Origin of the sequence: Paenibacillus silviterrae (assembly GCF_030167925.1) — a bacterium.
Classification (GTDB): Bacteria; Bacillota; Bacilli; order Paenibacillales; family NBRC-103111; genus Paenibacillus_G; species Paenibacillus_G silviterrae.
Genome location: NZ_JASKUT010000001.1, coordinates 3,914,553 through 4,029,895, shown reverse-complemented (window position 1 = coordinate 4,029,895; position 115,343 = coordinate 3,914,553). Strand labels below are relative to the sequence as shown.

116 protein-coding genes, 6 tRNA genes, 4 rRNA genes and 1 riboswitch (2 of these 127 cut by a window edge) are annotated in these 115,343 nt (G+C 50.8%); of the genes, 52 read left to right on the top strand and 74 right to left on the bottom strand.

Annotation, left to right across the window (positions count from 1 at the left end; all coding sequences use genetic code 11):
• The 37 genes from QMO62_RS18610 to QMO62_RS18430 all read right to left on the bottom strand — a co-directional run.
• Positions 1–58: the 5' portion of a DUF1146 family protein gene (locus QMO62_RS18610; RefSeq protein WP_284643159.1), read on the bottom strand. The gene continues 194 nt to the left of window position 1, outside the view; the window shows 58 of its 252 coding nt (coding positions 1–58); it begins with the start codon at positions 56–58; its stop codon lies beyond the left edge, outside the window.
• Positions 59–203: 145 nt separating this feature from the next.
• Positions 204–2,720, bottom strand: coding sequence for a S8 family serine peptidase (locus tag QMO62_RS18605; protein WP_284643157.1), 2,517 nt, complete (start codon positions 2,718–2,720; stop codon positions 204–206).
• Between the two features lie 183 nt (positions 2,721–2,903).
• A complete protein-coding gene (locus tag QMO62_RS18600; RefSeq protein WP_284643155.1) occupies positions 2,904–4,418 on the bottom strand; it encodes an NADH-quinone oxidoreductase subunit N in 1,515 nt (504 codons plus the stop codon).
• Positions 4,419–4,422: 4 nt separating this feature from the next.
• Entirely contained in the window at positions 4,423–6,045 is a 1,623-nt protein-coding gene (locus QMO62_RS18595; RefSeq protein ID WP_284643153.1) for a complex I subunit 4 family protein, read from the bottom strand.
• Positions 6,035–7,918, bottom strand: coding sequence for an NADH-quinone oxidoreductase subunit L (gene nuoL, locus QMO62_RS18590; protein ID WP_284643151.1), 1,884 nt, complete (start codon positions 7,916–7,918; stop codon positions 6,035–6,037). Before nuoL ends, QMO62_RS18595 begins: the two co-directional genes overlap by 11 nt.
• Before the next feature lie 55 nt (positions 7,919–7,973).
• Entirely contained in the window at positions 7,974–8,294 is a 321-nt protein-coding gene (gene nuoK, locus QMO62_RS18585; protein WP_284643150.1) for an NADH-quinone oxidoreductase subunit NuoK, read from the bottom strand.
• A 3-nt stretch (positions 8,295–8,297) separates the two neighbouring features.
• Complete coding sequence (locus tag QMO62_RS18580; RefSeq protein WP_284643148.1) at positions 8,298–8,828, bottom strand: NADH-quinone oxidoreductase subunit J; 531 nt, start codon at positions 8,826–8,828, stop codon at positions 8,298–8,300.
• Positions 8,829–9,272: an NADH-quinone oxidoreductase subunit NuoI gene (gene nuoI, locus QMO62_RS18575; RefSeq protein ID WP_284643146.1), complete on the bottom strand. Its 444-nt coding sequence runs from the start codon at positions 9,270–9,272 to the stop codon at positions 8,829–8,831. It abuts the gene before it with no gap.
• A gap of 33 nt (positions 9,273–9,305) precedes the next feature.
• Positions 9,306–10,313 carry an NADH-quinone oxidoreductase subunit NuoH gene (gene nuoH / locus QMO62_RS18570; protein ID WP_284643144.1) on the bottom strand — a complete coding sequence of 336 codons (1,008 nt, stop codon included), beginning with the start codon at positions 10,311–10,313 and terminating at the stop codon, positions 9,306–9,308.
• On the bottom strand, positions 10,313–11,413 hold the full coding sequence (locus QMO62_RS18565; protein WP_284643142.1) for an NADH-quinone oxidoreductase subunit D: 1,101 nt from the start codon (positions 11,411–11,413) through the stop codon (positions 10,313–10,315). The genes nuoH and QMO62_RS18565 overlap by 1 nt, the downstream gene beginning before the upstream one ends.
• A gap of 6 nt (positions 11,414–11,419) precedes the next feature.
• Positions 11,420–12,361, bottom strand: coding sequence for an NADH-quinone oxidoreductase subunit C (locus QMO62_RS18560; RefSeq protein ID WP_284643140.1), 942 nt, complete (start codon positions 12,359–12,361; stop codon positions 11,420–11,422).
• Positions 12,358–12,876: a NuoB/complex I 20 kDa subunit family protein gene (locus tag QMO62_RS18555; protein WP_284643138.1), complete on the bottom strand. Its 519-nt coding sequence runs from the start codon at positions 12,874–12,876 to the stop codon at positions 12,358–12,360. Before QMO62_RS18555 ends, QMO62_RS18560 begins: the two co-directional genes overlap by 4 nt.
• The gene (locus QMO62_RS18550) at positions 12,861–13,226 is read right to left on the bottom strand and encodes an NADH-quinone oxidoreductase subunit A (RefSeq protein ID WP_284644979.1); all 366 of its coding nucleotides are present in this window, start codon (positions 13,224–13,226) and stop codon (positions 12,861–12,863) included. Before QMO62_RS18550 ends, QMO62_RS18555 begins: the two co-directional genes overlap by 16 nt.
• 203 nt (positions 13,227–13,429) lie before the next feature.
• The gene (locus QMO62_RS18545; protein ID WP_284643136.1) at positions 13,430–13,834 is read right to left on the bottom strand and encodes a F0F1 ATP synthase subunit epsilon; all 405 of its coding nucleotides are present in this window, start codon (positions 13,832–13,834) and stop codon (positions 13,430–13,432) included.
• Between the two features lie 242 nt (positions 13,835–14,076).
• Entirely contained in the window at positions 14,077–15,483 is a 1,407-nt protein-coding gene (gene atpD, locus QMO62_RS18540) for a F0F1 ATP synthase subunit beta (protein WP_284643135.1), read from the bottom strand.
• Positions 15,484–15,616: 133 nt separating this feature from the next.
• Positions 15,617–16,474, bottom strand: coding sequence for an ATP synthase F1 subunit gamma (gene atpG / locus QMO62_RS18535; protein WP_284643132.1), 858 nt, complete (start codon positions 16,472–16,474; stop codon positions 15,617–15,619).
• Positions 16,475–16,596: 122 nt separating this feature from the next.
• Positions 16,597–18,111, bottom strand: a complete 1,515-nt coding sequence (gene atpA, locus QMO62_RS18530) for a F0F1 ATP synthase subunit alpha (protein ID WP_284643129.1) — start codon at positions 18,109–18,111, stop codon at positions 16,597–16,599.
• 15 nt (positions 18,112–18,126) lie between these two features.
• Positions 18,127–18,678, bottom strand: a complete 552-nt coding sequence (locus tag QMO62_RS18525) for a F0F1 ATP synthase subunit delta (protein WP_284643127.1) — start codon at positions 18,676–18,678, stop codon at positions 18,127–18,129.
• Positions 18,675–19,160: a F0F1 ATP synthase subunit B gene (gene atpF, locus QMO62_RS18520; protein ID WP_284643125.1), complete on the bottom strand. Its 486-nt coding sequence runs from the start codon at positions 19,158–19,160 to the stop codon at positions 18,675–18,677. Before atpF ends, QMO62_RS18525 begins: the two co-directional genes overlap by 4 nt.
• A 109-nt stretch (positions 19,161–19,269) precedes the next feature.
• Positions 19,270–19,497, bottom strand: a complete 228-nt coding sequence (gene atpE, locus QMO62_RS18515; RefSeq protein WP_284643123.1) for a F0F1 ATP synthase subunit C — start codon at positions 19,495–19,497, stop codon at positions 19,270–19,272.
• A gap of 93 nt (positions 19,498–19,590) precedes the next feature.
• Positions 19,591–20,358: a F0F1 ATP synthase subunit A gene (gene atpB / locus QMO62_RS18510; protein ID WP_284643121.1), complete on the bottom strand. Its 768-nt coding sequence runs from the start codon at positions 20,356–20,358 to the stop codon at positions 19,591–19,593.
• Positions 20,359–20,395: 37 nt separating this feature from the next.
• Positions 20,396–20,764 carry an ATP synthase subunit I gene (locus tag QMO62_RS18505; protein WP_284643119.1) on the bottom strand — a complete coding sequence of 123 codons (369 nt, stop codon included), beginning with the start codon at positions 20,762–20,764 and terminating at the stop codon, positions 20,396–20,398.
• On the bottom strand, positions 20,757–20,993 hold the full coding sequence (locus QMO62_RS18500; RefSeq protein ID WP_284643117.1) for an AtpZ/AtpI family protein: 237 nt from the start codon (positions 20,991–20,993) through the stop codon (positions 20,757–20,759). The genes QMO62_RS18505 and QMO62_RS18500 overlap by 8 nt, the downstream gene beginning before the upstream one ends.
• A gap of 220 nt (positions 20,994–21,213) precedes the next feature.
• Complete coding sequence (wecB, locus tag QMO62_RS18495) at positions 21,214–22,356, bottom strand: non-hydrolyzing UDP-N-acetylglucosamine 2-epimerase (RefSeq protein ID WP_284643115.1); 1,143 nt, start codon at positions 22,354–22,356, stop codon at positions 21,214–21,216.
• A 37-nt stretch (positions 22,357–22,393) separates the two neighbouring features.
• Positions 22,394–23,023: a uracil phosphoribosyltransferase gene (upp, locus tag QMO62_RS18490; RefSeq protein ID WP_284643113.1), complete on the bottom strand. Its 630-nt coding sequence runs from the start codon at positions 23,021–23,023 to the stop codon at positions 22,394–22,396.
• A 175-nt stretch (positions 23,024–23,198) separates the two neighbouring features.
• A complete protein-coding gene (glyA, locus tag QMO62_RS18485; protein WP_284643110.1) occupies positions 23,199–24,446 on the bottom strand; it encodes a serine hydroxymethyltransferase in 1,248 nt (415 codons plus the stop codon).
• A 33-nt stretch (positions 24,447–24,479) separates the two neighbouring features.
• Positions 24,480–25,061 (bottom strand): TIGR01440 family protein, encoded by a 582-nt coding sequence (locus tag QMO62_RS18480; RefSeq protein WP_284643108.1) that lies wholly within the window; start codon positions 25,059–25,061, stop codon positions 24,480–24,482.
• 23 nt (positions 25,062–25,084) lie between these two features.
• The gene (rpiB, locus tag QMO62_RS18475; protein ID WP_284643106.1) at positions 25,085–25,543 is read right to left on the bottom strand and encodes a ribose 5-phosphate isomerase B; all 459 of its coding nucleotides are present in this window, start codon (positions 25,541–25,543) and stop codon (positions 25,085–25,087) included.
• A 107-nt stretch (positions 25,544–25,650) separates the two neighbouring features.
• A riboswitch (ZMP/ZTP riboswitch) is annotated at positions 25,651–25,731 on the bottom strand.
• A gap of 45 nt (positions 25,732–25,776) precedes the next feature.
• Positions 25,777–26,376, bottom strand: coding sequence for a low molecular weight protein arginine phosphatase (locus QMO62_RS18470; RefSeq protein ID WP_284643104.1), 600 nt, complete (start codon positions 26,374–26,376; stop codon positions 25,777–25,779).
• Between the two features lie 147 nt (positions 26,377–26,523).
• Positions 26,524–27,090 carry a manganese efflux pump MntP gene (locus QMO62_RS18465; protein ID WP_284643102.1) on the bottom strand — a complete coding sequence of 189 codons (567 nt, stop codon included), beginning with the start codon at positions 27,088–27,090 and terminating at the stop codon, positions 26,524–26,526.
• Positions 27,091–27,187: 97 nt separating this feature from the next.
• Positions 27,188–28,249: an L-threonylcarbamoyladenylate synthase gene (locus QMO62_RS18460; RefSeq protein ID WP_284643100.1), complete on the bottom strand. Its 1,062-nt coding sequence runs from the start codon at positions 28,247–28,249 to the stop codon at positions 27,188–27,190.
• A 23-nt stretch (positions 28,250–28,272) separates the two neighbouring features.
• Positions 28,273–29,010, bottom strand: coding sequence for a stage II sporulation protein R (gene spoIIR, locus QMO62_RS18455; RefSeq protein WP_284643098.1), 738 nt, complete (start codon positions 29,008–29,010; stop codon positions 28,273–28,275).
• Between the two features lie 285 nt (positions 29,011–29,295).
• Positions 29,296–30,267, bottom strand: a complete 972-nt coding sequence (prmC, locus tag QMO62_RS18450; protein WP_284643096.1) for a peptide chain release factor N(5)-glutamine methyltransferase — start codon at positions 30,265–30,267, stop codon at positions 29,296–29,298.
• Positions 30,260–31,342 (bottom strand): peptide chain release factor 1, encoded by a 1,083-nt coding sequence (gene prfA, locus QMO62_RS18445; protein ID WP_284643094.1) that lies wholly within the window; start codon positions 31,340–31,342, stop codon positions 30,260–30,262. The genes prmC and prfA overlap by 8 nt, the downstream gene beginning before the upstream one ends.
• Before the next feature lie 82 nt (positions 31,343–31,424).
• Positions 31,425–32,525, bottom strand: a complete 1,101-nt coding sequence (ychF, locus tag QMO62_RS18440; protein WP_284643092.1) for a redox-regulated ATPase YchF — start codon at positions 32,523–32,525, stop codon at positions 31,425–31,427.
• A 175-nt stretch (positions 32,526–32,700) separates the two neighbouring features.
• On the bottom strand, positions 32,701–33,423 hold the full coding sequence (locus QMO62_RS18435; protein WP_284643090.1) for a peptidoglycan recognition protein family protein: 723 nt from the start codon (positions 33,421–33,423) through the stop codon (positions 32,701–32,703).
• Between the two features lie 122 nt (positions 33,424–33,545).
• Positions 33,546–34,253, bottom strand: a complete 708-nt coding sequence (locus QMO62_RS18430) for a PilZ domain-containing protein (RefSeq protein ID WP_284643088.1) — start codon at positions 34,251–34,253, stop codon at positions 33,546–33,548.
• Between the two features lie 326 nt (positions 34,254–34,579).
• Here QMO62_RS18430 and tadA point away from each other — a divergent pair, with 326 nt between their 5' ends.
• The 3 genes from tadA to QMO62_RS18415 all read left to right on the top strand — a co-directional run bounded on the left by tadA (position 34,580) and on the right by QMO62_RS18415 (position 35,308).
• Complete coding sequence (tadA, locus tag QMO62_RS18425; protein ID WP_284643086.1) at positions 34,580–35,044, top strand: tRNA adenosine(34) deaminase TadA; 465 nt, start codon at positions 34,580–34,582, stop codon at positions 35,042–35,044.
• 59 nt (positions 35,045–35,103) lie between these two features.
• Positions 35,104–35,178 (top strand) — tRNA-Pro (locus QMO62_RS18420).
• Positions 35,179–35,235: 57 nt separating this feature from the next.
• Positions 35,236–35,308: transfer RNA gene (locus QMO62_RS18415), tRNA-Arg, on the top strand.
• Positions 35,309–35,379: 71 nt separating this feature from the next.
• Here the strand turns inward: QMO62_RS18415 and map are convergent.
• The gene (gene map, locus QMO62_RS18410) at positions 35,380–36,135 is read right to left on the bottom strand and encodes a type I methionyl aminopeptidase (protein ID WP_284643084.1); all 756 of its coding nucleotides are present in this window, start codon (positions 36,133–36,135) and stop codon (positions 35,380–35,382) included.
• Positions 36,136–36,251: 116 nt separating this feature from the next.
• Here map and helD point away from each other — a divergent pair, with 116 nt between their 5' ends.
• Together helD and QMO62_RS18400 are read left to right on the top strand one after the other, a co-directional pair.
• Positions 36,252–38,588: an RNA polymerase recycling motor HelD gene (helD, locus tag QMO62_RS18405; protein ID WP_284643082.1), complete on the top strand. Its 2,337-nt coding sequence runs from the start codon at positions 36,252–36,254 to the stop codon at positions 38,586–38,588.
• A 99-nt stretch (positions 38,589–38,687) separates the two neighbouring features.
• A complete protein-coding gene (locus QMO62_RS18400) occupies positions 38,688–38,867 on the top strand; it encodes a hypothetical protein (RefSeq protein WP_284643080.1) in 180 nt (59 codons plus the stop codon).
• A gap of 118 nt (positions 38,868–38,985) precedes the next feature.
• Here QMO62_RS18400 and QMO62_RS18395 read toward each other — a convergent pair whose 3' ends face one another.
• From QMO62_RS18395 to dnaA, 24 genes are all read right to left on the bottom strand, one after another.
• On the bottom strand, positions 38,986–39,129 hold the full coding sequence (locus QMO62_RS18395; protein ID WP_284643078.1) for a small acid-soluble spore protein P: 144 nt from the start codon (positions 39,127–39,129) through the stop codon (positions 38,986–38,988).
• Positions 39,130–39,143: 14 nt separating this feature from the next.
• Positions 39,144–39,326 (bottom strand): hypothetical protein, encoded by a 183-nt coding sequence (locus QMO62_RS18390; protein WP_284643076.1) that lies wholly within the window; start codon positions 39,324–39,326, stop codon positions 39,144–39,146.
• Positions 39,327–39,344: 18 nt separating this feature from the next.
• Positions 39,345–39,689: a hypothetical protein gene (locus QMO62_RS18385; RefSeq protein WP_284643074.1), complete on the bottom strand. Its 345-nt coding sequence runs from the start codon at positions 39,687–39,689 to the stop codon at positions 39,345–39,347.
• 363 nt (positions 39,690–40,052) lie between these two features.
• Positions 40,053–40,301 carry a hypothetical protein gene (locus QMO62_RS18380; RefSeq protein WP_284643072.1) on the bottom strand — a complete coding sequence of 83 codons (249 nt, stop codon included), beginning with the start codon at positions 40,299–40,301 and terminating at the stop codon, positions 40,053–40,055.
• A gap of 60 nt (positions 40,302–40,361) precedes the next feature.
• Positions 40,362–40,449: transfer RNA gene (locus QMO62_RS18375), tRNA-Ser, on the bottom strand.
• A 50-nt stretch (positions 40,450–40,499) separates the two neighbouring features.
• Positions 40,500–41,780, bottom strand: coding sequence for a serine--tRNA ligase (serS, locus tag QMO62_RS18370; RefSeq protein ID WP_284643070.1), 1,281 nt, complete (start codon positions 41,778–41,780; stop codon positions 40,500–40,502).
• A gap of 12 nt (positions 41,781–41,792) precedes the next feature.
• Positions 41,793–42,365: a pyridoxal 5'-phosphate synthase glutaminase subunit PdxT gene (gene pdxT / locus QMO62_RS18365; RefSeq protein WP_284643068.1), complete on the bottom strand. Its 573-nt coding sequence runs from the start codon at positions 42,363–42,365 to the stop codon at positions 41,793–41,795.
• Between the two features lie 42 nt (positions 42,366–42,407).
• Entirely contained in the window at positions 42,408–43,289 is an 882-nt protein-coding gene (pdxS, locus tag QMO62_RS18360; protein WP_284643066.1) for a pyridoxal 5'-phosphate synthase lyase subunit PdxS, read from the bottom strand.
• A 122-nt stretch (positions 43,290–43,411) separates the two neighbouring features.
• Positions 43,412–44,701: a D-alanyl-D-alanine carboxypeptidase family protein gene (locus QMO62_RS18355; protein ID WP_284643065.1), complete on the bottom strand. Its 1,290-nt coding sequence runs from the start codon at positions 44,699–44,701 to the stop codon at positions 43,412–43,414.
• Positions 44,702–44,826: 125 nt separating this feature from the next.
• The gene (guaB, locus tag QMO62_RS18350) at positions 44,827–46,284 is read right to left on the bottom strand and encodes an IMP dehydrogenase (RefSeq protein WP_284643063.1); all 1,458 of its coding nucleotides are present in this window, start codon (positions 46,282–46,284) and stop codon (positions 44,827–44,829) included.
• Between the two features lie 161 nt (positions 46,285–46,445).
• A 5S ribosomal RNA gene (gene rrf, locus QMO62_RS18345) occupies positions 46,446–46,562 on the bottom strand.
• A gap of 83 nt (positions 46,563–46,645) precedes the next feature.
• Positions 46,646–49,575, bottom strand: a 23S ribosomal RNA gene (locus QMO62_RS18340).
• Positions 49,576–49,820: 245 nt separating this feature from the next.
• Positions 49,821–49,896, bottom strand: a tRNA-Ala gene (locus QMO62_RS18335).
• A 19-nt stretch (positions 49,897–49,915) separates the two neighbouring features.
• Positions 49,916–49,992 (bottom strand) — tRNA-Ile (locus QMO62_RS18330).
• A gap of 54 nt (positions 49,993–50,046) precedes the next feature.
• Positions 50,047–50,163: ribosomal RNA gene (gene rrf, locus QMO62_RS18325) — 5S ribosomal RNA — on the bottom strand.
• A 137-nt stretch (positions 50,164–50,300) separates the two neighbouring features.
• Positions 50,301–51,833, bottom strand: a 16S ribosomal RNA gene (locus tag QMO62_RS18320).
• Together the 16S, 23S and 5S rRNA genes with 2 tRNA genes alongside form the textbook arrangement of a ribosomal RNA operon.
• A gap of 287 nt (positions 51,834–52,120) precedes the next feature.
• Positions 52,121–53,179, bottom strand: a complete 1,059-nt coding sequence (locus QMO62_RS18315; protein WP_284643061.1) for an HD-GYP domain-containing protein — start codon at positions 53,177–53,179, stop codon at positions 52,121–52,123.
• 148 nt (positions 53,180–53,327) lie between these two features.
• Entirely contained in the window at positions 53,328–55,823 is a 2,496-nt protein-coding gene (gene gyrA / locus QMO62_RS18310) for a DNA gyrase subunit A (RefSeq protein ID WP_284643059.1), read from the bottom strand.
• Positions 55,824–55,970: 147 nt separating this feature from the next.
• Positions 55,971–57,887, bottom strand: a complete 1,917-nt coding sequence (gene gyrB, locus QMO62_RS18305; protein ID WP_284643057.1) for a DNA topoisomerase (ATP-hydrolyzing) subunit B — start codon at positions 57,885–57,887, stop codon at positions 55,971–55,973.
• 26 nt (positions 57,888–57,913) lie between these two features.
• Positions 57,914–58,162, bottom strand: coding sequence for an extracellular matrix regulator RemB (gene remB, locus QMO62_RS18300; RefSeq protein WP_284643055.1), 249 nt, complete (start codon positions 58,160–58,162; stop codon positions 57,914–57,916).
• Between the two features lie 81 nt (positions 58,163–58,243).
• Entirely contained in the window at positions 58,244–59,353 is a 1,110-nt protein-coding gene (recF, locus tag QMO62_RS18295; protein WP_284643053.1) for a DNA replication/repair protein RecF, read from the bottom strand.
• Positions 59,353–59,568: a S4 domain-containing protein YaaA gene (yaaA, locus tag QMO62_RS18290; protein WP_284643051.1), complete on the bottom strand. Its 216-nt coding sequence runs from the start codon at positions 59,566–59,568 to the stop codon at positions 59,353–59,355. Before yaaA ends, recF begins: the two co-directional genes overlap by 1 nt.
• Positions 59,569–59,587: 19 nt before the next feature.
• Positions 59,588–60,730, bottom strand: a complete 1,143-nt coding sequence (gene dnaN, locus QMO62_RS18285; protein WP_284643049.1) for a DNA polymerase III subunit beta — start codon at positions 60,728–60,730, stop codon at positions 59,588–59,590.
• Between the two features lie 202 nt (positions 60,731–60,932).
• Positions 60,933–62,309 carry a chromosomal replication initiator protein DnaA gene (gene dnaA / locus QMO62_RS18280; RefSeq protein WP_284643047.1) on the bottom strand — a complete coding sequence of 459 codons (1,377 nt, stop codon included), beginning with the start codon at positions 62,307–62,309 and terminating at the stop codon, positions 60,933–60,935.
• A gap of 529 nt (positions 62,310–62,838) precedes the next feature.
• Between dnaA and rpmH the strand changes: the two genes are divergently transcribed.
• The 12 genes from rpmH to QMO62_RS18220 all read left to right on the top strand — a co-directional run bounded on the left by rpmH (position 62,839) and on the right by QMO62_RS18220 (position 73,666).
• Entirely contained in the window at positions 62,839–62,973 is a 135-nt protein-coding gene (gene rpmH, locus QMO62_RS18275; RefSeq protein ID WP_284643045.1) for a 50S ribosomal protein L34, read from the top strand.
• Between the two features lie 125 nt (positions 62,974–63,098).
• Entirely contained in the window at positions 63,099–63,464 is a 366-nt protein-coding gene (gene rnpA / locus QMO62_RS18270; RefSeq protein WP_284643044.1) for a ribonuclease P protein component, read from the top strand.
• A 99-nt stretch (positions 63,465–63,563) separates the two neighbouring features.
• Positions 63,564–64,295: a membrane protein insertase YidC gene (gene yidC, locus QMO62_RS18265; protein ID WP_284643043.1), complete on the top strand. Its 732-nt coding sequence runs from the start codon at positions 63,564–63,566 to the stop codon at positions 64,293–64,295.
• Complete coding sequence (gene jag / locus QMO62_RS18260) at positions 64,292–64,909, top strand: RNA-binding cell elongation regulator Jag/EloR (RefSeq protein ID WP_284643041.1); 618 nt, start codon at positions 64,292–64,294, stop codon at positions 64,907–64,909. Before yidC ends, jag begins: the two co-directional genes overlap by 4 nt.
• 90 nt (positions 64,910–64,999) lie before the next feature.
• Positions 65,000–66,376: a tRNA uridine-5-carboxymethylaminomethyl(34) synthesis GTPase MnmE gene (gene mnmE / locus QMO62_RS18255; protein WP_284644978.1), complete on the top strand. Its 1,377-nt coding sequence runs from the start codon at positions 65,000–65,002 to the stop codon at positions 66,374–66,376.
• 34 nt (positions 66,377–66,410) lie between these two features.
• On the top strand, positions 66,411–68,303 hold the full coding sequence (gene mnmG / locus QMO62_RS18250; protein ID WP_284643039.1) for a tRNA uridine-5-carboxymethylaminomethyl(34) synthesis enzyme MnmG: 1,893 nt from the start codon (positions 66,411–66,413) through the stop codon (positions 68,301–68,303).
• A gap of 6 nt (positions 68,304–68,309) precedes the next feature.
• Complete coding sequence (gene rsmG / locus QMO62_RS18245; RefSeq protein ID WP_284644977.1) at positions 68,310–69,035, top strand: 16S rRNA (guanine(527)-N(7))-methyltransferase RsmG; 726 nt, start codon at positions 68,310–68,312, stop codon at positions 69,033–69,035.
• 225 nt (positions 69,036–69,260) lie between these two features.
• Positions 69,261–70,088, top strand: coding sequence for a nucleoid occlusion protein (gene noc, locus QMO62_RS18240; protein WP_284643037.1), 828 nt, complete (start codon positions 69,261–69,263; stop codon positions 70,086–70,088).
• Positions 70,089–70,208: 120 nt separating this feature from the next.
• Entirely contained in the window at positions 70,209–70,967 is a 759-nt protein-coding gene (locus QMO62_RS18235; protein ID WP_284643035.1) for a ParA family protein, read from the top strand.
• On the top strand, positions 70,964–71,830 hold the full coding sequence (locus tag QMO62_RS18230; RefSeq protein ID WP_284643033.1) for a ParB/RepB/Spo0J family partition protein: 867 nt from the start codon (positions 70,964–70,966) through the stop codon (positions 71,828–71,830). Before QMO62_RS18235 ends, QMO62_RS18230 begins: the two co-directional genes overlap by 4 nt.
• 151 nt (positions 71,831–71,981) lie before the next feature.
• Positions 71,982–73,136 carry an aminotransferase class V-fold PLP-dependent enzyme gene (locus tag QMO62_RS18225; RefSeq protein WP_284643031.1) on the top strand — a complete coding sequence of 385 codons (1,155 nt, stop codon included), beginning with the start codon at positions 71,982–71,984 and terminating at the stop codon, positions 73,134–73,136.
• 32 nt (positions 73,137–73,168) lie between these two features.
• Positions 73,169–73,666, top strand: coding sequence for a DUF4446 family protein (locus QMO62_RS18220; protein ID WP_284643029.1), 498 nt, complete (start codon positions 73,169–73,171; stop codon positions 73,664–73,666).
• Here the strand turns inward: QMO62_RS18220 and yyaC are convergent.
• Positions 73,638–74,252: a spore protease YyaC gene (gene yyaC / locus QMO62_RS18215; RefSeq protein ID WP_284643028.1), complete on the bottom strand. Its 615-nt coding sequence runs from the start codon at positions 74,250–74,252 to the stop codon at positions 73,638–73,640. The two genes, QMO62_RS18220 and yyaC, sit on opposite strands and share 29 nt — an antisense overlap.
• A 143-nt stretch (positions 74,253–74,395) precedes the next feature.
• Here yyaC and QMO62_RS18210 point away from each other — a divergent pair, with 143 nt between their 5' ends.
• From QMO62_RS18210 to QMO62_RS18195, 4 genes are all read left to right on the top strand, one after another.
• Positions 74,396–74,635: a putative Se/S carrier protein gene (locus QMO62_RS18210; protein WP_284643026.1), complete on the top strand. Its 240-nt coding sequence runs from the start codon at positions 74,396–74,398 to the stop codon at positions 74,633–74,635.
• Between the two features lie 24 nt (positions 74,636–74,659).
• The gene (locus QMO62_RS18205) at positions 74,660–75,583 is read left to right on the top strand and encodes a mechanosensitive ion channel family protein (RefSeq protein ID WP_284644976.1); all 924 of its coding nucleotides are present in this window, start codon (positions 74,660–74,662) and stop codon (positions 75,581–75,583) included.
• Positions 75,583–75,813: a DUF951 domain-containing protein gene (locus QMO62_RS18200; RefSeq protein WP_284643024.1), complete on the top strand. Its 231-nt coding sequence runs from the start codon at positions 75,583–75,585 to the stop codon at positions 75,811–75,813. The genes QMO62_RS18205 and QMO62_RS18200 overlap by 1 nt, the downstream gene beginning before the upstream one ends.
• Before the next feature lie 89 nt (positions 75,814–75,902).
• Positions 75,903–75,993, top strand: a tRNA-Ser gene (locus QMO62_RS18195).
• 353 nt (positions 75,994–76,346) lie between these two features.
• Here QMO62_RS18195 and QMO62_RS18190 read toward each other — a convergent pair.
• The 5 genes from QMO62_RS18190 to QMO62_RS18170 all read right to left on the bottom strand — a co-directional run bounded on the left by QMO62_RS18190 (position 76,347) and on the right by QMO62_RS18170 (position 79,565).
• Positions 76,347–77,351 (bottom strand): stalk domain-containing protein, encoded by a 1,005-nt coding sequence (locus tag QMO62_RS18190; protein ID WP_284643022.1) that lies wholly within the window; start codon positions 77,349–77,351, stop codon positions 76,347–76,349.
• 465 nt (positions 77,352–77,816) lie between these two features.
• On the bottom strand, positions 77,817–78,302 hold the full coding sequence (locus QMO62_RS18185; RefSeq protein ID WP_284643020.1) for a hypothetical protein: 486 nt from the start codon (positions 78,300–78,302) through the stop codon (positions 77,817–77,819).
• Positions 78,303–78,480: 178 nt separating this feature from the next.
• Positions 78,481–78,909, bottom strand: a complete 429-nt coding sequence (locus tag QMO62_RS18180) for a YhjD family protein (protein WP_504928722.1) — start codon at positions 78,907–78,909, stop codon at positions 78,481–78,483.
• Positions 78,910–79,042: 133 nt separating this feature from the next.
• Positions 79,043–79,300 carry a hypothetical protein gene (locus QMO62_RS18175; RefSeq protein WP_284643017.1) on the bottom strand — a complete coding sequence of 86 codons (258 nt, stop codon included), beginning with the start codon at positions 79,298–79,300 and terminating at the stop codon, positions 79,043–79,045.
• Between the two features lie 79 nt (positions 79,301–79,379).
• Complete coding sequence (locus QMO62_RS18170; protein ID WP_284643016.1) at positions 79,380–79,565, bottom strand: YjzC family protein; 186 nt, start codon at positions 79,563–79,565, stop codon at positions 79,380–79,382.
• Between the two features lie 229 nt (positions 79,566–79,794).
• On the opposite strand from QMO62_RS18170, the gene rpsF reads away from it, so the two are divergent.
• From rpsF to QMO62_RS18110, 12 genes are all read left to right on the top strand, one after another.
• Complete coding sequence (gene rpsF / locus QMO62_RS18165) at positions 79,795–80,079, top strand: 30S ribosomal protein S6 (RefSeq protein WP_284643015.1); 285 nt, start codon at positions 79,795–79,797, stop codon at positions 80,077–80,079.
• Positions 80,080–80,122: 43 nt separating this feature from the next.
• Positions 80,123–80,611: a single-stranded DNA-binding protein gene (gene ssb, locus QMO62_RS18160; RefSeq protein ID WP_284643014.1), complete on the top strand. Its 489-nt coding sequence runs from the start codon at positions 80,123–80,125 to the stop codon at positions 80,609–80,611.
• Positions 80,612–80,660: 49 nt separating this feature from the next.
• The gene (rpsR, locus tag QMO62_RS18155; RefSeq protein ID WP_284643013.1) at positions 80,661–80,945 is read left to right on the top strand and encodes a 30S ribosomal protein S18; all 285 of its coding nucleotides are present in this window, start codon (positions 80,661–80,663) and stop codon (positions 80,943–80,945) included.
• 143 nt (positions 80,946–81,088) lie between these two features.
• Positions 81,089–81,868, top strand: coding sequence for a stalk domain-containing protein (locus tag QMO62_RS18150; RefSeq protein ID WP_284643012.1), 780 nt, complete (start codon positions 81,089–81,091; stop codon positions 81,866–81,868).
• A gap of 228 nt (positions 81,869–82,096) precedes the next feature.
• A complete protein-coding gene (locus tag QMO62_RS18145; RefSeq protein WP_284643011.1) occupies positions 82,097–82,513 on the top strand; it encodes a CBS domain-containing protein in 417 nt (138 codons plus the stop codon).
• 108 nt (positions 82,514–82,621) lie between these two features.
• Positions 82,622–82,924, top strand: coding sequence for a MazG-like family protein (locus tag QMO62_RS18140; protein WP_284643010.1), 303 nt, complete (start codon positions 82,622–82,624; stop codon positions 82,922–82,924).
• Positions 82,925–82,950: 26 nt separating this feature from the next.
• On the top strand, positions 82,951–83,862 hold the full coding sequence (locus QMO62_RS18135) for a DUF2232 domain-containing protein (protein ID WP_284643009.1): 912 nt from the start codon (positions 82,951–82,953) through the stop codon (positions 83,860–83,862).
• 36 nt (positions 83,863–83,898) lie between these two features.
• Positions 83,899–85,860: a DHH family phosphoesterase gene (locus QMO62_RS18130; RefSeq protein WP_284643008.1), complete on the top strand. Its 1,962-nt coding sequence runs from the start codon at positions 83,899–83,901 to the stop codon at positions 85,858–85,860.
• A complete protein-coding gene (rplI, locus tag QMO62_RS18125; RefSeq protein ID WP_284643007.1) occupies positions 85,857–86,303 on the top strand; it encodes a 50S ribosomal protein L9 in 447 nt (148 codons plus the stop codon). The genes QMO62_RS18130 and rplI overlap by 4 nt, the downstream gene beginning before the upstream one ends.
• A gap of 30 nt (positions 86,304–86,333) precedes the next feature.
• Entirely contained in the window at positions 86,334–87,692 is a 1,359-nt protein-coding gene (gene dnaB / locus QMO62_RS18120) for a replicative DNA helicase (protein ID WP_372516686.1), read from the top strand.
• Between the two features lie 212 nt (positions 87,693–87,904).
• Positions 87,905–89,188, top strand: a complete 1,284-nt coding sequence (locus tag QMO62_RS18115) for an adenylosuccinate synthase (protein ID WP_284643006.1) — start codon at positions 87,905–87,907, stop codon at positions 89,186–89,188.
• Between the two features lie 144 nt (positions 89,189–89,332).
• Positions 89,333–89,980 carry a hypothetical protein gene (locus QMO62_RS18110; RefSeq protein WP_284643005.1) on the top strand — a complete coding sequence of 216 codons (648 nt, stop codon included), beginning with the start codon at positions 89,333–89,335 and terminating at the stop codon, positions 89,978–89,980.
• Positions 89,981–90,069: 89 nt separating this feature from the next.
• On the opposite strand, the gene QMO62_RS18105 is transcribed toward QMO62_RS18110, so the two are convergent.
• Positions 90,070–90,297, bottom strand: coding sequence for a hypothetical protein (locus tag QMO62_RS18105; protein ID WP_284643004.1), 228 nt, complete (start codon positions 90,295–90,297; stop codon positions 90,070–90,072).
• A 198-nt stretch (positions 90,298–90,495) separates the two neighbouring features.
• On the opposite strand from QMO62_RS18105, the gene QMO62_RS18100 reads away from it, so the two are divergent.
• From QMO62_RS18100 to QMO62_RS18075, 6 genes are all read left to right on the top strand, one after another.
• Positions 90,496–92,049, top strand: coding sequence for a M23 family metallopeptidase (locus QMO62_RS18100; RefSeq protein ID WP_284643003.1), 1,554 nt, complete (start codon positions 90,496–90,498; stop codon positions 92,047–92,049).
• A gap of 137 nt (positions 92,050–92,186) precedes the next feature.
• The gene (yycF, locus tag QMO62_RS18095; protein ID WP_284643002.1) at positions 92,187–92,933 is read left to right on the top strand and encodes a response regulator YycF; all 747 of its coding nucleotides are present in this window, start codon (positions 92,187–92,189) and stop codon (positions 92,931–92,933) included.
• A gap of 10 nt (positions 92,934–92,943) precedes the next feature.
• The gene (walK, locus tag QMO62_RS18090) at positions 92,944–94,782 is read left to right on the top strand and encodes a cell wall metabolism sensor histidine kinase WalK (protein ID WP_284644974.1); all 1,839 of its coding nucleotides are present in this window, start codon (positions 92,944–92,946) and stop codon (positions 94,780–94,782) included.
• Positions 94,779–96,062, top strand: coding sequence for a YycH family regulatory protein (locus QMO62_RS18085; RefSeq protein ID WP_284643001.1), 1,284 nt, complete (start codon positions 94,779–94,781; stop codon positions 96,060–96,062). Before walK ends, QMO62_RS18085 begins: the two co-directional genes overlap by 4 nt.
• A gap of 24 nt (positions 96,063–96,086) precedes the next feature.
• On the top strand, positions 96,087–96,815 hold the full coding sequence (gene yycI, locus QMO62_RS18080) for a two-component system regulatory protein YycI (protein WP_284643000.1): 729 nt from the start codon (positions 96,087–96,089) through the stop codon (positions 96,813–96,815).
• Positions 96,816–96,898: 83 nt separating this feature from the next.
• Complete coding sequence (locus QMO62_RS18075) at positions 96,899–97,702, top strand: MBL fold metallo-hydrolase (RefSeq protein WP_284642999.1); 804 nt, start codon at positions 96,899–96,901, stop codon at positions 97,700–97,702.
• On the opposite strand, the gene QMO62_RS18070 is transcribed toward QMO62_RS18075, so the two are convergent.
• Complete coding sequence (locus QMO62_RS18070) at positions 97,671–97,934, bottom strand: hypothetical protein (protein ID WP_348651709.1); 264 nt, start codon at positions 97,932–97,934, stop codon at positions 97,671–97,673. The genes QMO62_RS18075 and QMO62_RS18070 overlap by 32 nt on opposite strands.
• 266 nt (positions 97,935–98,200) lie before the next feature.
• Between QMO62_RS18070 and QMO62_RS18065 the strand changes: the two genes are divergently transcribed.
• The 8 genes from QMO62_RS18065 to QMO62_RS18030 all read left to right on the top strand — a co-directional run bounded on the left by QMO62_RS18065 (position 98,201) and on the right by QMO62_RS18030 (position 105,530).
• Positions 98,201–99,454 carry a S1C family serine protease gene (locus tag QMO62_RS18065; protein ID WP_284642998.1) on the top strand — a complete coding sequence of 418 codons (1,254 nt, stop codon included), beginning with the start codon at positions 98,201–98,203 and terminating at the stop codon, positions 99,452–99,454.
• Between the two features lie 161 nt (positions 99,455–99,615).
• On the top strand, positions 99,616–99,783 hold the full coding sequence (locus tag QMO62_RS18060; protein WP_284642997.1) for a CxxH/CxxC protein: 168 nt from the start codon (positions 99,616–99,618) through the stop codon (positions 99,781–99,783).
• A 110-nt stretch (positions 99,784–99,893) separates the two neighbouring features.
• Entirely contained in the window at positions 99,894–100,373 is a 480-nt protein-coding gene (gene rlmH / locus QMO62_RS18055; RefSeq protein WP_284642996.1) for a 23S rRNA (pseudouridine(1915)-N(3))-methyltransferase RlmH, read from the top strand.
• Between the two features lie 18 nt (positions 100,374–100,391).
• On the top strand, positions 100,392–101,780 hold the full coding sequence (locus tag QMO62_RS18050) for a class I SAM-dependent methyltransferase (RefSeq protein WP_284642995.1): 1,389 nt from the start codon (positions 100,392–100,394) through the stop codon (positions 101,778–101,780).
• Between the two features lies 1 nt (position 101,781).
• A complete protein-coding gene (locus QMO62_RS18045; protein ID WP_284642994.1) occupies positions 101,782–102,867 on the top strand; it encodes a DUF262 domain-containing protein in 1,086 nt (361 codons plus the stop codon).
• Positions 102,864–103,505 carry an MAE_28990/MAE_18760 family HEPN-like nuclease gene (locus QMO62_RS18040; RefSeq protein ID WP_284642993.1) on the top strand — a complete coding sequence of 214 codons (642 nt, stop codon included), beginning with the start codon at positions 102,864–102,866 and terminating at the stop codon, positions 103,503–103,505. Before QMO62_RS18045 ends, QMO62_RS18040 begins: the two co-directional genes overlap by 4 nt.
• Before the next feature lie 280 nt (positions 103,506–103,785).
• A complete protein-coding gene (locus QMO62_RS18035) occupies positions 103,786–104,412 on the top strand; it encodes a type 1 glutamine amidotransferase family protein (protein WP_284642992.1) in 627 nt (208 codons plus the stop codon).
• A 164-nt stretch (positions 104,413–104,576) separates the two neighbouring features.
• Positions 104,577–105,530 carry a helix-turn-helix transcriptional regulator gene (locus QMO62_RS18030; protein ID WP_284642991.1) on the top strand — a complete coding sequence of 318 codons (954 nt, stop codon included), beginning with the start codon at positions 104,577–104,579 and terminating at the stop codon, positions 105,528–105,530.
• A 76-nt stretch (positions 105,531–105,606) separates the two neighbouring features.
• Here QMO62_RS18030 and QMO62_RS18025 read toward each other — a convergent pair whose 3' ends face one another.
• A complete protein-coding gene (locus QMO62_RS18025) occupies positions 105,607–106,518 on the bottom strand; it encodes a helix-turn-helix transcriptional regulator (RefSeq protein ID WP_284642990.1) in 912 nt (303 codons plus the stop codon).
• Between the two features lie 98 nt (positions 106,519–106,616).
• On the opposite strand from QMO62_RS18025, the gene QMO62_RS18020 reads away from it, so the two are divergent.
• Positions 106,617–107,081 carry a VOC family protein gene (locus tag QMO62_RS18020; RefSeq protein ID WP_284642989.1) on the top strand — a complete coding sequence of 155 codons (465 nt, stop codon included), beginning with the start codon at positions 106,617–106,619 and terminating at the stop codon, positions 107,079–107,081.
• Positions 107,082–107,252: 171 nt separating this feature from the next.
• On the opposite strand, the gene QMO62_RS18015 is transcribed toward QMO62_RS18020, so the two are convergent.
• Both QMO62_RS18015 and QMO62_RS18010 read right to left on the bottom strand, forming a co-directional pair.
• Complete coding sequence (locus QMO62_RS18015; RefSeq protein WP_284642988.1) at positions 107,253–111,074, bottom strand: cadherin-like beta sandwich domain-containing protein; 3,822 nt, start codon at positions 111,072–111,074, stop codon at positions 107,253–107,255.
• A gap of 323 nt (positions 111,075–111,397) precedes the next feature.
• Positions 111,398–111,994 (bottom strand): TetR/AcrR family transcriptional regulator, encoded by a 597-nt coding sequence (locus tag QMO62_RS18010; RefSeq protein WP_284642987.1) that lies wholly within the window; start codon positions 111,992–111,994, stop codon positions 111,398–111,400.
• A gap of 89 nt (positions 111,995–112,083) precedes the next feature.
• Here QMO62_RS18010 and QMO62_RS18005 point away from each other — a divergent pair, with 89 nt between their 5' ends.
• The 4 genes from QMO62_RS18005 (at position 112,084) to QMO62_RS17990 (ending at position 115,136) form a co-directional block, all read left to right on the top strand.
• Complete coding sequence (locus QMO62_RS18005; RefSeq protein ID WP_284642986.1) at positions 112,084–112,686, top strand: class I SAM-dependent methyltransferase; 603 nt, start codon at positions 112,084–112,086, stop codon at positions 112,684–112,686.
• A gap of 113 nt (positions 112,687–112,799) precedes the next feature.
• Positions 112,800–113,225 carry a VOC family protein gene (locus tag QMO62_RS18000; protein ID WP_284642985.1) on the top strand — a complete coding sequence of 142 codons (426 nt, stop codon included), beginning with the start codon at positions 112,800–112,802 and terminating at the stop codon, positions 113,223–113,225.
• 230 nt (positions 113,226–113,455) lie between these two features.
• Positions 113,456–114,652 (top strand): ParM/StbA family protein, encoded by a 1,197-nt coding sequence (locus QMO62_RS17995; RefSeq protein ID WP_284642984.1) that lies wholly within the window; start codon positions 113,456–113,458, stop codon positions 114,650–114,652.
• A gap of 49 nt (positions 114,653–114,701) precedes the next feature.
• Positions 114,702–115,136: a hypothetical protein gene (locus QMO62_RS17990; protein ID WP_284642983.1), complete on the top strand. Its 435-nt coding sequence runs from the start codon at positions 114,702–114,704 to the stop codon at positions 115,134–115,136.
• 176 nt (positions 115,137–115,312) lie between these two features.
• Here QMO62_RS17990 and QMO62_RS17985 read toward each other — a convergent pair whose 3' ends face one another.
• Positions 115,313–115,343 carry the end of a helix-turn-helix domain-containing protein gene (locus QMO62_RS17985; RefSeq protein WP_284642982.1) on the bottom strand. 521 nt of this gene lie beyond the right edge of the window, so the window shows 31 of its 552 coding nt (coding positions 522–552); the start codon falls outside the window, past its right edge; the stop codon is at positions 115,313–115,315.

The following is a 115,343-nucleotide window of genomic DNA, read 5'->3' as shown; positions in this document are numbered from 1 at the left end:
ATATGTTAAGCACGCCGCTGATTCCAAGGGAATTGTTCATTTGATCGACGTATTCCATGACCGTAACGGTCCTCCTTGCCGTGCAAATCAAGCCTGATTCAGGCAGGCTGGGCTCTGCGCTGTCCGTCATGCATACTTACCCAGCCCGCCGCCGGTTTAATCGCACAAGTGGTTCCGAATGATGCAAAATGTTCCATACCCCATTATGGCAGAATTCTCGCCAGGATGGCAACGAATTCAGCCCTTGTTGCCTGCTGGTCCGGACGGAACGAACCGTCTTCATACCCCGTAATCCAGCCTTCCGCTTTCATCTGCTTGAGCAGACCCGTCCCCCAGTAGGTCTCATCTACGTCGGTAAAAGGAAGCAGCCCACGATGCTTGCCTGTCATATTCATGCTTCTCGCCAGCATCGCGGTCATTTCCATACGGCTCACCGGCTGGTCTGAAGCGAAGGTCCCGTCGGGATATCCATCCACGACGCCGGCCTGCGCGGCTTTACTAATGTATTCGTACGCCCAATGGTTCGGATCCAGGTCGCGATACTGAATCGGCCGCTGCTTGCTCCAGTGAAAAGCGCGTGAAAGCACCGCTGTCACTTCAGCGCGAGTGATCGGCCGGTCCGGCTGAAACAGGTAGTCGCCGTAGCCCTCTACAATTTGTTTTTTCGTCATCGTGAGAATCGCCGGCAGCGCCCAGTGCGAACGAATGTCGGCATACCCGCCGTCCAAGGGCTTTGCATCCACTTGGAATTGGTACATTCGGTCGGTGAAAGGCAAATTGGTTGTCAATCTCACATAATAAATGCCCGGACTGAATCGTCCCTTCAGCTGCTGATCCGCCTGATACGTCGCATTCATTGACGATGCCATCGGCTTCAAAGTACCGTCGTACAGGTGCATATAAATGCTTGCCGGGGCTGGGATATCATTCAGCCGAATCGTCACCAGACTCTCCTCATCCACCCGGAATTGGAACCAGTCGATATCGTCCGCCCGATCCAGCAAGCCGCTGTAGACCGTATCCATAGAGACAGTCGTCGCTTGATAAGATCGGTTGTTCGGCTCGTGAGGATCAAGCAAACGCGCATTATACTCAATCGTAAGCGTATATTCGCCTACTACAGGATTGGCGTATTCTTTTACGTTCGTCACCCGAAGGTAATAGCTCCCGGGGAAGACTTGGGACAAATAAACAGACTCCGCTTCCCCGTCATCCCCGTCGTCATAAACCACAGAGCGCTCCCCCTGCTTTTGCACCAGAAGGACAGGGTCCATTCTGGCGGTATCCGTGGTTAAACGGATTCCCAAGGTCCCCGATTCCGGGATCGGCAGCTCGAACCAGTCGGTATCATTCCACTGATGGAAGGTGCCTTTAATCGTTTGGCTTCGCGCAGGAAGAACAAACGCCTTGTATTGCTTATCGTTGTCCTCATAAGCATCGGCATTCATCCCGAAGGAGGTGATCAGCTGATACTTTGTTTCATTCTTACGATTGCGATCGCTAAGCTGCAATTGGATGTAGCTTCGTCCTTTGCGAACGGGGAGCGTCAAGGTTTGTCCCGCTGCAACGGTTCTGCTGCTTAGAACTCCGTTGGCATCCGTGTACTGCAGCTGAACGGAAACCCCGCTTTCCATGACGAATCTCAAGTCCATTGCTCCATCATAGATCGAGTCCCAGTAGTACCAATCGGTATCCGTTCCGCTTGAGAAAGCAGCGCCCACCCGATGGCTTACCGAGATCGGCTTCGCCTGGTCCTTCCGCTGATTCGGCTCATACATATCCGCCAGCAGCGGCTCTTTCAATGCCCGGTCGGCACGCAGCAGCCCGAAGCCGGTCTCCGGGTCCCAGCCTGCGTCTCCCAGGTTCTCAGCCGTCTGCCGCAGCAGCTGCCGAATCTCAAAGGGAGTGTACCATGGGTACTTGTTCCATACGAGCGCCGCTACCGCTGCAACTTGGGGAGCCGCCATGGAGGTGCCGTCCATGTATTCGTACGAATGACCCATCGCGGTCGTGAACACATCCCAAGGTGCAACCAGGTCCAGCTCAGGCCCCCTGTTGGACCGGTCATGAACCCGTCCATCCACACCCATACCGCCTACACTCAGCACCGTCGAGTACGCAGCAGGGTATTTCACCACATTGCCTTCATTCCCGGTGGCAGCGACCAGCAGCACACCGCGTTCCTCGGCATAGCTGATAATCTCGCTCATATAATCCGAGTACTTATTCAAGCCAAGCGACAGTACCACAATTTTGGCTCCGTGGTCCACCGCATATCGGATGCCTTCCCCCAGCTTGGCTTCTCCCCCGGTTCCATCTGCTTCCAGCGCCTTGATCGGCATAATCTTGGCGTTCCATAGAATGCCTGATATCCCCCGGTCGTTATTGCCTTGGGCCGCTATCACACCGGCCACATTAGTACCATGTCCGTTATCATCGGCCGGCATCAAGCCCGGCTGCACCAGATTCACACCGGGCACCAGATTCTTCTTCAGATCCGGATGGTCCAGCTCCACGCCGGTATCAACCACAGCAATAATGATGTTAGTGTTGCTGTTCGTTACCTTCCAAGCTTCCTCTATGCCAATTTGCTTTAAATAGGTTTGTTTTTCATAGAACGGGTCATCTGCAAGCTGAGCATTCGCCGACGTCTGCCCGGATGCCAGGAACCATAGGCTTAGTAGGATCGTCAGCACATATGTAAATCTAGTAGGTTTCATAGATATGGTTTCCTTTCCCCTTGGAAACAATCATATCTAATTCTATAGTGCACCTAGGCTCCCTGCAACTGGAAAAGAGAACCTAACGTTGCTCTCAGCTCTAATGTCACGAAACTGTTGAAAACAGGTATGAAAAAAGCCGCCTCCTCAGGTAAATTACTGAAGAAACGGCTTGATTTATTTTTAATAGAAGAAAAACAAGTCTTGCGTTAAGGAGAAGATACGCTCGATGTAGCCAAGCACCCAATGCGGTACAATCCCGAGCAACAAGCTGATCCCGGCGCACAGCCAGAGGGTAATCCCTAACGGCAGCGGCACGATCACTTCACGTGACTCCAGCTCGCTGCGCATGAACATCTGACGGATCAATCCGAAATAGTAGTAGAAGGACACGACGCTGGTCCCGATTAAGACTGCCGCAAGCCAATAATGCTGCGTCTGCAGTGTCCCCATCATAATGTACAGTTTTCCGAAGAACCCCCCTGATAGCGGTAAGCCTGCCAAGGAAAGGACAAGCAATACGGCAGCGATAGCCGTTGCGGGAGCTCTATAATACAAGCCCGCCAGTCCGTTCAGTGTGTCTTCCCCCGTCGATCGCTCCAGAATCATGATCAGCGCAAAAGCCCCGATGTTCATAAACAGGTACGCGATCAGGTAAAAGGCGAACTCCGAGAAGTTAGAGAAGTGCACCATCGAAAACTGAATGCCGATCGGCACGAGCAAATAACCGGAGTTGGCTATTCCCGAGTAGGCCAAGAGACGCTTCATATTCGTTTGGCGCAGCGCCACGAAGTTACCGATAATCATAGCCAGTGCAGCCACGACCATTAAGGCTGTAAGCACATCGCCATGAACCGGCTGGCCCATGAGCTCGCCGACGCCGTATACGCCGTACATGACGCGGAACAGGATGGCAAAGGCGGCTGCCTTCGATACCGTCGCCAAGAAGGCGGTAATAGGTGTAGGAGCACCTTGATACACATCCGGAGCCCACATATGGAACGGTGCTGCCGCCACCTTGAAGCTAAAGCCTGCGAGAAGCAGGAAGAAGCTCAGATAAATAAAGGGCAGCGACGTCGCGGCAGACTGGCCTACGGCAGCGTTAATTTCCTGGATCGACGTCGAGCCGGAAATACCGTACAGGAACGACATCCCGTACAGGATAATCGCTGACGAAATGCCCCCAAGGACAATATACTTGAAGGCCCCTTCATTGGAAGTGAGGCTCTTTTTACGCATCGCTACCAAAATGTAGGATGTGATGCTGAGCAACTCAAGACCTACGAACAGGGTGATCAAGTCGCCCGAGGACGCCATGATCATGCCGCCTAGTGTAGCCGGAAGCAGAAGGTAATAATATTCCCCGACGTGATGGACTTCTTCTTCCTTTACCGTACCAAGGCTCATGAGTGTAATGAGACCTGCGCCGGTAAGCAGGATCAGCTTAATAATATTACCGAAATCGTCGATGCGGTAGCTGTAGTTAAGCAGCTGCTTCGGCTCTGCAGGAGCCAGATAGGTTACCACGAAGAAGGCGGAAACCACAATACCGAGAAGAGACAAATATCCAAGCCACGTACGGCTTACGTTCCGCGGCAGGAATAGATCTAACAGGGAAAGTACCACAGCAGCGGTGACAAGCGTCAGCTCCGGTGCCAGCAGTCCCAGATCGCTAACTTGAAGACGTAATGGTTCCACCGGTCTAGCCTCCCATCTTCGCTAAGCTTCGAATGAATTGATCGAAGCCGCTGACGGTGTGATGAAGCGGTTCACTTACTACACTCGGGTAGATCCCGAGAACAACGATAAAGGCAACGAGCGTAATCATCGGAATCGCCTCTATGAGACGGGCATCGCGCATTTCGGGCCGCTCCACGCGGACAGGCCCGTATGTGATCCCGAGCACCCCGCGAAGCACATAGACGGCCGCGAGAATAATGCCAAGCGCCCCGACAACGGCGGCTGCCGGAATTCTTTGGAACAAGCCGAGAAACGCCATAAATTCGGCAATAAAACCGGACAAGCCCGGAAGACCTAAAGAGGCCATACCGGAAACCAGTAAAATTCCTGAAATAAACGGAATCGACTTCGCCAATCCGCCCAGCTCATCCAGCCGCGTCGTCTGCGTACGCTCGAAAATCGCACCTACCAGAAGGAACATGAGCGCCGAGATCAAGCCGTGAGACACAAGTTGGAAGATGGCCCCCTCCATGCCTTCCATATTGAATGCAGCGAGTCCGAGCAGCACGATACCCATGTGGCTGATACTGGAATACGCAAGCACCAGCTTGAAGTCCTTCTGCACGAAGGCCAGCACAGCCCCGTAAATAATGTTGATGACGCCCAGCGTTGCGAGAACGCCAGCCCATGCATAAGCCTCTTGAGGAAACAGCAGAATCCCAAAGCGGATAAGTCCGTAGGCGCCCATTTTCAAAAGAATTCCCGAGTGGATCATAACAATGGACGGAGGAGCTTCCGTATGCACCTTCAGCATCCATGTATGGAACGGGAAGATCGGCAGCTTAATGCCGAAAGCGACGAGCATCAGAATAAAGAGAGCCCATCTCATTGTTTCACTCAGGAAAAACGGATTATCCGGAATCTCCCCTTGGTTCACGAGCGCATTTGCATTCTGTAACAGGTTTTCCTGAATCACCTGCAGGCTTCCACTATAGAACAAGGAAGCTCCGTTAGCATCATTCACCTGATTGAAGCCGGCTGTGCTTACGAGAATCAGGAAGGCAATCAGCATAACAGCCGAACCAAGACCGTTGTAGATCAAAAACTTATTTGCAGCCCGCTCCCTGTCCATATAGCCCCAGATCCCGATAAGGAAGAACATCGGAATGAGCGTAATTTCGAAGAACACGAAGAACAGGAACAAATCCTGTGCCAGAAACACCCCGAACATCCCTGTCTCCAATAGGAGGAAAAGAATGAAGTACGATTTCCAGCGCTTCTTGATATAGACCGAAGCAAGAGCCGCCATCGTTGCGACCAAAGCAGTCAAGAACACAAGCGGCAGTGACAAGCCGTCCACCGCCATGGAATACTTGAATTCGAAGAAGAAGGAGGTTAGCCCGTTCAAGGTCTCCTTATTCAGCGGAACGACGATCCAAGGTACATCTTCACGGAACTGGAGACCCGCATTTTGATTGGTAAACTGCGAGTAGAGCCAGCCGGAAAGCACAAGCGGTATCAAGGTAGCGGTTATCGCTACCGCCTTGATCATGCCTCCTTGTGTCTTGGGCAGGAACATAAGAACGAGAACACCGATGAGCGGCGTAAACGTGATCAGTGAAAGTATAGGGAAATTATCCGGCATCGATGAACCTCCTTCCTGCAATCGCCAAGATCAGAATAAGCAATCCGAGCAGGGTAGCCAATCCATAGGACTGCATTTGCCCGTTCTGCATTCGGGATCCGAGACGACCGATTCCCCAGACCGCATAGCTCGAGAGGCGAACCACTCCGTCTACAACATACACATCGAACAGATGCAGCAGCTTGCCGAGGCCCCCTAACGGAACTACGATAACGGCTTGATACAGCTCATCGATGTAATATTTGCGATTCAGCAGCCGGTATAGCCAAGGAGCATTGCTTGGAAGTGCATTCGGGTCGAGTGATTTCTTCACATAGAGTAAATACCCGAGACCGATGCCCAGCAGACCTACCAGATTCGATAATAGGATCACAACCCAGTTCGCATGCTCCTCAATCGTTTCCCCTGTAAGCCACGTGCCAAGCCATGGGTTGAACGGTGTAAAGACAAAGCCCGCTGCTACAGCCAATACCGCCAAGACAAGCAGAGGTATGGTCATAGAGGCCGGTGATTCATGTACATCCGCATGGTGGCGGGGCTTGCCCGTGAACACCAGGAAGAACAATCGGGACATATAGAAGGCTGTGAAGAACGCAGCGATCAATCCGATCCAGAACAGCAGCTGATTGTGATGATAAGCCTCCGCGAGAATCGCATCCTTGGACCAGAAGCCGGACAAGGGCGCAATCCCGGAAAGAGCCAGCGTACCGATGGCGAAGGTCCATGTGGTGATCTTCATTTTGCCGCCGATGCCGCCCATCTCATGGATGTCTTGTGTATGTACCGCGTGAATGACGCTGCCCGCCCCCAAGAACAGTAAGGCTTTGAAGAATGCATGGGTAAACAGGTGAAAAATGCCCGCCGTATACGCAATCGTCGAACCAAGACCTAGTGCCATCATCATGTAGCCCAATTGGCTGACGGTGGAATAAGCGAGAATCCGCTTGATGTCGTTCTGCGCCGTACCGATGGTCGCTGCGAAAATCGCTGTGAAGCCTCCAATAATCGCTACCACCGTTAAGGCCGTTGGAGAAGCAATGAATACTTCATAGGTACGAGCCACCAAGTAGACACCTGCAGCTACCATCGTAGCGGCATGGATCAGCGCACTGATCGGCGTCGGACCTTCCATCGCATCTGGAAGCCACGTATGCAGCGGGAACTGACCCGATTTGCCGACCGCCCCTACGAAAATCAAGATCGCGATGGTCGTTGCCATACTTGCTGAGATGGCTCCGCTGGAGAAAGCGTTATGAATAGAATTAAAGTCCAGCGCGTGGTTTGGCATGACTTTATACAACAGAAGAATGGCAATGAATAAACCGACATCCCCGATACGGGTGACGATAAACGCCTTTTTCGCGGCAGCTCTTGCCTCCGGCTTGAAATACCAGAACCCGACCAGCAAGAACGAACAAACGCCGACCAGCTCCCAGAAAATAAAGAACTGTACCAGGTTCTCGGATATAACGAGTCCCAGCATCGAAAAGGTAAATAAGGCTATGTATGCGAAGAACGTATTGATCCGTTCATCTCCGTGCATGTATCCTTTGGAATACAAATTGACCAGCAAACTGACGAGCGTAACCACCACCAGCATTAAAGCATTCAGGTTGGTTACTTCGAAGCCCATTGTCAGTGTTGTCGTGCCCAGCTTCAGCCAGTGCAGCTGGTTCCATGTATAGTCTCCGACTTGACCTCCGACGCGCTCAATGAAAATAAGCACTGACAGGGCAAACGAAGCAAACACGGCCACAATGCTGATATAGGCGCCCACATCCTTCAGCTGCCGTCCTACCGCCGTCAGGATTAGAAACGACAGCAGCGGAAACAACGGGATGAGCCAGGCGTATTGCGAATAAGCCGATACCATAGTGCTGCTCCCTTCTCAAAGCTTGCTAAGCGCAAGCACTTCGTAAGCGTACAATTTATCGTTTCAACGAATCCATTTCATTTACATCCGTTGTCCCTTTATTGCGGTAGAGAGCAATCAAGATGGCAATGCCCACGGCCGCTTCCGCCGCTGCGACGGTTATGTTGAACAAACTAAAGATTTGACCGGTTAAGTTCGGGTTCACACCTAATTTGGAAAATGCGACGAGATTCAGGTTCACGCTGTTGAGCATCAGCTCAATGGACAGCAGGACCACGACCGCGTTCTTTTTCGTCAGTGCGCCGTATAGACCGATACAGAACAGAATCGCTGCCAGCGTCAGATAAGGTGTAGCCAGTCCGCTGTTGAACTCCATCCGTTAGTCCTCCTCCCTCTTCGCCACGATAATGGCTCCAATGAAGGCCACCGTCAGCAGAACAGACATCAATTCGAATGGAATGACATGAGCGCCGAATAACAGCTTGCCGATCTCCATCGTGTTGTCCTGCCCTGCCTGGAAGGTTCCTGCTGAAGCAGGCAGCTCGGAATTTTGAATCGCATAGAAGATCAATCCGAAGAGCGCCAGGCATCCGATAAAAGCCAGCACGTTATGCGCCGGCCGCTTCGGTTCTTCCTCAGCGCCTTTATGCTTTGTCATCATAATCCCGAAGATCATCAGAATGGTGATGGCACCGGCATAGATCAGAATTTGTACGAATGCGACAAACTCCGCCTCCAGCACGACATAGAGCGCACCCAAGCTTATGAAGGTACAGGCGAGCGCCAGCACCATGTGCACGACCTTCTCGAAGCTGATCATGAAGATCGCTCCGCCGATGGCCAGCAGTGCGCAAAGGAAAAAGGCGATATTTTCCCCGCTCGATAAAAAATTGCCGATGTTCTGAATCATCTACTTCGCCCCGCCTTTCGGAAGCGCCGAGTTGTTTTCCTTGCGGATGTTCTGATTGTTCTCGTTCAGCCACTGCAGGTTCTTGAACAGATCGTCCCGGCTGTAGGTGCTGAGCTCGAAGTTATTCGTCATTACGATCGCTTCCGTAGGACATACCTCCGTACACAAATCGCAAAGGATGCAGATTTCGAAATTAATATCGTACGTGTCGATGACCTTGCCCTTTTTCTCCGGGTCCGGATTCGGCTTCCCGATCAGGTTGATGCACTCGGTCGGACAAATGCGCGCGCATTGGTTGCAGACGATGCATTTTTCAGGGTCGAAATGCTGAATACCGCGGAAGCGGTCCGGCATCTCGAGCGGAACATCGGGGTACGCATACGTTACTTTTTTCTGCGTCATGGCCTTCAGGGTAAAGCCGAGCCCCTTGATAATGCCTTTCATGACTGTTTCACCCTTTCCAAGCGTTGCAACGCTTTACATCGCGATCGCCATATAAATCGCTGTAACGAAGATATTCACCAGCGCCAGCGGCAGCAATACTCTCCAGCCGAGTCCCATCAGCTGGTCTACACGGATACGCGGAAGCGTTGCGCGGAACCAGAACAGGCAGAACACGATAAAAGAAAATTTCAGCAAGAACCAGATGATTCCCGGGATGAAGCTAAGGAATGGGAACGGTGCATGCCATCCGCCTAAGAACAAGGTTGTCGTCAGGCCTGCGATAGCGAACACGTATACGTATTCGGCCAGCATGAAGAAGGCAAACCGGAAGCCGGAGTATTCAACATGATACCCCGCTACGAGCTCCGACTCCGCCTCCGGCAAGTCGAACGGTGTACGATTCAGCTCAGAAACCGCAGCTACGATGAAAACACAGAACCCGATAATCTGCGGGAGGAAGTTCCAATGCCAGAAGCCGCCCTCCTGCTGCAGGACAATCGCATTCAAATTCATGCTGCCCGTCATCATGATGACGCCAACGACGGAGATAACCAGTGGAATCTCGTAGCTGATCATCTGTGCAGCGGACCGCATCCCGCCAAGCAGCGCATATTTGTTATTGGACGCCCATCCCCCAAGCACGATACCGATGGTAGAAATCCCGGACAGGGCGACATAGTACAGAATGCCGACATTCATATTGCTCGACAGCAGGTTCGGTGCAAAAGGAATGGCCGCGATGACCGTAAAGGCAGGAATGAACGTAATGACCGGAGCCAATATAAAAAGCTCCCGTTCCGCCTTATGCGGTATCGTATCTTCCTTAATCAGCAGCTTCGTTACGTCGGCAACTGTCTGTAGAAGTCCCAGCGGACCTACGCGATTCGGACCGATCCGCAGCTGCATCCACCCGATGACCTTCCGCTCAAAGTAAATGGCATACGTAACGAAACCGAGTACTACGAGAAGCAGAACGACTCCCCAGCCGAAAAGGATGGCAAAGTTCGTCCAAGTCAGCTGCTGCTCCAATAAATCCATCATTACGCATCCACCTCCCCGACGACGATATCGATACCGCCGAGAATTGTGATTAAGTTGGTCATGGTTTCACCGACCAGGAGCTTCGGCAAGATTTGCAAATTCACAAAGGACGGACGCCGGAACTTCAGGCGATACGGCTTATCCTTGCCCTTGGAAATAATATAACAGCCGATCTCCCCCCGCGGAGATTCAATGGCCGAGTACACTTCCCCTTCCGCCGGACGAAGCACACGAGGCACCTTGCCCATAATTTCTCCCTCGGCAGGGAATTGCTCGACGGCCTGCTCCAGAATGCGAAGGGACTGCTTAATCTCTTCCAGGCGAAGCACGTACCGGTCATAGCAATCTCCGTTCGTCGATACCGGAACATCGAAATCGAATCGATCGTAGATACTATAAGGCTGCGCCTTGCGCAAATCCCAATTCACGCCGGTACAGCGCAGATTGGCGCCGCTTAAGCCATACGCGATGGCGGTTTCCGCATCGTATTTTCCGACGCCCTTGATCCGCGCCAAGAAAATTTCATTGCCGCTCACCAGCTGGTGATATTCCTCCAGCTTCTCTCTCATATACGGAACGAAATCGCGGACCTTCTGAATCCAGCCCTCAGGCGCGTCCCATTTCACTCCGCCGACACGCATGTAGTTGTACGTTAAACGGGCGCCGCACAGCTCGTTGAACAAATTAATGATGATTTCCCGGTCGCGAAAAGCAAACAAGAACGGGCTCATCGCCCCGATATCGAGCAAATAGGTGCCCCACCATACCATATGGCTGGCAATGCGCTGCAGCTCCATGACAATCAGCCGGAGATACTCCGCACGCTCGGGAATTTCGAGCTGCATCAATTTTTCTACGGCGTTCACCAGCACGTAGTTATTGGTCATCGCCGACACGTAGTCCATCCGGTCCGTGTAAGGGATAATTTGGGTGTACGTCAAGTTTTCCGCCAGCTTCTCCGTACCCCGATGCAGATAACCCATCACCGGGTTGGCTTCCGTAATGACCTCGCCGTCCAGCTTCACGACAATCCGGAATACCCCGTGTGTACTAGGATGCTGCGGACCTACGTTTAGTAGCAATTCTTCCGTTCTAATCAACGTGTCCTACACCTCCGGGTCAAGCGGTTCATAATCTTTGCGCAGCGGATGGCCGACCCAATCGTCAGACATCATGATTCTTCGCAGGTCCGGATGACCTGGGAAATCGATCCCGAACAGGTCATACGCTTCCCGCTCATTCCAATTCGCCGTCGGCCACAACGGCGTTACCGATGCCACGGAAGGATTATCCCGGTCCGTCTTCACCTTAATACTGTATTCCTGCTTGCTCTCGAGTGATATGAGATGATATACCACTTCCATGTGGCTTTCCATATCGACACCGGACAGGTTGCGCAGGTAGTTCAGCTTTAGCTCCGGATGCTGCTGCAGCACCTTGGCTGCTTCATACCAATGATCATTCTTCACCACAAGACATGGCATGTGATCGTTCTTCTCATTAATAAAGGCTTGCTCCACCGCATCGCTGCCGACCGCTTCCCGCAGAATCGCTGCGGCGCGATCCAACAACGGCTGCTTCGGCGACGGCTCCTTCGGCGCTTCCGGCGCATCGCCTTCCTTGGCGGCTGCGCGCGCATTCGCCCGCGCGGCTCTCGCCTCGGCGGCGGCCTTCGCCTTCGCCTCTTTCTCCGCGTCCGTCGGGGCCGCCCGCTCAACTGCCGGCGGGTCGCTCGGCTCCCCTGTTGCGGCTGGCTCCGCCTTCGGCGCTTTCGCCTCCGCAGCAGCCTCCGCCGTGCCTGCGGCACCGGCTGCGGCTTCGCCTGCGTCGGCGCTTACGCCCGGCTGCGGCTCGCGCGCCGCATCGCCCGTCGGCGGCTCTCCGGCGCCGCCGGCCACACGCACGTCGGCCGGGCTGCCGACGCCTCCTCCTGACTGCGCCTCACCGCTCGGCGCAGTCGATTCAGCCGCAGCCTCTCCCTTCGGCTTCTGCTCTTCCGGAGCGGTCACGTCTTCCGCGTCCGGGTTCTTTTTGACCTCGTCACTCATGCATTCGTCACCTGCTTACCGGTTTTCGCTTCGTAGCGGATCTTCTCCTGGAGCTTGTTGATCCCGTAGATAAGCGCCGCCGGATTCGGCGGACAGCCTGGGATGTATACATCTACAGGCACAACCTGGTCTACCCCTTTGACCACGGCATACGACTTCACGTACGGGCCTCCTGCGGTTGCACATGAACCCATGGCAATAACCCACTTCGGCTCCGGCATCTGATCATAGAGACGGCGAAGCAGCGGAGCCATCTTCTTCGTGACGGTACCTGCAACGATCATAACATCGGATTGCCGAGGCGAGGTACGGAAGATGACACCGAAGCGGTCCAAGTCATAATGCGAGGCGCCCGTTCCCATCATCTCGATCGCACAGCAAGCCAGACCGAACGTAAGCGGCCAAAGCGAATTGCTTCGGGCCCATGCCTTTACCTGCTCCAGCGTTGTCATAAATACGTTGCGTTCCAGCTCCTGGCGTTCCTCTGGCGAAATTGATTCTAGATTGAAGTCCATTGCAGCACCTTCTTCTTATAGGCATAAACTAATCCTATGATCAACAATCCGATAAAAATGCACATCTCCACAAGCGCAAACAAGCCCAATTGCTTGTACGCAACGGCCCACGGATACAAGAAAACAGTTTCAACATCGAAAATAACAAACATCAAGGCGAACAAGTAGTACCGAATGTTAAAGCGTACTTGTCCTTCACCCACCGGCTCGTTACCGCTTTCATAAGTCGTATACTTTTCTGTTGTCGGCTTGTTCGGTCGTAACAGTTTACCGATTGTAAGCGCTGCTATGGGAAGCAGCACACCCAAGAACAGAAAAATCGCAACGACCACGTAGTTATTCGTGTACATCGTAAACGAACCGCCTCCTGCCTTATCCATTTGTATAGCGCAAGATTGACCTGCGCTAATTCCTTCCATATATGCCCTAACAATTATATCAAAAGCCCTAAGGGGTGTCTAACATTTTCCTTCCTGCACGAAACAGTTTCTACTCCCCCAGATGCAAAAAAAAGCGAAGGAACCCATTTCCCCCGCTTTTCCCGTTCCTTATACTATTGTTTCCCAGATACGTCAAGTCGATTCATGGCGCGTTGCAGCGCTAATTCGGCACGACGGAAATCGATCTCATCTCTTTTCGCCGCTAAGCGCTTCTCAGCACGTTCCTTCGCTGCTTGCGCCCGATCGATATCGATTTGACCCGGCAGCTCGGCGCTTTCCGCCAAAATAACCACCTTGTCCTTCCGCACTTCCATAAAACCGCCGTGCACTGCGATGACTTCGTCCTTCTGGCCTTGTCTCTTCACAGTAAACGGAGCGATCTTCAGCGGAGTGACTAGCGGAATGTGATTCGGCAGAATCCCAAGCTCCCCTTCGACACCTTTAGCGATGATCATGTTGACATGATCGGAATACACCTTGCGTTCCGGGGTTACCACTTCCAGCAGGAATGTACTCACTTGGATTCCCCTTTCGAAGCTTTTTGTGAAAAAGGTGGAGCTACTTATTGCATCGGCATCCGACGGCCTCCGGGAAAAAGAGCTTCGCTAACCTCAGACAGTTATTTTTCGATCCCTGATTAGAATAGGATAGGAATGGATCGAAAAATAAAACTCGCGCGAAGCTTCTTTTTCCCTACGGCACTACGGACTGCCGAGGCAATAAAAAGCATAACCTTTTTCAACAAAAGCTTACCTTTATATTAGAGCGTCTTCGCCTTAGCGACAGCGTCTTCGATTGTGCCCACGTTGTGGAACGCCGGTTCAGGAAGATCGTCGTGCTTGCCGTCAAGGATTTCCTTGAAGCTGCGCACGGTTTCTTTAACCGGTACGTACAAGCCTGGGATCCCGTTGAACGCTTCCGCAACGTGCAGAGGCTGAGACAGGAACAATTCTACGCGACGCGCACGGTGTACGACCAATTTGTCCTCATCGGACAACTCGTCCATACCCAAGATCGCGATGATATCGAGCAATTCCTTATAGCGCTGAAGCAGACGCTTAACGCCTTGCGCTACTTGGTAGTGCTCTTCGCCCAGGATTTCCGGTGTCAGAATCCGGGAGGAGGAAGCCAACGGGTCAACCGCAGGGAAGATACCCTTCGCTGCGATACCGCGCTCCAGGTTCGTCGTTGCATCCAAGTGAGCAAACGCCGTAGCAGGAGCCGGATCCGTATAGTCATCCGCAGGAACGTAGATCGCTTGGATCGACGTTACGGAACCTTTTTTCGTGGAAGTGATACGCTCTTGCAGCTGACCCATCTCGGTAGCCAGTGTCGGCTGGTAACCTACCGCGGAAGGCATACGGCCGAGCAAGGCGGATACTTCAGAACCCGCTTGAGTAAAGCGGAAGATGTTATCGATAAACAGAAGTACGTCACGGCCCTCTTCGTCACGGAAGTATTCTGCCATTGTCAAGCCAGTCAAAGCTACGCGAAGACGCGCGCCTGGCGGCTCGTTCATCTGACCGAATACCATCGCCGTTTTGGAGATAACGCCGGAGTCCTTCATTTCATGGTACAAGTCGTTACCTTCACGAGTACGCTCGCCTACGCCCGCGAATACGGAGATACCGCCGTGCTCTTGTGCGATGTTGTGAATGAGCTCCTGCATCGTAACGGTTTTACCTACACCCGCACCACCGAAGAGACCGATCTTACCACCCTTGGCATAAGGAGCCATCAGGTCGATAACCTTGATCCCGGTTTCGAGAATTTCCGCTTGCGTGGAAAGGTTCTCGAACGCAGGAGCCGGTTTATGGATCGGGCTGCTCAGCGTACGATCGACGTTAGCGTCGCCGTCGATCGGCTCGCCTACTACGTTAAATACGCGGCCCAAAGTCGCTGCACCTACGGCAACGGTGATAGGAGCTCCGGTATCGATCGCCTCGGTACCACGCACCAGACCGTCCGTAGTGGACATCGCAATACAGCGAACCATGTTGTCACCAAGATGAACGGCCGCTTCCAGCGTCAGTTTGATGTCTTGTTCACTTGCGTTTTGCGCTTTTCTTTCAATCTTGATTGCGTTCAAGATCTCAGGGAGGTGTCCACGCTCGAACTCGATGTCGACAACCGGTCCCGTTATATTAACAACGCGCCCTTTGCTCACTGTTTTCCCTCCTAAAAACTTTGCCCTTGGGCAAAGTTGCGTCGTAAGCATAACCTAAGTTTCGCTTTAACGAAACTACTTCGTAAGCTAAACCTACGTTTTGCCTTAGTAAAACTGCTTTAAAAATCCGTTCTTACGCTTGTGCGTTTGCTCCGGCTACGATCTCCGAAATTTCCTGGGTAATAGCAGCCTGACGGGCACGGTTGTAAACAAGGGTCAGCGAGCTGATCATCTTCGATGCGTTCTTCGTTGCGTTACTCATCGCTGTCATTCTTGCCCCAAATTCACTTGCCTTACCGTCTAAGAGCGCACTGTAAATCAATGTTTCCGCATATCTCGGAAGCAGTACTTCAAGTACGCCTTCCGGGGACGGCTCATACTCGTAATTCGCAGTGTTGCTTACGCTGACATCCTCAAGCGGAAGCAGCCGCTTCATTACAGGAATTTGCGTAATTGCGTTTTTGAACTCGTTATATACAAGGTAAAGCTCATCGTACGTGCCGTTTTCGAAATTGCCGACCGCTGCCGACGCTACTGATTTAATATCAGCGAAGGAAGGGGAATCCGGTAATCCGGTGACTTCCTCTACGATCGGAATGTTGCGCTTCTTGAAGAAGTCGCGACCCTTACGGCCGATTACAAAAATCGAATACTCATTCGTCGATGTATGCCTTTCCTTAATCGTAGCCGTTACCTTACGAAGCACGTTCGCGTTGTAACCACCGGCCAAACCGCGGTCAGATGTGATCACGAGATACCCTGTTCTCTTAATCGCCCGGCTTTGCAGCATCGGGTGCTTCACACCCTTCGTGCCTGCCGCAATGCTCGCTACGACCTCTTTCATCTTCTCCGCATAAGGTCGGGAAGACTGCGCTGCATCCTGCGCTCTTTTCAGCTTCGCAGCAGCAACCAGCTCCATCGCCTTCGTAATTTGGCGCGTATTTTGCTTCGATTTAATCGAGCGTTTAATCTCGCGCATACCTTTAGCCATGCCTGCTCACCTCTCTCTCCAAGCGCCCCGCTAGGGAGCCCCAATCGATAAGCCATTTATCATTATCCGACCAAGCGCCAAGCTCCTCTTTCCTCGAAAGAAGAGCTCTTCACTTAGGTTTATTACGCAGAAGGAGCGAATCCTTTTTTGAACTGTGCGATCGCATCTTTCAATGCGTTCTCGTTATCCGACGTGAGATCCTTCGTATCGCGGATGTTCGTAAGAATCTCCGGACGGTTGGAATCGAGGTATGCCAGGAACTCAGCCTCGAAACGGCGCACGTCTTGTACCGGAAGTTCATCAACATAACCTCTCGTTACAGCGTAGATCGCTACAACCTGCTTCTCAACAGGCATCGGCTGGTTAACACCCTGCTTTAGCAGCTCGAGTGTACGAATACCGCGGTTCAAACGAGTTTGTGTCGCTTTGTCAAGGTCGGAGCCGAACGCTGCGAACGCAGCAAGCTCACGGTATTGCGCCAAGTCAAGACGGAGCGTACCGGCAACCTTCTTCATCGCTTTGATTTGAGCGGAACCCCCTACACGGGATACCGAGATACCGACGTTAACGGCTGGACGCTGACCGGAGTAGAACAAGTCGGACTCCAGGAAGATCTGACCGTCCGTGATCGAGATCACGTTCGTCGGAATATATGCGGAAACGTCGCCCGCTTGCGTCTCGATAAACGGCAATGCAGTCATCGAACCGCCGCCGAGCTCATCGTTCAGCTTCGCGGAGCGCTCCAGCAAACGGGAGTGCAGATAGAATACGTCACCTGGGTAAGCTTCCCGACCCGGAGGACGTCTGAGGAGCAAGGAAAGCTCACGGTAAGCAGCCGCTTGCTTGGACAAATCGTCATATACTACGAGCACGTGCTCGCCTTTGTACATGAAGTATTCACCCATCGAGCAGCCAGCATATGGAGCAAGCCACAGCATCGGAGCCGGCTCGGAAGCGGACGCCGTTACTACGATAGTATAGTCGAGTGCGCCTGCTTTACGAAGCGTTTCAACCAAAGCTACAACCGTAGATTGCTTCTGACCGATCGCAACGTAGATACATTTTACGCCATTGCCCTTTTGGTTGATGATCGTATCAACGGCAATGGAGGTTTTACCCGTTTGACGGTCACCGATGATGAGCTCGCGCTGACCGCGACCAACTGGGATCATCGCGTCGATCGCTTTGATACCGGTTTGCATTGGCTCATGTACGGATTTACGCGCCATAACGCCCGGAGCCGGGGACTCAATCGGACGGAAGGTCGTTGTTTCGATTGGACCTTTGCCGTCTACCGGTTGGCCTAGTGCGTTAACCACACGGCCGAGCAAAGCTTCGCCAACCGGGATTTCCATGATACGGCCGGTACGCTTTACTTGGTCGCCTTCACGGATATCCGTGTAAGGGCCCAAGATAACGATACCAACGTTACTTTCCTCCAGGTTGAACGCATAACCCAAAACGCCGTTGGAGAACTCTACGAGCTCACCCGCCATTACGTTCTCGAGGCCGTGTGCACGGGCGATACCGTCACCGACCTGAATGACCGTACCAACGTCAACGACTTGAATGTCAGACTTATATTTTTCAATCTGCTGTCTAATCAGCGTGCTGATTTCTTCAGGTTTGATACTCAACTTGCTCACCCCTATCTACAGTGCTTGAGATTGATTCAACGTTTTTTCCAGGCGCTGAAGTTTGCCGGACAAGCTTCCGTCATACAGACGATCGCCGATCCGAACTTGAATGCCGCCCAGCAAGCTTTTATCGAGAACCGATTCCACACGGATTTGTTTGCCCGTAATTTGGCTGAAGGCTGCCGCAATGCCGGAGAGCTCCGTTTCAGACAAAGCTACCGGCGTGTAAACCGTTGCATTCGCCTGACCTAGCGCCTCATTGGCAATGGCAACATAGGAATCCACTACGGCTTCCAATGCACCTTCTCTTCTTCTCTCCACAAGAAGAACCAGCGTAGCGAAAACGAGCTCCGAAACCGTACCGCCGAAAATTTCCTTCAGCAGGTTCGTCTTCGCCGACACGTCAACACCTGGATGCTGAATCAGCTTATGCAGATCTCTTTGCTCTTGAAGCACAGCAATTATAGCTTTCAGCTCTGCCTCAACCTGCTGGACCAGATTTTGATCCTTGGCGGCGGCGAACAGTGCTTTGGCATATCTTTTGGCTACGATGATGTCCTTGCTCATTGGTTGCCTCCTACCTCTTTGAGGTATTGCTCAACCAGCTGCTCCTGCGACTTCTCATCGATTTGCTTTTCGATAATTTTGGAGGCGATCAGAACGGACATGGCGCTCACCTGACTACGCAGAGCGGCAACAGCCTTGTTCTTCTCCGTCTCGATATCACGAAGCGCGTCCTGCTTCAGACGGCTCGCTTCTTCTTTCGCTTGTTGAATAATGTCCTCCGCCTGCTTGCTGCTGGTTACGCGGGCTTGCTCCATCATTTGCTTCGCTTCGCTGCGCACTTGCTCCAAGGCAGCCTTCTGCTCAGCAAGGAGGGCATCGGCTTGCTTGCGGTTCGATTCCGCGCTATCAAGCTGATCCTTCACCAGTTGACGGCGTTGCTCCATGATCCCCATCAATGGACCGAAAGCATATTTGCTGATCAGCCACATCAATACCAAAAAGGACACGATGGCAATACCGAACGAAGTTATATTGAAATGCATCTATACGTCACTCCCTTCAAGGGGCTATTGGCAAATCCAGACACGAATGCAAGCATTCGGACAAAAGGAAGGCGTGGAGGCTTAGAGGGCTTCCCCGCCTTGTGCGCTATTAAGGTTGGATTACGAAAGTGAAGAGCAATGCGAATACAACCGCGATGATTGGAATCGCCTCGACGAGACCTACACCGATAAACATAACTGTTTGAAGAGTAGCTTTTTGCTCTGGCTGACGAGCGATACCGTCAACTGTCTTACTTACGATCAAACCGTTACCAATACCTGCACCAAGTGCTGCCAAACCGATTGCGATTGCTGCTGCTAATGCCATACCTGCCATTGTGTAAATCCTCCTTAGAATAATAAAATTTAGGTTTGTGGTGTTAAAAAGCGGTTGCGGTCAAGTGGATAACTCGCTTAAGCCGTCCGCATGTCAGTGTTCCTCGTGTTTTTCGAGTGCCTGAGATAAGTAAACCATCGTCAACGTCGTGAAAACGAACGCTTGGATCGCCCCGACGAAGACCGAGAAGCCTTGCCATATGATCAGCGGGATTACCCCTCCGATCCCGGCAAGCAGAATCACCCCAATGAGAACCTCACCGGCAAAAATGTTACCGAATAGACGCATACCGAGCGTCAAGAGCTTGGAAATCTGCTCAACGATGTGCAATGGAAACATCACAGCGTACGGCTCAAAGTAATGGCGAAGATAATGCTTGGTGTTGCGAGTCAATCCTAGGAAGTGCACCAGGAAGATGACCATGAAGGCAAGACCCATCGTCACGGACAAGTCTGCTGTAGGAGATTTCCACCAGCTCAGCCCAAGATGCTTCCCTGCTGCATGCGCAGCATCGTATTCCTCTTTCGTGATGCCTAATTGCGGAATCGGTCCGGTAACATCCGTGATGATGACAAGCGGCAGTCCCAGCATGTTGCCCACGAAAATGAACATGATCAGCGTAATGCCGAGCATAATGAAGGTCTTACCCTTCTTCATATCCATAGAGCTGGAGATGATATTGTGAACGAACTCGACTAACCACTCCAAGAAGTTTTGTAATTTGCCGGGGTTGTGTACAGACAAATTGCGCGTTCCGGCAATGGAGAGGATTAGTACAATTAAGCAGGTTACTGAAATGGTAATGACGACAGACAAATCCCAACTCAGACCTAACCAATTGACTATCGGAAATTCATGCATGTGTAGTAGTTTCACCCCTTTCCAAGGCATGATGGAATTATTTTTTATTTGAAATAATACCCAATAGGAGTGTTGCCAACTGAACGGAGATTAAACCTGCGATCACAGACCACATGGCAAAGTGCTCCGGCAATTTGTAAGCGATGATCATAGCAATGATCGCAATCGCCGTCCTGTTACCGAATCCCAGGCCTCGCTTTCGCTTGCCCTGAAGGGCGCTCTCCGATAGCTGACGAATTTTCCAAGCCAAGTACATAGCGTTCACGAAACTAAAAACGGTCCCCAAAATCAAACCCGCGATGATCGGCCGATAAGCCGGCAGTAATGCCCACGCAAAGAAGCACACGGACAAAAAAAGGCACACAAAGCGTTGAACCGTTTTCAGATGGGCTGCAAACTCATCCATTGGAGCCTCCTTGCATTACGCGTCGAATGATTAGGACCACGCTGACAATGCCTAGAATAAAACCGAGCATCATTCCAAGTGCGATCCAGATCGGCTCTCCGCCCCGGTAATCGCTGAACCAATCGCCCAGCCAAAAACCGGCAAGCATGCAAACGCCAAGGTCAACACCGATACCGCCAAGCATCGCGACGGCACGCCAGGGATTATCCTTCGAACGGAATCTCTTCATAATCCTCCTAACACTGCCGACATGTGGGCTTTGTTGGCCGCTTACATTCCATGTCTACCGTAACCCTAGTTTATTTTAGCTAAGCGTAGGACGCTTTGTCAATTACACATAATTGTGTACCGTCTGTGACCTAAATCACGCAAACCCAGTAATACCAAGGGTTTCCGCGTCTTCAAACCAAACAGTAGCACTGTATGCTGTAACGTTTGTCATGAGATTGTCACGGTTGGAACGGTTCCGGTCTTTCTTTGGTGTGCCCGAAGTGGTACAAGATGGCATCTACGATGCGTTCGGAGGCTTTCCCGTCGCCGTAAGGGTTGGCTGATTTGCTCATCCGGTCGTACAATGCCCGGTCGGTTAACAGAGCGCGGGCACGATCATACACCTTCTGCTCATCCGTTCCAACCAGCTCCAGCGTCCCTGCATCGATGCCTTCCGGACGCTCCGTTGTTTCACGTAGAACCAACACCGGTACGCCGAACGACGGCGCTTCCTCCTGTAAGCCACCCGAATCCGTAAGGATCATGTGAGTATGCGGGTACAGATTGTGAAGCTCGAACACATCGAGCGGGTCGATCAGCTTAATGCGGTCATGACCTCCGAGAATTTCATGAGCCGGCTCCCTTACCGCAGGGGAGAGATGAACCGGATATACGATTGCGATATCCTCAAACTCATCGGCCAGACGACGAACCGCACGGAATATCTGACGATGCGGCTCTCCTTGCGACTCCCGCCGATGCGCTGTCATCAGCACGAGGCGCTTGCCCTGTGCCCATTCCAGAACCGGATGATGGAAGTCCTCCTTCAGCGTATACTGGAACACATCGGTAACCGTATTGCCTGTGATGAAGATCGTCTTTTCCGATTTGTTTTCTTTCCGCAGATTGCCCGCAGACCAGTCCGTCGGAGCAAAATGAAGATCCGCCAGCACTCCGGTCAGCTGCCGGTTCATTTCCTCCGGATAAGGCGACAGCTTGTTCCATGTACGAAGCCCCGCTTCCACATGGCCTACCTGGATCTGCTGCAGGAATGCCGCATAGCTGGCCAGGAAGGTCGTCAGCGTATCCCCGTGCACCAGAATCAGATCCGGCTTCTCTTCCTTGAAGACAGGATCAAGGCCTTGAAGCACGCGAATCGAAATTTCGTTCAGCGTCTGGCGATCCTTCATCACATCGAGGTCGTAATTCGGTTTGATTTGAAAAATATCAAGCACTTGATCGAGCATTTGGCGGTGCTGCGCGGTTACGCATACCAGCGAATCGATCTGTTCCGGATGCTTCTCCAGCTCTTTGACGAGCGGTGCCATCTTAATGGCCTCGGGTCTCGTTCCAAAAATCGTAATGACCTTCGTTTTCTTCATGCTAGGAAGCTCCTCTCCTCATTAAGCATCATCAGCTTTACTTCGTGCCGAACAGCCTGTCCCCGGCATCCCCCAGCCCCGGAATAATGTATCCGTGGTCATTCAGGTATTCATCAATGGCGGCAACATAAATATCCACATCGGGATGGGCCTGTTGAACAGCTTGTACGCCCTCCGGTGCGGCAATTAAGCACATCAGTTTGATTTGAGTACAGTTGCGGTTCTTCAGCGCTTGAATGGCTGCATTGGCCGAGCCGCCGGTTGCCAGCATCGGGTCGATTACGATGAGCTCCCGCTCCTGTACGTCCGTCGGCAGCTTCGCGTAATACTCCACCGGTTGAAGCGTTTGCGGGTCGCGATACAAGCCGATATGACCTACCTTCGCCGCAGGAACCAGCTTCAGAATGCCGTCCACCATGCCTAGTCCTGCACGCAGAATCGGAATCAATCCCAGCATGCGGCCGGAGATGACACGACACTCGGTTGTTGCTACCGGCGTGCGAACTTCTACCTTTTCCAAAGGAATATCCCTAGTAATTTCATAGGCCATCAAGGTGGCCACCTCATCGACAAGCTCCCGGAAATCCTTCGTTGTCGTATTCTCATCCCGTATGTAGGTCAGCTTGTGCTGAATCAGCGGGTGATCGCATACAAACACTTTTCCCATACTCCTGCTTCCCCCTATGAAAAACCCAAAATCTTATCTATTATACCACAGGGTACCTAAAATATTCTAATCGAATTACCTATGGTTTTCACACATAGAATAAAGGGCGCCTCAAGGCGGCCTGTTCGCAAAAAATAAACGGAGGCAGCCACCATTGTGGCTGCCTCCCTATTTATTAATAGCCCAAGCCCGGGTACATTGGGAACTGCGCTGTCAAATCCTTCACCATACCGCGAACCTTCTCATGCACTGTCGTATCGGTAGGGTTCTTCAGCGTCAACGCAATGATCTTGGCGATCGTCTTCATCGCTTCCTGGTCCATACCGCGGGAAGTCACAGCCGCCGTACCAACACGGATACCGCTTGTGATCATCGGCTTCGCCGGATCGAAAGGAATGGCGTTCTTGTTCACCGTTACGCCGATTTCGTCCAGAAGGTGTTCCGCATCCTTACCGGAAATGTTCAGGCTGCGCAGGTCGATCAGCATCAGGTGGTTGTCCGTACCGCCGGACACCAGGTTCACACCCTCGGCGAGCAAGCTTTCGGACAATACCTTCGCATTAGTCACTACGTTCTGGGCGTACGTCTTGAAGTCAGGCTGCAGTGCTTCGCCAAGCGCAACGGCCTTCGCTGCGATCACGTGCATTAGAGGACCGCCCTGTGTACCTGGGAACACCGCTTTATCAATCGCTGCAGCCCATGGCTTTCGGCACAGGATCATACCGCCGCGAGGACCGCGGAGCGTTTTGTGAGTTGTCGTTGTAACGAAATGAGCATAAGGCACCGGATTCGGATGCAAGCCGGCTGCAACCAGACCGGCGATATGCGCCATGTCTACCATGAACAGCGCGCCTACATCATTAGCGATTTGCGCCATTTTCTCAAAATCGATGATGCGAGGGTAAGCACTTGCGCCAGCCACGATCAGACGAGGCTTGTGCTTGAAAGCTACCTTACGAACATCATCATAATCGATGCGGGAGTCGGACTCGCTTACGCCGTAAGCCACGAAGTTATAAAGAATACCGGATGCGTTTACCGGGCTGCCGTGAGTCAAGTGACCGCCATGCGCCAGGTTCATACCCAGAATGGTATCGCCTGCGTTGACTGCCGCCAAGTAAACGGCAAGGTTCGCTTGTGCGCCGGAGTGAGGCTGAACGTTCGCATGCTCGGCACCGAACAGCTCCTTCGCACGGTCACGGGCAATATCCTCCACGATATCCACGTATTCACAACCGCCATAGTAACGCTTGCTTGGGTAACCTTCCGCATATTTGTTCGTCAGCACAGTGCCCATGGCCTGCATCACCGCTTCGCTAACGAAGTTCTCGGATGCGATCAGCTCGATTTTGTCGCGTTGACGGCCGAGCTCGAGGTTCAGGGCTTCTACGATTTTAGGATCCTGCTTGCGTAATTGTTCCATGGTAAATTCCTCCCCAATGATTGATGTATATAATTAATTGCAGTTGCTGTCTGGATGGGGTGCTTCTGCGGTGTACACCGCTCTAGCTCCGCCAATCAGTTTAGGTCGGGTATAGGCCGCCTGGACGGTCGCCTGTCCGATGGTTCGGATCGACGGCCGATACGGCACCGCTACCCGCTTGAGATGCATGCCGATCAAAGTACCTCCGAGATCGATGCCCGCATGAGCCTGCACCGTTTCAACGACGACCGCCTCCCGGAGATGCTTGTAGGCATAGGATGCCATCGAACCTCCGGCCTTCGGCACCGGGATGACGGAAACCTGCTCCAGCTGATACCTGCGCATCGCATCGCGCTCTATAACAAGCGCTCGATTCAAATGCTCGCAGCATTGGTAGACCGGGTAGAAGCCGATCGCTTGCCGGGCCTCCTCGACTCCTTCGTAAATGTGACGAGCAACCTCCTCGGTTCCTGAGGTACCGATATGGTGACCGAGAATCTCGCTGGTGCTGGTGCCGATCACGAGAAGCTGTTCCCGCTCCAGGCCTCCTGCGCGTGCAAGCTCCTCAATAATTTGCCTTACCTGCTCCTTGATCTGGGAAAGCTGAACCGTCATCGTTCGTTCCCCCTCTTCCCGACCTATGGATGAAGTGCGAACTTATCTTCGATCGCCTTCACTTTGCTCACACGGTTCTGATGGCGCTCGCCTTGGGAAAACTCCGTTTCGAGCCAGATCCGGATGATTTCCTGTGCAACGCCGGGGCCGATAATACGCTCTCCCATGGCCAGCACGTTCGAATCATTATGCTCCCGTGTAGCCTTCGCCGAGAACAGATCGTGAACCAAAGCGCAGCGAATACCCGGCACCTTGTTCGCCGCGATTGTCATTCCGATCCCGGTTCCGCAGATCAGAATTCCCTTATCCGCTTCCCCCTGCGTCACCTTCTCGCATACCGCGATCGCATAGTCCGGATAGTCAACGGAATCGGTGCAATTGCAACCGAGATCCTCCACTTGATGTCCCAGCGATTCGATAAAGCTGATCAATTCATCCTTCAAGCGTACACCTGCGTGATCTGCGCCTACGGCTACCTTCATAACTTTCGTCCTCCTTGGAGATTGATATTTCCATAGCTCCATTATAACCGAAAGCTTCGACAAAAACGAAAAAAGAGCATGTCGAATGCTGTTCACAGCATTCCAATGCTCTTTGCCCAGGCGACCGGCCGTATTCCCTGATGCTCCACTGTGGTTGGTTCCACTCGTCGCCAGTTACATCAGGTCTTATTTGATACATTTATCATATCGGATTCCGGCGGCTCTGTAAAGCCCTATTGTTGCCCGCCTTGCTTCAGCTTTCGGACCAATTTGTGAAGCTGCTCCTCAATCTCCACGGCGCACTGCCGATAAAGCGACACCGGCCCGCCGAACGGATCGGCGATGTCTTGATTCGGAAGCTCCCGCTCCAGAGTCATCAGACGCGCCCGTTCTTCGTCGGTCACCGGCTGCGCCAAGGCCCGCTTCAGCTGCAGCTCGGTGAGCAAGCTGTTCATCTCTGCGATTTTGCCTGCCGCCTCCAGCTTATCATCAACGTATTCCTTCAAGGTTGCCACCTTGTCCACCGCATGCGGATAGAGCTGAATCGTATGACGCTTATGATTATTCGTCATCGTTAGAATCAAGTCCGCCCAATCCACCAGCGTCTCATTCAGCTGAGTGGATCGAAGCTCCTCCCCGAAGCCCTTCTCTTTCAGTATGGTCGCTGCGTGATCGGACATCGCCGTACCATCATAGGCCGCCACTCCCGCCGAGCGCACCTCCATATCTTGAAGTCCTTGCTCCTGCAGCAGCAAGCGCATCATGCCTTCCGCCATCGGACTTCGGCAGGTGTTGCCGGTGCAGACGAACAAAATCCTTTTGTTATGCTTCATCGGAATGGGCCTGCCTCCTTGTTAAGAAGATTAGGATCGGCTGCGTGCCGTCTCCTTCATGCTTTGGATGATGCCGATTTACATCGATACCCTACTCCTTATTGTACCTCAAATGGAGATAAATATGGATAGGGGAATGCAGCCGCTTCAAGCAAATACGAATTTCAATCCGAAGGCCAGCAGGATAATGCCGCCAAACGTCTCTCCGTACTCGCCCACCCAAGACCCTACATGACGGCCCATCATCAAGCCGGTCACCGACATCAAGCCTCCTACCGCGCCGAACACCAGTACGGTCAGCAGCGGGTCCCCTGCAAACATCCCGAGCGATACACCCACGGAAAAGGAATCAATGCTGACACTCAGAGAAAACAAGGTAATCCCCCAGAGCGTCCGATGATCGAACGATTGCACCTCGTCTCCCTTGAGAGAGCTGTACACCATATGAGCACCCAGCAGCAGCAGCAGAATGCCTCCGCAGATCGTCGCGACCTGCCCGAGCAGTCCGCTCACGACGCCCCCCATCCACATCCCGCCAAGCGGCATAATCATGTGGAAGAACGCGATTACCAGGCTGATCTTCAGTATATCCAGCTTGCGAATTCCCTTCATACCAATGCCCAGGCCAAGCGACAGTGCGTCCAGACCAAGGGCTACAGCCATGATTAGTATCGTTACAAAATGTCCCCAAAATAGCGGCGACGCCCAAGTCATGCTTCTCCTCAACCCCCTGTCCTGTTCCTCATCAACTTATGCGGGACAAGGGGGAAACATGCCTAGGCTTGGCACGGTGCCGGGGCATGCTCCGGGATTACACGAGGATGATTTCGTTGCCGGCCGCCTTGCGCAGCCGGTTCATGATCGCCGCGCCGAGCCCGTCCTCCGGGCAGGCCTCGATCACGATGAAGCCGGACTCCGCTTCATCGAAGCTGCGGAGCGCTGCGTAGAGCCCGTGGGCGACCTCCTCGAGGTCGCTGAGGGCGCCGCAGAGCGCGACGTGATCCGCCCGGAGGCGGCCGGCGTGCTCACGGTACGTGAGGACGCCGGTGCGCTCGCCACGGGCATGCGCTTGGTCGAGCTCGCTCTGGATGCGAGCGAGCACTTGTTCGGGGCCGGTGCCCGGCCGGCCTTGAACGAGCACGGCACGGCCGCGGGGCGCGTAGTGCGTGTACTTCATCCCCGGAGCGCGCGGAGCCTCGGCTTCATGCGGCGTGGCTTCCCCCTCCCGCACGGGGATGTCCGGCAGCGCTTCGCGAAGCTGATCTGCCGTCACGCCGCCGGGCCGCAGGATGTGCAGGACGCCTTCGGCGAGCTGCACGACCGTCGACTCAAGGCCGACGCCGGTCGGGCCGCCGTCGACGAGGCCGTCGATGCGGCCTGCAAGATCCTCCCACACGTGGCGGGCCTGTGTGGGGCTGGGGCGGCCGGAGCGATTGGCGCTCGGGGCCGCGACAGGGCAGCCTGCAGCGGCGATCAGCTGCAGCGCCACCGGGTGTGCGGGCATGCGCACACCGACGGTGTTCAGCCCCGCGGTGACCAGCGGGGATAGCACGCCCTCGCGGACCGGGAGCACTACGGTCAGCGGGCCGGGCCAGAACGCGTCCAGCAAACGCGAAACGGCCTCATCCGCAGGAGCGGCGAGCTCCTCAAGCTGAGACCGGTCGGCGATGTGAACGATCAGCGGATTATCCGACGGTCGTCCTTTTGCCTCGAATATTTTGGCCACGGCCTCCGAACTGCGCGCATCCGCCCCAAGCCCGTATACCGTTTCCGTAGGGAACGCTATCGTCCCGCCATCCCGGAGCAGCATCCCGGCTTCAGCCAATCCTACCGGCGATGCCTGCTCCGAATCCACAACCCATGTTTTCGTCATGTCTTCCCGTCCTTCTTACGATACTATGCGAATAACGAACCGATCTTCTTCATCAGATCCCACAGGAAGAAACGTACCTCCGGTTTTTCGCCGGCAGCATCCGTCTTCTCCACTTCCGCTTTGGCCACCGATGCAGCAGGAGTCTTGCCCTTTTCCTTACCCTTTGGTTCAGCAGCCGGCTTTTCTTCCACTTCTTCCGCAGAAGCGGCATATGCCGTGTTACTGGTTTTCTTCTTGGCAATCATCTCCGAATCGACGAAGCACAGCGGCGGGAACAGCACACACCACCAGTTTTGCCCTTCCGCCGCACCGATCGAAACGCGAAGCGCCTCATACTCGCCTGCTGGATATACTTGATTGCCGTACATTTTCGTAGGGAACGGGACCACGCCCAGCTCCACGTTATAGCTATAATCGAAGCCGTACTTCTCCAGCGTTGCTCCTACTACACCGTTCAATTCAGGCAGACGGGCGGTCACTACCGCACGAGCTTCTTCAATGCCTTGCGGTGCCGTGACCCAAGCATTCATCTGTTCGATGATAGCATCACGGACCTGGCGCTTAATCCATTGATCCTCCGGAGCATCCGAGTTGGCCAAAATACGAAGACGAATCGATTCCTGCGGGATCACTGCCGCATCCGTACCGGCTGGAGCCAGATACAGCGCTGCCTGAGAGCGGTTTGCTTCCCAGCACATCAGCAGTACCATAAGAGCGAACACCATATATGCGTATTGTCTCCACGCGAATCGTTTAACCATCTTCGTCAGCCCCTCTCAACCTCTTGTGACTCTATGATTCTCAGTATGTCCGGTTTGAGAGAGTTTAAACCTAGCAATCTATTATTTTTGAAAATACTAGATTCCCAGCCACTCGATAAAGTGATTTTACCGCTAAAAGCACATAAAATCACTCAATCTCCGTTGATAGATGATTTTTTCACCTTACAGCGATCAAAAGAAAGACGGGACCAACCCATTGGACTCTGTAAAGTGATTCTATAACCTTATCCCAGTCTGTTTGAACTACCTAAGCACCTTAAATGATTATTTCACTCTATCCGCTCCAGGCAGCCGATAGGCCACCACATGCCGCCCGATGCCGGCCAAATCCGGGATGATCTCGATCGCATCCCAATCCGCGGCTTCCGCCAGCAGCAGCTGCACTTCCTCCGCCTGCCCCCGGCCGACCTCAAAGCCGACCAGCGCCGGCAGCGCCGGCAGCTTCGCCAGCTGCACCGTCAGCCTTCGGTACGGCTCCAGCCCGTCGGCGCCGCCATACAGCGCCGTCCGCGGCTCATACAGCCGCACCTCCGGCTGCAACCCCGCTTCATCCGCTTCCGGAATGTACGGCGGATTGGACACCACCGCATCGAGGCGTACGCCGCGCTCGATGAACGGAGCCAGCAGGTCCCCTTCCCAGAAGGCGACCCGCTGACCCACGCCGTGGCGCTCGGCATTGCCCTGCGCCACCGTTAAGGCTTCCGGCGAGATGTCGCTCGCGACCAGCCTCCAGCCCCCACAATGCACCGCGAGGCTCACCGCGATCGCCCCGCTGCCTACACCGATGTCCGCGACCAGCGGACCATCTCCTCCCGGCACGCCTGCGTTTCCAGCTATCGGCTTCCCAGTATCCTCCGCGTCGGCATCCTTTCGTGCCTCCGGCCACAGCTGCCGCCCCAGCTCCATGACCCGCTCCACCAGCAGCTCCGTCTCCGGCCGCGGAATCAGCACGGCCGGCGTCACGGCAAAGGGAAGCCCGTAAAACTCCTGCTCCCCGCGGATATATTGCACCGGTTCGCCGGCTGCCTTCCGTTCCAGCAGCGCCTGCCAATCCCCTTCGCGTTCCACGGGGAACATTTCCGCCCAGCGAAGCAGCAGTCCCGTTCGATCGGTGCCGAGCAGGTGCTCAAGCAGCAGCTGCGCGTTCGATTCGGGCTCCATCACCCCGCGCTCCCGCAAAAAAGAAGAAGCCTCCGCGAAGGCTTCACGAATCGAACGCTTGCGCACATTAGGCATGGTTCGCGTATTCTCCTTTTTCCATCTGCTCCGTCTGGGAAGCGATCGTGAGCGCCGATACGATCTCATCCATGTCGCCGTTCAATACCGCATCCAGCCGATGCAGCGTCAAGCCGATACGGTGATCCGTCACGCGGCTTTGCGGGAAGTTGTAGGTCCGAATGCGCTCGGAGCGGTCGCCCGTTCCGACCTTGCTCTTCCGCTCGGCGCCGTACTTCTCCATCTCTTCCTGTTGGAACTTATCGTAGATCCGCGCACGCAATACCTGCAGTGCCTTCTCTTTGTTCGAGTTCTGCGACTTGCCGTCCTGACACGTAGCCACGATGCCCGTAGGAATGTGCGTCACGCGAACCGCCGATTTCGTCGTGTTAACGGACTGACCGCCCGCACCGCTCGAACAGAAGGTATCCACGCGGATATCATTCTCGTTGATCTCGATATCGAACTCTTCCATCTCCGGCATCACCGCTACCGTCGAGGTGGAGGTATGAATCCGTCCACCGGACTCCGTCGTTGGAATCCGCTGAACGCGGTGGGCTCCGGATTCGAATTTCAGCTTGGAGTACGCACCCTTACCGTTTACGGTAAAGATGATTTCCTTGAAGCCGCCGAGATCGTTCATGCTGGCATCCAGCACTTCCGTCCTCCAGCCTTGCGCATCGGCGAATTTCGAATACATGCGGTACAGATCCGCTGCGAACAGCGCCGCTTCGTCTCCGCCGGCCGCGCCGCGAATCTCCACGATGACGTTCTTATCATCGTTCGGGTCCTTCGGCATCATGAGGATTTTGATCTTTTCTTCGAGCTCCGTCTTGCGTTCGGATAGCTCTTCAAGCTCCATCTTCACAAGCTCTTTCATTTCATCGTCGAGCTTTTCGTTCTGCATAATGCGAGCGGCATCATACTGCTCCACTACGCTCTTGTATTCCATATAGGCATCGTAAGTTTCCTGAAGATCGGATTGCTCCTTGGAATACTCACGCAATTTTTTCGAATCGTTCGCTACATCCGGATCGCACAGCAGCTCGCTCAGCTTCTCATAACGGTCTGCCAGTGCTTGGAGTCGGTCCAACATAGATCATTCACCCTTTCCTTAGTCTTCATCATATCTCTAATCGCCGGGGATGAACTTGTCCGGCCGCATCCTCACCGGTCCGCTATACGTTGAAGCGGAAATGCATGACATCGCCGTCCTGCACCACATAGTCTTTTCCCTCAAGACGTACTTGTCCTTTTTCCTTGGCCGCATTCATCGATCCTGCGTTCATCAGATCCTCATAAGCCACAACTTCCGCCCGAATAAATCCACGCTCGAAGTCGGTATGAATCACACCTGCCGCTTGCGGAGCCTTCGTCCCCTTGCGGATCGTCCAGGCACGAACCTCCTGCACACCCGCTGTAAAATACGTATACAGCCCGAGCAGCTTATATGCCGCACGGATCAAACGGTTCAAGCCGGATTCCTGAAGGCCGAGCTCCTCAAGGAACATTTCCTTATCCTCGCCCTCCAGCTCTGCAATCTCGGACTCCACCTTCGCGCTGATCGGTACCACTTCCGCGTTTTCCGCCGCTGCGAATTCCCGCACCTTCTGCACATACTCGTTGTCGTCCGCGTCCGCTACCTCCGCCTCGCTTACGTTCGCCGCGTACAGCACCGGCTTCAGCGTAATCAGATGCAGGTCGCGAATCAGCAGCTTCTCATCGTCCGACAGCTCGACACTTCGCGCCGAATGGCCGTTCTCGAGCGCTTCCTTCACCCGCTCCAGCACTTCCACTTCCTGAGCGTACTTCTTGTCTCCGCCCTTCATGTTCTTGCGGGAGCGATCGATGCGCTTCTCCACCGAATCAAGGTCAGCAAAAATCAGCTCCAAATTGATCGTCTCGATATCACCGAGCGGATCAATCTTACCGGATACATGCGTGATATTCTCGTCGACAAAGCAGCGAACCACATGCACGATCGCATCCACCTCGCGGATATGAGCAAGGAACTTGTTACCCAGTCCTTCACCCTTGCTCGCGCCCTTTACCAATCCGGCAATATCCACGAATTCAAAAGCCGTCGGAACGACGTTCTTCGGCTGTACCAGCTCGGTGAGCTTCACCAGGCGCTCGTCCGGCACCTCAACGACGCCTACGTTCGGATCTATTGTACAGAAAGGGTAGTTCGCCGATTCGGCCCCAGCCTGTGTAATTGCATTAAATAAAGTGGACTTTCCGACATTCGGCAGCCCGACGATTCCTGCTTTCAAAGCCATACCCAAGGACAACTCCTCATCAGTTCAACTAGGTAAATCCCTAAATAAAGATTATACTACAAAAGCTGCCCACATGTCACCTAATCTTCCGGTGGAACAAAAAGCCGGCACCCGCGTGAACGCAGGCCCGGCATCGCCTTTTATTTCCCATTTTGTCCAAACAGGCTCCCCTTATTCACTGTCCCAGCTGTCCCGAAATCCGGCGCAGCTCATTCGCCAAACGGTTGAATTCCGCCCTTGCCTCCGGCACCTCCGTCGCATACCACCCGGCGGACAGGAAGCCGATCAATTTATTCGCATCCTCGGCACGGATCAGAATGTCCGGCTCCGGCTCAGGAATCGGATCAGGTACGGCACTCGCCCGGTATTCACGGGACACATCATTCAGGAAATCACTGAAGCTTTTGCCTAGCAAGCGTAAGGGCTCGGTCGGGTCCGTCCGCCGCGCCGGATCGAGCGTATTGTGGCCGACAATATCGGTGAGCGGGTTCAAGCCGTATTGATAGCAGGCATACGCCATGACCCAGACATATCGTTGATACGATTCCTGAAGATTGATTTTTCCGCCGTAACACAGCTCTACGCCCCCTGCCGTGTCATTCGCATCATCTCCGTACCGTTCATTGTCCGTTGTCACGTTGTACCCTACATGAAACGCCTTTTCGGGCGATCCGGTCAAGAAAGGAATACACTCGATAATTTGCTGATCATCTACAAAAATATGAGCGGAAGCGGACATGTCATACGCCGTTCTTTCAAAATAAGTCACATTGTTCGCCGCGGTTGACCCGGGGTTCCCCGTATCATGAGCGACCATAAAGCGGACGCCGTCCATCGGCAGGATCGGTCTGCGGTTGCTTGGTCCTGGCAAATACCTCCGTATGATTTCGTACTTCATGAGAAACGGCACTTGCGCATCACCCCAATGCTTTTACATATACAATATGCCGCAGCTGCAGGAATGGTCCCCCTACATGTATAAAATGAAAGGCTGTCCCTCAGGACAGCCCCTATTTGAAGTTATTTCTTTTCCAGCTCATTTTTCTGCTCCAGCCGTTTCTTAACAAAGTACCACTCCACTTGCTTCCTGAGAACAAACGCCCGAACCGCGTTCACCTTCTCCGGTTGTAGGTCTACGTAACGGGCACCAAAATAGATCCCGTACTCCGCCCGTTCCTTTCTAACGATCTCCGCTACGCAACGGAAGGAAAACCCAAGATCCATCTCCATCTCAACAAGCGAGCTGCTGCTCAGCCGGTCGGCTTGATCCTGAAGAACAAACCCGATCCCGCTGATGCTTATATTTTTTACCTGCAAACCAACTTCATTCTCTAATTGCTGCTTCGGGCTGCCTGCCCCATGGGCGATCGCCTGGAGCTTTCCTTCTTGACTGATTTCAATTCTCGGATGCTCCCGCTTCTCCGGGAATCGGTCCTTCGTCTGTGGGGGAATAATCACCATTAAGGCTCCGTGATCCATCGCGACGACCGTGGATTGAAACGTGTAGATGCCGCCTTTGGAATATACCATCAGCTTCACTTGGTCGCCGAGCTTGAACATTTTATACTCCAGAAGCTCAATCTCCAGAATATCCCCTTCCGCGTAGGTAAGAATGCCTGTAGCAACGTAATCCTTCTTCTCTACCGCGGTACGGCTGTTCAGCATAATCCCGTGAGAAGTATTGTACATTTCTTTTTTTGGTGCGGAGGTATTGAATCGAAACGTCACTTAGACCACCTCTCTGTTGAACGGGATTTTTCACGATAAATACCCTTGTGGCCCGACATACCATCTCCACTCTTCGACATACGCCCTTGCCGGTTGCTCTAAGGTATTACTATTATACCGGGTAGAAAGTCCTGCAACAACTGTTTTCCACAGAACGATATTTTATCCAACGCAGGAATAAATGTCTTATAGTTGCAGGCTTTGTCCATTTTTTCTACAATAAGGTGTGAATAACATGAGAGTTATCCACATACTTATCCACACCATGTTAACAACGAATATTTGTTCGTTTCTTTGTCCACATCGGTATAACTGGAGGTTTTAAGTTGTCAACAACAGAACAACACGTTTACTATATGCAGGCTGCTATTGAAGAAGCACGAAAGGCAGAGGCGCTACGAGAGGTTCCGATCGGGGCTGTGGTCGTGCGGGACGGGACGATCATTGGCCGCGGCTATAATCTGCGTGAAACGTCCAAGGATCCTTTAGCCCACGCCGAGCTAATTGCTATCAAGCAGGCTAGCGAAGCACTTGATGCATGGCGGCTGCTGGAGTGCCGGTTGTACGTTACGCTTGAGCCGTGCCCCATGTGCGCCGGCGCCATTGTCCAAGCGCGCATTCCCCAGGTAGTCTACGGCACTACGGACCCTAAAGCCGGGTGTGCGGGGACGCTCATGAATTTGTTGCAGGAGGAACGTTTCAATCATCAGGTGGATATCGTAAGTGGTGTTCTTCAGGAGGAGTGCAGCCGTTTACTGACCGATTTTTTCCGCAAATTACGAGGCAAGTAGGCCCAAACCGTATTTACAGCGAAATCCTCCTTTGCTAAAATAACAATACTAAAGCAAATCGAGACGTGGCTCAGCTTGGTAGAGCGCTTGGTTCGGGACCAAGAGGTCGCAGGTTCAAATCCTCGTCTCGACCATCATGATTTGTGTCTGGTGACATTGCGTCATATTATGATATAATATCCCCAGCATAGGTCCCCGTAGCTCAACAGGATAGAGCAGTCCTCTCCTAAAGGACAGATAGTGGTTCGAGTCCTCTCGGGGACGTAAATAAGGTATTTAAAAGAAAGAGGCTTACTGCATGCTGTAGTTATTCGGCACGCTGTAGGCCTCTTTTTTTATCGCGTAACTATGATGGGCTCCTTCTTGGTTATGACGATCGTATGCTCAAATTGTGCCGAGAGACTTCCATCCCAGGTACGCAGGGTCCATCCGTCCGCCTCCAGGTATACATCAGGTCCTCCCTCATTCACGATCGGCTCAATGGTGAGAACCATGCCTTCCTGTAGCAAAAAGCCGGTTCCCGGTCTGCCCGTATGGGTAAAGAGAGGCTGCTCATGGATCGCCCGCCCGATCCCGTGCCCCCTCAGCTCCTGAACGATCGAATAGCCTGCCTGTTCTACGTGCTTCTGCAGCGGATACATGACATCCCCTATCCGGTTCCCTGCAATCGCCCTCCGCAGTCCCAGCTCTAAGCATTCTTTCGCCGTGCGAACAAGCTTCTTGGCCTCGGGAGTAGCTTCCCCTATGAGATACGTACGGGCCGAATCCGCCAGCCAGCCCTGAAAGCTGCATACGATATCCAGCTTTACGATATCTCCGCTTTGTAAAGGAGCTTCTCTTGGAAATCCGTGTGCCGCTTCATCGTTAATCGAGATACACGTGGCATAAGGAAATCCTTGATAACCTTTGGTGGCCGGTTTGGCCCCATACTTCTCCAGGAATCGTTCGGCTTCCTCATTGATTTCCATTGTGGACACGCCCGGTTTCATCCAGGCCGCGATATGCGAATGAAACGCCGACAGGATGGCGCCTGCCTTTTGAATCTTCTGAATCTCCTCCGGTCGTTTGATATAGCCTTTAGGTCGCTTCATTTGGTTCCCCTCCTTCCGCCCGTCAGCCTCCCTTGCTCCATAGTACGCAATTGCATGAGAAAGTTGCACTGTGGTACCATAACCACACAATGATCTGTTCAAGGGGGCCTGACCGAATGATTCAGGATGCCGATTGGCAGGAGGAACGCAAGCGGCTGAAGCTTGTCTTACGGGAAGTCAAAAAAATTCTCGATAAGACGGAGGATCTCAGCGATCAACGAAAGTCTACGGTATTTGAAGCGCTGAAAGACTTCTGGGAAGACATCTCCGTGAACATGGCGAACCCGGACGATATTATGGAAACGGTGACGAGCATCACCCAACAGCAGATGATGCTGGCAGGCCAGGAGCGAAGCTTGATGCACGCAGAAGCCACACGCCATCGGATCGTTCGTATGTACCGTACCCCCTACTTCGGTCGAATCGACTTCACAGAGGAAGGGACTAACGACCGGGAGCAAATCTACATCGGGATCGCTTCCGTATTGAACGAGGAGACGCAAGAATACTTGGTCTATGACTGGCGGGCGCCGATCTCGAACCTTTTTTATGATTACCCGCCGGGCCCCGCCTCCTATGAAACCCCATCCGGTACGATCTCCGGCATGCTCAACCTTAAGCGCCAATACGTTATCCGTAATGGTGAGCTGCAAGCCATGTTCGATACCGGGGTGACCATTGGCGACGAGGTACTGCAGCATCTGCTCGGGCAAAGTGCGGATGATCGAATGAAAAGTATTGTCGCGACCATCCAGAAGGAGCAGAACCAAATTATTCGCGACGACAAGCATCAGGTTTTGATCGTTCAAGGCTCGGCCGGCAGCGGCAAAACCTCGGTCGCGTTGCAGCGTATCGCCTACCTGCTATATAAGCACAGAAATACGCTGAATGCGGATAATGTGGTCTTATTTTCACCGAACACGCTGTTTAACAGCTACGTTTCGAGCGTGCTTCCCGAAATGGGAGAAGCGAATATGCACCAGACGACCTACCAGGAATATTTGCAGCTGCGATTGGGCTCGCGATTCGATATCGAAGACCCTTACTCTCAGATGGAATACATCTTAACGGCCCCAGCCGGCAGGGAGCTGGAGGTACGCCGTCTCTCGATCCGTTTTAAGTCTTCCGAAGCGTTTCTGGCCATTATGGATGCCTACGCCGCCCGTTTGGAGCAAGAGAGGGGCATGCTGTTCCATGATCTGGCTTTCCAAGGTCGTATCCTTATCTCAGGTCCAGCTATACGTGAACAGTTCTACGGAATGGACCCGAGCCTCAAGATAACGAACCGGCTCGGTTTGCTTAAGGACTGGCTTCTGAAGGAGCTTAAAGTCGCAGCCAAGAAGGAACGTCAAGCCGATTGGGTCAAGGATGAGCTTGAGCTGCTGGATAAGGAGGACTACCAGCGGGCTTATGAGGCTATGCGGAAGGTAAATGATGAGCGGGAAATCAGTTTTGACGATGCCCGTCTGGAGACACAGTTTCTTGCCAAATTTATCGTTCATGAACGTTTTAAGCCGCTGCGCCAAACGATCCGTAAGCTGCGGTTTCTATCGGTAACGGCGATGTACGAGCAGCTGTTTACCGGCTCCTGGCTTCAGGAGGCAGCCGAACAGGCGGGCATCGTGCTGCCTGAAGGAATGGATGATGTGGCCCGGTTTACCCTTACCCAGATCCAATCCGGACACCTGCACTATGAGGATGCTACCCCTATGCTCTATCTCAACGAGCTCATTGAAGGCTTTCAGTCATACAATACGGTCAAGCATGTATTCATAGACGAGGCACAGGATTACACCGCATTCCAGTATGCTTTCCTCGGGCGATTGTTTCCGCGCAGCCGGCTGACGCTTCTCGGGGATTTCAATCAAGCCATCTATGCCCATGCGTCGGAGCAGGACGGTTATAACGTGCTTTACCGGCGTTATAGTCCGGAGCAGGTTCGGATGATCCAGTTGGTCCGCAGTTATCGTTCCACGGAAGAAATCGTAACGTATTCCAAATCGATTCTTCCTGACGGGGAGCCTGTAGAGCCCTTCCGCCGCAGCGGTCAGCCTCCTAAGGTGACTGCGGCTTCTGACTCCGGTGCCCTGGCAGCAGCCATTGCTGAGGAAACGGGCTTACTGCTGGCTAAAGGGGTTACCTCCATAGCAATCATCTGCAAAACGGCTCAAGAGGCTGCTGAGGCCCACGAGCTTCTCAAGGACTGTATATCGGTCGAGCTTATTACGAAGGAATCCCGGGACTTCCACGGAGGGCTCCTGGTGATCCCGGTGTACTTGGCCAAAGGATTGGAATTTGACGCTGTACTTCTTTTCGATGCCGGGCAAGACAAGTACGCTAAAGAAAGTGAACGTAAGCTTCTATATACCGCTTGTACCCGGGCTATGCACCACCTGTCTATATTTTACACGGGTGAACCTTCTCCTTTTCTTCCACCTGCTGGAAACACCTAAAGATTTGCTAAAATGAGCAGAGAATCGTCTTTTGACGATTCTCTTTTCTTAGGGTGCATGGTAAAATAGTGGCATTCTGTGTTGCGAGGTGTAGACAGCATGCCGCTTAATAGCCGCTATTATGTAGTTTACGATGAATTTACGATCTCGATTTGTACCTTGCTTGAAGAAGTGTTTGAAGCTCTTGCCGGCGGGTCGAATCTTTACGGCTATACCGATGATGAGCAGCTTGCGCAGTTATTGATGACGGAATGCTTTCATATTCTTGAAAAAAAGTAATTCATATGTCATATAAAAACAACATCTTCTTACCAAAGATAAGAAGCTTGCATATACGAAGTAAAAAGACCCCTTTCTCTTGAAGGAAGGGGTCCTTTTTTTAACGTTCATTTCCTTATTAGCCTTCCCCGTTGTTATGACGGGAATGGTTTTGATTTTTTACACGCTTCGATCCGGATAACGGCTCATTTTGAGCGGCATGTTCTTCTTGATTCTGACGTCCGCTTGGAGGGTTAACTACCTGCGTCTTATTCTTAGGCATATCGCGTCTCCTCCTTATTCTTTATCTAACAGCATTGTGCCGCCGGGTTCTTTATCATGGTTTAATGCGTCCTGATGACGGTGATCATTGGTTTGCTGCTGACTTTGCTGGGCCTGCAGACTATTTACCGTGTTCTTTTCCAAATCCTTCACCACGTTTTGCAGGTTCTTATCGACGTTGCTTTTATTTTTCGTCATCGTAGGGCGACCTCCACTCTAGCTTGTAAGATCATGCAGCTGCGAAGCACACTCGTGAATGTGACGAACATAATCATCAATTAGTGTTTGAATCGTCGCTGTGCGTTCATCGACATGCATTCCCGCACTTTCCACATCAACCAGCTCAACCTTCACTTCTCTCGAGTCCACATAAGTACATTTAAAGTCAAAGCTGTAACCGCTGTGCCCAGCCGTTTCAATGGTAATGCGGAGCACCTTCTCGTCTGCCTCATCGGCTACCACCTTTGCCTTATCCGATGAATTTAACACATTCGGCAGCGTCTTATCCCACGCTTCGGCAAGCTTCTGCTGGCTAATTTGCAGCGTATCTGTTCTGCTCATGAGATTCCACCTCCACGTACTTAAAATGCGGAATCCCAGACCCCTTTATACGGAAAAGCCGCAGGGGAATTTTAGACAGCACAGTCAGCTCTGTCCGGTGGGATACGGCTGCTGGCAGCCGACTGCGATGTATTCCTCCCGCAGCCATGCTCCAACGAACCTGCGGTTCTCATCCCACCGTCCCTGTCCGCCAACAAAAAACGACCCCGCAGGGTCGTCATCTTATATGTATGGCGGAGAGGGTGGGATACGGCTGCTGGCAGCCGACTGGGATGTATTCCTCCGAAGCTCTTGCTCCGACGAACCTGCGGTTCTCATCCCCCCGTCCCCGTCCGCCAACAAAAAAACGACCCCGTAGGGCCGTTACCTTTTATGTATGGCGGAGAGGGTGGGGATACGGCTGCTGGCAGCCGACTGCGATGTATTCCTCCCGCAGCCATGCTCTGACGAACCTGCGGTTCTCATCCCACCGTCCCTGTCCACCAACAAAAAACGATCCCGCAGGGTCGTTATGCTTATATGTATGGCGGAGAGGGTGGGATACGGCTGCCTGCAGCCGACTACGATGTAATCCTCCCGAAGCTCTTGCTCCGACGAACCTGCGGTTCTCATCCCCCCGTCCCCGTCCGCCAACAAAAAAACGACCCCGCGGGGTCGTTATGTTTATATGTATGGCGGAGAGGGTGGGATTCGAACCCACGGAGGCTTGCACCTCGGCGGTTTTCAAGACCGCTGCCTTAAACCACTCGACCACCTCTCCAATTGGTGACAAGAAGCATTGTATCACAGATCAAAAACGATTATCAAGCGTTATTTTCTGCTGATCCGGTCAATTCCACCCATATAAGGGCGTAGAACCTCCGGTATCACAATACTGCCGTCCTCCTGCTGATAGTTCTCAAGGATTGCAGCAACTGTGCGGCCAAGGGCAAGGCCTGAGCCGTTCAACGTATGCACAAACTCCGGCTTCGCTTTGGCATCGCGGCGGAAACGAATATTGGCACGTCGTGCTTGGAAATCCTCAAAGTTGCTGCAGGACGAAATCTCGCGATAGGAATTCCCGCTTGGGAGCCATACCTCAAGGTCATACGTCTTGGCCGAGGAGAACCCGATATCGCCCGTACAGAGGCTCAGTACACGGTACGGCAGCTTCAGCAGCTGCAGCACCTTCTCGGCATCCGCCGTCAGCTTCTCCAGCTCGTCATAGGACGTTTCCGGAGCCACCAGCTTTACTAATTCAATCTTATTGAATTGATGCTGGCGAATCAAGCCGCGCGTATCTCTCCCGGCGGAGCCTGCCTCAGACCGGAAGCAGGCACTGAAGGCTACGAAGTACTTCGGCAAGTCCTCAACGGCAAGAATATCCTCCCGGTGATAGTTGGTTACAGGAACCTCAGCTGTCGGGATTAAGTAATAATCCGTATCCGTCAGCTTAAAGACATCCTCTTCAAACTTTGGAAGCTGTCCTGTCCCTGTCAGGCTATCCCGGTTGACGATATAAGGAGGAAGCATTTCCTCATAGCCGTGCTGATCCGCATGCAGGTCCATCATAAAGTTCATGAGAGCACGCTCTAAGCGCGCACCGAGTCCCTTATAAAACACGAACCTGGATCCTGTTACCTTCGCCGCCGCCTCGAAGTCAAGAATGTTCAACTGCTGTGCCAATTCCCAATGAGGCTTTGGTTCATAGGAGAATGCGGTTGGTTCCCCGATACGGCGAATTTCTACATTCTCCTCCTCGGAATGTCCTACGGGCACTGTTCCATGTGGAACATTCGGAATTGACATGACAATCGCGTCTAATTCCGCTTCCAGCACACGAATCTCATCGTCGAGCCCTTTTATGCGATCACCGACAACCTTCATTTCTTCAATAAGGTGGTCCGCATTTTCCTTCGCCTTCTTCAGTGCCGCGACCTCTTGAGACACAACATTCCGTCTATTCTTAAGCTGCTCCACCTCTTGAAGCAGCTCTCTGCGCTTAGCATCCAATTCCGTGAAACGATCCAGCTCTGCAGGAACGCTGCCCCGGTTGGCCATGCCTTGCTTTACTTTCTCCATATCACTGCGCAACAGCTTTACATCCAACAAGGGAAACCCCTCCTACCTCGTGTCACGTACCATGTCTAGGAAATATGCATGCATCCGTTCATCATCGGTCAACTCCGGATGAAACGAGGCTGCGAGCAAGTGCCCTTGGCGGGCTGCTACAATCTGATCCTGATAAGTCGATAAAATTTCCACACCTGTGCCTACCGATTCAATCAAAGGAGCCCTGATAAAGACAGCCCGTACATCCTCACCGATCCCCTTGACCTTCAGATCCGTTTCAAAGCTCTCTCTCTGTCTGCCAAAGGCATTGCGGGCCACCTGAATATCCATCACGCCGAGATGAGCTTCATCCTGACCAGAAATCTCCTTAGCCAAGACAATCAATCCGGCGCAAGTTCCGAACATCGGTTTGCCTTGGGAAGAAAACTCGCGAAGTCCGTCAATGAACCCGTAAGTACGCATTAATTTTCCAATTGTCGTGCTTTCCCCGCCGGGAATGATGATGCCGTCCACCTCGGCCAGCTGTTCCCTTTTCTTGACAACAACGCCCTCGGCACCGGCCTTTTCTATTAAACGGATATGCTCAGCTACTGCACCCTGCAGTGCCAATACACCGATTTTCATACCAGTTACCTTCTTCCTTCGCTTACCTTGGCTTCGTTAATCTTACCAGCCGCGTTCGGACATCCGCTCGGAGGCTTGCAGCTTGGAGATCTCGATCCCTTTCATCGGCGTACCCAAATTCTTGGATACTCTGGCGATCAACTCATAGTCTGTATAGTGTGTAGTAGCCTCCACAATCGCTTTGGCAAACTTTTCAGGATTATCCGATTTGAAAATACCGGAGCCCACGAATACACCATCAGAACCCAAATGCATCATCAAAGCCGCATCAGCAGGTGTTGCAACTCCGCCTGCAGCGAAGTTTACTACCGGCAGTTTGCCTGTCTCATGAACCTGAAGCAGCAGGTTGTAAGGAGCGCCCAGCAGCTTTGCTTCATTCATCAGCTCATCGCGGGACATAGCTTGTACCTTGCGAATTTGGGAAACCATCATACGCATATGACGAACGGCCTCTACGATGTTTCCTGTTCCCGGTTCGCCCTTCGTACGGATCATGGAAGCACCTTCCCCGATTCTCCGCAGCGCTTCTCCCAGATCTCTTGCTCCGCATACGAACGGAACCGTAAACTCGCTCTTATTGATATGGTACACTTCGTCAGCAGGTGTCAGTACTTCACTCTCATCGATGTAGTCTACACCCATAGATTCAAGGATTTTTGCTTCGACAAAATGTCCGATCCGTGCCTTTGCCATAACGGGGATGGAAACGGCCTTCATTACCTCTTCCATCACCGTAGGGTCAGCCATACGAGCTACGCCGCCCGCCGCACGAATATCGGAAGGTACCCGCTCCAAAGCCATAACAGCCGAAGCTCCTGCCGCTTCCGCAATTCTCGCCTGCTCTGCATTCATGACGTCCATGATGACGCCACCCTTTTGCATTTCAGCCATACCCTTTTTCACTCTGGACGTTCCTGTCTCCATGTCCGAACTCCTCCTAATCTATACAATAAACTAAAGTCAAATGCCAAATTTAGGCCAAACTAACTAAACAAATATTTTACATGAATCTTCATAAATATACAATAACTATGCCGACATTCCCCTTATCCCTGAGGCGTTCCGCCGAGCATATCTACAAAAAAGTTTTTAATCGCCCGGAAAAACAATCGGAACCAGCCGCCCTTCTCCACATCCTGAGTCGCAATGAGGTTCACAGGGTACTCTTTGCCATTGTAAGTAACCTTGGCAATACCAAGCACCTGATCCTTCTGAATCGGCGCCTCCAGCTTGCTTGCTTCAACAGGCTCTGCAGTCACAACGAATTCTTCAGGCTTTGCATCCTTTTTAGCAACAATATTCAAACCAGTCTGCGTCACCACAGGTACCTGCAGCTCTACACCTTTTTTAATATGGACGGTTTTCAAGGAATCTATTTCCGACTTTGCCGTAAGCACTTGCTTCAGCTGAAAATTATTAAATCCATAATCCAGGATCTTCCGGCTTTCCTCAAACCGCTTCGGCTCAGTTTTCGCTCCCATGATAACACTAATCAAACGAATTCCGTCACGTTCGGCCGTACCGGTAAAGCACCAGCCCGCCTCGTTGGTATGTCCTGTCTTTAGACCGTCCAATCCAGGATAGGCATATCGTTTGAAATTGAGAATATCCTTATTGCCCTCCAGCATCCAGTTCCAATTGACCATTGGTGCTTTATCTGTAGGTCTAAATTTCTGAGAAGGAATTTTCGTAAAATCAAGCACATCTTTATGATCTTTAACAATATTGTATGCTAGAATGGCGGCATCTCTGGCGGTCATTAACGTCTCGCCTTGAATTTCTTTCGGTACGTAAGGAGCCTTCATATCTGCGCGGGACAACCCTGTGGCATTAATAAAGTTGGCTGTTTGGGACATCCCCATCTCTCTAGCCTTTTCATTCATTTTCTTTGCGAAGTTTTCCTCGGTGCCCTCAAGAAACTCCGCCAATGCAACCGAAGCGTCATTACCCGAATAAATCGACATCGCCGAGAACATATCCTTAACCGTGGCCTTCTCATTCTCTGCCAGAAGGTCACCGGAACCAATAACCGTTGCAGCATTAGCAGTCGTATTCACCATATCGGTCATCTTGATCTTACCGTTCTTTACGGCATCCATGACCAGATACTCCGTCATCATTTTGGCCATACTTGCCGGTGGCAGCGCTTCGTCAGCATTAAGCTCATAGAGCACCTGACCCGTCGATGCTTCCATTAGAATGGCCGATTTCACATCCAGCTTCAAATCCACAGGGTCTGCTGCCATAGCTGCCTGGGGTTGTGTCCAAGCCAGAGACGTAGTAAGTACAATAAGAGCCATAAACGAAGTGGAAACGCGCTTCACTGACTTAAACATCCTCTCACTCCCATTATTCGTATTGTGATTCTTTGAAAACAAGCAACATCTATTTTACCATAAGCCCTAATGCTGTACAAAAAAGAAAAAACAGGAGGAAGTTTCCTCCTGTGGTTTGCAATAAATTAAAGGGAGTAGTTTGGCGCTTCCTTCGTAATCTGAACATCATGAGGATGGCTCTCACGAAGGCCGGCACCGGTAATGCGAATGAACGTTGTATCATTGATCAGCTCTTGGATGGTAGCTGCACCACAGTAGCCCATACCCGAACGAAGTCCGCCGATCAACTGGTAGATGGTATCCGCAAGTGGTCCCTTGTAAGCCACACGGCCTTCAATGCCCTCAGGTACCAGCTTACTTTCGTTCTCTTGGAAATAACGGTCCTTGCTGCCTTCCTTCATTGCTCCAAGGGAACCCATACCGCGATACACCTTGAACTTCCGTCCTTGGAAAATCTCCGATTCCCCAGGACTCTCATCCGTTCCTGCGAATAAGCTTCCGATCATTACTGCACTTGCGCCTGCTGCGATTGCCTTCGCTACATCACCGGAATACTTAATACCGCCATCCGCGATGATCGGTACATTGTATTCTCTTGCTACCGCTGCACAATCGTAGATAGCTGTAATTTGAGGCACGCCGATACCGGCAATAACCCGTGTAGTACAGATCGAGCCAGGACCGATTCCGACCTTTACGATGGAAGCACCTGCTTCAATCAGATCCCGTGTACCGTCTCCGGTCGCCACGTTCCCCGCACAAATCGGCATATCCGGATATTGATCACGCAAGCGGCGTACTGTATTCAGGATATTGACGTGGTGACCATGAGCGGAATCCACTACGATAAGGTCCACACCGGCCTCTACGAGAGCCGCGGCACGCTCCATGACATCCTTCGACACACCGAGCGCTGCACCGACCAGAAGCCGTCCTTGAGCGTCCTTCGCTGAGTTCGGGAACTGGATGGCCTTCTCAATATCCTTGATCGTGATGAGCCCCTTCAGAATGTTGTTCTCATCCACCAAAGGGAGCTTTTCAATCTTATGCTGCTGCAAAATGATCTCTGCTTGCTGCAATGTAGTTCCTACAGGAGCCGTTACCAAGTTCTGCTGCGTCATCACTTCACTGATCTTGATTGAGTAATCATGTACAAAGCGCAGGTCACGGTTCGTAAGAATACCAACCAGCTTCTTCTGCTGATCGCAGATAGGTACCCCAGAGATCCGGTACTTGGCCATTAAGGCTTCCGCGTCGTAAACATGATGGTCAGGCGTTAAATAAAAGGGATTCGTTATAACGCCGCTTTCCGAGCGTTTCACACGATCTACTTCCTCCGCTTGCTGAGCGATCGGCATGTTCTTATGAATGATACCGATACCGCCCTCCCGTGCCATAGCAATGGCCAGCGCGGATTCCGTTACCGTATCCATTGCAGAGCTCAAGAGTGGAATGTTCAGTTTAATACTTCCCGCCAGCTCCGTAGAGATGTCGATCTCCTTACCGAATACCTGAGACTTTCTAGGAACAAGCAATACATCATCGAACGTCAAGCCTTCTTTACCAAATTTGGTTTCCCACACAACCTTAATCCTCCTTTATTTCTATACCTACCGAAAGATATTATTGCAATCTTAACAAAAGCCCAAAATTGGTGTCAAGCTTAAAGTTCTAATCACCTTTAGTATGCCTTGAATATGAGAAAAAGAGCCTTCCGGGTTTCACCCCATAAGGCTCTTGTGCTGCTTGGCGACGTTCTACTCTCCCAGGACCCTTCGGTCCAAGTACCATCGACGCTGGAAGGCTTAACGGTCGTGTTCGGTATGGGTACGCGTGGTTCCCTTCCGCCATCATCACCAAACCGGATTTTTCGTCAGAAAATATCCATCAAGGCTTGCGCCTTGAAAACTGGATTCGAAACTTCAGCAAATGTCATATGCTTTATAGGATAAGCCCTCGACCGATTAGTATTCGTCAGCTCCACACGTTGCCGCGCTTCCACCCCGAACCTATCTACCTCGTCGTCTACAAGGGGTCTTACGAATTGGGAAATCTCATCTTGAGGGGGGCTTCACGCTTAGATGCTTTCAGCGCTTATCCCTTCCGTACTTGGCTATCCAGCCGTGCCTCTGGCGAGACAACTGGTACACCAGCGGTACGTCCATCCCGGTCCTCTCGTACTAAGGACAGCTCCTCTCAAATTTCCTACGCCCGCGACAGATAGGGACCGAACTGTCTCACGACGTTCTGAACCCAGCTCGCGTACCGCTTTAATGGGCGAACAGCCCAACCCTTGGGACCTACTTCAGCCCCAGGATGCGATGAGCCGACATCGAGGTGCCAAACCTCCCCGTCGATGTGGACTCTTGGGGGAGATAAGCCTGTTATCCCCAGGGTAGCTTTTATCCGTTGAGCGATGGCCCTTCCATTCGGTACCACCGGATCACTAAGCCCGACTTTCGTCCCTGCTCGACCTGTATGTCTCGCAGTCAAGCTCCCTTATGCCTTTGCACTCTTCGAATGATTTCCAACCATTCTGAGGGAACCTTGGGGCGCCTCCGTTACTCTTTAGGAGGCGACCGCCCCAGTCAAACTGCCTACCTGACACTGTCCCCACACCAGCTAATGGTGCCAGGTTAGAACTCCGATACGATCAGGGTGGTATCCCAACGGCGCCTCCACCGAAGCTGGCGCTCCCGGCTTCCTAGGGCTCCCACCTATCCTGTACAGATCGTACCAAAGTCCAATATCAAGCTGCAGTAAAGCTCCATGGGTCTTTCCGTCTTGTCGCGGGTAACCTGCATCTTCACAGGTATTAAAATTTCACCGGATCTCTCGTCGAGACAGCGCCCAAGTCGTTACGCCATTCGTGCGGGTCAGAATTTACCTGACAAGGAATTTCGCTACCTTAGGACCGTTATAGTTACGGCCGCCGTTTACTGGGGCTTCGGTTCACAGCTTCGGATTGCTCCTAACCGCTCCCCTTAACCTTCCAGCACCGGGCAGGCGTCAGCCCGTATACTTCGCCTTGCGGCTTCGCACAGACCTGTGTTTTTGCTAAACAGTCGCTTGGGCCTTTTCACTGCGGCCCCCTCGGGCTATTCACCCTACCGAGGCACCCCTTCTCCCGAAGTTACGGGGTCATTTTGCCGAGTTCCTTAACGAGAGTTCTTCCGAGCGCCTTAGCATGCTCTGCTCGCCTACCTGTGTCGGTTTGCGGTACGGGCACCTTCTCCCTGGCTAGAGGCTTTTCTTGGCAGCTTGAACTCATGACCTTCGCTACTTGAATTTCGCTCCCCATCACAGCCCAGCCTTAACAGTTAGCGGATTTGCCTACTAACCAGCCTCGCTGCTTGGACGGACATCCATCAGTCCGCGTCACTATCCTTCTGCGTCACCCCATTGCTCATAACGGTTCACGGTGGTACAGGAATTTCAACCTGTTGTCCTTCGACTACGCCTTTCGGCCTCGCCTTAGGTCCCGACTTACCCTGAGCGGACGAAACCTTCCTCAGGAACCCTTAGGCTTACGGCGGACAAGATTCTCACTTGTCTTTTCGTTACTCATACCGGCATTCTCACTTGTAACCGCTCCAGCTGTCCTCACGATCAACCTTCACTGCTGTTACAACGCTCCCCTACTGCCCTCGGTGCAAACTTGTTTGCACCTGGACTCATAGCTTCGGTGGTGTGTTTAGCCCCGTTACATTTTCGGCGCAGAGTCACTCGACCAGTGAGCTATTACGCACTCTTTCAATGGTGGCTGCTTCTAAGCCAACATCCTGGTTGTCTTTGCAACTCCACATCCTTTCCCACTTAACACACACTTGGGACCTTAGCTGATGATCTGGGCTGTTTCCCCTCTTGACAATGGATCTTAGCACTCACTGTCTGACTCCCGGGTTAAAGTCTGCGGCATTCAGAGTTTGACTGGACTTGGTAACCCTTGGCGGGCCCCGCACCCAATCAGTGCTTTACCTCCGCGACTCATCACCCGAGGCTAGCCCTAAAAGCTATTTCGGGAGAACCAGCTATCTCCGAGTTCGATTGGAATTTCTCCGCTACCCCCACCTCATCCCCGAATTTTTCAACATTCGTGGGTTCGGGCCTCCAGTGCGTGTTACCGCACCTTCACCCTGGACAGGGGTAGATCACACGGTTTCGGGTCTACGTCTACGTACTTATTCGCCCTATTCAGACTCGCTTTCGCTGCGGCTCCGGCTTCTCACCTTAACCTTGCGCGTAAACGTAACTCGCCGGTTCATTCTACAAAAGGCACGCCATCACTCTTTAACGAGCTCTGACTTCTTGTAAGCACACGGTTTCAGGTTCTTTTTCACTCCGCTCCCGCGGTTCTTTTCACCTTTCCTCACGGTACTGCTTCACTATCGGTCACCAGGGAGTATTTAGCCTTGGCAGATGGTCCTGCCGGATTCCGACGGGGTTTCACGTGTCCCGCCGTACTCAGGATCCGTCTAGAGTCTCGGTTGCTTTCGGTTACGGGGCTGTTACCCACTTTGGCCGGCCTTTCCAGACCTGTTCGCCTACCAACCTGCACTCATATTGACGTCCTACAACCCCAAGGGGCAAGCCCCTTGGTTTGGGCTGTTCCGCTTTCGCTCGCCGCTACTGACGGAATCACTTTTGTTTTCTTTTCCTGAGGGTACTTAGATGTTTCAGTTCCCCTCGTCTGCCTCCTACACAGCTATGTATTCACTGTGTGGTACGTGAGTATTACCTCACGCGGGTTCCCCCATTCGGACATCCCCGGATCAAAGCCTGCTTACGGCTCCCCGAGGCATTTCGTCGTTCGCCACGTCCTTCTTCGGCTCCTGGTGCCTAGGCATCCTCCGTGTGCTCTTATTAGCTTAACCAATCGTTCGAATGATCTTGGTTCTCCGTTCCGTTGTGCTACGCACAAAGTCACTCCAAACTCAAGACATTCTCACTAGCAGCTAAAAGATTGTTCATCTCGCATTCGCTCGATAAACCATCGTATAGATGTTTCGACATTTTGCTTTGTTTCGATATCCAGTTTTCAAGGAACAAGATCTTTTGTCACAAATTGCGACAAAAACAATCTTACCATACCGACAGTCATGATGCAAGTGGTAGGTTATGGTGGAGCCAAGCGGGATCGAACCGCTGACCTCCTGCTTGCAAGGCAGGCGCTCTCCCAGCTGAGCTATGGCCCCAAGGAAATATTAACTTATATGGTGGGCCCTAGTGGACTCGAACCACCGACCTCACCCTTATCAGGGGTGCGCTCTAACCAGCTGAGCTAAGGGCCCGTATGCAGTAAAATACTCACAAGAAAAGCCCACCCTTGGTGGGCTTTCTCATGTGCTTGGCGACGTTCTACTCTCCCAGGACCCTTCGGTCCAAGTACCATCGACGCTGGAAGGCTTAACGGTCGTGTTCGGTATGGGTACGCGTGGTTCCCTTCCGCCATCATCACCAAACGATTTACTTGAAAGGCATTGCACCTTTCAAAACTGAACAACGAGGAGAGTGAGTTCGCTGCAACTGTTACATCGTTGAACGATGTCAGTTGTCAGCTATTATGTCCGATGGCCTGCAGCCATCATGGACTCCATAGAAAGGAGGTGATCCAGCCGCACCTTCCGATACGGCTACCTTGTTACGACTTCACCCCAATCATCTACCCCACCTTCGGCGGCTGGCTCCTTGCGGTTACCCCACCGACTTCGGGTGTTGTAAACTCTCGTGGTGTGACGGGCGGTGTGTACAAGACCCGGGAACGTATTCACCGCGGCATGCTGATCCGCGATTACTAGCAATTCCGACTTCATGCAGGCGAGTTGCAGCCTGCAATCCGAACTGAGACCGGCTTCTAAGGATTCGCTCCGGATCGCTCCTTCGCTGCCCGTTGTACCGGCCATTGTAGTACGTGTGTAGCCCAGGGTCATAAGGGCATGATGATTTGACGTCATCCCCACCTTCCTCCGGTTTGTCACCGGCAGTCACTTCAGAGTGCCCAACTTAATGCTGGCAACTGAAATCAAGGGTTGCGCTCGTTGCGGGACTTAACCCAACATCTCACGACACGAGCTGACGACAACCATGCACCACCTGTCTCCTCTGTCCCGAAGGCCTACGATATCTCTACCGTATTCAGAGGGATGTCAAGACCTGGTAAGGTTCTTCGCGTTGCTTCGAATTAAACCACATACTCCACTGCTTGTGCGGGTCCCGTCAATTCCTTTGAGTTTCACTCTTGCGAGCGTACTCCCCAGCGGAGTGCTTACTGTGTTTACTTCGGCACCAAGGGTATCGAAACCCCTAACACCTAGCACTCATCGTTTACGGCGTGGACTACAGGGTATCTAATCCTGTTTGCTCCCCACGCTTTCGCGCCTCAGCGTCAGTTACAGTCCCAGAAAGTCGCCTTCGCCACTGGTGTTCCTCCACATCTCTACGCATTTCACCGCTACACGTGGAATTCCACTTTCCTCTCCTGCACTCAAGTCTCCCAGTTTTCAGTGCGAACCAGGGTTGAGCCCTGGGCTTAAACACCAAACTTAAAAGACCGCCTGCGCGCGCTTTACGCCCAATAATTCCGGACAACGCTTGCCCCCTACGTATTACCGCGGCTGCTGGCACGTAGTTAGCCGGGGCTTTCTTCTCAGGTACCGTCATTTCCAGGACAGTTACTCCCCGGAACGTTCTTCCCTGGCAACAGAGCTTTACGATCCGAAAACCTTCATCACTCACGCGGCGTTGCTCCGTCAGACTTTCGTCCATTGCGGAAGATTCCCTACTGCTGCCTCCCGTAGGAGTCTGGGCCGTGTCTCAGTCCCAGTGTGGCCGATCACCCTCTCAGGTCGGCTACGCATCGTCGCCTTGGTGAGCCGTTACCTCACCAACTAGCTAATGCGCCGCAGGCCCATCTGTAAGCCACAGCTTGCGCCGTGTTTCCAAGCTCCACCATGCGGAGAAGCCATCTATCCGGTCTTAGCTACCGTTTCCGGTAGTTATCCCAGTCTTACAGGCAGGTTGCCTACGTGTTACTCACCCGTCCGCCGCTAGGGTCCGAAGACCCTCGCTCGACTTGCATGTATTAGGCACGCCGCCAGCGTTCGTCCTGAGCCAGGATCAAACTCTCCAATAAAGTAAAGTTCGACTTGCTCATTCAAAGCTAGCACGAATCCGAAGATTCGTTTTATTTTCACTCTCTCGTTGTTCAGTTTTCAAAGGGCAATGTTATCAGCCGTTTCAGCGGCGACTTGATTAATATAACACATTTGCCTAACCCAATGCAAGTTCTTTTTTTATCCAGTCAGCCGAAACTCTTGTCATCTCTAACGTCCTAGAAAAAGAAAAATCCTCGCCACCGGAGCAGCGAAGATTAATTTATCATAAACCATTGGAAGAGTCAAGCTGTAAGGATGAGAATCTCTACTGAAGCACTTCCTGAATATAAAGGCTCCTCTCGAGTGTGAGGTTAATAATTTTTCCGTTTACATTGACCCATGGTCTCGTAGGATTGGCTCGATCGGAGAATACAATCTCTCCAATCCGGTTATCGTTCAGCTTCACCAGTGTTCCATTATGGAAGGAGGTCACCTTAGCGATAAACGTCTGAATTAATGCGGGATCCATCTTGCCGAACGCTTCGTTAAAGAGCTGCTCCAAAACCAAGTACGGAGAAGTACCTTTTTTGTGGAAGCGGTCTGTCGTCATCGCATGGAACATATCCGTGATCGCAATGATCTTGGAATACGGATGAATCTTATCTCCGCGGATCCCGAGCGGGTAGCCGCTGCCGTCTTCCCGTTCATGATGCTGCAGCGCGCTAAGCTTCACCCCTTCATTGATAGCCGGTACGGATTTGAGAATATTGTACCCGATGACGGTATGCTTCTTCATATCCTCAGTCTCCTCCAGGCTAAGCTTAGAAGGCTTAAACAGGATATTGGGATCTACCTTGGCATTGCCTATATCGTGCAAGAGTCCGCCTAAAGCAATCGGCATTAAATCCTTGGAGGGCACGTTGTGCCATTTAGCCAGGTAGTACGAGGTTAGACTCACCATAATGCTGTTGTGATAAATAAAGTCGCGGAGCTGAAAGCTTCTCGGGTTAAAGGTTAAAATATTATACGAGTCAATGTACTGAATCAACGATTCTAGCGTAGTTCGAATCTCTAGGATCGGCAGGTTGGCTCCGCCGGCATCCGCTATGGTAAATACTTTTTTCAACAAATGGAGCATTTTTTCATAGTGTTCAAAGAAGGGAAGAATGCTCTTGGAGGCATCCTCTACCGGCTCTTGATTTGCCGCCGCCTCTTCCGGCTTCGATTCAATCGTTACAGATGGAATGAGAAACGCCCGAAGGACCTCCAAATCCCGCTCGCTAATCACCCGACCCTTAGTAAACAAAACATTATCGAATTTGGTGATGACATTCTCTACAATTTTCTCTCCGGCCTTTACCTGGGAAACGGGAATAGTCCTCATGTTATCCCTCACCTGTCCTTAACTTAGCTTGCATTAACTATAGGGGTTCTTCCGCCCGATTAGTCATACTTAAGACCTATATTCTTGTATTATAAACGAAAAAGAATGGGGATGTAAGCCCCCATTCTTCATGGTTTACTTCTTTTCTTTATTCTGTTTCTGTTTCTGTAGTGCTTTCAGACTCGCTGCCTTCCAGCTCTTCCTCATCGGAATCCGGTTCCTCGCTTTTGTCTACACGAGCCAAAGTCGAAACTTCGTCTTCATCTTTGATATTGATGAGTTTAACGCCCTGCGTATTGCGTCCCATGAGCGAGATCCCGGACATGCTTGTCCGAATTACGGTTCCCATCGCCGTAATAATCATCAGGTCCTCGTCATCGTTAACAATCTTAAGGCCGACAACGGTGCCGTTCTTAGGAGTGACATTGAGCGTCTTGATCCCTTTACCGCCGCGGGACTGAAGGCGGTACTCGGAAATCGGCGTACGTTTACCGAATCCCTTGGAGGTTACGATCAGCACGCTGTTATCCGGATGAACGACATCCATGTCGATTACGGCATCCTCATCGGACAGGTCGATCCCTTTCACCCCTGTAGCCGCACGGCCCATCGGACGCACTTCCTCTTCAGGGAATTGGATCGAGATGCCTTCCTTCGTACCCATAATAATCGACTGATGGCCATCCGTAAGACGAACGCTGATCAGGTCATCATCCTCGCGAAGCGATAGAGCAATCAATCCGCCTTTGCGAATATTCGAATAGTCCTCCAGCGGAGTTTTCTTGACGATCCCTTTCTTGGTTGCGAAGAATAGGTACTTATCGTCCTCGAAATTTTCTACCGGAATCACGGCATTGATCGTTTCACCTTGTTCAATCTGAATCAGATTGATAATCGGTGTTCCCCGAGCCGTCCGGCTGAGATCCGGAATCTCGTAAGCCTTGAGACGGTAGGCCTTCCCTTTGTTCGTGAAGAACATTAGGTAATGGTGCGTGTTGGTCACGAACAAATGCTCAACGAAGTCGTTGTCCTTCGTGTCCATCCCTATGACACCCTTGCCTCCGCGCTTCTGGCTGCGGTAGGTGGATACCGGCAAACGTTTAATATATCCCGTATGGGTAATCGTAATGACGACATCGCTCTGAGGAATCAGATCCTCATCCTCGATGCTTTCGCCGCCGAAAGTGATCTCGGAGCGGCGTTCATCGCCGAACTTATCCTTGATTTCATTCAGTTCTGTACTGATGATGTCGAGAACAAGCTTCTCATCGGCTAGGATCGCTTTGTATTCCGCAATTTTCTTTAACAGCTCTGCGTATTCCTCTTCAATCTTGTCGCGCTCCAAACCGGTCAGGCGCTGTAAGCGCATATCGAGAATTGCCTGGGCTTGGTCATAGCTTAAGGTGAAGCGCTCCATCAAGCCGTCGCGTGCTTCCTCCGTCGTTCGGGAAGCGCGAATCAGCGCGATAACCTCATCCAGGTGGTCCAGCGCAATACGCAAGCCCTCCAGGATGTGTGCTCGGGCCTCAGCCTTCTTCAGCTCGAATTCGGTCCGTCTGCGGATAACGACCTTCTGGTGCTCAAGATAGTGATAGAGCATTTCCTTCAGGTTCAACACCTTCGGCTCGCCATTGACAAGCGCCAGCATAATGATCCCGAAGTTAGACTGCATTGCCGTCTGCTTGTAGAGATTATTGAGCACGACATTCGGATTCACATCGCGGCGAAGCTCAATGACAATCCGCATCCCGTTACGGTCGGACTCGTCACGCAGATCTGTGATGCCGTCGATTTTCTTCTCTCGCACCAGCTCGGCAATCTTCTCAATCAGTCGGGCTTTGTTCACTTGGTAAGGCAGTTCGTACACGATGATACGCGCCTTGTTATTGTTCTCTTCAATCGTAGCCTTAGCGCGCATAGTTACGGAGCCGCGGCCGGTTGCATAAGCTTGCTTAATGCCTTCCCTTCCCAGAATGAACCCGCCCGTAGGGAAGTCTGGACCCTTGATCGACTGCATGAGGTCAAGTGGAGCAACGTCCGGGTTCTCGATCAGCTGCTGAACCCCGTTAATGACTTCGGTTAAGTTATGAGGAGGAATGTTCGTTGCCATCCCTACCGCAATCCCCGACAATCCGTTTACCAGCAGGTTCGGAAAACGCGCTGGCAGAACGACGGGCTCTTGTTCTTCGCCGTCATAGTTAGGTGCAAAATCAATCGTATCCTTGTTAATGTCGCGAAGCAGCTCCATCGCAATCTTGGAAAGTCTGGCTTCGGTATAACGCATCGCCGCAGCCATATCGCCATCTATCGAACCAAAGTTCCCGTGACCGTCGACAAGCATATAGCGAAGCGAGAAATCCTGCGCCATCCGCACCATCGTTTCGTACACGGCAGAGTCCCCGTGAGGATGGTATTTACCGATGACTTCGCCGACGATCCTCGCCGATTTCTTATAGGGCTTGTCCGGGGACATCCCCAGCTCTGACATGGCATAAAGAATACGGCGGTGAACCGGCTTCAATCCGTCACGTACATCCGGCAAAGCACGGCTGACGATGATACTCATGGCATAATCCATAAAGGACGTGCGCATCTCCGAGCCGATATCGATTTCTTTTACTTGCGAACGCGGTTCTTCTGACATGGTTACCTCCTTCAAGCTTTCGTAAGCTAGCACTACTACGCAATGAAAACGATAAATCTCTATGAGTACAGACGTAAACGCACGAAACTGCCGGTGAAAGATAGATGGCTATCCCACCAGCAGATGTCTGCGTCGTCATTCCAGCTTTTAAATGTCCAAGTTCTTTACGTACTTCGCATGCTCTTGAATAAAATCACGACGTGGCTCTACGGCATCGCCCATTAACGTATCGAACAGGTCGTCAGCCAGCTTCGCATCCTCGATCGTTACTTGCAGCAGCGTACGGCTCTCCGGATCCATCGTTGTCTCCCACAGCTGGGACGGATTCATCTCTCCAAGACCCTTGTAGCGCTGGACATTGACTTTGGAGCCCTCGCCGAACTCCGCCATAATCGCTTCTCTCTGCTTATCGTTATAAGCATATCGAATCGTTTTGTTACGCTCCAGCTTGTAGAGCGGCGGCTGCGCGATATAGACATAGCCGTACTCGATCAGCTTGCGCATGTAGCGGTAGAAGAACGTGAGCAGCAAGGTCCTGATATGAGCACCGTCTACGTCCGCATCGGTCATGATAATGATCTTGTGGTAGCGCGCCTTCGAAATATCGAAATCATCCGCAATGCCCGTACCCAGGGCTGTGATGATGGCGCGAATCTCCGCATTGGACAAAATTTTGTCCAAACGGGCTTTTTCTACGTTCAGAATCTTACCGCGCAGCGGGAGAATCGCTTGAAAATGCCGGTCGCGTCCTTGCTTGGCTGATCCGCCTGCGGAATCACCCTCAACGATATACACCTCACTGATCGAGGCATCCTTGGAGGAACAGTCAGCCAGCTTACCAGGGAGGGAGCTTACTTCGAGCGCGCTCTTGCGGCGCGTCAGCTCACGAGCCTTTCTCGCTGCTTCACGGGCACGCTGGGCTTGCACACCCTTCTCCAAGATTTTCTTGGCAATTGCCGGGTTCTCATCCATGAATTCCTGCAGCTTCTCAGCAAACAGGGATTCGACGATACCTCGCACCTCGCTGTTGCCAAGCTTCGTCTTGGTCTGCCCTTCAAACTGCGGCTCCGGGATTTTCACGGATATGATCGCTGTCAAGCCTTCCCGTACGTCATCCCCGGATAGGTTCGAATCGCTGTCCTTAATGGCATTATGCTTACGGGCATAGTCGTTCAAAATACGGGTCAATGCGCTTTTAAAGCCCGATTCGTGCGTACCGCCCTCATGGGTATTGATGTTGTTGGCAAACGAATAAATGTTCTCTGTATAGGAATCGTTATATTGCAGGGCGATCTCCACTTGAATGTTATCCTTCATACCCTCCGTATAAATCGGCGGTTGGTGCACCGCTTCCCGATTCCGGTTCAAATATTCGACGAACGAGATAATCCCACCCTCATACAGGAAACTTTGGGACTGTTCCGTACGCTCATCCGTCAGAATGATCTCGATGCCCTTGTTCAGAAAGGCAAGCTCGCGAATGCGCCCTTGTAGCGTATCGTAGTCGTATTCCGTGGTCTCCGTAAAAATTTCCTCGTCCGGCCAGAAGGTAACGGTTGTCCCTGTTTCATCCGTTTCGCCGATCACCTTGACGTCGTATTGCGGAACACCACAGTGATACTCCTGCTGATAGATCTTGCCTTTAAGCTTTACCTGTACGACGAGCTTCTTGGATAGCGCGTTAACAACAGACACACCTACGCCGTGCAGACCTCCGGATACCTTATAGCCTTCGCCGCCAAACTTTCCGCCTGCGTGGAGTACGGTAAGCACGACTTCCAAAGTAGACTTCTTCAGCTTCGGATTCTCGCCGACAGGAATGCCCCGGCCATTATCGACAACCGTAATGCTGTTGTCCTTATGGACTGTGACTTGAATTTTGGTACAATAGCCGGCTAGCGCCTCGTCGATACTGTTATCTACTACTTCCCACACCAGATGATGAAGACCGCGGGCGCTCGTGGAACCAATGTACATCCCCGGACGTTTTCGAACGGCTTCCAGGCCTTCCAACACCTGAATCTGACTTTCATCATATGTCGCAGCATTAGGATTGACAGACATCTTGACACCTACTTTTCTTGATCAATCTAGTTTGTTAACAGCTGATGGGCTCGTTTCTTCAGAGTCATGGAGGAGATGGGAGAATAATAGACCTTCGTCTGCGTTACGACGAGCGACTTGCTTTCCTCCTCGCCGATGACTTCCACCCGCTTTTCTTTATTGGCATACGTGATAAATTGCTTCGAGACTTTAGAGGATTTTTCGATAGATAAGTCAAAAATAGCGACAAGCTCTGAAGCGCGAATAATCTTTTCTCCGCCCAAGTGGATGAACATCCCGTTCAGCTCCTTACCCGTCAGACGATCTATGATAAAAGCTACGCTCGTACAAGTCCGGGCGTAAGCCTTGGTGAACCATTACACGATACTGCCGCTCTTTACATGAATGACTGAGGCGCTCTCCAGCTTGGAAAGATCGATCCCCTCAATGCCGGTTGTCGTGATGAAGGTTTGTACCTTGTTCTGAAACGTCTCGATTAACTGCGTCTGGCGGAAGCGGTCCAGCTCCGACAAGACGTCGTCAAGAAGCAGCAGAGGGTATTCCCCGACCTCCTCATTGATAAGCTCGATCTCCGCCAGCTTCAAAGACAATGCCGTTGTCCGCTGCTGTCCCTGGGAGCCGAAGGTTTGCACTTCTTTCTCATCAATGAAAAAGCGCAGGTCATCGCGATGCGGGCCGACAAGGGTGACGCCGCGGCGCAATTCCTGATCCTTCACCTGTGTTAACTTTATCATAAATTGGTCCAATAAAACAGCTTCATCTTCCGTCTGCGCGGCCGGCAGAGAACTTTCGTAAGCGATTCGAAGCGTTTCTTGTCCGTTCGTAATGCCGCTATGAATCTTTTCCGCCCAAGTTTGCAGCTTCTTAATAAAGCTTTGACGCTTTTTCATAATTTTAACACCAAACTGCGCTAATTGTTCATTCCATACCTCAAGAAGGGGGGCTTTGCCGCCGGGAGAAGCGTACAGCTGCTTTAAATAATTGTTTCGCTGCAGCAGGATTTTGTTGTACTGCGTCAGGTCGTAGAGATAGGCAGGGTGCACCTGGCCGATCTCCATATCGAGAAACCGGCGGCGTACACCCGGGGAACCCTTCACGATCTCCAGATCCTCCGGAGCGAACATGACGACATTCATGGTACCGATGAAGTTGCTTAATTTTCTCTGCTCGAGACCGTTGATCTTGGCCTTCTTCCCTTGCCGGGTAATGGACAGATCCAGTTGAACGTTCCCGTAGCGCTTCACAACTTCAGCATGCAGCAGCGTATGGGGGGCATCCCACTGGATAAGCTCCTTATCTTGATGGGTGCGATGGGATTTGGTTAGCGCCATGACGAAGATGGACTCCAGCAAATTCGTTTTCCCTTGCGCGTTAGGTCCGACGATAATGTTTACCTGGTGGTCCGTTGAGAATTCCACATGTTGATAATTGCGGTAATGCTGCAGGGACAGCCTCTTCAGATGCATTATTTGCGCACCACTTGAAATTGTCCACAGCCTTCGACCTGGATGACATCCTGATCTCTCAGCTTGCGTCCGCGGCGGTTGTCGGCTTCCCCGTTAATGATGACCTCGTTTTCCTGTAAAAAAGGCTTCGCCATGCCGCCTGTGGAAATGCAGTCAGCCAGCTTCAAAAACTGCCCTAGGGTGATGTACTCCGTATCGATTTCCACCTTTTTCATGTTGGCATCCGCCCTTCCATCAGTTTGTCGTGCGATATGGCAGGATCAGCTGCAGCAGGCTCGACTCCTCATCCGGACGGATAATGATCGGCTGCATGGCGCCCGTAAATCCGATTTGGACCTGCGCGCTGTCCATGACCTTCAGTGCATCAAGCATATATTTGGAGTTGAACGAAATACGGAGCAGCTCTCCGTTCAAGCGCGACACGACCAATTCCTCCGTTACCTTCCCAAGCTCGGAGGAGCTGGAAGAGACCTCTATGGACTGGTCATCCCGCATAACAAGCTTCACGATATTCGTCTTCTCCTCGCGGGAGAGTACGTATGCTCTATCGATCGCATCGGCCAACTCCTGGGTGCCTACGGCGAGCTCCGTTTGGAACGACTGCGGAATCAGCTTAGAGGTATCCGGGTACGTGCCGTCCAGAATCCGTGTATAGAAAAGAATCGAGCTCATCTTGAAAAGCACCTGATTATCCGCGAATACCACGTCAATCAAGGTATTCTGGTCAGGCAAAATTTTGGAAAGCTCGTTCATCGTCTTCCCTGAAATGGAAATGTTGTTAAGCGAAAAATCCGCATCTACATCGATGTTCGTCTCCCGGCTGGCAAGGCGATGCCGGTCGCACGCGGTAAATTTCAGCTTTCCGTCGGAGATCGTCCACAAAATACCAGTCAAAATCGGCGTTGCTTCATTCGTCGATACGGCGAAGGCCGTTTGTTTGATCATCGTTTTCAAAAGGTCGCTCGGAATTTGGACACGGCGGTTCTCTTCAATCCCCGGCATGATCGGATATTCCTCCGGATCGAGACCCATCAGCTGGATCTCCGCCGAACCCGAGCGAATAATCGTTTGAAAATGATCCTTCACTTCGATCTCAATTTGCTGCGCAGGCAGCTTACGAATGATTTCAACGAAAAATTTAGAAGGGAGAACGACGCTGCCTGATTGCTTCAGCTCGATCACGCGAATATCGTTCTTCTCCATAGGAATAAAGCTTTGGATTGAAATGTCCGTATCGCTGGCGGTTAATGTCATCCCTGTGGTGTCTGCATCTATTTTGATTCCGCTCAAAATGGGAATTGTCGTTTTGCTCGTAATCGCTTTGGAAACATGCGAAATGGATTCATTCAAAAATTCCTTCAGTACGGTTAATTTCATACTTTCACTCCTACTGGTTCTAAAATGGACAGACCTCGCATATATATCTACATAATACCTTTTTTTATTTAGTAATAGTAGTAGGGGGCCGGGATATGTGGATATGTGCATGAAACGCGCAGAAAGAAAGCCTATCCACATGTGAATAGTTTGTGCATAGGCTCCCCTTTATGCAGATGTAGATGGCCGCTCGTTTCGGCCGCTACATCGTCACGTTTTTAATTTTTTCGGTGATATTTTGTAAAATTTTAAATAATTCCTGATCGTTCTTTAACGCTACGGAAATCTTCTCATGAGCATGGATCACGGTCGTATGATCTCGTCCTCCGAAGGCCTCGCCGATCTTAGGAAGAGAGAAGTCCGTCATCTCTCTTGCCAAATACATGGCGATTTGTCTCGGATAGGCAACGGATTTGGTTCGTTTCCTCGCTTTGAAATCCTCAATCTTCAATCCGTAGAACTCCCCGACCTTCTGCTGGATATCCTGAATCGTAATGACCCTCGGACGGCTGCTTGGAATAATATCCTTCAGCGCTTCAGCTGCCAAATGCGAGGTGATGTCTTCATTGATCAGCGAAGAATAAGCCACAACTCGAATCAAAGCGCCTTCGAGCTCACGAATGTTCGAATCGATCTGATTGGCTATGTAGACCATCGCCTCATTCGGAATATCAAGGTTCTCGGCCTTAGCCTTCTTGCGCAGGATGGCGATCCGCGTCTCCAGATCCGGCGGCTGAATATCCGTAATTAAGCCCCATTCGAAGCGCGATCTGAGCCGTTCCTCCAATGTCGGTATTTCTTTCGGCGGCCGGTCACTGGAAATAATGATCTGCTTCCGTTCTTCATGCAGCGCATTGAAGGTATGGAAAAATTCCTCCTGCGTTTGTTCTTTTCCGGCCAGGAACTGAATATCATCAATGAGCAGGATATCGATGTTGCGGTATTTGTTGCGGAAGCTTTCCCCGCGATTGTCGCGGATGGCATTGATAAACTCGTTGGTGAATTTCTCGGAAGAAATATAGAGCACCTTCGCACTAGGATTATGCTCTAGCACATAGTGACCGATCGCATGCATCAAGTGCGTTTTCCCAAGCCCAACGCCTCCATAAAGAAAGAGCGGATTATACGCTTTGGCCGGCGCCTCGGCGACAGCAAGCGACGCTGCATGAGCGAACCGGTTGCCGGATCCGATGACGAAGGTATCAAATGTATATTTTGGGTTCATCATATGACTAAAGGGTTCTTCGCCCGCTGCGGGAGCAGCAGCTTGCTTGGCCGGCTTGGAGGGCTGGGGGGCGGGAGCCGATGAGGTCTCTTCCTTCTCATCTTCCGACTCTATAATAAAGCGCAGCTCCACCTGCTTGCCGTTATACTCGAGAATCGCATCTCTAATGAGCTTCGTGTAGCGGTTCTCCAGCCATTCTCTTGCGAAATTGTTGGGGGTGCAGATGACGACCGTCGTATCGGTGAACCGGGCCGCCCTTGTGGAAGTAAGCCACGTTTCGTAGCTTGGTTTGCTCACCCTTTTTTGAATAATGGATAGTACCTGCTGCCACTGGTCGTTAGGATGGCTTTCCACAATCTATTCACTCCTTCAGAAAAATAACCGGTGTGGCGGAACCCGTGACCTTGTAGAATAAAACGGAAACTTGTCGATAAGTATCCACAATATGCAGAAACTTGGGGAAAATTCTATTCAGAGGGTCGGAAAATTGTTCACAAAGATATCCACAGGCTGTTGATAAAGCTGTTGACGAATTTCGATATCCACAAACGAAAACATACTCATAATAACAAAAAAGACCCTGCTCCGCAACGGAAGTTTTGGATTTATCCACAAACCCCATAGATTGTGCCCATAACTTATCAACAACACAAGATATTGTTTATAATCTGTTCACAGTTCGACAGAATCGGCGAAGTTTTGCCGTTTTTTTATTCACAGGCGATTTTGTCGATTTCCGCTTCTAGCATTTACCGTTTGTGGATAGCCGTTTTGCCCGCCTGCAGCGTTGACTTTTGCCTCTCAAGATGGTTTAATGTTAGAAGGTATTTTGGGGACCCAAGGACTCACAATGTAGATCGAATCCCTATAGGAGGTGCAATAGATGAGACCGACATTTCAACCGAATGTAAGGAAGCGCAGCAAGAATCATGGCTTCCGTAAGAGAATGAGCACGAAGAACGGCCGCAAGGTTTTGGCTGCTCGTCGTCTTAAAGGCAGAAAAGTACTGAGCGCGTAAAATGAAAAGACCACATCAGGTGGTCTTTTTTGCTTATTATGGGCAAAATCGTTTAAAATCTCATGGAAACGTGCAGGATAGGTAAGGATTTGCCGGATTCTGAAGGATATTGGAGCGTATGATCCGTGGATAAGAGTAATCGTTTAACGAAAAGGGAGTATTTCGACAAGGTATACCGTTATGGCAAATCGGCGGCCAATCATCAGTTTGTACTTTATTATATGCCGCAGCCTGCCCAGGACACGTTTCGACTTGGGGTTTCGGTCAGCAAGAAGCTGGGGAATGCGGTCGTCCGCAATCGGATCCGCCGGGTGATGAAGGAGATTGTGCGACTGAATGCCGATCGCTTTCCTGCCGGATATGACTTGATTGTCATTGCCCGGAAGCCGGTCGTGGAGATGTCTTATCAGGAGCTCGAGAAAAGTATGCTGCACGTCCTGAAACGGGCGTCGCTGCTCGTACGTACTCCTTCTATAAAGACGAAAGAATAATTTTCTTTAGTGTGCCAGATATGATATAGTTGATAATTGGAAAAGACTCTTTTTTTTCCGCAGCTTATATTTGTAGCGAATGCTTAGGAGGAACTCATTTTGACGCGTCGATTTGCAAAATATGTGCCGCTTTTCTCATTGCTATTACTGCTTGCGGGTTGTAGTCCGGCGCTTACGCCGATCGATCCGAACAGCGGTGTGTGGGACAAGTATTTCGTCCATCCTTTGTCCGTCTCTATGGACTGGTTCGCCGATCTCCTCTGGGGGGAATACGGGTTAGCGATTCTCGCGGTAACCATCATTATCCGTCTTATTATTCTTCCATTAACGCTGAAGCAATATAAGAGCTCCAAACGGATGCAGGAAGTTCAGCCGGAGCTGAAGAAGATTAAGGAGAAATACAAGGACGACGCGAAGAAGCAGCAGGAAGAGACGATGAAGCTGTTCCAGAAGGAAGGCGTGAATCCGCTTGCCGGCTGTTTACCGCTCGTTGTTCAGATGCCGATTCTGATTGCTCTGTATAATGCCATTATGCGTAATCAGCATATCGGGGAGCATTCTTTCCTTTGGATGCAGCTCGGTACGAAGGATCCTTATTATATTTTGCCGCTGCTTGCAGCACTCACAACATTCCTTCAACAGAGAATGATGTCGTCCCAGATGAATCCGCAAATGCAAAGCCTGATGTTTATATTCCCGGTGCTGATCTTCGTGATGGCCATGAACTTCGCTTCTGCGCTTCCGCTTTACTGGGTATACAGCAATATCTTCACGATCGTTCAAACTTATTTTATCTACGGACCTCAAAATAAGGGTGGCTTGACGAAATGAAGAAAATCGTGGTGACGGGTAAAACGATTGAGGATGCGGTTCAAAACGGCCTCCAGCAATGGAACGTTACCGAAGAACGAGTGAAACGGGTGGTGCTGGAACAGCCGAGCAAGGGATTGTTCGGACTGTTCGGCGTTAAAGAGGCGAAGGTGGAGCTGGAGCTGATTCCCGATCCGATGGAGGAGGTTCATGCTTTTCTCCAGGATGTATTCCGGACGATGAATTTGCAGGTGCGCATCGATCAAAAGAAAACGAGAGACGGCATCGAGCTTCATCTTCACGGATCGGAGCTCGGCATGCTGATCGGCAGGCGAGGACAAACGCTCGATGCGCTGCAGTATCTGGTGAACATTGTCGCGAACCGATATTCCGATCATCATATGCGCATCCTACTGGATGCAGAGCAGTTCCGAGAGCGTCGAAAGAAGACGTTGGCCGAACTGGCGGATCGTCTTGCCGACCGGGTCATTCGTACGAAGAAGGAAGTTGTTTTGGAACCGATGTCACCGCAAGAGCGCAAAGTGATTCATTCCCAGCTTCAAAACCACGCCAAGGTACGAACCTTCAGCCGAGGGGACGAGCCGAACCGCAGAGTCGTTATCGTATTACGCTGAAACCACCGCAATGATGTCATGATGTTTATGACTCATTGCGTTTTTTCTTAATTATGAACGTCTACGAAAGAGAAGAGGAAGGTATTTGTGATGATTGAGGATACGATAGCTGCCATTGCCACGCCCATGGGAGAAGGCGGAATTGCTGTCATCCGGGTGAGCGGCGATGAGGCGGTAGCGATAAGCGATAGAGTATATCGGGGCAAGACGAAGCTTACGGACATGGAATCGCATACGGTGCGGTACGGCTTCATTCATAATCCGAAAACCGGGGAACGGGTGGAAGAGGTACTGGTTACGGTAATGAGGGCTCCCAAAACCTTTACCCGCGAGGATGTAGTGGAGATCAGCTGCCATGGCGGGTTTGTTTCCGTCAAGAAGGTGCTGGATCTGCTGCTGGAGCAAGGAGCGCGGATTGCGGAGCCGGGAGAATTCACGAAGCGGGCTTTCCTGAACGGGCGAATAGACCTGTCTCAGGCTGAAGCGGTTATCGATTTAATCCGTGCGAAGTCGGACCGTGCCTTCAAGGTGGCCTTGAAGCAATCGGAAGGCAGTCTGTCTCGTCAAATTAAAGTGCTTCGGCATCAGCTCGTAGAGCTTATGGCCCATATTGAAGTGAACATCGATTATCCGGAGCATGACGTCGAAGAGATGACGAATGCTTTTATTAAGGATAAATGCACAAATGCACTAGCTGAAATCGATCGGTTGCTGGTGACGGCGCAGCAGGGTAAAATTTTACGTGAGGGCATCACAACGGCGATCGTAGGCCGCCCGAATGTAGGGAAGTCCTCCTTAATGAACACTCTTGCTCAAGAGGAGAAGGCCATTGTCACTGAGATTGCCGGTACCACACGGGATGTCATTGAGGAGTATGTGCACGTCAACGGAATTCCGCTGAAGCTGTTGGATACGGCGGGTATTCGGGAAACGACAGACTTGGTCGAACAGATTGGCGTCGAGCGTTCCAGGAACGCTTTGTCGGAGGCGGATCTCATTCTCTTCGTAGTAAACGGAGCGGAGCCGCTCCAGCAGGGTGAACATGAATTGATCGAGCAGCTGCGTGAGCGTCAGGTCATCGTAATTGTCAATAAGTTAGATTTACCGCAGGAAATTGAAGTGAATTACCTGGTAGAAGTGTTTGGCGATGAACGGGTCGTTCGGATGTCCCTCCTGGAGAATCAGGGGATTACCGATCTCGAGAAGGCGATAGCCAGCATCTTCTTCAGCGGTCAGCTGGAGTCGGGGGACCTAACATATGTAAGTAATGTACGCCATATTCACTTGTTAAAGCAGGCGCATAGCGCTTTATCCGAGGCTTATGAAGCAGCGGAAAGCTTCGTGCCGATTGATATGATCCAAATTGATATACGCAACGCTTGGGAGCAGCTAGGCGAAATTATTGGAGATTCAGTTAGCGATTCGTTGATTGATCAAATCTTTTCACAATTTTGTTTGGGTAAATAAACGTTTGTCATTTTGTTAGGGGGTAAGTGGAAAAATGGGATACTCAGCGGGACAATATGATGTGATTGTCATCGGTGCGGGACACGCCGGATGTGAGTCGGCGTTAGCCGCGGCGAGGATGGGCTGTGAGACGCTGCTGCTGACGATTAACCTGGATATGGTAGCCTTCATGCCATGTAATCCTTCGGTAGGGGGACCGGCCAAGGGTCATGTGGTGAGGGAGATTGACGCGCTTGGTGGGGAGATGGGGCGCAACATCGATAAAACGTATATTCAAATGAGAATGCTGAACACAGGGAAGGGGCCGGCGGTTCATGCGCTTCGTGCCCAGGCGGATAAGTTCCTTTATCAACATACGATGAAAGAGACGATTGAAAAGCAGGAGCATCTGACGCTGCGCCAAGGTCTTGTAGAAGAGCTAATCGTAGAGGAAGGGGTTTGCAGAGGGGTTGTAACGAAAACCGGAGCTACCTACTATGCAAAAGCGGTGGTACTGACTACGGGTACTTACTTGCGCGGGAAAATTATTATGGGCGAGCTGATGTACGAGAGCGGCCCGAATAACCAGCAGCCGGCGGTGAAATTGTCGGAGAGCTTGCGCAAGCATGGTCTGGAGCTTGTGCGCTTCAAGACAGGTACACCTCCGCGCGTCCACCAGGACTCCATTGATTTCTCCAAAACGGAAATTCAACCTGGGGATGAAAAGCCGAAATTCTTCTCATTCGAAACGACGCAAGAGGTGCCGAATCAACTGCCGTGCTGGCTGACTTATACATCGGAGCAAACGCATAAGATCATTAATGATAACCTGCATCGGGCGCCTATGTTCTCCGGTGCGATCGAGGGAACGGGGCCGCGCTATTGTCCCTCCATCGAAGATAAAATTGTACGCTTCGCCGATAAGCCGAAGCACCAAATTTTCTTGGAGCCGGAAGGCCGGAACACAAAGGAATATTACGTCCAAGGCTTATCGACGAGTATGCCGGAGGATGTGCAGCTGCAAATTTTACGTTCCGTTCCAGGTTTGGAAAAAGTTGAAATGATGCGTACCGGCTATGCCATTGAATATGATGCGGTAATACCGACACAGTTGAAGCCTTCGTTAGAGACGAAGGTAGTGGACGGTTTGTTTACTGCAGGCCAGATCAACGGAACCTCCGGTTATGAGGAGGCGGCCGGACAGGGCATTATGGCGGGAATCAATGCCGCGCTTAAGGTGCAAGGAAAAGAAGCGGTGATTCTTGATCGCTCGGAGGCCTACATCGGGGTATTAATTGATGATTTGGTGACGAAGGGTACGAATGAGCCTTATCGATTGCTTACTTCGCGTGCTGAATATCGACTGCTGCTTCGTCATGACAATGCAGATCTTCGTCTAACTCCGATCGGTTATGAAATCGGTCTGATTACAGAGGAGCGTTACGGCCGATTCCAAGAGAAGGTTCGCAAGGTGGAAGAGGAGAAGGAGCGCTTGAAATCGGTCAAGGTCAAGCCGGTGGAGGCCCAGCCGCTGCTTGCTTCATTAGGCAGTGCAGAGCTAGTGAACTCGGTGGATCTACTCACTCTGCTGCGTCGACCTGAGGTGCTGTTGGAGCATATCCATCAGATTTCTCCCGCACCGTATGAGATGACGGAAGAAGAGAAGGAGCAAGTAGAAATTCAAGTGAAGTACACCGGATATATTGAAAAGCAGCTGGCTCATGTAGAAAAGCTTCGTAAGATGGAGCAAAAGAAAATTCCGGATGACATTATATATGAGGATATCCATGGGATTTCTACGGAAGCGAAGCAAAAGCTGGCAAAGATCCGTCCGATCTCCATCGGGCAAGCATCTCGGATATCCGGCGTTACACCTGCGGACATCTCGATTCTTCTTGTTCATCTGGAGCATTACAACAAGGTGCTTGCTACAAGAGGTACAGTGTAGATGAAGATGGATGCGGTTCAAGCCCAATTCGTTGAACTTCTCACAGCAAGGGGCATTACCCTTTCGGAGACACAGCTGGAGCAATTTGAGATCTATTATCGAGAGCTAGTCGATTGGAACGAGCGGATGAATCTAACGGGGATTACGGAGAGGGAGCAGGTATACGTCAAGCATTTCTACGACTCATTATCTGCCGCGTTCTTTGTGAATATGGATGGAGTGGAGCGTCTGGCCGACATCGGTTCGGGCGCCGGCTTCCCAAGTCTGCCGCTTAAGATTGCTTTTCCTCACATTAAAGTGACGATTGTAGATTCATTAAATAAGCGAATTCAATTCCTTAAGCATGTTGTTGACGCAATGGGCGTGCAGGGAGTGGAGTGCGTACATGGTCGTGCTGAGGATGTTGCCAGGCAAGCGGCTCACCGGGACCAATATGATATGGTTACGGCCCGTGCGGTTGCCCGAATGGCTGTACTAAATGAATTCTGTCTTCCTTTTGTAACTCCTCACGGGCGCTTCGTGGCCATGAAAGGCAGTGAGGTGGATGAGGAACTGAAGGAAGCGGAATTCAGCTTTAAAGAGCTCCGTGCGAAACACCAGTACACGCATCGATTCCAGCTGCCTGTTGAGGATTCAACACGCCATATTATTATTATTGAAAAGACGGGTGCTACTCCGGCGAAATATCCACGCAAAGCGGGAACCCCTTTAAAGTCGCCGCTGGTAAAATAGTGTTCCACGTGGAACATATTACATGTGTTTTTGTGAAGAACTCCAAGAATGTTTTTCTTTCCTAGGTTCGGCAGGAATTTTCACGTTCTTGGAGAATTATATATGTTAGTCGATCGAATCGCCTCGGATACCGCGTTAACTTGTCTAACGACGACGTATTCGGGCGTTTTTCATCGTAGTTAAGATATTTATATTTCTTGGCAAAAAGATCGGGTGGTTATCAGGATGAAGGAACAAATCTCAAAGTTGTTCGGTTTTTCGGAAAAAACGTCAACAGATGCAGCAGACGAAGTGAAGAATGTTCCTGTCAATGACATCGTGCCAAGTCCTTATCAGCCAAGGACTATTTTTGACGACGAACGCATTGAAGAATTGTGTCAGACGATAAAAACACATGGCGTCATTCAGCCGATTGTAGTACGAGTGCGTAATCAGCAATTTGAGTTGATTGCGGGAGAACGTCGTCTGCGGGCGGTCAAAAAGCTGGGATATGACACCATACCGGCCATTATTCGTGATTTCAATGATTCACAAGCTGCTTCGATTGCTCTTATCGAAAACCTTCAGCGTGAAAATTTAACAGCGTTAGAAGAAGCTATTGCTTATCAGCAATTAATCGATATGCATAGCTTAACGCAAGAAAGTCTCGCGCAACGTTTAGGAAAGAGTCAGTCTACGATTGCCAACAAGATTCGGTTGCTGCATTTAAGTGATCCGGTCAAATTGGCCTTGATGGAACGGAAAATAACGGAACGCCATGCTCGAGCGTTGTTGGCACTTGACCAAGAAGAGCTTCAGGTGAAAGTACTGGAAGACATTATATCGAAAGAATTGAATGTAAAACAGACGGAAGCCAGAATCGCTCTGTTGAAAGAAGCGATCAAAGCCAAGAGTAAGCCGAAACGAATCTCCTATTCGAAGGATGTACGGTTGGCCTTAAACACCATTCGCCAGTCCGTGGATATGGTATCTTCCTCCGGTCTTCCTATTAATACGGTGGAACAAGATTACGAGGATCATTATGAGATTGTAATTCGGATTCCGAAGCGATAAAATGAATAAAGAGTTTCTTGTTGTAATAGACGACATTAGCCTCGAAAGAGGCTTTTCTTTTCGTCTTTTGTCTATGAAGCTAGCAGAAGAAGTATTCAGTTTTAATATGAGGTGAATGTTTTGTCTAAAACCATCGCCATAACGAACCAAAAGGGCGGAGTTGGGAAAACCACGACATCTGTGAATTTGGGCGCGTCACTGGCATCTCTAGGTAAACGAGTGCTGTTAGTTGATATCGATCCGCAAGGAAATACGACTAGCGGCATCGGTGTCAATAAAGCCGACGTGAATTATTGTATCTATGACGTATTAATCAATGATGTTCATCCTAAGGATGCGATGGTAGAAACGGCGATTCCGAATTTAAAGATTATTCCTGCAACCATTCAATTGGCGGGTGCGGAGATCGAACTGGTACCTACCATTTCTCGGGAAGTCAGGCTGAAGAAATCTCTTCAGCTCGTGAAGAACCAATTCGACTATATCTTGATCGACTGTCCTCCGTCGTTAGGCATCCTTACTGTCAACTCGTTGACAGCCGCAGATTCCGTAATTATTCCAATCCAATGTGAGTATTATGCTCTAGAAGGCTTGAGTCAGCTGTTGAACACGGTGCGGTTGGTTCAGAAGCATTTGAATACCACTCTTCAAATCGAAGGCGTGCTATTAACCATGTTTGATGCACGCACGAATCTTGGAATGCAAGTCATTGAAGAAGTGAAGAAGTATTTCCAACAGAAGGTTTACCAAACCATTATTCCTCGGAATGTCAGACTAAGTGAAGCGCCCAGCCACGGGCAATCGATCATCACTTATGATCCTCGCTCTAAAGGTGCAGAAGTGTATCTGGAGCTGGCAAAGGAAGTGATCTCACTGTGAGTAAGGGGTTAGGGAAAGGCTTAGGTAAGGGCTTAGATGCACTCTTGCCGGCACTTAGCATTAATGAAGACGATAAAGTCGTCGAAATTCCGCTATCGCAGCTTAGAGCCAATCCGTATCAGCCAAGACGTCATTTCGATGAAGAATCCATTCAAGAGTTGGCAACTTCGATCAAAGAGCATGGTGTCATTCAACCGATTATCGTTCGAAGCGTGCTGAAGGGCTACGAAATCATAGCCGGGGAAAGGCGGTATCGTGCTTCCCAGGTCTGTAACCTTCCAACGATACCAGCTGTCGTTAAAAAGTTTACCGATCAACAAGTAATGGAAATTGCCTTGATCGAGAACATTCAGCGTGAAGATCTTAATGCCATGGAAGTGGCGGCGGCTTATCAAGCGTTAATCGATCAATTTTCTTTAACTCAAGAAGAGCTTTCCGTTAAGGTGGGAAAGAGCCGATCGCATATTGCGAATTTCTTGAGACTGCTCCAGTTACCGGAGGAAGTGAAGCAATATGTTTCACGTGGAACATTGTCGATGGGTCATGCCAAAGCAATTGCCGGTTTGAAGGATAAAAAGCTGATTCGGGCATTGGCTGAAACGGCGATTCGCGAAGAGTGGAGCGTTCGTCAGCTGGAGGAAGAAGTGAAGAAGCTCGAAACGCTGCAGGACATGAAGAAAATCAAACCGAAAGCGGTGCGCAAGGATCCTTACATTAATCAGCTGGAAGAATCTCTGAGAGAAGTGTATCGAACTACAGTGAAAATAAAGCACAGCAATAATAAAGGAAAGATCGAGCTTTTATATTATTCCAAAGACGACTTGGATCGGTTATTGGAGCTTCTGCAAGGAAAAACATCGTAATATAAGATAGCATACCTGGATGATGGCCGATGCAATGGGCGTCCGGCACACTGGGTATGCTATCTTTATGATTATAGACAGTACTTCATTGCTGGACCTTGTACATACAGGTCAATATTACTAATACTGGTAAGAAAGCAGGTGACGTGAAATGAGCTTAATCTATCTTGATAACGCAGCTTCCTCTTGGCCTAAACCACCCCAAGTGTTGGAAGGCATGAGGCTGAGCATGGAACAAGCCGCGGCAAATCCGGGACGGGGAAGCCATCAGATGGCTGTTCAAGCAAGTCGTGTGCTGTTTGAAGGACGCAAACGGCTGGCAAAGCTGTTTAAAGTGAAAAATCCGAATGATATTGTATATGCTTTGAATACGACCATGGCATTAAATCTTGCCATTAAGGGATTCGTAAAAGAAGGAGATCATGTAATTTGCACTGCCGTAGAGCACAATTCGGTGAGAAGGCCGCTTGAATATTTGAAGAGAACCAGAAACATTCAGGTAACCTATATTCAAACGGATAACCGCGGTCACATAGATGTGAATGAAGTGGAACGACAAATGACGAACCAAACCACATTGATGGTTTGTACGCATAGCTCCAATCTGCTGGGGAGCATATTGCCGATTGCAGAGCTTGGTGAATTGTGTCGGAAAAAGGGTGTCAAGCTGCTGCTTGATGCTGCCCAAAGCGCAGGAACGCTGGAAATCGATGTCGAGGGAATGGGCATCGACATGCTGGCTTTTCCCGGCCACAAGAGCCTGTTGGGTCCACAGGGCACAGGAGGGCTGTACATCCATCCTGGGATCGATCTGGAGCCTTTACTTCATGGCGGAACAGGGAGCCAGTCCGAGGCCATAGAACAGCCCCTTGTGCGTCCTGATCGTTATGAAGCCGGTACACCGAATACAGTAGGAATTGCGGGACTTGCGGAGAGCGTGAAGCTTATTCTGGAGGAAACGGTGGAGAGCATTCACAAGAGAGAGTGGGAGCTTACTCAGAGACTGATGCAAGGACTTCAGGAAATTGAAGGTATCACTATATATGGACCGGAAATCGGACAAAATAAAACCGGCATCGTCTCCTTTAACGTGGGGCAGGCGGATTCCTCAGAGGTGGCTTTTATTTTGGATCAATCCTTTCAAATCGCTGTCAGGGCCGGGTATCATTGTACACCGCTTGCTCACGAAATGGCCGGTACGCTGGATAAAGGGGCGGTTCGGGCGAGCGTAGGCTTTTACACGAAGGCTTCGGAGATTGACCAATTGATCGGTGCCGTTAAGGAAATCGCACAGCACATGAAGTGATATAGAGAAAGAAACGTGGGGGGCATAGCCGTATGGGAGAGACGCTGTCCGGATTACCGGTTGAAGTAGTGCTGTTTTTTGCAGGAATCGTTACGTTGTTGTTCTTGATTGTAGTCATAAGCTTATGGGTGAAAATAAATAAGCTTCGCAAATCCTATCAGAAGATGCTGAACGGATCGGGAAGCTTGGACTTGGAGCAAGTGCTGATTGATTTGCAAAACCGTTGTAATGATCAATCAAAAAGAATGGATCAACAAGAGCAAACGATACTGGCTATGCAGCAGCGAATGCAGAAGATGAAATCGAATATCGCGATCCAGCGGTATAACGCTTTTGCTGAGAGCGGAAGTGACCTGAGCTTCTCGCTCGCTTTGGTGGATGACGAGATGGATGGCATCATCTTATCGGGAATACACAATCGTGACCACACCTTTGTTTATGCCAAGCCGGTAGAACAAGGGCAGTCGAAATATACTCTTTCTCCGGAAGAGAAGGAAGTGCTTACTCGATCTTTGCAAAAGAAGCAGTAGATCTCCGATTGATACCTTTTAGTGCTTGCTGAAACGATTTGGCAATGACCTCAGACATATTCATAACTAAGCTGAGCCGCGTGTTTTGAAGCACAAAATACTCCATAAATCCGCCGACGTTGACAATGCCTGTTACGTGCATATTGCCGACAGGGGGGAGCTCCTTGTTGACGCCGGCACCGGGCTTCACCGGACCATTGCCAAGCTGAATGCAGCCCACGCTGGTGAGCTGACCAAGACATGCATCGACCGCAATGATAAACGGATTATTGAAATGCTGATAAATGGTGGTTAACGTTTCATTTAAATTCATGGCATGGACGGGATGATCCAGCGTACCATATAAATGAAGATCGTCAATGTTCGATTTTTTTAAGTGAGTGCCGACCAGCGGTCCTAACGAGTCCCCGGTCGAGCGATCCGTTCCCACACAGACAACAACCACCGGCTGATCGGGAGAAACCGAATGAAGTGCAGTTGAAAGCTTTTCGGAAAGCAGCTCGATGCTGTTGGTTTCGGAATGCATGATTTTGATGATTTCATTCTCTTTGGGCTTAGGGTTGTCTCTATGAAAAGGAAGTTTCATATGGTTGTCCTCCAGTAGGGAAGGAATGGTAAGGCGATTTTTACTAGTATACGAGTGAAACTCCATTTTTATACGTGGGCTAGTAAATTCATTCTTACGTTTGCTAGACAAGCTGAATGAACGGGGAAGGGGCTGATTTCTGGATGCTTATGGCTTTTGATTCCACGCAGCAGGCGTTGAGAGCAGAGATGCTTCTGGAGTATGCGGAGATCGAGAACGATATGTGCCCGACACCAAAGGAAATCACCGCGGGCTGTGCTTTGTCCTTAGAGTTTCCGGAAGAGGAGCTGGAGGCAGTAAAACAAATTATTGCCGAAGAAAAGGTAGAAATAAGGGGCATTTATTTTAAAAAGGATGATAAGTATGTTACCATTGATCTGTAAGGCAGGTAAGGACGCTTGAATAAAATGTTAGTATGGTTTGTTTCCAATGGGGAGGCGGAGGGAGAAAACATGGAAGCCACCTGGCTGCAGTTTAAAGAAAAGCTGCTCGGTTATATCACGGACCCGAATGTATGGACAAATCTATTCCTAGTTCTTGTAAAAATTATTCTTATTTTCATCATAGGTAGAGTGATTGTAAAGGTTTCGTTGAAAGCCTTGGAGCATATGATGGTGGAACGGGAGCGAAGCCCGCTGAAGTTCGATCGGCGGCGGACGAAAACCATTGGCAAGCTGATGGGCAATATCCTCACGTATGTCGTGAATTTTATCATGATTCTGATGATTTTGGCACAGTTCGGCGTGAGTTTGGCGCCGGTGCTGGCAGGGGCCGGTGTGCTTGGACTCGCCATCGGGTTCGGCGCACAGAGCTTAGTGAAGGATGTAATCACCGGCTTTTTCATTATATTTGAGGATCAATTCGCGGTCGGCGACGTAATTCAGATCGGACAGCTCAAAGGAACTGTGGAGGAAATCGGTTTGCGAGTTACCCGAGTGAAGAGCTGGACTGGAGAAGTACATATTATCCCCAATGGGACTATTCAGCAGGTTACGAATTTTTCTGTGCATAACTCCTTAGCTATCGTTGATGTGCAGGTGGCTTATGAGGCGGATCTGGATAAGGCCGTTCGGGTATTGGAAGAGGCTGTAAAGGCTAATTACGAAACGAATGTGAATATGGTAAAGGCGCCGGATGTTCTGGGTGTACAGATGCTTGGGGCAACGGATGTAACCCTGAGAGTAACTGTAGAATGCAAGCCAAATATGCACGCTGTGGTAGCACGTGAATTGAATGGTGTGATAAAGAGGGCATTCGAGGCCAATGGGATCGAGGCTCCTTATCCTAAGATGGTCACCTTCCAAAGGTCGGAGAGGGCGGTCGGGCAGTAGTGGAAAAGAAAGAATATCAGTTGGGCGATGTCGTCATGATGAAGAAGCCGCACCCCTGTGGAACAAATGAAATGGAAATTATCCGCATGGGGATGGATATTCGGATCAAGTGCGTAGGCTGCAAGCATAGTGTGCTGGTGCCTAGAGCGAAGTTCGAGAGCAAGCTGAAGAAAGTGCTGCGATCGACGGCTTCAACCGAGCCGAATGCGGGCGAAAAAGAGAAAGAGTAGCAGGGGAAAGCAAGGCAAAAAAAGGCTTTAAACAGGGGTTGCAAAGGGATAAGACCTGTGCTATTATAGTCCTTGTCCCTTTGAAACGCGGAAAGGTACCCAAGAGGCCCAAGGGGGCTGACTCGAAATCAGCTAGGCGGCGCAAGCCGTGCGTGGGTTCGAATCCCACTCTTTCCGCCATACATACACAAGCCGACGACCAGTAAGGTCGTTTTTTTTTGTTAGGCGGGAAAGAACACGTGGGAAGTGAAATCTTCCTGCCATATATAATACAAATAAGCGACTCCTAAGGGAGTCGCTTTTTAGTGCTTAGCGTGCCCAGAAAGCGAACTCGTCTTCTAGCAGGTGAAAGTCCGGTTGCGTGAGGGGAGAAGCCCCAAGTGAAGCTAGGATGCCTGCGTATTGTCCAAAGCAGCCTGCATTCCCCAGCAGGAGATGGCGCCCCTCCCATTCCGCGGATCCGTAGTGCTTCTGTTAGCCGAACAAGCGCCGGTTCGAAGGGGGAATTCCACCTGGAAGCCGACGCTTTTCGATTATTTAGGGGCTTTCACTTCAACCTCAGTCTGATAAATTCCTTCAACGAGCGGGCTGAATTCAATTTCTGCCGACTCGGCAAATTGCCCTTTGTTTCTTTTACGGACGAGAAGCTGTTTGGACGCACCATCCGTTGAAGTATGTTTGGCAGTCACCTTATATGTCCCGACCGGCACATCTTTCATGCCGAAGCCGCCTGGGAAGTTATAGCCATGCCCAGTGATGACCTTTCCGGAGCTTCCACCCGCCAACGGACCCACAGGGGTAAGAGTTAACTCTACTTGGTTTTCGCTATACCCCTCTATGAAGCTATTCAAGTCCATATAAAGATACAGCTCACCCTTGACGGTTTCCGATTCGATGGTGAAATTACGGATGGCGCCTGTATTCCCCGCGAAGGGCTTGTCGATCTCGGGGGTTAGGTCCACAACATATCCTTCTATGGTATGGGAGCCACCCATATTCCAGGTGGTGGCCAAAAGCGGCAGTTCGATCCGATAATACCCATTTGCATCGGTAACGGTTAGCAGGTTGCTGTTGTAAAGAAGCTGGTTATCGGCGAAGATGTCGGCTCCTTCTACAGGCTTGCCCTTGGCATCGACGACCCGGCCCTTAACGACATAAGGCTCTACCTGCGTAGTTGAGACGGCTGTACGGATTTGAACGGTAGCTTCGCTTCCCGTGGTGGAGAAAGTGACCTGATAGCCGCTATTCTCGGAGACAAAGCGAAGCGGAACCATGGTACTGCTATCGATGATCTGTGCAGGAACGTCTAAAGGAACGGTACTGCCGTTTACGGCCGCTTCGTTGTGGTCGATGGTCAACCTGATTTCGAGTCCTTCCTTCACTCCGATAGCCTGCCGTAAACTACCGGTATCGGACCATTGTACCGAAAAGCCAAGAGTTTCGAATAGCTTTCGAAAGGGGACGAGTGTTCTGCCGTCTTTAATCACAGGCTGCACATCAGTGAAGTGAATCCGTTCCCCATTAAGGTAAACATTCACAGTCGTTCCTGCGGAATAAATACATTGGGAAGGAAAAATAGAAAGCAGCAGGACCCAAAACAAGATCCTAATGGGGAGGGCTCGCCATAGGGTTGTCATCAAAATCATCGCTCCTTAACCATCAAATAAAGCCAGCTTGCAAGCTGGCCCTTATTTGATTTATATGCAACGAATTTTCATTCTTGCAAACCGGTGATGATAAGAATGAAAAGTTGCTTTGGCGAAGCTGAAAAGGAAAAAAGCAGCCTTTCCTCTGTGGAGGCAGGGCCTGCTTTGATGAATTCATTCAATTTTTTAAATGGTGGAGATGGGTTATCCTTTTGGTGGCTTGGGCAAAGGCCATTCGTTCGGTGGTCCGCCCGGTGGTCCGCATGTTCCGGAAATGCATGTCTCGAATGCAATTTTTTCGTGCTTTGTGATTACCGGACTTTCATAATTTTTCTTCATTGGCGTAACTCCCTCGCATTATTTTTTTATAATGTTCAAGTGATCTACCTGTGCCGTCCAAACCCCGTTGGCATTCTGTGTAAGATGGTAGTTATAATGAAGCTTATAATCGCTTAATTTACCTTTACCTATTAGAAGGAAATTATCTACATAGGTCGTCTCATAAGAGAATTGGTTATCATTAATGATACATATGGTGCTGCCGGCACCAACGTAAGGCTCTCCTGAGTTCAGACCCGTGCCTCTGATGCCATGAGCATTGGAATGAAGGACTACCAATGACTTATTGGCGTTTTCCGTAATCTGATAGTTTTGATGGATGACGCCCTTTATATGAATGGGTTCATCTCCGCCATAAACGATCTGATCAATTTCGACCTGCAGACTTGCATTCTGGGTGATCGCTTCCTGGGTAGTTACTGTTTCCAAGGGTGGCACCATCTCCTCTGCAAGGGCTGTGCTTGGGATAAGGAGGGAAGCCATCAAGCCGGAAAAAATCAGCATTCTCCTATGTAGAAACAAAAGTATCACCGTCCTTTTACGAGACATATTGTATCATTGTTGATACAATATGTATAATACCTAACTATTTGTCTAAAAGCAATAGAACGTTCCGTCTTTTTCCGTAGAAATATGAGACTCTGGTCTGTGCTCAGGGATTCCTTATGTTCCCAAAAAAGCTTCAATGGAATGGTTTCGATGGAAGCTTTTCTTGCAGGTCCAACATGGGAAGCTCCGTCGTATGAAAGGAAGAAGAAGTGTCTTCGCCCAGATAACGCCTCATGAGCGTCTCCGCCTCCTTTCGTAAAGAATCGTTAAGTATTCCGAATTCACCTAGAATGCCGCGACATTGATATTCCGTGCGAATCCCGGCAGAGGTACGTTCGCAGTCATATACCTTGATTCCGTTCTTCTCAAGATGCAGACTGACCTCATTCAAATCGATCGTTACTCGCTTCATTGCCCTGTGGAGGGCATGTACATAAGGGCCAGGAGTCTTAACGACAGCGGCAATCCGTTTGGAATCACGATCAAAAGCTGCAATAAGGAGGGGAAGCAACAGGAATTGTTTAATAAATCGGAGTTCTTCGGTTGTGATCGACCTTGACATAAAAGAAATCACCACCCATAATAGAACATATGTTCTATTATGTTCGATAGTACTGATTTTAGTCAAGAAACACAAAAAACTCACACTCCAAGGTTCCGATGGAAAGAGCGTGAGTTCACATATCGATTGAGCATTATGATTGTTTTCGGCGGGAACGGCCCATGTAAGCGAAGCGATCGCATAAATAGCCGATCAATGTCCACGATACGATTGTTGTCAAATACAGCATAATGAAGTTTACATCGGTATATTCAAAGAGCGGCCAGATCCAGGCAGGAACGCTAAGGGAATAAAAAAGAAGGTACACGGCATCGTTCTCATGTCCGATGAAGTGAAGAAAGCAAAGCGCGATCCCCAGCAGGGTAAAGTAAAAGGTTAACGTATATTTCATCGCTGATTCTCCTTTTGGTCGATGAGGGCGGAGCTCCGCCCAGGACAAGTCCTTGGCAACAAGCTCCGCCGGATTCTGGTTAGCCGCGGAATACTTTTTTCCACTTGCGGTTATGGTTGGTGGTTTCCGGGAAACGATCGCCCTTCTTCAGGGTCACGATCTTAGGATTGTTAATCCCTGTGTGAATCGCGTTCTCGCCAACCTCCATATATTCGCCATCATTCGGCGCATGATCGCCGGGACGGAACTGTGTCCATTCACCCATGCCAGGTCACCTCCTGTGTCGTTCTGCTGTTAGATTCTCCTTGAACTGGCGCGCGCATGATGATAAATAATTACCAAACCGGTTTTTGTCGGAACATGCTGGCAATGCGCTTGCCTTGAGGCTTGGTTTTTGCTATAGTGTTATGGTGCGAGTTTTGATACGAATGTATTTTCTTCTCGCTCCTTGCTCCTGATTCCAGGGGCCGTTTAGTCCAAAAGGAGGTGACAACATGCGCAAATATGAAGTGATGTACATTATTCGTCCCGAGCTGGACCAAGATGCGGTTGCAGCAACAGTGGAGAAGTTCGCGAACATCATCAACAACGGTGGCGAAATTACGAAATCCGATGTAATGGGTAAGCGCCGTCTTGCGTATGAGATCAACAAGCTTCGTGATGGTCATTATGTATTGGTTCATTTCAATGCTAACAATGACGTAATCAATGAGCTTGACCGTGTGATGAAGATTTCCGACGAAATCATTCGTTACCTGATCGTTAAAGACGTAGCTTAATTGCATTACTGATTCGTAATTCGAATTCCGGGAGGGTTTACCAGTGTTGAATCGTGTCATTCTGATCGGCAGACTGACCCGCGACCCTGAGCTGCGTTATACGCCGGCAGGAGTTGCAGTGACTCAGTTTACCCTTGCGGTGGATCGCCCGTTCTCGGGACAAGGAGGCCAGCGCGAAGCGGATTTTATCCCTGTCGTAACTTGGCGTCAATTGGCGGAGACGTGTGCGAATTACCTTCGTAAAGGACGATTGGCTGCAGTAGAGGGCCGCATTCAAGTGCGCAACTATGACAACAATGAAGGTCGGCGCGTATATGTGACGGAAGTCATTGCAGACAATGTGCGTTTCTTGGAATCTGCGAATAGCGGAAACCGTGAAGATGGTGGCTTTACGCCTCCTCCTAGCAGCGGTGGTGGTCAAGGCGGCGGTGGTAACCGCGGCGGCTACAGCGGTGGTGCACGTGACAACCAGGATCCATTCCAGGATGACGGCAGACCGATTGATATTTCCGATGATGATTTGCCATTCTAAGCTAGCTTAGGGTGGACGAACACTCCATAACAGAAAGGGATGAAACAGAATGGCTTTCCAAAAGAGAGAATCCGGTGGCGAAGATCGCGGCGAGCGCAAGTTCTCCGGTCGTGGCAAAAAAGGCGGCAAGCGCCGTAAAGTTTGCTACTTCACCGTGAACAAGATCAAGCACATCGATTATAAAGATATCGAGACGCTTAAGAAGTTCATCAGCGAGCGCGGCAAAATCCTGCCTCGTCGTGTAACAGGAACTTCCGCGAAGTATCAGCGTGCGCTGACTATCGCGATCAAGCGTGCTCGTACGATTGCATTGCTTCCTTACACAACCGAATAGGTTGATTGGACAGAGAACGGCAGACCTAGCAGCTAGGTGTGCCGTTTTTTGTTGTTTACATGACTATCATTCCGTGCGGCAAATGATTTATAGTAATATTGTTGGATACATACGAAAAACGAAGGTAAGGGGGAGGGACGCAGATGAAAAAAGGGATACTCACGATGCTGCTGCTGCTCGGTATAACGAATATAGCCAGTGCTTCAACCTTGAATGGGGAATTCGAAGGAAATCCGGTTGTAAAGGTACAGGCGGGGGAGCAGGAGCTGAAGGTAGAGGATGTTCCGGCGATCAATTACAAAGGGCGGACTATGGTGCCCATCTATCTGCTAAGGCAGTTAGGGGCCGAGGTGACATGGAATGACGCCTCCTATAGTGTCAGTGTCGCATTGGACCAGACGAAGTCCGTGGGGGCCAATTCGGGGGCATCATCGCCTGCACAAGGGCAGGGGCAGCCGCAGCCGGTTCTAACGCAAGAACAGAAGGAGCTGGAGCTGATCAAGCAGGTATATCAGACGCTGCATGAGCTCGATCAGGAAATATGGTCCTTTACGGAGCGGCTAGGTGCTTTCAAGGAGCTGGATAACACGACGGACGCTTCCTTTACGTTGAACGCTGACCTTCAAAGCCTTGCTCAACAGCAAACGGACGTCATGGTGTTGGCGCTAAAGGTAGCCGAGAAGGTCAAGATCGAAAATAAAATTATCGACATCATCCAGAGCCAAAGCAAAGCAATAGAGCAGCTGAATAATACGAAGGGCATTCTTCAGCTATGGGTTGCTTCGAAGAACGATACGTCCTTAACCTCATCTATGAAATCGAGTATGTATTATACCGTGCAAGTGGTACAGCGGAATTTGGCGCAGACCAACAAAGTGATACGCGAGCTTGCCCTAAAGGATATTCAGAAGCAGCTCCCGTAGGAGATTTGCTTTAGATGTATGGCAGCAGAACCGGAGGTTCTGCTGTTTTTGTTGTAATGAAGTATCTTCCATGACAGCGGTAACATATAGATAAGATAGTGGACAATGGCTGTAGAGCCTGCACCTACATTTTCCCTGAGGGGGAGAAGATGGTATGATGAAGGGGTTGGCATGAACCGGTGAATCGTTCGTGAGATTCCAAAGACCCGATGAAAGGCAGGGAGAGCTGTGAATATTGCTTTTTTTCTCGTGCCCAAGGATGACGTTATTTATTTATCTCCTCATTCGACCATGCGTCAAGCCTTGGAACGGATGGAATATCACCGCTATTCGGCGGTGCCGCTAGTGGATGATGACGGCAAGTATGTAGGCACGATTACCGAGGGGGACCTGCTATGGAAGCTGAAGCGTTCTCCGGAGATAGGCTTCGAGAATGCACACCGTGTGCAGCTGAAGGATGTGCCGCAGCATATGACGATCAAGCCCGTCCGGATCGCACAAAATATGCAGGACCTGATCACCCTTGCGACCAATCAGAACTATGTACCCGTCATTGATGATAATGAGGTTTTCATAGGAATTATCCGCAGGAGAGAAATTATCGATTATTGCTTCAAGCTGTGGCAAGCCGAACAAAGAGTGTAAAAGTGTGGTATAATGAAATGAAAATCAATCAGGTGCCGCCGGTTTTCTGGCAAGTCGGGCGACCGGCGGACGAACAAGTCCGATTAGGGGAGAGGCGGCTTGTAGTGGATGGATAGGGACATGGATTTGGCCAAGCGTGCCAAGATCATCGAATGGCTGAAGACCGAGCTGGTAGACCAGATGGCTCATTTGCTCAAGGGCATATGGGAAGGCAGCCAGCATAAAATGATAGACGGCCTGGCAAGTCTTGTCGCTTGCTGCTATATACTCGGTCGCCGGCTTGGCATCTCCTTGCGCAGCCTCGATGAAGCGGTGCTCGACAAGATGAAGAAGCATCGGGAAGAAGGGCATCAGCTCGAGGAATGGTACGGCGATATTTCCGCATTGGAAGATCATTTGCGTAAGAGGTGAACAGTTTGGAGACGCAGAAGTCTCGCATGCTCACATGGAGCATCGTGTATATTCTTATTTTGCTTTCGATGTTTTTCCTGCCTGTGATCAATATGGTGACATCCGCCTTGGTCATGGTGCCTGTGCTCGTGATGTACACGAAGCTCCCTGCCAAACGGTTCGCTTTGCACTATGCGATTAGCTTGGCTGTGGTTTATCTGGTTGTCTCCTCGATTTCGGCCGGATGGGTAGGAGCGCTTATCCTGTCCATCGCGCTGTTCTTCCTGCCGCCGGTAATCCAGATGGGCAACCTGTACAAGAAGCGCGCATCCGCACGCTCGGTGATTACCGCAGGAACGGTAACCCTGCTTGGAGAGCTGCTGCTGGGCCTGGTGGTCAGCCAGCTGTTTGGGCTGAACCCGCTGGGGAAGATGAAGCAGTTCATGCTGGGGAGCCTGAATAGCCTTCCTCCGCAGCTGCAGGAGCTCATTCCTATGGATAAGGATATCCTGGTCCAGCTCATGACACAGATGCTGCCGGTGTATATGATAGGCTTCGGCCTATTTTACGCGGTCGTCACGCATTGGCTGGCTCGCAAAGCGCTTGTACGCTCCGGAGAATCGATTCCGAAATACAAACCGATCCGGGAATGGATGCTTCCGAAGTCGTTCGTGTGGTTCTACCTCATCTCTCTGATCATGGAGATGTTCGTGAGAGATACGCATTCGGTATTCTTTACGTTGCTGCTTAACCTGATGCCGCTGCTCACCTTTGCATTTGCGGTTCAAGGGATTGCCTTCTTGTTTTATGTGGCGTATTCCAAGGGCTGGAACCGGGCTTTGCCGATTATCGGCATCATCTCGCTCTTCGTCTTCCCGCCGGCGTATTTTGTGATAAGCTTACTGGGTGTGTTCGATGTGGCATTCCCGATCCGCGATCGTCTGGCTGCTCGCAAGTGATTACTTTTGTGGTGGAAAAGATAGGAGTCGAATGAAATGCCGAAGTTCCTGTTGAAGCGATGGCACGGGATGCATATCGTTTGGATATTCGCTTTGCTCACGCTCTTGATATTTATTTTGTTTCTGTACAATTGGGTGATCAGCGTGATCGCCCTGTTTCTATGCGCGGCGCTTGTTTACTTCACGGTTCAGGCGGAGCAAGCTTTCCGCAAGGATTTGAACGAGTATGTCACGACGCTGTCGCATCGAGTGAAGCGGGCGGGCAGTGAGGTCATTCATGAGCTGCCCCTCGGGATTTTGCTGTACAGCGAGGATAAGGTCATCGAGTGGCATAATCCGTTCGTAGCCAAAATGCTGGGGGAGGATTCCCTAATCGGCGAATCGCTGCTGGAGATGTTCCCGGGACTGAAGAACCGGAAGGAGAAAGAGCTGAAGCTGGAGCTGACCGTCGGTAAGAGCATCTACGAGGTGCAGATCAAGCCGGATGAGAGGCTGCTTTATTTCCGTGAAATCACGGCCTTCAAAACGCTCGCCTCCCGCTATGAAGAAGAAAAGCTGGCCATCGGTATCGTCATGATGGACAACCTGGAGGAAGCGACGCAGGGGATGGACGACCAGACCCGCAGCATTATGATGGCCAAGGTGACGGGAGAAATCTCCGAATGGGCGCAGAAGAACAACATTTATTTGCGCCGGACCGCTTCCGACAGATACTTGATTTTGATGGACCAAAAGGCGCTCAAGTCGCTGGAGCAGTCGCGCTTTGAAATTCTGGATGAGGTCAGAGATATCACCATCGAGAATAAGCTGCCGATGACGCTTAGCGTCGGAATCGCTTCAGGCTCGACGTCGCTGACGGAGCTCGGGCTGTGGGCGCAGACGAGCTTGGATATGGCGCTGGGCCGCGGCGGCGACCAGGCGGCGGTCAAGGTAGGCGAGCGGCTGTCATTCTACGGCGGACGAACGAATGCCGTGGAGAAGCGAACCCGCGTAAGAGCGAGGGTCATCTCGCATGCCTTAAGAGACTTAATCAAGGACAGCGACAAGGTCATCATTATGGGCCATCGCATACCGGATATGGATTCCATCGGTGCTGCGATCGGTGTGCTCAAGATGGCGCACATAAGCAATAAAGAGGGCTATATTGTGCTGGAGGGCGTCAATCCGTCGATCCAGAAGCTGATGGAGACATTGTATGAGGATGAAAAGCTGAACCGATGGTTTATTACACCGGAGCAGGCGCTGCAGATCACGAACAGCCGTTCCTTAGCCGTGGTGGTGGATACGCACAAGGCCTCTATGGTGGCCGAGCCGAAGCTGCTGCAGCTGACGCACCGCAAGTTTGTGGTCGACCATCACCGCCGAAGCGAGGAGTTCATTCACGACGCGACGCTGGTGTACATGGAGCCTTATGCTTCTTCCACCTGTGAGCTCGTGACGGAGCTGCTGCAGTATTTCCACGAGCGGATGACCATGGGCGTCCTTGAGGCGACGGCGCTGCTGGCCGGGATCGTGGTGGATACGCGAAGCTTCAGCCTTCGCACCGGCGCACGGACGTTCGAAGCGGCATCGTTCCTTCGACGCAACGGGGCGGACTCCTCCTTGATTCAGCGGCTGCTGAAGGAGGACTTGGACGCTTACATTAAGAAAGCGGAGATGGTGAAGAACGCGGTCGTTATTTACGACCACATCGCGCTCGCCGTCACGGAGCCGGGACGTAAATTTTCTCAGTTGCTGATTGCTCAGGTAGCTGATACATTGTTAACTATGACAGGCATTATGGCGTCCTTCGTGATCAGCGAACGCCCGGACGGCATGATTGGCATTAGCGCCCGTTCCTTAGGTCAGATGAATGTCCAGGTCGTGATGGAACGGATGGGCGGCGGCGGACATTTAACGAATGCCGCAACCCAAATGGAAGGCACGGTAGGGGAAGCAACACAAAAATTAAAGCAAATTTTGAGTGAGATACATGCGGAGGAGGGGCTTTTCGAATGAAGGTTATTTTCTTGAAAGATGTAAAGGGCCAAGGTAAGAAGGGTGAAATCAAAGAGGTATCCGAAGGCTATGCACAAAACTTCCTATTCAAGCAACAGCTGGCGGCTCCGGCAAGCCAGGGTGCGGTAAAGACACTGGAGAATCAGAAGAAAGCCGAAGACAAGAAGAAGGCCCAGGAGAAGGCGGACGCGCAGGAGCTGGCACGAAAGCTGGAGGAGCTGAGTGTACAGGTGAAGGCGAAGTCGGGAGCGGACGGACGTCTGTTCGGAGCGGTTTCGAACAAGCAGGTAGCCGAGGCATTGGAGAAAATGGGCTACAAGCTGGACAAACGCAAGATTGTCATGGACGAGCCGATCAAAACACTGGGTGTGACCGAGCTGGTCTTGAAGCTCCATCCGGAAGTGACCGGTAAGCTGAAGGTTCATGTTGTCGAAGAGAAGTAAGCTTAGCTTGATCCTGGGGAGGAGACGGACATGAGCATGAACAACGAGCTAATGTTTACAGATCGCATCCCTCCGCAAAATCTGGAAGCCGAGCAGGCGGTGCTCGGCGCTATTTTGCTTGACGGCGACGCGCTGGTAACGGCGATGGAGCGCATCAACAGCGACGACTTCTACCGCGGCGCGCATCAGTTGATCTACGAAGCGATGATCGAGATCGCGGAGGCGAACGAGCCGGTAGACCTGGTGACGCTGACGGCCCGGCTGCAGGACAAGAAGCAGCTGGAGGAGGTCGGCGGCATCAAGTATTTGTCGGAGCTCGCGAATGCGGTTCCGACGGCGGCCAACGTCGATTATTATGCGCAAATCGTCGAAGAGAAATCGTTGCTTCGCCGCTTGATTCGCACGGCTACGCAAATCGTCAGCAATGGTTATGCCAGCGAGGACGAGGTCGGCATGCTGCTCAGCGATGCCGAGCACCGCATTATGGAGATCTCGCAGCGGCGCTCGGGCAGCGGCTTCATCGCCATCCGGGATGTGCTGATGGAGGTCTTCGACAAGGTAGAGTTCCTCTACAACCAGAAGGGCAGTACGACGGGGATCAAGTCGGGCTTTACCGACCTGGACAAGATGACGTCCGGCTTCCAGCGCTCGGACTTGATTATCGTGGCGGCCCGTCCTTCGGTAGGTAAGACGGCGTTCGCCCTGAATATCGCGCAAAATATCGGCGTACGGGAAAAAGAAACCGTTGCCATCTTTTCCCTCGAGATGGGTGCCGCACAGCTGGTACAGCGTATGATCTGCGCCGAGGCCAATGTCGATGCGGGACGGATGCGGACAGGCTTCCTGGAGCCGGACGATTGGGAGAAGCTGACGATGGCGATTGGCTCGCTGTCCGAGGCGAACATCTATATCGACGATTCTCCTTCCGTAACCGTAGCGGACATTCGCGCCAAGTGCCGGAGGCTGAAGAAGGAGAAAGGGCTCGGGATGATCCTGATCGACTACCTCCAGCTGATTCACGGGCGAGGCAAAGGAGATAATCGTCAGCAGGAGGTCTCCGAGATCTCCCGTACGCTCAAGCAGATCGCTCGTGAGCTGGATGTGCCGGTTATCGCTCTGTCCCAGCTCAGCCGGGGCGTGGAGCAGCGGCAAGACAAGCGACCGATGATGTCCGACCTTCGGGAATCCGGTTCAATCGAGCAGGATGCCGACATCGTAGCGTTCCTATACCGGGATGACTACTACGATAAGGAATCGGAGAAGAAGAACATCATCGAAATTATTATCGCTAAGCAGCGTAACGGTCCGGTAGGCACGGTGGAGCTGGCATTCCTTAAGAACTTTAATAAGTTTGTGAGCCTGGACCGGACGCATCATGAGTCGGCTTAGGTGACATGCTATACGGTGAAAGCAGCCTGTTTCCGAACGAAGCGGCTGCAATTGCCTTACATATGAGGACGTTTTCCGAACAATGATATTGGGGCTTTTATCATTGTTCGTTTTTATTGACTTTAACGCACTGCACTGCTACACTAGTTAGGGTGCTTATGCGCCTGAAAGCTAATATTAGGTGAAAATTCCACCTGACGGAGGAATGCAATATGTCAACGGTAGTGGTAGTCGGAACCCAGTGGGGCGACGAAGGAAAAGGGAAAATTACCGATTTCTTAGCGGAATCTGCTGAGGTTGTTGCTCGTTATCAAGGCGGTAACAATGCAGGACATACGATCCTGATCGAAGGAAAGAAATACAAGCTGACGATGATTCCATCGGGCATTTTCTATGAAGATAAAATTTGTGTAATCGGTAATGGCATGGTCATCAACCCGGGTGCCCTGCTGGAAGAGATTCAATATATTCACGACAACGGCTTTACGACGAACAACCTGAAGATCAGCGACCGGGCGCATGTCATCATGCCGTACCATCTGCTGCTCGACGGCTTGGAAGAAGAGCGCAAGGGCGATAACAAGATCGGTACGACCCGCAAAGGGATCGGTCCTTGCTATATGGACAAAGCGGCCCGTAACGGCATCCGGATCGCGGACCTGATGGACGCGGAGGAGTTTGAGCTGAAGGTTCGCCATCTGGTGAAGGAGAAGAACGTGCTGATCGAGCAGGTATATGGCTCCAAGGGTTTGGATGCGGATTCGATTATCCAAGAATACCTGGGCTATGCCGAGAAGATTCGTCCGTATGTAGCGGATACATCCGTTATTTTGAACGATCTGATCGATGATAACCGCAAGGTGCTGTTCGAAGGCGCACAGGGCGTGATGCTTGATATCGACCAAGGTACGTATCCGTACGTTACTTCCTCGAATCCATCGGCCGGCGGCGTATGTATCGGCTCCGGCGTAGGTCCTTCGAAGATTCAGCAAATTATCGGTGTAGCGAAGGCTTACACAACCCGCGTAGGCGACGGTCCGTTCCCGACGGAGCAAAACAATGAGACAGGCGACTGGATTCGTGAACGCGGCAACGAGTACGGCACCGTAACAGGCCGTCCGCGCCGTGTAGGCTGGTTCGACAGCGTTGTTGTTCGCCATGCCCGCCGAGTGAGCGGAATTACGGGCTTGTCCTTGAACTCCATCGATGTATTGTCCGGTCTGGAGACCGTAAAGATCTGTACCGCCTACAAGTACCGCGGCGAAGTCATCGAGCACTATCCGGCAAGCCTGAAAATGCTGGCGGAGTGTGAAGCGGTATATGAGGAAATGCCGGGCTGGAGCGAGGATATTTCCAATGTGCGCACGCTGGACGAACTGCCGGCGAACGCAAGACGTTATGTGGATCGCGTATCCGAGCTGACGGGCATTCCGATCGCCATCTTCTCCGTAGGCCGCAACCGCGAGCAGACAAACCAAGTAAAGTCTATTTTCTAATAAAGCCAAGCAGGCTCCCGAGCCAAGTCCGATCCGAATCGGACGGGGAACGGGGGCTTTTTTCTTTGCCCTGACGGATTGTTTTCCCAGAAAAAAGTGAATACTGAGGGGTGAGAACTTTCAAATCGGGCAGGAGATGACAGGATGAAACTAATGCTATGGCTCGCAAAGCTGGCGGTAAGCGCCGTAGTGACCTCGCTTTGCTGTTTGGCGCTGACATTCTTTGCAGTGAATTCCTACGTAGATCTATTATTGGAGCAGTACCATATTCCAAGGCAGGCAGGTCAGTCGATTCAGTGGAATCAACTGGTATCCCATATGGCGAAGCAGTTCGATTCGATGGTGGGCATGGGGGGAAGTGGGAAGCCGCCTGCGGATCGAGAGGTAGCTGCGGTGAGCGCCAATCCGACGGATGAGAAGAAGCAGGAGCGTACGGGCACGGAAACCGGAGGGCAGACGCCGAAGCCCAGCAGCACGACCGAACGAAAGCCGCCGGAGGATGCGGTTGCGGTATGGAGCCGTCAATCGGTGTCATCAATGACCTCAGAGGAAGACCGGAAGGTTGTCGTTTCGGGAGAGGAATTCGCAAAGAAGAAGGACGAGCTCACGCAGGAGCAGAAGAATAAAATTTTCAGCGTGATCTCGAAGCTGCCCCAGGAGGATATTCAGTATATATCCAAGCTCATGGAGAATGGCATTACAGCCTCGGAGCTGAAAGAGCTGGAACAGATCCTTCAGAAGCGGCTGCAGCCGGAAGAGTATGCGGATCTATTAAAGCTGTTGAAGCCGTAATGGCGGCTTAAGATAAACAGGATTACTGGGAGGCTCTCAGGTGATCCTGTTTTTTGCATACAAGTCGAAGAAAGCAAAACGGACAGCTCCTAGAGCTGCCCGCCATACCGGGAAATCGTATCGGCCGCCTGCTCGCGGCGAGAGGATTCCACCACAACCTCCAGCTTGTACCCCTGAACCATACCGTACGGAGCCAAGTCCTTGCTGAATTCCACGACCTCGTCGAGACGTATATCGATAGCGCCTTGAGCTCTTAATGCTTCGACCGCTTGTTCCCGAATCTGCGGATTGGGAAAGGCCGCGCACAAACTTTCCATTGATTAACTTCACACTCCTGTCAGATTTCCAGCTAAAAATGTGACAAAATATACGAAAATGTTGAAAAAAGTAGAGTTGGTATGGTAAATTTATTAAGGAGTTTAAGCACAGTGGTTATTGTCCCAATTTTAGGTGTTTTTATGTGCGCAGCAGAAAAAACGGCTTAAAAGGAGAAGAAGATGACAGTTTTCAGGGGAATGGGTAAGATCAAGGACGTGCTGGATAAGGCCAAGCAGCGCTGGTCCGCGATTCGAACTCACAGCTTGACTGGCAAGCTAGGGGTTAAACCAGTGGGTAAAGAACAAATGAAGGCATCAGCCTTGAGTTTAAAGATGAAGGTACTAACACATAAATGGACTTTATTGAAATCGGTATCGGCGCTCAGCTTGGTAGCTGCTTCGGTGTGGAGCGGCAATCAATATGTGCAGGCGCAGATGACGGATTATTATCATGTCCTTGTGAACGGTACGCCAATCGGGATCGTCAGCGATCCGCAGAAAGTTGAGACCTTCAAGGAAGAGAAGAAGAAGCAATTGGCTCAAAGCCGTACCGATGTGCAAATGGCCGTAGAGTCTCCTGACATCACATTTACGCGTGAAAGGGCTTTCAAGCCGCGGACCGAGGAGCAGGAAGTGCTAGGTAAGCTGGAGGGCTTTTTTACAGCTTATCCGGTAGGTGTAGAGGTGCTGGTAGACGGAAAGCGCATGGGGATTTTGAAGGACCAGGAGACGGCGCAGAAGATGCTGGAGCAGATCAAGGCGACGGCACTGGATTCGTTGCAAAAGAAGAAGGAGCCGGGTAAGGTAGGCATTCTGTCGGCATCCTCAGCCTCAAGTGCACCTGTAGAAAGCGAGCTGCTGAAGGCAGAGTTCAAGCAGCAGGTAGAGCTGCAGGAAATTCCGATAGAACCGTCGGAGCTTGTGCAGCCGGACGAGCTTCGGAAAAAGCTGGAGACCGGCGATGTGCAGCCAACCAAGTATACGGTAGAGCAGGGCGACTGCTTGGGCTGTATCGCGAAGAAATTCAACATTCCTAAGCAAGTGATTTATCAGAACAATCCGTCCATTACTGGGGATTTCATAAAAGCAGGTCAGCAGCTTGACTTGACGGTACTGCAACCAACCTTAGCTGTGCGCACGGTGGAGAAGGTTGTAGAAAATCAAGAGATTCAATATGAAACGGAATATCAAACGGATGATTCGCTGCGCCTTGGGACGATACAGACGATCACTCCGGGGAAGAACGGGCTGAAGAAGGTGACCATTCAGCTTACGAAGGTGAATGGTCTGCTCGAAGAAGAAGAGGTTCTTAGCGAGGAGATCATTGACCAGCCGGTGAAGGCAGTAGCGAAAAAGGGTACGAAAGTCGTCAAAGGCGAGGGTACAGGCAAATTCGCTTGGCCGGTTGTCGGCTCGTCCATCAGCAGTACGTTCGGAACACGTTGGGGTGCGCTGCACAAGGGGATTGACTTGACGGGCAACCGCAACATCCTTGCTTCCGATAACGGGAAGGTCATTTTTGCGGGAGTGAAGGACGGTTACGGCAATGCAATCATTCTTGATCATATGAACGGTTATAAGACGCTGTACGGACACCTTAGCCAAATCTCCGTAACGAACGGCAAGATTGTGGAGAAGGGCGAGAAAATCGGCATCATGGGAAGCACCGGCAACTCGACGGGAGTGCATTTGCACTTCGAGATCCAACGGAACAATACACCTGAGAATCCGCTGAAATATTTGAACCGATAAACGCCGGGCAGCACAACAGGAGAGAGACATGGAAGTCGTAGGGAAACGACGCTTCCGTGTCTCTTTTTGCATAGGGATGTGGTAAAATAGATCAATAGAGAGAAAGGGTCAACCCTTGAATAGGCAGGTGACTTGGTATGGCGAAAATCTTGGTAGTAGACGACGAGCAGCCGATCGCAGATATATTGAAATTCAATTTGGAAAAAGAGGGCCACGAGGTGGTCTGCGCCTATGACGGAGGGAAAGCGGTAGAGCTGGCCTTCTCGGAGCAACCGGACTTGATCCTGCTGGATCTGATGTTGCCGGTGAAGGACGGCATGGATGTATGCCGGGAGGTCCGGACAAGGCTGAATACGCCGATCATTATGCTTACAGCGAAGGACAATGAGATCGATAAGGTGCTTGGGCTGGAGCTTGGAGCCGACGATTATGTCACGAAGCCGTTCGGGACGAGGGAGCTGCTCGCCAGGGTGAAGGCGCATCTGCGCAGACAGGCGAATCAGCAGCCCGTAGCTGCCGAGACGGCCACGAGCACAGGGTCTACGGAAGGCGACGTGCGGCAGGGCATATGGCTGCAGAGCCTTTTTATCGACACGGATATGTATGTGGTGTATAAGGACGGCAATCCGCTGGACCTGACCCACCGGGAATTCGAGCTGGTGCAGTACATGGCGAAGAACAGCGGGAAAGTCATGACGCGCGAGCATCTGCTGCAGGCGGTGTGGGGCTTCGAGTATTTCGGCGACGTGCGGACGGTCGATGTGACGATTCGCAGGCTGCGGGAGAAGCTCGAGGATGATCCGAGCCGGCCGGAATATATCATTACGAGGCGCGGTCTCGGTTATATGATGAAGAGCTCCAAATTCGGCTCCGGGGGCTTCTGAGGCGATGATGATGCGGGTTATGCGCTTCTTCCAATCGATTCAAGCGAAGCTGATTATTATTTATGTATTGCTCATCCTGATCGCTATGCAGCTGATCGGGGTGTATTTTATTCGGACGCTGGAGAGCTATTTCAAGAACGATTTCATCGATTCGAGGAATAAGCAGGCGCAGCTGCTGGCGCAGTATGTGGAGACGTATTTGGCGAAGGAGAGTCAGGAGACGAAGGCGGCTGACCCCCAGAAGTCTTATACGGACCTGGATAATGTGGTCAACAATCTGTTCGCGATCAGCAAGACGGAAATTCAAGTCATCGATGCGAACGGCATGATTCTGTCGATTTCGCACAATGCGAACCGGGCTGTTATCGGGCAGAAAAATACGCAGACTGAGGTCATTCGGGCGCTGCAGGGAATTAAGGATAACCAGCGGATGTTCCTCGATGTCGACGGCGCTTGGAAAATGGTCATCGCCACGCCCATCGGCTCCGGCATCAAGGTGTATGGCGCGGTGTTCATGATCGCCTCGATGGAAGACGTGTACGAGACGATGAACCAGATCAATCGCATGTTCATTTCGGGGACCTTGATCGCGTTGGTGCTGACGGCGCTGCTTGGGGTCATGCTGTCGGGGACGATTACAAGCCCGATCAAGCAGATCACGAAGCGGGCTACGGCCGTGGCGGAGGGACGCTTCGATGAGCCGGTACCGGTGCACGGCAACGATGAGATCGGGAAGCTCGGCCAAACGTTCAATTTCATGATGGAGCGGCTGCGCGAGGCGTTATCGCTCAACGAAGAGGAGAAGGAGAAGCTGGCTTCGATTCTCTCCAACATGAATGACGGGCTGATCGCGACGGACGAGAAGGGCCGGGTCATTGTGATCAACCGGAGGGCCAAGCACATCCTGCAGGTGAACGAGGATACGACGCTGGGAATGCAGCTAAGTGCTCTTCTCGGCACAACGCCGGAGGCTGTGAAGCAGATCGACGTGGAGGGAAATCGAGCTGCCATGCTGGAGTTCTGCCACGATGAGGACGAGGGACCGCTCTATGTGCGGGTCACGTTCACTACGATTCAGAGCAAGGGCAGAGGCTCGGCCGGAACGATCGCGGTGCTGCAGGACGTAACCGATCAGGAGAAGCTGGAGATGTCCCGCCGCGAATTCGTAGCGAACGTCTCCCACGAGCTGAGGACGCCGCTGACAACCATTAAGAGTTACCTGGAAGCGCTTGAGGATGGAGCGATCGAGGAGCCGCAGCTGGCGGAGAAGTTCGTCAGCGTAGCCCGCAACGAGACGGAGCGGATGATCCGGCTCGTTACGGACCTGCTGCAGCTGTCCAGGCTCGACTCCAAGCAGGCCATTATCAATAAGGAATCCACGGACGTGGAGGAGATGCTGGAGGAGGTTGCCGACCGCTTCTCCTTCCAGATGGAACAGCGCTCCATTGCGGTGGATATTCATGTGGAGCCGCAGGTCCGTGATATTGTGCTAGACCGTGACCGGATCGATCAGGTGCTCGATAATCTTATCTCGAATGCCATCAAGTATACGCCTGAGGGCGGCCATATTCGGATTCGGGCTGCTCGGACAGAAGCACAGCTGCTAGAGATCTCGGTTCAGGATAACGGAATCGGGATACCCAAGAAGGATTTGACGAGAATCTTCGAGAGATTCTACCGTGTTGATAAAGCGAGGTCGCGCAGTATGGGCGGTACGGGGCTTGGCTTATCCATTGCCCGGGAAATTGTGAAGGCCCACGGCGGTACGATCGTACTGGAATCGGAATTTGGTCAGGGTACGAAGGTCACGTTCACCCTGCCTTACGTGCAGGAGGTGACGGCGGTATGATCTACGAGAAGCTGAAGACGGCTGCCTTAACGCTGCTGGTGCTGCTTAGTCTCCTGCAGAGCTACATGCTGGCTTACAGCGACCCGAATCCGGAGCCGGTAACCCGTGAGGAGTATGTGAAGACCGATCAGCTCGGTCCGCAGGCGAAGCTTGAGGATTTATTGTTTCCTGATCATCTGGTGCTGCATTTGGGCAACGCCACGCACACCGTAGTGTATCCGAACACGAAGCTGTACGGGCAGATCGTGGAGACCGTAAACCAACGTTGGCTGGAGGGCTTCCGTAAGGTGAGCGCTTCGTCTCTTGGGATCAACTGGGATGACGTCCGGATGAAGCAGCAGGGGGTGGAGATTCATTTTCGCGACGGGATTCCCATGAAGGTCTTGGGTGAGGTCATGCAGCTCAAGGGCGAGATTCCGGCGGACGCGGATTTGATTACACGGATCTGGCTGTACGCCAAGGATGCCAACGAGGTGCGGACGATTTTGTTCACGGATACGACGAGCACGGTGTATGAAGTCGGGAAGGCCGATTTTACCGTAAAGGATATTGAGCGTTTCGTAACGGTGGGAGAGGAATATATTCCTTATAAGGCCACAAGCGGGGAAATTTATTTGCCCTTGAAGCCGCTGAATGTATCTGCCTATCGGATGCCTTTCACGCAGTTCTCGGCGGAGCAGCTCAAGCGAAGCTTCTTCGTCGATCCGGCGATAACGAGGAACCTGGCGGACCGGGACGGATCGGAGATTTATACCGACGGGAAGCGGGGGCTGCAGCTCAAGACAGGGCAGCACTGGTTGACGTATTCTGACCCGGTGGTGCCGGTGGAAGGCCGTATTGATGTGATGGAGAACCTGACCTCGGCGGTGCAGTTCGTGAATCAGCATGGCGGCTGGTATGGGACCTACACGGTTCAGCGGGTGCCGCAGCGGGTGCTTCCGGTGAATCAGGCGTTCATCTTCCGTCAGTATTACGAATCCTTCCCGGTGATTAATCAGAAATCGGATCAACAGGGCTTTATTAAGCTGGCTTTGCAAAAAGGGATCGTTACGAACTATGAGCGATCTACGATCATCCCGGACTTACGGGCTGCGAGTCGCAAGGATGCGCAGCTGGCCGGCGGTGAGGTGCTTGAGGAGAAGCTGAAGGAATATTCGAAGCGAAATACGGTGTACTCCGTTTTCCCAGCGTATCGAATGAATGTAGTCGATCAGGCTGTCGAGCTGGTGCCGGCGTGGACGGTGGAGCTGCGGGACGGTTCGTATGAGTTTCTGGAGTGACGAAGGGAGGACGGAGGCGCACGAATGGATTGGAGCCGAGCGAAAACGATATTGATTTTCTCGTTCCTGCTGCTGAATGTGGTGCTGGCGTTCCAGCTGTGGTCGAGCCGGTCCGATCTTCTGGAGCTGGAGGCGAACCCGAGCACGGCGGTGGAGGAAGTGCAGCGTCTCTTGAAGAGTAAGAACATTACCGTGCCGGTAGATTTACCGAAGGATGTTCCAAGGCTGAAGGAGATCGTGGCGCGATTCGATGAGTCGATTCCACCGGACCGGATGAATGCGCTGAAGACGCCTTTCCGTCTCAACCCGCTGATTAGCGGGAAGGGAACCGTGAAGGACGTCATGTCGCGAACGGGCATTCCAAAGGCGGATTCATACCAGTTCGATCCAGTGATGAGCGGGAATGGAACGTATATTTTTAACCAGATGTATGGGAATTTACCGATGTTCGAGGTACAGCTGAAGCTGACGGAGAAAAACGGGCAGATCGTGTCCTACTCGCAGGGCTTGGTTGAAGTACAGCCGGAGAGCGAGCAGAAGGAGCAGAAGGTGATCTCTCCTTACATCGCGCTTCGCAGCTTGATTGAAACCTACTTGCCGGCTGGTTCAGTTATTACGAGCGTTCAGCTCGGCTATCACGGGCAGGTGTTCAACTCGCAGCAGCTGTATATGATTCCTTACTGGCGTGTATCGCTGGGGAACGGGGATCTGCCGTATTTTGTCCATGCGTTTACGGGTGCGGTGGATCGGTAAGGTTGGTAAGGCCGGCAAGGCCAGGCAAGGAAGGTAAGATTGGGCAGGAAAACTAGCAGTGAATGCAGCAGGGAGTTATGGAGATGGGATTACGATTTACGGTGCTGGCCAGCGGGTCGACCGGCAATGCAATGGTGGTATCGAACGGGGAGTCGGCGGTGCTGGTCGATGCGGGCTTGAGCGCCAAGAGGATAGAGCAGCTGCTGAAGGAAAAGGAGATGTCGCCTAATCAGCTGCAGGGCATTCTGGTGACGCACGAGCACGCCGATCATATCAAAGGGCTGGGGGCGGTCGCACGCAAGTTCGATCTCCCCGTATATGCCAATGAGAAGACGTGGGAGGCGCTGGAGAAGCATATCGGCGAAATTGCCGACGAGAAAAAATGCGTGATGCAAACCGGCGAGATTCGCGATTTCGGCGAGCTGCAGGTGGAGTCCTACGGGATCTCGCATGACGCGGCGGAGCCGGTAGGGTATTGCTTCTACCATGAGGAGCAGAAGCTTAGCCTGGCCACGGACCTCGGGTATATGAGCTCGAAGGTGAAGGAGAAGATCCGGGACAGCGATGTGCTGGTGCTGGAGTCAAACCATGATATCGAGATGCTGCGCATGGGCCGCTACCCGTGGAACATTAAGCGGCGGATTCTCGGCGATATGGGCCACTTGTCCAATGAGGCGGCCGGCGAAGGGCTGGTTGAGGTCATGACCACGCGAACGAAGCGGGTGTACCTGGCGCACCTCAGCCGTGACCATAATTTAATGGATTTGGCCAGGCTGACGGTGAATAATGTATTAGAGGATAAACTGGCGCCGGATGATTATCGGGCGAAGCTGATGGATACTTATTACGACCGTGCTACAGACTGGGATCGGCTGGATGAAGAGTGAACGAGACATCAAGCGCCTGCGCTTTGACCGCGAGCTCTTGGGCGGTGAAGACGCCTTTGTCAATCAGCAGCTCGATCATCGCCGACAGGAGCAGTGAGTTCTGGTAATGGCCCTCCTTCAGGTCCGCGAGCTGGCCGATGAATTCAACTTCTTGCAGCGGGTTAGCGGCAAAGGCTGCAGGGATGCGGTTGGCGTTGTTGAGGTTCGTATTCGTATTCGTTGGAATGTTCATGGCGGAGGGGTCATCCTTTCGGGTTGTATTGTGTACTCTTATAGTTCTATTCTAGTCTAGTTGCTATGAAATCATTCCTATTCTTTTTTCTTTTTCTATCGTTTAAGAAAAACTGTTGCTATGTGATATGATCATTACTAGATTTGGATACAATGGAAAAAAGAAAAGCCCCGCATGATTAGGGACAGGCGCGGAAGGGGTAATAAGCGGTAACGCGCATGCCTAACGGAAATAAGCAGCTTGCGGAAGAGAGGAGGGGCTGTAACGTGAGTCTGTTTGATGATGATTTTTATTCGACGAAAGCCCCGCGGAGGATGGAGTGGAAGCTTCCCGGCCGAGGATATTCAGGGGGAGCTCGGGTGCCAGCATGGATTGTGCCTGCACTAGGGGGAGCCTTGGTGACAGCGGTACTGTTCGGAGTGGGTAGTTTGTTCGGTGGAGAAGAAACGGATGTAGCGCCGCAGCAGGCTATTGCGGTGATGGCGCCTCCTTCGGGCGGGTCATCAGGCTCGGGGAGCGCTGGCGCAGCTATCGATGCACAGAAGGCGTTCAGTGATTCGGTCGTGTCGGCGGCAGCGAAGGTATCACCTACGGTGGTGAGCATTATCGGCTCCAAGGAAGCGACCTCGGGGGGCCGCGGCGGCTCGGGCATGGGGCTCGGCTCCGGCGTTATGTTCTCGCGCTACGGCGAGAAGGTTCGGATCGTGACGAACAATCACGTGGTCGAAGGCTTCACGAAGCTGGATGTCGTGATGATCACAGGTGAGCATCGCAGCGCCAAGCTGGTTGGACGCGATGCGATTACTGATTTGGCTGTGCTGGAGATGGACGGCAAAGATATTACCCAGCTGGCCGAGTTCGGTGACTCCGACGGGCTCAAGGCCGGGGAGACGGCCATCGCGGTCGGGAACCCTCTGGGATTGGGCTTTGCACCAACGGTTACCCGCGGGATCATCAGCTGGCCGAAGCGGACGATTCCGGTATCTTTGAGCGGGGAAGGCGATTACGACTGGGAGATGGACGTCATTCAGACGGATGCGGCCATAAACCAAGGCAATAGCGGCGGCGCGCTCGTGAATTTGGAGGGCAAGGTGGTCGGCATCAATACGCTCAAGGTATCGGATATGGGCGTGGAGGGCTTGGGCTTCGCGATCCCGATCAATCAGGCGAAGACGATCGTGCAAACCCTCATCACCGAGCAGCGTGTAAAGCGCCCTTATATCGGCGTGGTGACGCAGGATCTCCAGGGCTTCAGTGGCGGTACGGAATCGCTGAAGCTGCCGGGGGACGTGAAGAAGGGGATCATCGTTCTGGATGCGCAAGGTCCGGCTAAGGATGCGGGACTGAAAACGAGCGATGTGATCGTAGAGCTCGACGGGAAGGCGGTTGACAGCACATTGTCGCTGCGGAAGTACATCTACGGGCAGAAGAAGGTCGGCGACAAAATGGCGATCACGTATTACCGCGCGGGAAAGAAAAATACCGTTAACGTGACGTTGGGTGAGATGAAGGAGCGGTAAGGGTTGAACAATGAGTACGGCGAGACTTGTGCTGTACTGTGGTAGGAGATGGGTGCCACTTTTTGGTGCCTAAGAAGGTAGTAAAGCGGCGGTTTTTGGGGTAAACTAGCATTATAGGTACTGTTTATTTTTCATCTAGTCGTGACAAAGGGGTCTACTGCATGTACGTGGTTTGTAAAGAGCATTTGGAGCTGGCGATCGACATGTTCGTCGATGAATATGAGGATGCTCCGGATATTGTAGATTTAGAGAAGGTTCACTTTACGGCATGGGAGCCGCCGGCTTGCTGTGAGCGATGCGCGGCGGAGGGCCGGTTCTTGGTCGTATAAGGTGGGAGCGGGGGAGGCCTAGGGGTCTTCCTTTTTTGTTGTGTTGGAGTTTGGTAGAGGCATGGGGCCAGTGGGCACTATGGAGGAAAAAAGAGAGATGGGGTCTGACAATGCATATTCAAATCGTTTCGGTCGGGAAGTTGAAGGAGGCGTATCTGGTTCAGGGGATCGCCGAGTATGTGAAGCGCCTTGGTCCTTATGCCAAGGTGCAGATTGTGGAGGTGCCCGATGAGAAGGCACCGGAGAGCATGAGCGCCGCGGAGGAGGCGCAGGTGCGTCAGCGCGAGGGCGAGCGCATCCTCGCGCAGCTTCGCGAGGGCGCCTACGTCGTGGCGCTCGCGATTGACGGCAAGCCGCTATCGAGCGAGGAGCTCGCTCGGCAGCTTGCCGATTTGGCCACCTATGGGCGAAGCCAGGTGGCTTTCGTGATCGGGGGCTCGCTAGGGCTGGCCCCCGAAGTGCTCGCCCGAGCCGAGCTGAAGCTCTCGTTCGGGCGCATGACCCTGCCGCACCAGCTGATGCGGCTTGTGCTGGTGGAGCAGGTGTACCGGGCGTTTAAGATTATGCGGGGGGAACCGTATCATAAATAATGCATAAAATGAAAATTAATGGTACTACAAGGAAGTTTATGTTGGTATATAGCAAATGACTGGCTTATAATAATTAAAAAGACTGCCGAATGTAATGATAATGTTTTCTTCTGCATAAAACGGGAACTGGGGTTGCAGGTTATGAAGTTACGATCACCCAAGCTATACACTCATAAAAAGAGCAGGACGCCAATATTTTATCCATACTATGCGGGGTATTCTACAGAATTTGTTGAGGATGTATTAAAAGTCTTAAATCCTCAAAAAGATGCCAAAATAATTGATCCTTGGAACGGAACAGGAACGACAACATATGTTGCAAACCGGCAAGGTTTTGAGGCAATAGGATTTGATTTAAATCCAGTAATGATTGTTATCTCAAAGGCAAGACATACATCGTTAGATTTTCGAACATCCCTACGTTCACTTTCCTTAGAAATCATAAGTTCAGCAAAAGATCAAGATCCTATTTTAGTAAATGATCCACTTTTAGATTGGTTCGTTGAACCTTTTGTAAGAGAAATAAGGGCAATTCAAAGAGCCATCGAGCGTTTTTTGTATCCAAATGATTTTCAAAAATGTTCTTTAATGGCTTGGAATCAGCTATCAAATATAGCCGCGCTTTATACTACCATGTTATTTCGGACCATTAAAAGTGCGTATCATATAAGAGGGTCAAACCCTACCTGGATTAAACCTCCCGATGAGCTCGTACATCCAGCTTCGTCTGCGAGTGATTTATTCATGGCTGCGGTAGACGAGCAGGAAAATTATTTTAGACATAGCTCGATTTTTGCCAACGAAACTGTCTCACTTTCTGTAGCTAATTCAAAATCCTTGCCGATAGAGAATGATTCGATTAATTGTGTAATAACCTCCCCACCATATCTTACAAGGATTGATTACTTAAAGGCTACGTGGTTGGAACTATTGCTTTTAGGATTTGATGAGTCTAATCTGCAAACATTACGAATGGATATGCTAGGTACTCCCGTTGTAAGAAATTTCAAATCAAAAGAGGTTGTTACAGGAATTTCAGACACATGCGACAAAATTTTGGATTATGTCTCGAATCATCATTCCCATGCTTCTAGTACTTATTATTATAAAACGTACGCAAAGTACTTTAATGATTTGTATTTGTCTATGATGGAAATATTTCGGGTTATGGGTAATAATGGAAACGGTGCAATGGTCGTACAATCCTCATTTTATAAAGAGCAAGAGGTTCCTCTAGACATAATAATAAAAGAAATGTTAGAGAATCTTGGTTTTGAGTCGAATATAATGCATACTGAGGATATCTCAACGTACCTAACTTCACTTAATTCAGGTGCTAGAAAGTACAAGGACAAGAGGCGATATCGGGAAAGTGTGGTTGCTTTCAGTAAATTAGGGAGGGCTTAATTTGTCAAAGGACTTAAGTTCAATTCTTGAGGATCGAGCTACTTCAGTAAGTACACTTAGCTTTGATATCTCAGTGGGTGAGTTATTATCCATATATCAAGATGACGAGTTAATAATAAATCCTGATTTTCAGCGTTTGTTTCGTTGGCCCACTGATAAACAATCTAGACTAATTGAATCTATACTTCTTGAATTTCCTATTCCACCCGTTTATGTAATCGAAAGAGATGATGGTGTCTATGAACTAATTGACGGACTTCAACGAATTACCACATTACTTAGATTTTTTGGATTACAAACACCATATTTGACTCTAGAGGACTGTGAATTAGTACCCGAGTTAAATGGGATGACGGTAGAGGAATTACCTTTATCACTCAGATTAAAACTAAAGAGATTCCCAATAAGACTTAATGTAGTTAGAAAAAATAGCACTCCGTCAGTTAGATTTGAAATTTTTAGACGTTTAAATACTGGTGGGGAATTATTAGAGCCACAAGAGATTCGAAATGCAATCATCAGAATTATTGACTCAAGGTATTGTGAGTTTATTATTTTTTGCTCAACATTTGCTAGTTTTCAAACTTGTGTTTCATCCGTTAGTGAAGAGAAATTGCAAAAAAGATATGATCAAGAATTAGTACTTAGGTTTTTCGCTTTAAAAAATAAACGTGACTCGTTTAGACATGATGTTGAAGGATTTCTAACCGATTACATGAGGGAAGTAAGTGAGAATAAGCTTCCTTTTGAATATGATGAGGAACAAAAGATATTCGAAAAGACCTTCAATTTACTAAAAGAAATTGATGGTGATACTATTTTTTGTAGTCGTAAAGGCGATAAGATAATGAATCGTTTTATTATAAGTATGTATGAAGCCTTTGTAATTAGCATTCAAAAGTATCTAGGTACGTGGGATGATGATATGACAAAATGGGATGAAAGTAGACTAGAAAAATATCGTCATGTATTTTCGAATCTATTTACTGATTTGGATTTCAAAGATTATCTAGGATCGGGTAGTAATACTCCAGCTAAATTAAACGGACGAATCGATTACGTTGAAAGAAAGTTGGAAGGGTTATGAATCACGAAATATTCATTGCTTTGGAAAGAGATTTTACTTGGAGACAGCATGAGTTGTACGAAGCAAAATCAATACTTCGAACTGTAAATAAACATGAACACCAAAAAAAAGTTATGCAGAGGGCATTAATTGTTCTATTATATGCGCATTTTGAGGGATTTGTAAAATATTGTCTTACACAGTATTTAGATTATATTTGTAAGAGTTCTGATGCTAAGGCAATAACCTTAAAAGATGAGCTAATAGTGTATTCTTTAAAGAAAAGGTTTAGTAGTTTACAAGGTAAAAGTTCCCTGGATAACCGAATTGATTTTGTTAATAAAATAAAAGAAGTTTTTGTGCTACCTTTATCGTTAGATGATGAAACGATTGATACAAAATCAAATTTGAAATCCGTAGTGCTTAATGAGTTATTTCAAGAATTAGGAATACATCTGGAAATAGATCGGCAAAAATTAAAAGACATTGATACGTTGGTGCACAGACGTAATAGTGTGGCTCACGGCGAAAATATATCCATGTTAAAGGATGAAGAATTCTACAAGTTAGAGGAAGGGATTCTTTTTGTGATGGAAGAGATCGCCTCGGCAATTGAAGGTTGCATAAAGCAAAGACTATATATTAAACAAGTTAATTGATAACTTGGAAACAAGGCTAAGCAGGGCAAAGATGCTTAGCTTTATTTTCGTTTCGAGGAATTTAGCCGTAATAGCGTATAAGGGGAACCGTATCACAAATAAGGCGAAATTTTATTGAAAATAACTTACGAAACTCTTTGAGTGTCTACCCTTATTAAGCGCTTTAATAGCTTCACTGACAGTAGATGTCAGTGAAGTTGTTTTATAATGATGACAATCATTGATTACCGATGGATAGTTGGTATCACTTGATGAATCGTACAATAGGGAGAACTTGCAAATGAAGAATACGGTATATCTTTATGTGTTTGACACAATGGCAGACTGGGAAATAGGTTACTTAACTGCCGAACTGAACTCGGGAAGATATTATAAAAAGGGGTTGGCCCCATCCCAAATAGTCACCGTTGGAATGGAAAAGACTCCTGTAACTACAATGGGCGGATTGAAAATACTGCCTGACATTAAACTGGATGAGTGCAGCATTGAAAGCACAGATGCATTGATTTTACCCGGTGGAGATACATGGACAGAAGCCATTCACCAACCCATCTTAAAAATCGCTCATAGGTGTTTAAAGGAAGGTATATTGGTTGCAGCGATTTGTGGTGCAACAATGGGACTTGCCCAGGCAGGATTGCTGAATTCTCGCCCGCATACAAGCAATGATCTGGAATACCTTAAAATGATCTGTCCCACTTACACAGGTAAAGAGTATTACCAAATGGAGTCTGTTGTAACTGATGGAAAATTGATCACTGCATCTGGAATAGCTCCGTTGGAATTTTCTATACACGTCTTGAAAGCTCTGGGCGTATTATCTTCACAAACATTAGATGCTTGGTATAGTCTTAATAAGTCTCAAGAACCCAAAAATTTCTATGAGTTGATGAATTCAATCCAGTAAAGGTATAAGCATAGCCTTGAGGATTTGTCAGAAGTAGAAAGTAGAATTATGGAGCCTTTTTCACCTGAGTGTAATATCTATTTTTCACATAATTACGCAAAGCTCAAATCAGTTTCATTTTCCCCGAGAAAAAGAGGGTGCTTCCGATAGCGAAATGGGATAACATGCTTTCGATGCTTTGGATACTTAGAACCGGAAGGAAGCTCACCGCCACGCAGATCGCGGACAGTTTGGAGATCAGCGTTCGCACCGTGTACCGATATATCGATGCATTATGCGCCAGTGGTGTGCCAGTCGTCGCGGAATCGGGCCATGACGGTGGCATTCGTATTCTGGAAAGCTTCAAGGAGACGCCATTGTTCTTCAACTCCGTAGAGGTGAAGGCGCTTTTGGATGCGTTTAAATTTGCGCAAGGCGCTGGTTATCCATATACAGAGGAGCTGGAAAGCGCGCTTAAGAAGGTAGAGAATGGGCTACACGAGGAGCAGCGCCACGATCTGTCCTGTCGTACGAATGGCTTGGATGTGATTTCTCCGTCGCGTCTACCTTCCGTCGTTCCGCTGTTACGTGACCTGGAGCAGGCGGCGAAGGACGGGTTAACGGTTCGCATCACCTATCGCAAAGCGAATGCGGAGCAGGATGACGAACGAGAAGTTGATCCGTACGGGCTGGCTTACGACCGAAACGAATGGTACGTTGTCGCGTTCTGCCATCGGTCGCAGGCGGTTCGGACATTCCGCGTGGACCGCGTCGCGCGGCTGGAGCCGACTGAAGCATGGTTCGAAAAGCCGGAGCGTTTCTCCGCGTCCGTCTATTTCAGTGACCAGTCCAAACGGGAACGGGAGGCAGACGGACCACTGACGGTCATCCGCATCGAGGGAGAGCCCGACACGCTGAACGCGGTTTCTCGCCACTGGCATATGCGCCACTATTTGACGGAACGGACCGATCGGGAGGTGCGGTTTCTGCTCGACGTCCCGACGATGAACAAGTACCTTCCGATGTATCTAATGACGTTTGGCACAGCCATTCGCATTCGGGAGCCGCTGGAGCTGAAGCGTCAGATCCAGGAATTGGCCTATGGAATCGCCAAACATTACGACGAAGATTCCGATTGAACTTCACTGACTAAGTTCTGAATACTCTTTCAACCTCGAGAACTGAAATCGGCCATATATGCCGAGGGGGAACTTATCAAGAATAGTTCTCCATCATTCGATTTAGATAATTTCGAAAGTCTTCAACATAGCTTGTGGGCTCTATAACTTTCAGATGAGTGCCGAAGCTGGCCAGAAATTGAAATCCCGTAGGGTTCTGAGGGACATGGATGGTCGCTAATAATAAACCAGAACGATGGTCCTCCATACTCTTCCGACCAAACCTTTCAATGAATTGATCTTTTATACTAGGCGAAATCAAAGCCTTAATCGTGACGAGTTGCGGCGTATAGCTTGCTCGATGTCCTTGTTCTGGCCAATCGTCTCTAGGGTGATACGTACGTTCATTCCCAGCAATGTGATCGATCCGAGACAATTTGAACGTACGATATTCCTGCCGATGTAAACAGAATCCTCTCAAGTACCAACTCGACTCGCTAAAATGCAGCTCATAGGGCTCGATCATTCGATTCGTCACAACGCCATCTTTATCTGTATAAGCAAACGAAATCAGCTGCTTCTTTACGATGGATTCTTGGCACGTCTTTAAGGTTTCAAGAATCTCGGACCGACCTTCCCAATCGTAAAACGACAGTTGCATGAAACGATTCAGAGACAATGGACTAACCATTGCCTCTATTTTTTTTATTGTTCGTTCCACTTCTTCCGTAAGGAGGATTTGTTCCAGTCCGCCGAGCGCAGTCAATATATTCTCCAAATCGGAGTTGCTTAACAGGCGTTTATCAACCTTATATTCATTCATGATGCCGTAGCCGCCATTCACCCCATGGACAGCGTAAATTGGAATGTTCGATAAGCTCAAGGTTTCCATATCGCGAAGGATCGTTCTTTTGGATACATGGAATAATTCACTGAATTCCTTTGTAGAAACAACCTCTTTTTTCAGCAAAATCATGATGATCGAAATGAGTCTCTCCACTTTGTCCATAAAGGTCCTCTTTTTTTACACGATTTCAGAATGGTGACAACAAGATGTCACCTACTGTCCATTATACTACATGTATCACAAGAAGGAGGTTTTGTTTGATGTCTGCTATCGCGTATTTGAATTTTGATGGGGTTGCCGAACAAGCGATTGAGTTTTACTCGGAGGCTTTAAGCGCAATTGAAGTAAAGAAAGTAAAGTTTGGGGACATCCCGCAAGACCCGAGCTACCCACTGCCCGAAAATGAGTTGAATATGATTATGGAGTCTTCGATCGAATTCGCGGGCGGGAAGATCATGATGTCTGATATTTTGCCTTCCATGAAGTCGGTAACGGGTGAGTTGGTGAAAGGGAATCACATTCTGATTAGTCTGGTTATCGATGACAAGGCTAAATTGGAGGAATACTTTCTTAAGCTGTCCCATGGCGGGCAAGTCATTATGCCGTTATCGAATATGCCGTGGTCTTCGTGCTTTGGAATGCTAGTCGACAAGTTTGGGGTGAGCTGGAAATTTAACAGTGACGCAGATCGGTTTCTGGACAACATAATCTCCAACAAAAAATAATTCATGCTGAAAAATGAATAGATGGCCCTAAAACTCGCCGTTGCAGACAAACGCGGTGACCGTATCACAAGTAGGGCATCCATCATAAATAAAACGAATACAGCAATCCCGCATCCAATTGAATGCGGGATTGCTGCGTTCTATACAAGGCTATCCTCCATAAAGGCGCTCCTACTTACGATTCAACAATCTTGTTAGGATGACGACGGCTTCGGCTCGCGTTGCTATACCGTTTGGCTCGAACCGGTTATTTTCCAGCCCGTTGACGAGGCCGCGTTTAGCCGCTTCTGCGATATAAGGCAGCGACCATGGGGGTATGCTGGAATTGTCGACGAATAAGGTGGATTGATCCGTTTCAACGGGCATGCCAAGCGTTCTGATAATCAACGTGGTCATTTCCGCACGAGTCAACGGCCGGGCCGGACGGAAGCTTCCATCCTCATAGCCATTAATAATGCCCTGCTGAACTGCCATAGAAATTGCCGCCCGTGCCCACAGTCCGATGTCGTCGATGTCGGTATAGTCAGGCATATTCCGTGGTTCTGGTTCCTTCCAACCGAGAGATCTAGCCAACAGCTGCACGAACTCGGCTCTTGTCACTTCACGTTCCGGACGAAACGAGCCATCCGGATAGCCGGTAACCCATCCTTCCGCCACGGCTTTGCGTATTTCTGCTTCCGCCCAATTTCCAGCGATATCGTTCAAGCCTGAAGGCTGTACCGGCGGCTGCTCGGCAGTTGAGCGGTGAATAGTTATGGTATAGGTTTGCGACAATCCGCTTGGATGTGTCACGTGCAGAACAATGGTATTGTTTCCAGGAAGCAATTCAAGTGTTACCCCGTCTTGCAGCTTGTTGCCTTGCAGGCTAACATGGGCATCCATGTAGAGTGTTTTTGCGGTAAGATGTACTTTCTTAGCGGTCGTTTCTGCCGTATATGAGCGTATATCTTTTTTGAATGCCGGGCTCAAGGCGATCGTCTTCTCATCGGCCAGCAAGCTAAGCGAGCTTAAGTCTGCCGCATCAACCTCCGCAGGCTCGGATGATTCGTTGATAGTCTTCCGAAAAATGTCTAGACGGTAAGACCTCTGCGTGATACCATCCTGAGCGGTAACGGTAACCGTAACGGTGTTTGAACCTGCGTTGAGCGCTATTGGACCAGAGGCACTTCCGGTTGCCGCAGGGATACCATTGATTGTGAGTGTCGCATGGCTCTCGGCGGCGATCGGCGTTACGCTGATGGAAGAGACATAGTCCTCTACAGTAACCGTATAGACAAACGTTTCGGAAGTGAACGGTTCATTCAGCTTTCCGTTGCTAATCGTTAGTGCGCCAAGTGTGGCAGCCGATGAAGGTGCTCTTGTGACGACGATGCTGTACGGGGTAGTCGTGGAGCCGTCCTGGGAGGTAACGACAACCTTAATCGTATTCGAGCCGACAGCAAGAGGGATCGGACCGTACACCGCCCCGCTGACCGATGAAGTGCCGTTAACCGTCAAAGTCGCCGTACTGTCCGAAACGGTTGGTGTTACGCCGATCTCAGCGACGCTATTCGCTACGTTTGCCGTGTAGGATAGCGTACCGGAAGTGAACGTCTCGTTGAGTGCACCCGGACTGACTGTGAGCGAGTCAAGTGTGGCAACCGACGAAGGAGCTCTCGTGACGACGATGCTGTACGCGGTAGTCGTTGAGCCATCTTGAGCGGTAACACCAATCGTAATCGTATTCGCACCAACAGCAAGAGGAATAGGACCGTACACACTGCCGCTGACCGATGAAGCGCCGTTAACCGTCAAAGTCGCCGTACTGTCCGAAACGCTTGGCGTTACGCTGATCCAATCGACGCTGTTCGCGACATTAGAAGTATAGGACAGCGTACCGGAAGCGAACGTTTCGTTGAGTACTCCCGGACTGACTGTGAGTGAGCTAAGTGTAGCAACCGATGAAGGCGCCCGGGTGACGACGATGGAGTACGATTTAGTCGTTGAGCCATCTTGAGCGGTAACTCCAATCGTAATCGTATTCGCACCAACAGCAAGAGGAATAGGACCGTACACGCTGCCGCTGACTGATGAAGCGCCGTTAACCGTCAAAGTCGCCGTACTGTCCGAAACGCTTGGCGTTACGCTGATCCAATCGACGCTGTTCGCGACATTAGAAGTATAGGACAGCGTACCGGGAGCGAACGTTTCGTTGAGTACTCCCGGACTGACCGTGAGTGAGCTAAGTGTAGCAACCGATGAAGGTGCCCGCGTGACGATGATGGAGTACGATTTAGTCGTTGAGCCATCTTGAGCGGTAACACCAATCGTAATCGTATTCGCACCAACAGCAAGAGGAATAGGACCGTACACACTGCCGCTGACCGATGAAGCGCCGTTAACCGTCAAAGTCGCCGTACTGTCCGAAACGCTTGGCGTTACGCTGATCCAATCGACGCTGTTCGCGACATTAGAAGTATAGGACAGCGTACCGGAAGCGAACGTTTCGTTGAGTACTCCCGGGCTGACCGTGAGCGAGCCAAGTGTAGCGACCGATGAAGGTGCCCGTGTGACGATGATGGTGTATTCGTTTGATGTGGTACCGTCCTCGGCAGTGACGCTGACGGTAATCGTGTTCGGTCCGACGGCCAGCGAAGAAACGGTGGATGCGCTGCCGCTCGTTGCCGTCGCGTTGTTCACTTTCAACGTTGCACTACTGTTATTGACCGTCGGCGTGACGTCAATCGATGTAACGCTATTCGCGACGTTAGCCGTATATGCAAGTGTACTTCCAGCGAACGTCTGATTGAGTGCCCCGGGGCTAACCGTAAGCCCGCTTAATGTGGCATCGGTATTCGGTGCTCGGTTTACCTTAATTGTGTAGGTCCGTGATGCACCGTTGAAGGCCGTAACGACAACTGGAATTGTATTCTCGCCCTTACTTAGTGTGATGGGAGACGAGGCACTGCCGCTCGGTACGCTCATACCTTTGACGGTAACACTGGCCGTGCTGTCGCTCACCACCGGCGTGACCGTAGTGGAGGTGACGGTGCTCGCCGCGCTGGCCGTGTAATCCTGCGTATTGGGCAAAAATGGAGAAGGGCTAAGCGCAATTCCGCTCGCCGTCAGCCCGGACAATCGATTGTCGGGCGACCCGAGTGAAAGCTTCCATACCGTATCATATACATTATCGTATGGAGCCATTTGGGCATAAGTGGCTAAATACATCGCACCCATATGATCGAACCCGATATGGGCGGAGGCAATGGCGTTCGAATTGCCTGTAAAGTACACCGAGCTCTCGTTCAAGCTTGAATCGAACCGGGTCACAAGACTTCCATTATTGCCGTACATCGCCACATATAAATTGCCGTCGGAATGCAAGCGGAATCCACGGGGAAAGTAGGCCGTTTTGATTAACGTGCCCCCACCCGTCTTCAATTTCATAATTTTTCCCGTGCTCGAGCTGTTGCCGATATAGACTCCTGAGCTGTCCGCGGCTATACCGACAGGCTTATCGAGTGTCGCATCTACGGCCGGATCCGGGTCCAGATCGCCCGACCATACCACAGGGCTGCTTGTTGAATGGAATGTGGACGCATCGAATTTCAGCACGCGGTTGGAATTCGTGTCCGCGACATACAGATCATTGCCGTATATGGCGATTCCCTGAGGGTAATTAAGCACGCCTACCGAAGGGGTGGTGCTATTGCCGTCCCACTTGATCATATTGGTAAACGTGTAGGCTCCGCTCGAGAAGGTGACGTCAAATCTGTAAAGGTACCATTTATCCGTTACATATATATGCCCTAAGCCATCGAATGTAACGGCTAGGAGATTCGTGAAGCCGTCTGTGGCAGTTAACGTCATCGGTGTAGCATTCCCGTCCAAGTCGAATATTTTCACAGTAGCATTGGCTACATCCGTTACGAATATGTGATGGTTGACCGGATCGACGTCTATTCCGAACGGATCAAAGCCGAGAGCCGTCGGGTTTCCTGGCCCAGCGCCCATCCTCCAGTTTGATGATGCTGCTAATACTGACTGACTGTACATGGATAATGCCGTTAACACTACTGCTGTAAATAATGAGGCAGCAAAAAAAGCCCGTACCATTTGCCGCATGCCGTCCATGAATATCACTCCTCTAACTATACTTACTAGGAATTTCATTCGTAAAAGCTCGGACGGTGCGGAAAATGTCGGACTGACTCCCGAAAACGTTTACTATGCTCTAAAATAAATATATTCTGTATAGTATATATTATGGGATGCCCGAAGAATTCGTCAAGAAAAGAGTTCTAAGATAGGTAGACGGACAAGCAAAGGACGGTGCTTCATGACATCAACTTGACCAAGCCTTGGATATGCGCTTGCGGATCGGTCCCTCCAAATAAAATCGAAAACACGGCGTACCCTTCGTTAAATGCAATCACTTGCATGGCGATCAGACGAGGATCCTTATCCGGAGCGATCCATCTCTTCTCTTGCAAGGTAATCACTAAGGCCTCGATTCCTGCAATCCATTCGCGATACTTCTCCTTGAGCATGCTGTGAATCTCCGGATCGTGTTTGGTTTGCTGGTAGAAATCAATAAGCACAACGATCCACTTATCGAACCCCTTTACCATTTGCCCAAGGCGTAGTAGGGTTATTGAAAGAACTTCCTCGAGTGTTGTATCCGCAGGACTAAATTGTTTGGGAATGTCGGTCCATCCGTTAGTTAATTGTATTTGGTAATCAAGCACATGCATGAATAACTGCTCTTTGCTTGTAAAATGGCCGTAAAAGGCACCCTTCGTATGCCCTGTTCGCGCGACGATGTCACTGAGCGTTGTAGCCGCATATCCCTTTTCAGAAAAACACGTCATACCCGCTTCAACGAGCAACTTATAGGTAGCTTCTCTTTTTAGCTGAAATTTATTTTTAATCAACTTGATCACCTCTCTCGTATTAGGACTCCATTATTGACCAAAGCTTATTATAGCAGTGAATCACGCTTCAGTTAAGGGAGAGATACTAATTGGGAAATACGGATAAGTTTGAAATGATAGCTGCTGTGTATGACACTCCTGAAAGAATCCAAATGGCAAAGGAATCATCAGATGCCATTCGTACATATTTAGTTGATGCGAAAAGTAAGAGTGCCATTGATTTTGGTTGTGGAACGGGTCTTGTCGGAATGAACTTGGTAAACGATTTTCATTCTATGCTTTTTCTGGATACGTCACAAAACATGATTAACCAAATAAAGCAAAAAATTTCTGCTTTGAATATTCAGAATGCAGAGACATTATGCTTTGATTTTGAACAGGAAAGTCTACCGAATTTTCATGCCGACTATATTTTTATGGCTCAGGTTCTGCTTCATATTCGAGATGTTGAATTGGTTTTATCAAGGTTATTTGATGTTCTGAATGAGGGAGGACATGTACTGATCGTAGATTTTAATAAAAATGAAAACATAACTTCAGATCTCGTTCATAACGGATTTGATCAAGCAGAGCTGGCAGGCATGATGTCGAAAATAGGGTATAGGAGTATTCAATCCAAAACTTTTTATACTGGAGGTAAAATATTCATGGGACATGATGCATCGATGTTTATTCTTGATTCTCAAAAGTAAAACCGAGGGGATTATACAAGAAAAGCAAGCTTTTACATAAATTTTGTACTCCTTGCAGGCAAAATAGGCAATAATGGATTAGTAAACCATATCGAGAACAGGAGTGAACGAAGTTGACTTTACGAATGAACCCTTACTTAGTGATGGATGGAAATGCGAAGGAAGCCATTGCGTTCTATGAGAAAGCACTTGATGCTAAGGTTATTGGTATCCAGACCTTTGGAGATATGCCGGCCAACCCTGAATTCCCGCTGCCTGAAGAAGCAAAAGGCCGGGTGTCTCACGCCATGCTGAAGGTGGGCGATACGGATCTGATGTTTTCCGATACCTTCCCGGGCCAACCGGTGGAGAAGGGGAACCATGTCACGATTTGTATCACTTCCAATGACCCGGAGAAGTCGAGGCAGATCTACAACGCCCTGCAGGAGGGTGGACAAGCCGTCATGCCGATCCAAGAAACGTTCTGGAGTCCGGCCTATGGTATCGTCAAGGACAAGTATGACGTGACATTCCACGTTACAACAGAGACAGCGAAGTAAAGCTCCAACCACCAAAGGCCCGGGCGCCAACAAAAAGCGCCGCGGGCTTTTGTATTCCGGGATAAGCAGGAACAATCGTCAAATTTCTCCCTCTATAGAAAGTCGAAATTTGCCCCACACAGGTCAGAAGGTTTAGACAGCTATTGAGCCTATTAGTGGATTCCCATACAACACCAGGTATGGCAAGGTAATACTGGGACGTATTCTACTGAAATAGGGAGGAAAATTGTATGAACTTTCATATTTTCGTAGGCAATGATAACGGGAATAGTGAGCATGATCTGATCATAGACGGTAAGCTGGTGCAGCAGCCCAATGTAAATTGTACGGTGGACGAGCTGCCGTGGAGCGAGGAGCAGGCGCCTGAGAGCTTTATCAAAAATTTGCAGGATCAGCTGGTGGTCACAATCGATTCTCCAGCCGCGCGCCCGGGCATGTATTATGTCGGCAAGTTTGCTCTGGAAAGCGGAGAGATCCTCGATAATTTACAAATCGGCATTGATATGAAATGCGATATGGATCTGCCTGTGGTCAATACGCTGGCACAGATCGCAGCCGTTGCGGTTCAGAAGGCTTACGAGGAGGAGAAGAAGCTTCCCGATCATATCGACCTCGAAGTGGACATGGCTACCGCGCTGCCGGTTACGCAGCATACCGATGAAACGTCGGCCAAGTTCGAGAAGCGGTTTACGTCCGGCTCCCATCACGTCACGGTACATTTGGGTACGCACCGGGTGGCGGTCAAGATTGCATTCCCTTTTGCCAAGGTCGTTCCGGAAGCCACTCCCGTGATCTTCGCCCTGCAGAAGGATGCCGAGGGAAATTGGAGAGAAGGGGATATCTTTCAAGAGTTTGTCGAAAAATATGAAATCGACAAAAAGTTTAACGGTCTTTATTTTAAAGACAAGCGCATTCTCCATATCGATATCGGTGACGGGTCTACGGAATATCCGATCACGGAGGGGAATAAGTTTCTGCGCCAGTTCGTGCATGGAAGCCATCATGGAGCAGGCTATGCGATTGAAGAGGCTCTTGATGAATTCAACAGGCTCATTCACCTTCCTAACAGTCCCCGACAGTTCTTCAGCGATGTCCTTAAAAATCCCAAGCACAAGTATCATGCCCGTGCCATTCGAACGTTGAAAACTCCTCTGGAAAGCCAGGTCAAGCAAATCGTGCAAAATGTGAAGCGGCAGCTGACCAAAGCGCGGAATGAAATCGACCTGATCTGTGTCTATGGGGGAGGAAGCATTCTGATGCGGTCCCTTCTGTATCCAAGGCTCGATGAGCTGTGTGTGGAGCGGGAAATGCAGCTTCTCTACATTCCGGATGACTATGCGGTGCAGATGAACGCGCTGGGGCTGGATGCCTTCGTCCGCGGCAAAATTTATGAGGCGCTAAAAAATAAAGCGGCGCAGCCCGCTTAAGAGCACCCGACCCGATAATAGATCATAGGTCGACCGGAAGGTGGAACGCGTGAAAAAAACGAAACAGCCCGGTGATAATATTAGTCTGAAGACGAAGAAGACGGAGGATCCCTCGGTGATGCAGTGGATCAATGCGCAAACGAACTTGATGGATTCGCTCCGGTACCTTATCGAGAATGAAATTTACCAGAACGGCGTACGCAATTTGCAAGCCTTTATCCCGACGGAACGAAATGTGCTGGGGACAGCTTCATTGCCTAAGGGATCCTTCACTCATGAAGGAATGCGGGAAATGCGCGAGGGGAGAGGAGAGGTTGCGGCTGCTGGCCACAGTGCACCGCAGGCGGAGCCGGAAAGGCCTGTCCGGATAACGCAGCCCCAGCCGCAAGCAGCTGCACCACCCGACCCAGCGGGCCGCGCAATCGTACAGCCGGATGAGGCTGACGATGACATTGCCGATGAGGATATTGAAGCATGGGTGTAGCCTAAACAGACTGGAATACCAAGTAATACTTAGTCGTACCTGGTATTACTTTGGATTACTGGGCGTCATTAGCTGTCCGGCGTCATTCTTTATCATACTAAGTAACACCGAGTAATACTTGTCGACTTCTTCCCAGAGAGGCGTCTGTAAGAGACGCCTCTTTTTTGCTTGTGAGCTTACAGAAAATCGGTCCCTTTATCGCTCTCA

What these genes read in the sequence shown, in the direction of transcription:
- gyrA (WP_284643059.1), bottom strand. Translation starts at nt 55,823, where the DNA reads ATGTCAGAAGAACCGCGTTCGCAAGTAAAAGAAATCGATATCGGCTCG.
- QMO62_RS18380 (WP_284643072.1), bottom strand. Translation starts at nt 40,301, where the DNA reads ATGAGAACCGCAGGTTCGTCGGAGCAAGAGCTTCGGGAGGATTACATC.
- QMO62_RS18030 (WP_284642991.1), top strand. Translation starts at nt 104,577, where the DNA reads ATGCTTTCGATGCTTTGGATACTTAGAACCGGAAGGAAGCTCACCGCC.
- rlmH (WP_284642996.1), top strand. Translation starts at nt 99,894, where the DNA reads ATGCATATTCAAATCGTTTCGGTCGGGAAGTTGAAGGAGGCGTATCTG.
- QMO62_RS18075 (WP_284642999.1), top strand. Translation starts at nt 96,899, where the DNA reads ATGGGATTACGATTTACGGTGCTGGCCAGCGGGTCGACCGGCAATGCA.
- QMO62_RS18085 (WP_284643001.1), top strand. Translation starts at nt 94,779, where the DNA reads ATGATCTACGAGAAGCTGAAGACGGCTGCCTTAACGCTGCTGGTGCTG.
- QMO62_RS18070 (WP_348651709.1), bottom strand. Translation starts at nt 97,934, where the DNA reads ATGAACATTCCAACGAATACGAATACGAACCTCAACAACGCCAACCGC.
- walK (WP_284644974.1), top strand. Translation starts at nt 92,944, where the DNA reads ATGCGGGTTATGCGCTTCTTCCAATCGATTCAAGCGAAGCTGATTATT.
- upp (WP_284643113.1), bottom strand. Translation starts at nt 23,023, where the DNA reads ATGGGAAAAGTGTTTGTATGCGATCACCCGCTGATTCAGCACAAGCTG.
- QMO62_RS18210 (WP_284643026.1), top strand. Translation starts at nt 74,396, where the DNA reads ATGCTTATGGCTTTTGATTCCACGCAGCAGGCGTTGAGAGCAGAGATG.
- QMO62_RS18505 (WP_284643119.1), bottom strand. Translation starts at nt 20,764, where the DNA reads ATGGATGAGTTTGCAGCCCATCTGAAAACGGTTCAACGCTTTGTGTGC.
- QMO62_RS18100 (WP_284643003.1), top strand. Translation starts at nt 90,496, where the DNA reads ATGGGTAAGATCAAGGACGTGCTGGATAAGGCCAAGCAGCGCTGGTCC.
- nuoH (WP_284643144.1), bottom strand. Translation starts at nt 10,313, where the DNA reads ATGATGGATTTATTGGAGCAGCAGCTGACTTGGACGAACTTTGCCATC.
- dnaN (WP_284643049.1), bottom strand. Translation starts at nt 60,730, where the DNA reads ATGAAATTAACCGTACTGAAGGAATTTTTGAATGAATCCATTTCGCAT.
- QMO62_RS18550 (WP_284644979.1), bottom strand. Translation starts at nt 13,226, where the DNA reads ATGTACACGAATAACTACGTGGTCGTTGCGATTTTTCTGTTCTTGGGT.
- rpiB (WP_284643106.1), bottom strand. Translation starts at nt 25,543, where the DNA reads ATGAAGGTAGCCGTAGGCGCAGATCACGCAGGTGTACGCTTGAAGGAT.
- mnmG (WP_284643039.1), top strand. Translation starts at nt 66,411, where the DNA reads ATGGGATACTCAGCGGGACAATATGATGTGATTGTCATCGGTGCGGGA.
- glyA (WP_284643110.1), bottom strand. Translation starts at nt 24,446, where the DNA reads ATGGAACAATTACGCAAGCAGGATCCTAAAATCGTAGAAGCCCTGAAC.
- QMO62_RS18170 (WP_284643016.1), bottom strand. Translation starts at nt 79,565, where the DNA reads ATGGGTGAATGGACACAGTTCCGTCCCGGCGATCATGCGCCGAATGAT.
- noc (WP_284643037.1), top strand. Translation starts at nt 69,261, where the DNA reads ATGAAGGAACAAATCTCAAAGTTGTTCGGTTTTTCGGAAAAAACGTCA.
- QMO62_RS18395 (WP_284643078.1), bottom strand. Translation starts at nt 39,129, where the DNA reads ATGCCTAAGAATAAGACGCAGGTAGTTAACCCTCCAAGCGGACGTCAG.
- QMO62_RS18035 (WP_284642992.1), top strand. Translation starts at nt 103,786, where the DNA reads ATGAAGAATACGGTATATCTTTATGTGTTTGACACAATGGCAGACTGG.
- QMO62_RS18020 (WP_284642989.1), top strand. Translation starts at nt 106,617, where the DNA reads ATGTCTGCTATCGCGTATTTGAATTTTGATGGGGTTGCCGAACAAGCG.
- dnaB (WP_372516686.1), top strand. Translation starts at nt 86,334, where the DNA reads ATGAGCATGAACAACGAGCTAATGTTTACAGATCGCATCCCTCCGCAA.
- map (WP_284643084.1), bottom strand. Translation starts at nt 36,135, where the DNA reads ATGAAGCGACCTAAAGGCTATATCAAACGACCGGAGGAGATTCAGAAG.
- nuoL (WP_284643151.1), bottom strand. Translation starts at nt 7,918, where the DNA reads ATGGTATCGGCTTATTCGCAATACGCCTGGCTCATCCCGTTGTTTCCG.
- QMO62_RS18460 (WP_284643100.1), bottom strand. Translation starts at nt 28,249, where the DNA reads ATGACGAAAACATGGGTTGTGGATTCGGAGCAGGCATCGCCGGTAGGA.
- atpE (WP_284643123.1), bottom strand. Translation starts at nt 19,497, where the DNA reads ATGGCAGGTATGGCATTAGCAGCAGCAATCGCAATCGGTTTGGCAGCA.
- spoIIR (WP_284643098.1), bottom strand. Translation starts at nt 29,010, where the DNA reads ATGGTTAAACGATTCGCGTGGAGACAATACGCATATATGGTGTTCGCT.
- QMO62_RS18400 (WP_284643080.1), top strand. Translation starts at nt 38,688, where the DNA reads ATGCCGCTTAATAGCCGCTATTATGTAGTTTACGATGAATTTACGATC.
- QMO62_RS18500 (WP_284643117.1), bottom strand. Translation starts at nt 20,993, where the DNA reads ATGAAGAGATTCCGTTCGAAGGATAATCCCTGGCGTGCCGTCGCGATG.
- QMO62_RS18110 (WP_284643005.1), top strand. Translation starts at nt 89,333, where the DNA reads ATGAAACTAATGCTATGGCTCGCAAAGCTGGCGGTAAGCGCCGTAGTG.
- QMO62_RS18355 (WP_284643065.1), bottom strand. Translation starts at nt 44,701, where the DNA reads ATGTTTAAGTCAGTGAAGCGCGTTTCCACTTCGTTTATGGCTCTTATT.
- QMO62_RS18560 (WP_284643140.1), bottom strand. Translation starts at nt 12,361, where the DNA reads ATGAGTGACGAGGTCAAAAAGAACCCGGACGCGGAAGACGTGACCGCT.
- prmC (WP_284643096.1), bottom strand. Translation starts at nt 30,267, where the DNA reads ATGCCTAATGTGCGCAAGCGTTCGATTCGTGAAGCCTTCGCGGAGGCT.
- yycI (WP_284643000.1), top strand. Translation starts at nt 96,087, where the DNA reads ATGGATTGGAGCCGAGCGAAAACGATATTGATTTTCTCGTTCCTGCTG.
- wecB (WP_284643115.1), bottom strand. Translation starts at nt 22,356, where the DNA reads ATGAAGAAAACGAAGGTCATTACGATTTTTGGAACGAGACCCGAGGCC.
- atpG (WP_284643132.1), bottom strand. Translation starts at nt 16,474, where the DNA reads ATGGCTAAAGGTATGCGCGAGATTAAACGCTCGATTAAATCGAAGCAA.
- yaaA (WP_284643051.1), bottom strand. Translation starts at nt 59,568, where the DNA reads ATGAAAAAGGTGGAAATCGATACGGAGTACATCACCCTAGGGCAGTTT.
- rpmH (WP_284643045.1), top strand. Translation starts at nt 62,839, where the DNA reads ATGAGACCGACATTTCAACCGAATGTAAGGAAGCGCAGCAAGAATCAT.
- QMO62_RS18040 (WP_284642993.1), top strand. Translation starts at nt 102,864, where the DNA reads ATGAATCACGAAATATTCATTGCTTTGGAAAGAGATTTTACTTGGAGA.
- QMO62_RS18435 (WP_284643090.1), bottom strand. Translation starts at nt 33,423, where the DNA reads ATGAAGTACGAAATCATACGGAGGTATTTGCCAGGACCAAGCAACCGC.
- mnmE (WP_284644978.1), top strand. Translation starts at nt 65,000, where the DNA reads ATGATTGAGGATACGATAGCTGCCATTGCCACGCCCATGGGAGAAGGC.
- QMO62_RS18580 (WP_284643148.1), bottom strand. Translation starts at nt 8,828, where the DNA reads ATGATTCAGAACATCGGCAATTTTTTATCGAGCGGGGAAAATATCGCC.
- QMO62_RS18150 (WP_284643012.1), top strand. Translation starts at nt 81,089, where the DNA reads ATGAAAAAAGGGATACTCACGATGCTGCTGCTGCTCGGTATAACGAAT.
- remB (WP_284643055.1), bottom strand. Translation starts at nt 58,162, where the DNA reads ATGTTCATCCACTTGGGCGGAGAAAAGATTATTCGCGCTTCAGAGCTT.
- QMO62_RS18315 (WP_284643061.1), bottom strand. Translation starts at nt 53,179, where the DNA reads ATGAGGACTATTCCCGTTTCCCAGGTAAAGGCCGGAGAGAAAATTGTA.
- QMO62_RS18015 (WP_284642988.1), bottom strand. Translation starts at nt 111,074, where the DNA reads ATGGGCGCTGGGCCAGGAAACCCGACGGCTCTCGGCTTTGATCCGTTC.
- pdxT (WP_284643068.1), bottom strand. Translation starts at nt 42,365, where the DNA reads ATGAAAATCGGTGTATTGGCACTGCAGGGTGCAGTAGCTGAGCATATC.
- helD (WP_284643082.1), top strand. Translation starts at nt 36,252, where the DNA reads ATGATTCAGGATGCCGATTGGCAGGAGGAACGCAAGCGGCTGAAGCTT.
- pdxS (WP_284643066.1), bottom strand. Translation starts at nt 43,289, where the DNA reads ATGGAGACAGGAACGTCCAGAGTGAAAAAGGGTATGGCTGAAATGCAA.
- rplI (WP_284643007.1), top strand. Translation starts at nt 85,857, where the DNA reads ATGAAGGTTATTTTCTTGAAAGATGTAAAGGGCCAAGGTAAGAAGGGT.
- QMO62_RS18175 (WP_284643017.1), bottom strand. Translation starts at nt 79,300, where the DNA reads ATGAAATATACGTTAACCTTTTACTTTACCCTGCTGGGGATCGCGCTT.
- rpsR (WP_284643013.1), top strand. Translation starts at nt 80,661, where the DNA reads ATGGCTTTCCAAAAGAGAGAATCCGGTGGCGAAGATCGCGGCGAGCGC.
- recF (WP_284643053.1), bottom strand. Translation starts at nt 59,353, where the DNA reads ATGCATCTGAAGAGGCTGTCCCTGCAGCATTACCGCAATTATCAACAT.
- QMO62_RS18025 (WP_284642990.1), bottom strand. Translation starts at nt 106,518, where the DNA reads ATGGACAAAGTGGAGAGACTCATTTCGATCATCATGATTTTGCTGAAA.
- QMO62_RS18385 (WP_284643074.1), bottom strand. Translation starts at nt 39,689, where the DNA reads ATGAGCAGAACAGATACGCTGCAAATTAGCCAGCAGAAGCTTGCCGAA.
- rsmG (WP_284644977.1), top strand. Translation starts at nt 68,310, where the DNA reads ATGGATGCGGTTCAAGCCCAATTCGTTGAACTTCTCACAGCAAGGGGC.
- rpsF (WP_284643015.1), top strand. Translation starts at nt 79,795, where the DNA reads ATGCGCAAATATGAAGTGATGTACATTATTCGTCCCGAGCTGGACCAA.
- QMO62_RS18595 (WP_284643153.1), bottom strand. Translation starts at nt 6,045, where the DNA reads ATGCCGGATAATTTCCCTATACTTTCACTGATCACGTTTACGCCGCTC.
- QMO62_RS18225 (WP_284643031.1), top strand. Translation starts at nt 71,982, where the DNA reads ATGAGCTTAATCTATCTTGATAACGCAGCTTCCTCTTGGCCTAAACCA.
- yycF (WP_284643002.1), top strand. Translation starts at nt 92,187, where the DNA reads ATGGCGAAAATCTTGGTAGTAGACGACGAGCAGCCGATCGCAGATATA.
- QMO62_RS18140 (WP_284643010.1), top strand. Translation starts at nt 82,622, where the DNA reads ATGGATAGGGACATGGATTTGGCCAAGCGTGCCAAGATCATCGAATGG.
- QMO62_RS18130 (WP_284643008.1), top strand. Translation starts at nt 83,899, where the DNA reads ATGCCGAAGTTCCTGTTGAAGCGATGGCACGGGATGCATATCGTTTGG.
- nuoI (WP_284643146.1), bottom strand. Translation starts at nt 9,272, where the DNA reads ATGAAAGGCATTATCAAGGGGCTCGGCTTTACCCTGAAGGCCATGACG.
- QMO62_RS18470 (WP_284643104.1), bottom strand. Translation starts at nt 26,376, where the DNA reads ATGAAGCATAACAAAAGGATTTTGTTCGTCTGCACCGGCAACACCTGC.
- QMO62_RS18180 (WP_504928722.1), bottom strand. Translation starts at nt 78,909, where the DNA reads ATGTCAAGGTCGATCACAACCGAAGAACTCCGATTTATTAAACAATTC.
- nuoK (WP_284643150.1), bottom strand. Translation starts at nt 8,294, where the DNA reads ATGGAGTTCAACAGCGGACTGGCTACACCTTATCTGACGCTGGCAGCG.
- yyaC (WP_284643028.1), bottom strand. Translation starts at nt 74,252, where the DNA reads ATGAAACTTCCTTTTCATAGAGACAACCCTAAGCCCAAAGAGAATGAA.
- QMO62_RS18525 (WP_284643127.1), bottom strand. Translation starts at nt 18,678, where the DNA reads ATGAGCAAGGACATCATCGTAGCCAAAAGATATGCCAAAGCACTGTTC.
- QMO62_RS18390 (WP_284643076.1), bottom strand. Translation starts at nt 39,326, where the DNA reads ATGACGAAAAATAAAAGCAACGTCGATAAGAACCTGCAAAACGTGGTG.
- QMO62_RS18050 (WP_284642995.1), top strand. Translation starts at nt 100,392, where the DNA reads ATGGTACTACAAGGAAGTTTATGTTGGTATATAGCAAATGACTGGCTT.
- QMO62_RS18605 (WP_284643157.1), bottom strand. Translation starts at nt 2,720, where the DNA reads ATGAAACCTACTAGATTTACATATGTGCTGACGATCCTACTAAGCCTA.
- atpB (WP_284643121.1), bottom strand. Translation starts at nt 20,358, where the DNA reads ATGCATGAATTTCCGATAGTCAATTGGTTAGGTCTGAGTTGGGATTTG.
- QMO62_RS18135 (WP_284643009.1), top strand. Translation starts at nt 82,951, where the DNA reads ATGCTCACATGGAGCATCGTGTATATTCTTATTTTGCTTTCGATGTTT.
- QMO62_RS18115 (WP_284643006.1), top strand. Translation starts at nt 87,905, where the DNA reads ATGTCAACGGTAGTGGTAGTCGGAACCCAGTGGGGCGACGAAGGAAAA.
- atpF (WP_284643125.1), bottom strand. Translation starts at nt 19,160, where the DNA reads ATGCATTTCAATATAACTTCGTTCGGTATTGCCATCGTGTCCTTTTTG.
- QMO62_RS18060 (WP_284642997.1), top strand. Translation starts at nt 99,616, where the DNA reads ATGTACGTGGTTTGTAAAGAGCATTTGGAGCTGGCGATCGACATGTTC.
- QMO62_RS18220 (WP_284643029.1), top strand. Translation starts at nt 73,169, where the DNA reads ATGGGAGAGACGCTGTCCGGATTACCGGTTGAAGTAGTGCTGTTTTTT.
- QMO62_RS18205 (WP_284644976.1), top strand. Translation starts at nt 74,660, where the DNA reads ATGTTAGTATGGTTTGTTTCCAATGGGGAGGCGGAGGGAGAAAACATG.
- QMO62_RS18185 (WP_284643020.1), bottom strand. Translation starts at nt 78,302, where the DNA reads ATGCTGATTTTTTCCGGCTTGATGGCTTCCCTCCTTATCCCAAGCACA.
- QMO62_RS18105 (WP_284643004.1), bottom strand. Translation starts at nt 90,297, where the DNA reads ATGGAAAGTTTGTGCGCGGCCTTTCCCAATCCGCAGATTCGGGAACAA.
- QMO62_RS17995 (WP_284642984.1), top strand. Translation starts at nt 113,456, where the DNA reads ATGAACTTTCATATTTTCGTAGGCAATGATAACGGGAATAGTGAGCAT.
- gyrB (WP_284643057.1), bottom strand. Translation starts at nt 57,887, where the DNA reads ATGTCTGTCAATCCTAATGCTGCGACATATGATGAAAGTCAGATTCAG.
- ychF (WP_284643092.1), bottom strand. Translation starts at nt 32,525, where the DNA reads ATGGCTTTGAAAGCAGGAATCGTCGGGCTGCCGAATGTCGGAAAGTCC.
- jag (WP_284643041.1), top strand. Translation starts at nt 64,292, where the DNA reads ATGAAGAAAATCGTGGTGACGGGTAAAACGATTGAGGATGCGGTTCAA.
- QMO62_RS18555 (WP_284643138.1), bottom strand. Translation starts at nt 12,876, where the DNA reads ATGGACTTCAATCTAGAATCAATTTCGCCAGAGGAACGCCAGGAGCTG.
- QMO62_RS18465 (WP_284643102.1), bottom strand. Translation starts at nt 27,090, where the DNA reads ATGACTTGGGCGTCGCCGCTATTTTGGGGACATTTTGTAACGATACTA.
- prfA (WP_284643094.1), bottom strand. Translation starts at nt 31,342, where the DNA reads ATGTTGGACCGACTCCAAGCACTGGCAGACCGTTATGAGAAGCTGAGC.
- QMO62_RS18480 (WP_284643108.1), bottom strand. Translation starts at nt 25,061, where the DNA reads ATGACGGTTCAGCTTTCCCAGATCAAGGAGCAGGTAAGGCAAATTATT.